Annotated in this window: 114 protein-coding genes (2 of these 114 running past the window's edge); 58 read left to right on the top strand and 56 right to left on the bottom strand. The window is 31.3% G+C overall.

Annotated elements, in window-relative coordinates:
- The 6 genes from tsaE to B2989_RS05160 all read left to right on the top strand — a co-directional run.
- On the top strand, positions 1-277 hold the 3' portion of the coding sequence (tsaE, locus tag B2989_RS05185) for a tRNA (adenosine(37)-N6)-threonylcarbamoyltransferase complex ATPase subunit type 1 TsaE (RefSeq protein WP_292945163.1). The gene continues 137 nt to the left of window position 1, outside the view; 277 of the gene's 414 nt are visible here — the last part of the coding sequence; the start codon falls outside the window, past its left edge; its stop codon occupies positions 275-277.
- 169 nt (positions 278-446) lie between these two features.
- Positions 447-590, top strand: a complete 144-nt coding sequence (locus B2989_RS05180) for a hypothetical protein (protein WP_186439182.1) — start codon at positions 447-449, stop codon at positions 588-590.
- Positions 532-1,077 carry a hypothetical protein gene (locus B2989_RS05175; protein WP_292945158.1) on the top strand — a complete coding sequence of 182 codons (546 nt, stop codon included), beginning with the start codon at positions 532-534 and terminating at the stop codon, positions 1,075-1,077. Before B2989_RS05180 ends, B2989_RS05175 begins: the two co-directional genes overlap by 59 nt.
- A gap of 37 nt (positions 1,078-1,114) precedes the next feature.
- Positions 1,115-1,258, top strand: coding sequence for a hypothetical protein (locus B2989_RS05170; RefSeq protein ID WP_292945155.1), 144 nt, complete (start codon positions 1,115-1,117; stop codon positions 1,256-1,258).
- A 53-nt stretch (positions 1,259-1,311) separates the two neighbouring features.
- Positions 1,312-2,511 (top strand): alanine dehydrogenase, encoded by a 1,200-nt coding sequence (locus tag B2989_RS05165; protein ID WP_292945152.1) that lies wholly within the window; start codon positions 1,312-1,314, stop codon positions 2,509-2,511.
- 22 nt (positions 2,512-2,533) lie between these two features.
- Positions 2,534-2,917 carry a DUF4258 domain-containing protein gene (locus B2989_RS05160; protein ID WP_145001772.1) on the top strand — a complete coding sequence of 128 codons (384 nt, stop codon included), beginning with the start codon at positions 2,534-2,536 and terminating at the stop codon, positions 2,915-2,917.
- On the opposite strand, the gene B2989_RS05155 is transcribed toward B2989_RS05160, so the two are convergent.
- Entirely contained in the window at positions 2,914-4,089 is a 1,176-nt protein-coding gene (locus tag B2989_RS05155; protein WP_292945146.1) for a proline dehydrogenase family protein, read from the bottom strand. The genes B2989_RS05160 and B2989_RS05155 overlap by 4 nt on opposite strands.
- Before the next feature lie 94 nt (positions 4,090-4,183).
- On the opposite strand from B2989_RS05155, the gene aroB reads away from it, so the two are divergent.
- Positions 4,184-5,248, top strand: a complete 1,065-nt coding sequence (gene aroB, locus B2989_RS05150; protein WP_292945143.1) for a 3-dehydroquinate synthase — start codon at positions 4,184-4,186, stop codon at positions 5,246-5,248.
- An 86-nt stretch (positions 5,249-5,334) separates the two neighbouring features.
- Complete coding sequence (locus tag B2989_RS05145; protein ID WP_292945140.1) at positions 5,335-5,649, top strand: hypothetical protein; 315 nt, start codon at positions 5,335-5,337, stop codon at positions 5,647-5,649.
- Positions 5,650-5,651: 2 nt separating this feature from the next.
- Here the strand turns inward: B2989_RS05145 and B2989_RS05140 are convergent, their stop codons facing one another.
- The 3 genes from B2989_RS05140 to B2989_RS05130 all read right to left on the bottom strand — a co-directional run bounded on the left by B2989_RS05140 (position 5,652) and on the right by B2989_RS05130 (position 7,939).
- Positions 5,652-6,167, bottom strand: a complete 516-nt coding sequence (locus tag B2989_RS05140) for a DinB family protein (protein ID WP_292945137.1) — start codon at positions 6,165-6,167, stop codon at positions 5,652-5,654.
- An 82-nt stretch (positions 6,168-6,249) separates the two neighbouring features.
- Positions 6,250-6,729: an Lrp/AsnC family transcriptional regulator gene (locus B2989_RS05135; RefSeq protein WP_028282071.1), complete on the bottom strand. Its 480-nt coding sequence runs from the start codon at positions 6,727-6,729 to the stop codon at positions 6,250-6,252.
- Between the two features lie 73 nt (positions 6,730-6,802).
- Positions 6,803-7,939 (bottom strand): M14 family metallopeptidase, encoded by a 1,137-nt coding sequence (locus B2989_RS05130; RefSeq protein ID WP_292945129.1) that lies wholly within the window; start codon positions 7,937-7,939, stop codon positions 6,803-6,805.
- 313 nt (positions 7,940-8,252) lie between these two features.
- On the opposite strand from B2989_RS05130, the gene B2989_RS05125 reads away from it, so the two are divergent.
- The 3 genes from B2989_RS05125 to B2989_RS05115 all read left to right on the top strand — a co-directional run bounded on the left by B2989_RS05125 (position 8,253) and on the right by B2989_RS05115 (position 10,110).
- On the top strand, positions 8,253-8,690 hold the full coding sequence (locus tag B2989_RS05125; protein WP_292945126.1) for a helix-turn-helix domain-containing protein: 438 nt from the start codon (positions 8,253-8,255) through the stop codon (positions 8,688-8,690).
- A 256-nt stretch (positions 8,691-8,946) separates the two neighbouring features.
- A complete protein-coding gene (locus tag B2989_RS05120; RefSeq protein WP_099569405.1) occupies positions 8,947-9,321 on the top strand; it encodes a DNA topoisomerase IV in 375 nt (124 codons plus the stop codon).
- Positions 9,322-9,324: 3 nt separating this feature from the next.
- Positions 9,325-10,110 (top strand): TerC family protein, encoded by a 786-nt coding sequence (locus B2989_RS05115; protein WP_292945120.1) that lies wholly within the window; start codon positions 9,325-9,327, stop codon positions 10,108-10,110.
- A gap of 61 nt (positions 10,111-10,171) precedes the next feature.
- On the opposite strand, the gene B2989_RS05110 is transcribed toward B2989_RS05115, so the two are convergent.
- Positions 10,172-11,212, bottom strand: coding sequence for a hypothetical protein (locus B2989_RS05110; RefSeq protein ID WP_292945118.1), 1,041 nt, complete (start codon positions 11,210-11,212; stop codon positions 10,172-10,174).
- A gap of 208 nt (positions 11,213-11,420) precedes the next feature.
- Between B2989_RS05110 and B2989_RS05105 the strand changes: the two genes are divergently transcribed.
- On the top strand, positions 11,421-12,275 hold the full coding sequence (locus B2989_RS05105; protein WP_292945116.1) for a putative sugar O-methyltransferase: 855 nt from the start codon (positions 11,421-11,423) through the stop codon (positions 12,273-12,275).
- Here the strand turns inward: B2989_RS05105 and B2989_RS05100 are convergent.
- The 4 genes from B2989_RS05100 to ychF form a co-directional block, all read right to left on the bottom strand.
- Positions 12,272-14,956, bottom strand: coding sequence for a DNA gyrase/topoisomerase IV subunit A (locus B2989_RS05100; protein WP_292945114.1), 2,685 nt, complete (start codon positions 14,954-14,956; stop codon positions 12,272-12,274). The genes B2989_RS05105 and B2989_RS05100 overlap by 4 nt on opposite strands.
- The gene (locus B2989_RS05095) at positions 14,957-16,816 is read right to left on the bottom strand and encodes a DNA topoisomerase IV subunit B (RefSeq protein WP_145001782.1); all 1,860 of its coding nucleotides are present in this window, start codon (positions 16,814-16,816) and stop codon (positions 14,957-14,959) included.
- A 103-nt stretch (positions 16,817-16,919) separates the two neighbouring features.
- On the bottom strand, positions 16,920-17,330 hold the full coding sequence (locus B2989_RS05090) for an SRPBCC family protein (RefSeq protein ID WP_348661329.1): 411 nt from the start codon (positions 17,328-17,330) through the stop codon (positions 16,920-16,922).
- 139 nt (positions 17,331-17,469) lie between these two features.
- On the bottom strand, positions 17,470-18,564 hold the full coding sequence (gene ychF, locus B2989_RS05085) for a redox-regulated ATPase YchF (protein ID WP_292945111.1): 1,095 nt from the start codon (positions 18,562-18,564) through the stop codon (positions 17,470-17,472).
- 228 nt (positions 18,565-18,792) lie between these two features.
- Between ychF and B2989_RS05080 the strand changes: the two genes are divergently transcribed.
- Positions 18,793-21,603 (top strand): TonB-dependent receptor, encoded by a 2,811-nt coding sequence (locus B2989_RS05080; protein ID WP_292945108.1) that lies wholly within the window; start codon positions 18,793-18,795, stop codon positions 21,601-21,603.
- A 110-nt stretch (positions 21,604-21,713) separates the two neighbouring features.
- A complete protein-coding gene (locus B2989_RS05075) occupies positions 21,714-22,457 on the top strand; it encodes a class I SAM-dependent methyltransferase (protein WP_292945105.1) in 744 nt (247 codons plus the stop codon).
- A 63-nt stretch (positions 22,458-22,520) separates the two neighbouring features.
- On the opposite strand, the gene B2989_RS05070 is transcribed toward B2989_RS05075, so the two are convergent.
- Positions 22,521-22,874, bottom strand: a complete 354-nt coding sequence (locus tag B2989_RS05070) for a 4Fe-4S dicluster domain-containing protein (protein WP_145001785.1) — start codon at positions 22,872-22,874, stop codon at positions 22,521-22,523.
- Between the two features lie 78 nt (positions 22,875-22,952).
- Here B2989_RS05070 and B2989_RS05065 point away from each other — a divergent pair, with 78 nt between their 5' ends.
- The 15 genes from B2989_RS05065 (at position 22,953) to B2989_RS04995 (ending at position 36,338) form a co-directional block, all read left to right on the top strand.
- Entirely contained in the window at positions 22,953-24,014 is a 1,062-nt protein-coding gene (locus B2989_RS05065; RefSeq protein ID WP_292945100.1) for an acyl-CoA reductase, read from the top strand.
- A 107-nt stretch (positions 24,015-24,121) separates the two neighbouring features.
- Positions 24,122-25,183, top strand: coding sequence for a 3-phosphoserine/phosphohydroxythreonine transaminase (serC, locus tag B2989_RS05060; RefSeq protein ID WP_145001787.1), 1,062 nt, complete (start codon positions 24,122-24,124; stop codon positions 25,181-25,183).
- An 11-nt stretch (positions 25,184-25,194) separates the two neighbouring features.
- Positions 25,195-26,151, top strand: a complete 957-nt coding sequence (locus B2989_RS05055) for a D-2-hydroxyacid dehydrogenase (RefSeq protein WP_292945095.1) — start codon at positions 25,195-25,197, stop codon at positions 26,149-26,151.
- 122 nt (positions 26,152-26,273) lie between these two features.
- Positions 26,274-26,909, top strand: a complete 636-nt coding sequence (locus B2989_RS05050; RefSeq protein ID WP_292945092.1) for a DUF937 domain-containing protein — start codon at positions 26,274-26,276, stop codon at positions 26,907-26,909.
- A 100-nt stretch (positions 26,910-27,009) separates the two neighbouring features.
- Positions 27,010-27,441, top strand: coding sequence for a DUF6146 family protein (locus tag B2989_RS05045; protein WP_292945090.1), 432 nt, complete (start codon positions 27,010-27,012; stop codon positions 27,439-27,441).
- A gap of 36 nt (positions 27,442-27,477) precedes the next feature.
- On the top strand, positions 27,478-27,969 hold the full coding sequence (locus B2989_RS05040) for a DUF6787 family protein (protein ID WP_292945087.1): 492 nt from the start codon (positions 27,478-27,480) through the stop codon (positions 27,967-27,969).
- Positions 27,970-28,299, top strand: a complete 330-nt coding sequence (locus B2989_RS05035) for a hypothetical protein (RefSeq protein ID WP_292945084.1) — start codon at positions 27,970-27,972, stop codon at positions 28,297-28,299.
- A gap of 33 nt (positions 28,300-28,332) precedes the next feature.
- The gene (locus B2989_RS05030) at positions 28,333-30,729 is read left to right on the top strand and encodes a TonB-dependent receptor (protein ID WP_292945081.1); all 2,397 of its coding nucleotides are present in this window, start codon (positions 28,333-28,335) and stop codon (positions 30,727-30,729) included.
- Between the two features lie 17 nt (positions 30,730-30,746).
- Positions 30,747-31,340, top strand: a complete 594-nt coding sequence (locus tag B2989_RS05025) for a type 1 periplasmic binding fold superfamily protein (RefSeq protein WP_292945078.1) — start codon at positions 30,747-30,749, stop codon at positions 31,338-31,340.
- 143 nt (positions 31,341-31,483) lie between these two features.
- Positions 31,484-32,221 (top strand): hypothetical protein, encoded by a 738-nt coding sequence (locus B2989_RS05020; protein ID WP_292945075.1) that lies wholly within the window; start codon positions 31,484-31,486, stop codon positions 32,219-32,221.
- A 141-nt stretch (positions 32,222-32,362) separates the two neighbouring features.
- Positions 32,363-33,433, top strand: a complete 1,071-nt coding sequence (gcvT, locus tag B2989_RS05015; RefSeq protein WP_292945072.1) for a glycine cleavage system aminomethyltransferase GcvT — start codon at positions 32,363-32,365, stop codon at positions 33,431-33,433.
- A gap of 9 nt (positions 33,434-33,442) precedes the next feature.
- Entirely contained in the window at positions 33,443-34,357 is a 915-nt protein-coding gene (locus B2989_RS05010; protein WP_292945069.1) for a glutaminase, read from the top strand.
- A gap of 15 nt (positions 34,358-34,372) precedes the next feature.
- On the top strand, positions 34,373-35,203 hold the full coding sequence (locus B2989_RS05005; RefSeq protein ID WP_292945066.1) for a sugar nucleotide-binding protein: 831 nt from the start codon (positions 34,373-34,375) through the stop codon (positions 35,201-35,203).
- Between the two features lie 23 nt (positions 35,204-35,226).
- Complete coding sequence (locus B2989_RS05000) at positions 35,227-35,520, top strand: 4a-hydroxytetrahydrobiopterin dehydratase (protein WP_028282044.1); 294 nt, start codon at positions 35,227-35,229, stop codon at positions 35,518-35,520.
- Positions 35,521-35,609: 89 nt separating this feature from the next.
- Positions 35,610-36,338, top strand: coding sequence for a YebC/PmpR family DNA-binding transcriptional regulator (locus B2989_RS04995; RefSeq protein ID WP_028282043.1), 729 nt, complete (start codon positions 35,610-35,612; stop codon positions 36,336-36,338).
- Between the two features lie 69 nt (positions 36,339-36,407).
- Here the strand turns inward: B2989_RS04995 and bcp are convergent, their stop codons facing one another.
- Positions 36,408-36,863 (bottom strand): thioredoxin-dependent thiol peroxidase, encoded by a 456-nt coding sequence (bcp, locus tag B2989_RS04990; RefSeq protein ID WP_292945061.1) that lies wholly within the window; start codon positions 36,861-36,863, stop codon positions 36,408-36,410.
- A gap of 35 nt (positions 36,864-36,898) precedes the next feature.
- Here bcp and B2989_RS04985 point away from each other — a divergent pair, with 35 nt between their 5' ends.
- Together B2989_RS04985 and B2989_RS04980 are read left to right on the top strand one after the other, a co-directional pair.
- The gene (locus B2989_RS04985; protein WP_292945058.1) at positions 36,899-37,549 is read left to right on the top strand and encodes an endonuclease III domain-containing protein; all 651 of its coding nucleotides are present in this window, start codon (positions 36,899-36,901) and stop codon (positions 37,547-37,549) included.
- Positions 37,550-37,591: 42 nt separating this feature from the next.
- Positions 37,592-38,137 carry a hypothetical protein gene (locus tag B2989_RS04980; protein WP_292945055.1) on the top strand — a complete coding sequence of 182 codons (546 nt, stop codon included), beginning with the start codon at positions 37,592-37,594 and terminating at the stop codon, positions 38,135-38,137.
- A 22-nt stretch (positions 38,138-38,159) separates the two neighbouring features.
- On the opposite strand, the gene B2989_RS04975 is transcribed toward B2989_RS04980, so the two are convergent.
- Together B2989_RS04975 and B2989_RS04970 are read right to left on the bottom strand one after the other, a co-directional pair.
- Positions 38,160-38,315, bottom strand: coding sequence for a hypothetical protein (locus B2989_RS04975; protein ID WP_186439184.1), 156 nt, complete (start codon positions 38,313-38,315; stop codon positions 38,160-38,162).
- Positions 38,316-38,370: 55 nt separating this feature from the next.
- The gene (locus tag B2989_RS04970; protein ID WP_028282040.1) at positions 38,371-38,955 is read right to left on the bottom strand and encodes an RNA polymerase sigma factor; all 585 of its coding nucleotides are present in this window, start codon (positions 38,953-38,955) and stop codon (positions 38,371-38,373) included.
- A 231-nt stretch (positions 38,956-39,186) separates the two neighbouring features.
- Between B2989_RS04970 and uvrA the strand changes: the two genes are divergently transcribed.
- On the top strand, positions 39,187-41,970 hold the full coding sequence (uvrA, locus tag B2989_RS04965; protein ID WP_292945046.1) for an excinuclease ABC subunit UvrA: 2,784 nt from the start codon (positions 39,187-39,189) through the stop codon (positions 41,968-41,970).
- Positions 41,971-41,993: 23 nt separating this feature from the next.
- Here the strand turns inward: uvrA and B2989_RS04960 are convergent, their stop codons facing one another.
- Positions 41,994-43,043, bottom strand: a complete 1,050-nt coding sequence (locus B2989_RS04960; RefSeq protein ID WP_292945043.1) for a DUF3667 domain-containing protein — start codon at positions 43,041-43,043, stop codon at positions 41,994-41,996.
- A 368-nt stretch (positions 43,044-43,411) separates the two neighbouring features.
- On the opposite strand from B2989_RS04960, the gene B2989_RS04955 reads away from it, so the two are divergent.
- Positions 43,412-44,059: a hypothetical protein gene (locus B2989_RS04955; RefSeq protein WP_292945040.1), complete on the top strand. Its 648-nt coding sequence runs from the start codon at positions 43,412-43,414 to the stop codon at positions 44,057-44,059.
- 174 nt (positions 44,060-44,233) lie between these two features.
- Positions 44,234-45,346: a hypothetical protein gene (locus B2989_RS04950; RefSeq protein WP_292945037.1), complete on the top strand. Its 1,113-nt coding sequence runs from the start codon at positions 44,234-44,236 to the stop codon at positions 45,344-45,346.
- A gap of 78 nt (positions 45,347-45,424) precedes the next feature.
- Here the strand turns inward: B2989_RS04950 and B2989_RS04945 are convergent, their stop codons facing one another.
- From B2989_RS04945 to B2989_RS04930, 4 genes are read right to left on the bottom strand one after another with little or no spacing between them, the layout of a single operon-like run.
- Positions 45,425-46,876, bottom strand: coding sequence for a polysaccharide biosynthesis C-terminal domain-containing protein (locus B2989_RS04945; protein WP_292945034.1), 1,452 nt, complete (start codon positions 46,874-46,876; stop codon positions 45,425-45,427).
- 21 nt (positions 46,877-46,897) lie between these two features.
- Positions 46,898-48,184, bottom strand: coding sequence for a glycosyltransferase family 4 protein (locus tag B2989_RS04940; RefSeq protein ID WP_292945031.1), 1,287 nt, complete (start codon positions 48,182-48,184; stop codon positions 46,898-46,900).
- 36 nt (positions 48,185-48,220) lie between these two features.
- The gene (locus B2989_RS04935) at positions 48,221-50,659 is read right to left on the bottom strand and encodes a YfhO family protein (RefSeq protein ID WP_292945028.1); all 2,439 of its coding nucleotides are present in this window, start codon (positions 50,657-50,659) and stop codon (positions 48,221-48,223) included.
- A 30-nt stretch (positions 50,660-50,689) separates the two neighbouring features.
- Positions 50,690-50,941, bottom strand: a complete 252-nt coding sequence (locus tag B2989_RS04930) for a DUF4834 family protein (RefSeq protein WP_292945025.1) — start codon at positions 50,939-50,941, stop codon at positions 50,690-50,692.
- A gap of 119 nt (positions 50,942-51,060) precedes the next feature.
- On the opposite strand from B2989_RS04930, the gene B2989_RS04925 reads away from it, so the two are divergent.
- Together B2989_RS04925 and B2989_RS04920 are read left to right on the top strand one after the other, a co-directional pair.
- Positions 51,061-52,122, top strand: coding sequence for a transporter (locus B2989_RS04925; RefSeq protein ID WP_292945022.1), 1,062 nt, complete (start codon positions 51,061-51,063; stop codon positions 52,120-52,122).
- A 15-nt stretch (positions 52,123-52,137) separates the two neighbouring features.
- Positions 52,138-53,256: a GTP cyclohydrolase gene (locus B2989_RS04920; RefSeq protein ID WP_292945019.1), complete on the top strand. Its 1,119-nt coding sequence runs from the start codon at positions 52,138-52,140 to the stop codon at positions 53,254-53,256.
- A gap of 164 nt (positions 53,257-53,420) precedes the next feature.
- Here B2989_RS04920 and B2989_RS04915 read toward each other — a convergent pair whose 3' ends face one another.
- From B2989_RS04915 to B2989_RS04905, 3 genes are all read right to left on the bottom strand, one after another.
- A complete protein-coding gene (locus B2989_RS04915) occupies positions 53,421-54,680 on the bottom strand; it encodes an aminotransferase class I/II-fold pyridoxal phosphate-dependent enzyme (RefSeq protein WP_145001811.1) in 1,260 nt (419 codons plus the stop codon).
- 184 nt (positions 54,681-54,864) lie between these two features.
- The gene (locus B2989_RS04910; protein ID WP_292945014.1) at positions 54,865-55,905 is read right to left on the bottom strand and encodes a PLP-dependent cysteine synthase family protein; all 1,041 of its coding nucleotides are present in this window, start codon (positions 55,903-55,905) and stop codon (positions 54,865-54,867) included.
- A gap of 72 nt (positions 55,906-55,977) precedes the next feature.
- A complete protein-coding gene (locus B2989_RS04905; protein ID WP_414692210.1) occupies positions 55,978-58,047 on the bottom strand; it encodes a S9 family peptidase in 2,070 nt (689 codons plus the stop codon).
- A 136-nt stretch (positions 58,048-58,183) separates the two neighbouring features.
- Here B2989_RS04905 and B2989_RS04900 point away from each other — a divergent pair, with 136 nt between their 5' ends.
- Positions 58,184-58,498: a YbaB/EbfC family nucleoid-associated protein gene (locus B2989_RS04900; protein WP_292945011.1), complete on the top strand. Its 315-nt coding sequence runs from the start codon at positions 58,184-58,186 to the stop codon at positions 58,496-58,498.
- A 75-nt stretch (positions 58,499-58,573) separates the two neighbouring features.
- Here B2989_RS04900 and B2989_RS04895 read toward each other — a convergent pair whose 3' ends face one another.
- Both B2989_RS04895 and B2989_RS04890 read right to left on the bottom strand, forming a co-directional pair.
- Positions 58,574-60,805 carry an OmpA family protein gene (locus tag B2989_RS04895; protein ID WP_292945008.1) on the bottom strand — a complete coding sequence of 744 codons (2,232 nt, stop codon included), beginning with the start codon at positions 60,803-60,805 and terminating at the stop codon, positions 58,574-58,576.
- A gap of 209 nt (positions 60,806-61,014) precedes the next feature.
- Positions 61,015-62,034: a threonine aldolase family protein gene (locus B2989_RS04890; RefSeq protein ID WP_292945005.1), complete on the bottom strand. Its 1,020-nt coding sequence runs from the start codon at positions 62,032-62,034 to the stop codon at positions 61,015-61,017.
- 100 nt (positions 62,035-62,134) lie between these two features.
- On the opposite strand from B2989_RS04890, the gene prfB reads away from it, so the two are divergent.
- The 4 genes from prfB (at position 62,135) to B2989_RS04870 (ending at position 66,514) form a co-directional block, all read left to right on the top strand.
- A protein-coding gene (gene prfB / locus B2989_RS04885) for a peptide chain release factor 2 (RefSeq protein ID WP_145001816.1) occupies positions 62,135-63,245 on the top strand; the annotation gives its coding sequence in 2 pieces (ribosomal slippage) (positions 62,135-62,197 and positions 62,199-63,245; 1,110 coding nt in all).
- A gap of 2 nt (positions 63,246-63,247) precedes the next feature.
- Positions 63,248-63,589 carry an arsenate reductase (glutaredoxin) gene (gene arsC, locus B2989_RS04880; RefSeq protein ID WP_292945002.1) on the top strand — a complete coding sequence of 114 codons (342 nt, stop codon included), beginning with the start codon at positions 63,248-63,250 and terminating at the stop codon, positions 63,587-63,589.
- 40 nt (positions 63,590-63,629) lie between these two features.
- Positions 63,630-64,007, top strand: a complete 378-nt coding sequence (locus tag B2989_RS04875; RefSeq protein ID WP_145001818.1) for an arsenate reductase family protein — start codon at positions 63,630-63,632, stop codon at positions 64,005-64,007.
- 86 nt (positions 64,008-64,093) lie between these two features.
- Entirely contained in the window at positions 64,094-66,514 is a 2,421-nt protein-coding gene (locus B2989_RS04870; RefSeq protein WP_292944997.1) for a TonB-dependent receptor domain-containing protein, read from the top strand.
- Between the two features lie 147 nt (positions 66,515-66,661).
- Here B2989_RS04870 and B2989_RS04865 read toward each other — a convergent pair whose 3' ends face one another.
- Both B2989_RS04865 and B2989_RS04860 read right to left on the bottom strand, forming a co-directional pair.
- Entirely contained in the window at positions 66,662-66,835 is a 174-nt protein-coding gene (locus B2989_RS04865) for a hypothetical protein (protein ID WP_162874834.1), read from the bottom strand.
- Between the two features lie 140 nt (positions 66,836-66,975).
- Entirely contained in the window at positions 66,976-67,488 is a 513-nt protein-coding gene (locus B2989_RS04860; RefSeq protein WP_292944988.1) for a VOC family protein, read from the bottom strand.
- Positions 67,489-67,619: 131 nt separating this feature from the next.
- On the opposite strand from B2989_RS04860, the gene B2989_RS04855 reads away from it, so the two are divergent.
- Entirely contained in the window at positions 67,620-67,925 is a 306-nt protein-coding gene (locus B2989_RS04855; RefSeq protein WP_292944985.1) for a winged helix-turn-helix transcriptional regulator, read from the top strand.
- Positions 67,926-68,074: 149 nt separating this feature from the next.
- Positions 68,075-69,472 carry a class II fumarate hydratase gene (gene fumC, locus B2989_RS04850; protein WP_292944982.1) on the top strand — a complete coding sequence of 466 codons (1,398 nt, stop codon included), beginning with the start codon at positions 68,075-68,077 and terminating at the stop codon, positions 69,470-69,472.
- A gap of 153 nt (positions 69,473-69,625) precedes the next feature.
- Here fumC and B2989_RS04845 read toward each other — a convergent pair whose 3' ends face one another.
- Positions 69,626-70,216 carry a Crp/Fnr family transcriptional regulator gene (locus B2989_RS04845; RefSeq protein WP_292944979.1) on the bottom strand — a complete coding sequence of 197 codons (591 nt, stop codon included), beginning with the start codon at positions 70,214-70,216 and terminating at the stop codon, positions 69,626-69,628.
- Between the two features lie 157 nt (positions 70,217-70,373).
- Here B2989_RS04845 and hutI point away from each other — a divergent pair, with 157 nt between their 5' ends.
- Positions 70,374-71,609: an imidazolonepropionase gene (hutI, locus tag B2989_RS04840; protein WP_292944976.1), complete on the top strand. Its 1,236-nt coding sequence runs from the start codon at positions 70,374-70,376 to the stop codon at positions 71,607-71,609.
- Between the two features lie 100 nt (positions 71,610-71,709).
- On the opposite strand, the gene B2989_RS04835 is transcribed toward hutI, so the two are convergent.
- Positions 71,710-72,594 (bottom strand): chromosome partitioning protein ParA, encoded by an 885-nt coding sequence (locus B2989_RS04835; protein WP_145001825.1) that lies wholly within the window; start codon positions 72,592-72,594, stop codon positions 71,710-71,712.
- Between the two features lie 94 nt (positions 72,595-72,688).
- On the opposite strand from B2989_RS04835, the gene B2989_RS04830 reads away from it, so the two are divergent.
- The 3 genes from B2989_RS04830 to B2989_RS04820 are packed head-to-tail and all read left to right on the top strand — an operon-like array spanning position 72,689 to position 74,479.
- Entirely contained in the window at positions 72,689-73,717 is a 1,029-nt protein-coding gene (locus B2989_RS04830) for a formimidoylglutamase (protein ID WP_292944970.1), read from the top strand.
- Positions 73,710-74,000: a hypothetical protein gene (locus B2989_RS04825; protein WP_292944967.1), complete on the top strand. Its 291-nt coding sequence runs from the start codon at positions 73,710-73,712 to the stop codon at positions 73,998-74,000. The genes B2989_RS04830 and B2989_RS04825 overlap by 8 nt, the downstream gene beginning before the upstream one ends.
- Before the next feature lie 2 nt (positions 74,001-74,002).
- On the top strand, positions 74,003-74,479 hold the full coding sequence (locus tag B2989_RS04820; RefSeq protein WP_292944964.1) for a GNAT family N-acetyltransferase: 477 nt from the start codon (positions 74,003-74,005) through the stop codon (positions 74,477-74,479).
- Between the two features lie 53 nt (positions 74,480-74,532).
- Here B2989_RS04820 and B2989_RS04815 read toward each other — a convergent pair whose 3' ends face one another.
- The 9 genes from B2989_RS04815 to B2989_RS04775 form a co-directional block, all read right to left on the bottom strand.
- Complete coding sequence (locus B2989_RS04815; RefSeq protein WP_292944961.1) at positions 74,533-75,582, bottom strand: T9SS type A sorting domain-containing protein; 1,050 nt, start codon at positions 75,580-75,582, stop codon at positions 74,533-74,535.
- Positions 75,583-75,824: 242 nt separating this feature from the next.
- Positions 75,825-77,588 (bottom strand): hypothetical protein, encoded by a 1,764-nt coding sequence (locus B2989_RS04810; RefSeq protein WP_292944958.1) that lies wholly within the window; start codon positions 77,586-77,588, stop codon positions 75,825-75,827.
- Positions 77,589-77,660: 72 nt separating this feature from the next.
- Positions 77,661-78,197: a hypothetical protein gene (locus B2989_RS04805; protein WP_292944955.1), complete on the bottom strand. Its 537-nt coding sequence runs from the start codon at positions 78,195-78,197 to the stop codon at positions 77,661-77,663.
- 69 nt (positions 78,198-78,266) lie between these two features.
- On the bottom strand, positions 78,267-79,502 hold the full coding sequence (locus B2989_RS04800; RefSeq protein ID WP_292944952.1) for a DUF6638 family protein: 1,236 nt from the start codon (positions 79,500-79,502) through the stop codon (positions 78,267-78,269).
- A gap of 45 nt (positions 79,503-79,547) precedes the next feature.
- The gene (locus B2989_RS04795; RefSeq protein ID WP_292944949.1) at positions 79,548-80,132 is read right to left on the bottom strand and encodes an NUDIX domain-containing protein; all 585 of its coding nucleotides are present in this window, start codon (positions 80,130-80,132) and stop codon (positions 79,548-79,550) included.
- Positions 80,122-82,083 (bottom strand): AAA family ATPase, encoded by a 1,962-nt coding sequence (locus B2989_RS04790; RefSeq protein ID WP_292944946.1) that lies wholly within the window; start codon positions 82,081-82,083, stop codon positions 80,122-80,124. The genes B2989_RS04795 and B2989_RS04790 overlap by 11 nt, the downstream gene beginning before the upstream one ends.
- Before the next feature lie 134 nt (positions 82,084-82,217).
- Positions 82,218-83,279 (bottom strand): hypothetical protein, encoded by a 1,062-nt coding sequence (locus tag B2989_RS04785; RefSeq protein WP_292944943.1) that lies wholly within the window; start codon positions 83,277-83,279, stop codon positions 82,218-82,220.
- Positions 83,280-83,339: 60 nt separating this feature from the next.
- Positions 83,340-83,537: a hypothetical protein gene (locus B2989_RS04780; RefSeq protein ID WP_292944941.1), complete on the bottom strand. Its 198-nt coding sequence runs from the start codon at positions 83,535-83,537 to the stop codon at positions 83,340-83,342.
- A 156-nt stretch (positions 83,538-83,693) separates the two neighbouring features.
- The gene (locus tag B2989_RS04775; RefSeq protein WP_292944938.1) at positions 83,694-85,034 is read right to left on the bottom strand and encodes a microtubule-binding protein; all 1,341 of its coding nucleotides are present in this window, start codon (positions 85,032-85,034) and stop codon (positions 83,694-83,696) included.
- 169 nt (positions 85,035-85,203) lie between these two features.
- On the opposite strand from B2989_RS04775, the gene B2989_RS04770 reads away from it, so the two are divergent.
- The 3 genes from B2989_RS04770 (at position 85,204) to B2989_RS04760 (ending at position 86,640) form a co-directional block, all read left to right on the top strand.
- Positions 85,204-85,983, top strand: a complete 780-nt coding sequence (locus B2989_RS04770) for an MBL fold metallo-hydrolase (RefSeq protein WP_292944935.1) — start codon at positions 85,204-85,206, stop codon at positions 85,981-85,983.
- A gap of 41 nt (positions 85,984-86,024) precedes the next feature.
- Complete coding sequence (locus B2989_RS04765) at positions 86,025-86,204, top strand: hypothetical protein (protein ID WP_292944932.1); 180 nt, start codon at positions 86,025-86,027, stop codon at positions 86,202-86,204.
- 313 nt (positions 86,205-86,517) lie between these two features.
- On the top strand, positions 86,518-86,640 hold the full coding sequence (locus tag B2989_RS04760) for a hypothetical protein (protein ID WP_292944929.1): 123 nt from the start codon (positions 86,518-86,520) through the stop codon (positions 86,638-86,640).
- Positions 86,641-86,703: 63 nt separating this feature from the next.
- On the opposite strand, the gene ettA is transcribed toward B2989_RS04760, so the two are convergent.
- The 5 genes from ettA to B2989_RS04735 form a co-directional block, all read right to left on the bottom strand.
- Positions 86,704-88,395, bottom strand: a complete 1,692-nt coding sequence (gene ettA, locus B2989_RS04755; protein ID WP_292944926.1) for an energy-dependent translational throttle protein EttA — start codon at positions 88,393-88,395, stop codon at positions 86,704-86,706.
- A gap of 29 nt (positions 88,396-88,424) precedes the next feature.
- Entirely contained in the window at positions 88,425-88,607 is a 183-nt protein-coding gene (locus tag B2989_RS04750) for a CAL67264 family membrane protein (protein ID WP_028281998.1), read from the bottom strand.
- A gap of 97 nt (positions 88,608-88,704) precedes the next feature.
- Positions 88,705-89,421, bottom strand: coding sequence for a pirin family protein (locus B2989_RS04745; RefSeq protein WP_292944915.1), 717 nt, complete (start codon positions 89,419-89,421; stop codon positions 88,705-88,707).
- A gap of 12 nt (positions 89,422-89,433) precedes the next feature.
- Positions 89,434-89,874 (bottom strand): MarR family winged helix-turn-helix transcriptional regulator, encoded by a 441-nt coding sequence (locus tag B2989_RS04740; RefSeq protein WP_292944912.1) that lies wholly within the window; start codon positions 89,872-89,874, stop codon positions 89,434-89,436.
- 24 nt (positions 89,875-89,898) lie between these two features.
- The gene (locus tag B2989_RS04735; protein ID WP_292944909.1) at positions 89,899-90,429 is read right to left on the bottom strand and encodes an NADPH-dependent FMN reductase; all 531 of its coding nucleotides are present in this window, start codon (positions 90,427-90,429) and stop codon (positions 89,899-89,901) included.
- A 202-nt stretch (positions 90,430-90,631) separates the two neighbouring features.
- Between B2989_RS04735 and B2989_RS04730 the strand changes: the two genes are divergently transcribed.
- Genes B2989_RS04730 through B2989_RS04715 form a run of 4 tightly spaced genes read left to right on the top strand, consistent with a single transcriptional unit; the run spans position 90,632 to position 96,009 of the window.
- Positions 90,632-92,260: an acyl-CoA carboxylase subunit beta gene (locus B2989_RS04730; protein WP_292944907.1), complete on the top strand. Its 1,629-nt coding sequence runs from the start codon at positions 90,632-90,634 to the stop codon at positions 92,258-92,260.
- Positions 92,261-92,264: 4 nt separating this feature from the next.
- Positions 92,265-94,250: a DUF3352 domain-containing protein gene (locus B2989_RS04725; RefSeq protein ID WP_292944904.1), complete on the top strand. Its 1,986-nt coding sequence runs from the start codon at positions 92,265-92,267 to the stop codon at positions 94,248-94,250.
- Positions 94,251-94,280: 30 nt separating this feature from the next.
- Positions 94,281-95,132: a hypothetical protein gene (locus B2989_RS04720; RefSeq protein ID WP_292944901.1), complete on the top strand. Its 852-nt coding sequence runs from the start codon at positions 94,281-94,283 to the stop codon at positions 95,130-95,132.
- On the top strand, positions 95,125-96,009 hold the full coding sequence (locus tag B2989_RS04715; protein ID WP_292944898.1) for a hypothetical protein: 885 nt from the start codon (positions 95,125-95,127) through the stop codon (positions 96,007-96,009). The genes B2989_RS04720 and B2989_RS04715 overlap by 8 nt, the downstream gene beginning before the upstream one ends.
- Positions 96,010-96,094: 85 nt before the next feature.
- On the opposite strand, the gene B2989_RS04710 is transcribed toward B2989_RS04715, so the two are convergent.
- From B2989_RS04710 to B2989_RS04695, 4 genes are all read right to left on the bottom strand, one after another.
- Entirely contained in the window at positions 96,095-98,236 is a 2,142-nt protein-coding gene (locus B2989_RS04710; protein ID WP_292944895.1) for a YfbK domain-containing protein, read from the bottom strand.
- A gap of 94 nt (positions 98,237-98,330) precedes the next feature.
- Complete coding sequence (locus B2989_RS04705) at positions 98,331-99,389, bottom strand: AMP-binding protein (protein WP_292944892.1); 1,059 nt, start codon at positions 99,387-99,389, stop codon at positions 98,331-98,333.
- Positions 99,390-99,392: 3 nt separating this feature from the next.
- Entirely contained in the window at positions 99,393-100,556 is a 1,164-nt protein-coding gene (locus B2989_RS04700; protein WP_292944889.1) for a CPBP family intramembrane glutamic endopeptidase, read from the bottom strand.
- 3 nt (positions 100,557-100,559) lie between these two features.
- On the bottom strand, positions 100,560-101,594 hold the full coding sequence (locus B2989_RS04695; protein WP_292944886.1) for an o-succinylbenzoate synthase: 1,035 nt from the start codon (positions 101,592-101,594) through the stop codon (positions 100,560-100,562).
- 57 nt (positions 101,595-101,651) lie between these two features.
- Between B2989_RS04695 and B2989_RS04690 the strand changes: the two genes are divergently transcribed.
- Entirely contained in the window at positions 101,652-102,443 is a 792-nt protein-coding gene (locus tag B2989_RS04690) for an SDR family oxidoreductase (protein ID WP_292944883.1), read from the top strand.
- Here B2989_RS04690 and menA read toward each other — a convergent pair whose 3' ends face one another.
- A complete protein-coding gene (gene menA / locus B2989_RS04685; RefSeq protein WP_292944880.1) occupies positions 102,444-103,346 on the bottom strand; it encodes a 1,4-dihydroxy-2-naphthoate octaprenyltransferase in 903 nt (300 codons plus the stop codon). It lies immediately after the preceding gene.
- 3 nt (positions 103,347-103,349) lie between these two features.
- Positions 103,350-104,189 (bottom strand): 1,4-dihydroxy-2-naphthoyl-CoA synthase, encoded by an 840-nt coding sequence (locus tag B2989_RS04680; protein ID WP_145001854.1) that lies wholly within the window; start codon positions 104,187-104,189, stop codon positions 103,350-103,352.
- Between the two features lie 301 nt (positions 104,190-104,490).
- Here B2989_RS04680 and B2989_RS04675 point away from each other — a divergent pair, with 301 nt between their 5' ends.
- Positions 104,491-104,934 carry a hypothetical protein gene (locus tag B2989_RS04675; RefSeq protein ID WP_292944876.1) on the top strand — a complete coding sequence of 148 codons (444 nt, stop codon included), beginning with the start codon at positions 104,491-104,493 and terminating at the stop codon, positions 104,932-104,934.
- 179 nt (positions 104,935-105,113) lie between these two features.
- A complete protein-coding gene (locus B2989_RS04670) occupies positions 105,114-105,545 on the top strand; it encodes a hypothetical protein (protein WP_292944873.1) in 432 nt (143 codons plus the stop codon).
- On the opposite strand, the gene B2989_RS04665 is transcribed toward B2989_RS04670, so the two are convergent.
- From B2989_RS04665 to B2989_RS04645, 5 genes are all read right to left on the bottom strand, one after another.
- Positions 105,529-106,368 carry a CvfB family protein gene (locus B2989_RS04665; protein WP_292944870.1) on the bottom strand — a complete coding sequence of 280 codons (840 nt, stop codon included), beginning with the start codon at positions 106,366-106,368 and terminating at the stop codon, positions 105,529-105,531. The genes B2989_RS04670 and B2989_RS04665 overlap by 17 nt on opposite strands.
- A 71-nt stretch (positions 106,369-106,439) precedes the next feature.
- Positions 106,440-106,781 (bottom strand): DUF2853 family protein, encoded by a 342-nt coding sequence (locus B2989_RS04660; protein ID WP_028281981.1) that lies wholly within the window; start codon positions 106,779-106,781, stop codon positions 106,440-106,442.
- 118 nt (positions 106,782-106,899) lie between these two features.
- Positions 106,900-108,651, bottom strand: coding sequence for a 2-succinyl-5-enolpyruvyl-6-hydroxy-3-cyclohexene-1-carboxylate synthase (gene menD, locus B2989_RS04655; RefSeq protein WP_292944862.1), 1,752 nt, complete (start codon positions 108,649-108,651; stop codon positions 106,900-106,902).
- A gap of 42 nt (positions 108,652-108,693) precedes the next feature.
- Positions 108,694-109,809: a chorismate-binding protein gene (locus B2989_RS04650; RefSeq protein ID WP_292944860.1), complete on the bottom strand. Its 1,116-nt coding sequence runs from the start codon at positions 109,807-109,809 to the stop codon at positions 108,694-108,696.
- 3 nt (positions 109,810-109,812) lie between these two features.
- The gene (locus B2989_RS04645) at positions 109,813-110,238 is read right to left on the bottom strand and encodes a PaaI family thioesterase (protein WP_292944858.1); all 426 of its coding nucleotides are present in this window, start codon (positions 110,236-110,238) and stop codon (positions 109,813-109,815) included.
- A gap of 43 nt (positions 110,239-110,281) precedes the next feature.
- On the opposite strand from B2989_RS04645, the gene B2989_RS04640 reads away from it, so the two are divergent.
- Positions 110,282-110,860, top strand: coding sequence for a GNAT family N-acetyltransferase (locus B2989_RS04640; protein ID WP_292944856.1), 579 nt, complete (start codon positions 110,282-110,284; stop codon positions 110,858-110,860).
- Here B2989_RS04640 and B2989_RS04635 read toward each other — a convergent pair.
- The 4 genes from B2989_RS04635 to dnaK form a co-directional block, all read right to left on the bottom strand.
- Complete coding sequence (locus B2989_RS04635; RefSeq protein ID WP_292944854.1) at positions 110,850-112,133, bottom strand: hypothetical protein; 1,284 nt, start codon at positions 112,131-112,133, stop codon at positions 110,850-110,852. The two genes, B2989_RS04640 and B2989_RS04635, sit on opposite strands and share 11 nt — an antisense overlap.
- A gap of 106 nt (positions 112,134-112,239) precedes the next feature.
- Positions 112,240-112,713, bottom strand: coding sequence for a hypothetical protein (locus B2989_RS04630; protein WP_292944852.1), 474 nt, complete (start codon positions 112,711-112,713; stop codon positions 112,240-112,242).
- A gap of 9 nt (positions 112,714-112,722) precedes the next feature.
- Positions 112,723-113,670, bottom strand: coding sequence for an NAD(P)H-dependent flavin oxidoreductase (locus B2989_RS04625; RefSeq protein ID WP_292944850.1), 948 nt, complete (start codon positions 113,668-113,670; stop codon positions 112,723-112,725).
- A 203-nt stretch (positions 113,671-113,873) separates the two neighbouring features.
- On the bottom strand, positions 113,874-115,343 hold the 3' portion of the coding sequence (gene dnaK, locus B2989_RS04620) for a molecular chaperone DnaK (RefSeq protein ID WP_145001865.1). It continues 426 nt past the right edge of the window; the window shows 1,470 of its 1,896 coding nt (coding positions 427-1,896); its start codon lies off the right edge, out of view; it ends in the stop codon at positions 113,874-113,876.

Raw genomic sequence — 115,343 nt, 5'->3', positions numbered from 1 at the left:
ATTAGGTAGCGACGACCTAGTTAGCAGCCCAACGTTTTCATTAGTTAATGAGTATAAAGGTTTAAATGATAACATCTTTCATTTTGACCTTTATCGTGTTGAGGATGAGGAAGAGTTATACAATTTTGGTATAGAAACTTATATATACTCAGATCATTACATTTTTGTAGAATGGCCAAATCTACTAAAACCCTTGCTACAAGACCAGTTTACCACGATTCAGATTGTATTGTCAGAAAATACGACTCGCGAGCTAACGTTAACCAATAATGATTAAAAAAATCTCTTTTTTCTTTCAATAAATAGTGTATTTTTGACCAAGTGTGGTTTAAACCACAACAAGAAATTAAAAAAAGCTTGATTTTAACATAATTTTAACATTTGGCCGATTTTTGATTAGAGATTTTATATACTTTAGAGGTATAATTAATTAAATCCCTAACAAAATGAAAACAAAAAAGTACGTAATAGCATTAGCTATTTTTGGTGGTGTATTATTCACTGCACAAGCAACAAATCTTATTGATTTAAATGGACAACAAACAACAGAAATCGACGGAAGAAAAATCAAAATCCCACCAGCAGGTTAATAGAAAAATAATAATTTCAGGTTCGATTATAGCAACATTCATTGCTTTAACTCCTTATCTGTTTTACATTTATGAAAGTGTTCCAGACCAACAAGTTTGGGACACTTTTTTTTACAAATTTAATAGTACAGTTTACGAAAATGTTCAAATTGTTGTTTGGACAATAACAGGTAAGTTAATTCCATTACTACTGCTATTTATTTGGTTCTTTACCTGTCGACACTGGTGGTATCATGCATTATTAGTACCAATTATGATGTATAGTTATCAATTAATACATTTTGCCTTAAATAACACATATTATTTTGATGAATTTAATTTAATTCATATGCTACCATTTATGGCAATAATTATTCCATCAATCTATTTAGTTAGAGCTAGAATATTTAATAGATTAAATACGGTTGACAAAACCATACAAGACCTAGAAGACGAATTAACATTTAAACCAAAAACGTTTTGGGGAAAGATTAAACAATATTTTTAATACTACCCTAAAAAACCCCATACTACCCTACTTCAAAATGCTTAAAACCTACTATATTATTAATAGTTTTGTTCAAAATTTATTTAGCAATGCTAAGGCTGATCAAACCTTAGAAGAACAAGAAAAAGAGCTTTTTAAAAAGCCTACAACCTTTTGGGAAAAAATAAGACTTTATTTTTAATGCTTTAATTACAATAATTTGTAATTTGTTTCAGTTTTAAAACCACATTAATAATGTCTAAACCACTGTCTCCATTTTCAAAAGCAGAATTATTACCTCAAGAGGAAACTTTAGAAATTTTTAAACACAAAAGCAGTTTATTTTTAGGTATTCCTAAAGAAACCGCATTTCAAGAAAAACGTGTTTGCCTTACTCCTGACGCTGTATCAGCAATTGTTAGTAATGGTCATCGTGTTTTAATTGAGTCTGAAGCTGGTAAAGGCTCTAATTTTAGCGATAAAGATTATAGCGAAGCTGGAGCTGAAGTCACAAAAGATACTGCAAAAGTGTATTCTTGTCCAATGATTTTAAAAGTAGAACCACCTACTTTAGACGAATTAGAGTTAATCAATCCTCAAACCACCTTAATCTCTGCTTTACAGATTAAGACACAATCTAAAAAGTATTTTGAAAAACTAGCTGCAAAACGAATCACTGCTTTAGCTTTTGAATTTATTCGTGATGCGGATGGTGCATATCCTGCGGTTAGAGCTTTAAGCGAAATTGCTGGAACTGCTTCCGTACTGATTGCTGCGGAGTTATTGAGTAATTCTAGTAATGGTAATGGTTTAATGTTTGGAAATATTAGTGGTGTTCCTCCTGTAGAAGTGGTTATTCTAGGTGCTGGAACCGTTGGCGAGTTTGCTGCTAGAAGTGCTGTTGGACTTGGTGCTAATGTTAAGGTTTTTGACAATTCTATTACAAAATTGCGTTGTTTACAAGCTAATCTTGGACGCACACTATACACCTCCACAATTCAACCTAAATATTTAAGTAAAGCCTTAAAACGCTGTGACGTAGTCATTGGAGCTGTAAGAGGAAAAGATAGAGCTCCAATTATTGTGTCTGAAACCATGGTGGAAAGCATGAAAAAAGGATCCGTAATTATTGATGTAAGCATTGATATGGGAGGCTGTTTTGAAACTAGCGAAATTACGACACATAATAACCCAACTTATATAAAAAATGGCGTAATCCACTATTGTGTTCCAAACATTCCTGCTCGCTACTCTAGAACCGCTTCTGCTTCTATTAGTAATATTTTTACGCCTTATTTATTAGAAATTGCAGATAATGGAGGTTTAGAACACGCTATTAGATTTGATAAAGGTTTAAAAAATGGATTGTATTTTTATCACGGAATTTTAACAAGTCGTGCAGTTGGCGAATGGTTTGACTTAAATCATAGTGATATAAACCTATTAATATTCTAAATTTGCAATTCAATTTATTAGAATGAAAATATTACACAGAATTGGTTACTATTTAGGTGGATTCTCTATTGGTTTAGTTTTATTAGCTTTTTTCTTAAACGGAAGAGGTGTCTCTTGCGAGTATAATTATGGTCCAGAAGGAAGAGTCTTAAAGAATATACGCACAAAAACACTACACTTCTCTGCAGACAGTCAAGCGCTTTTAGACACAAAAGCTATTGACACCTCTGCAATAAGTTACATCCTAAAAAAAGGAGATGTAGATTTTTCTAAAAGTGAACCTAGAAAAGAACCTTGTGGTATGTATTTTATTTATGGTGAAACTAAAGACAGTAAAAACTACGAATTTTATATAGAAAACTGTGATAGCATTGCAACCTTGCAAACTATAAAAGTTTTAGATTAATTAGATTTTCGTCTTTTACGCTCCTTTTTTAACAAAGTAAGTTCTCGTCCTGTTTGTCCAGCAACAGACGTGTTTTCTTCTGCACGTCTAATTAAGTATGGCATCACGTCTTTAACTGGTCCAAAAGGCAAGTATTTTGCAACATTATAACCATGAGCAGCTAGGTTAAAGCTAATATGATCGCTCATACCATATAATTGACCAAACCAAACACGATTGTCATCTTTACTTATTCCTAATTCTGTCATTAGTTTTAAGGCTAGTAAAGAGCTTTCTTCATTGTGAGTACCAATAAATATTGAGATTGTATTTAAATTATTTAAAATATACAATAAGCAATCATTAAAGTTTCTGTCGGTCGTGATTTTGTCTTTACAAATCGGTGATTCATAACCTTTATCATTAGCACGTTCACGCTCTTTCTCCATGTAAGCACCTCTAACAATCTTATAACCTAAAGTATAACCTTCAGATTTAGCACGCTCATGTGATACTTTTAAAAAGGCTAAACGATCGTGTCTATACGTTTGTAAAGTATTATAAACAATAGGTTTATCTGTGTTATAAACCTTCATCATTTCTACCGCTAAATCATCTGCAGCGTCTTGCATCCAACTTTCTTCGCCATCAATCAAAACTTCAACATCTCTTTCTTTTGCTATTTTACAAATGGCGTGATATCTAGCTACTACTCTATCCCATTCTTGCTGCTCAGCATCAGTAAAAGCTTTTCTTTCTCCTTTTTTCTGAAACAAAAATAAACGTCCTAAACCTGTTGGTTTAAAGACTACAATTGGCATAGCGTCTTTCTTGTCGCTAAACTCGACAAGCTTCATTATTTTTTCTTTAGCAGAATCAAATTGATTTTCGATAGCTTTACCTTCAACAGAATAATCTAAAACCGAACAAACACCTGCAGTATACATTTTATCAATAACTGGTAAACAGTCTTGTTCATTTATTCCACCACAAAAATGATCAAAAACAGTCGCTCTAATCAAGCCTTCTACAGGTAAATGTGCTTTTAAAGCAAAATTTGTAGCTGCTGTACCTATTCTAACTAAGGGTTGATTAGATATCATTTTAAACAAAAAGTAAGCACGATCTAACTCAGTATTGCTTTTAAGCTTAAATGCAACTTCAGTGTTTTCAAAAATAGTGTTGTCCAACATAATAATTTTAATTTTGACAGCACAAATATACTACTCATTAGTCTTATTTTTTAAAAAAACTATTAATTTTACCCATTAACGTTTTTACGCATTTATGACTCCTATTAAAACCCAAGATTACAGCATACAATTTAATCAAAATAGCTACTCTGCATTAAATACTTATATCTCTGAAAATACGTTTTCAAATATTTTTATTTTAGTAGACAGCAATACATCAACCCTTTGTTTACCTAAGTTGTTATCAGAATTAACAACAGATTTGACTATTGAAATAATTGAAATTGAAGCTGGCGAAAAACACAAAAACATCGAAACTTGTTTGGGTGTTTGGCAAACGTTATCCGAGTTAAGCGCAGACCGAAAATCTTTAATGATTAATTTAGGAGGAGGTGTTGTTACGGATTTAGGTGGTTTTGTGGCGTGTACTTATCAAAGAGGTATACAATTTGTAAATATTCCGACCACACTTTTATCTATGGTTGATGCGTCAATTGGAGGTAAAAATGGAGTAGACTTAGATCACATAAAAAATCAAATAGGCATCATTAAAACACCTAATATGGTGTTAATCGACACTAGCCACCTTTCTACTTTATCAAGCAGAGAAATGCGTTCTGGTTTAGCAGAAATGCTTAAACACGGATTAATACACAATGAATTGTACTACAACAAATTAACAGCCTTATCTAAATTAACACTTGAAGACTTGGATCAGCTAATTCATGACTCTGTTTTGATTAAAAAAGCAATTGTAGAACAAGATCCAACCGAGCAAAACCTTAGAAAATCTTTAAATTTTGGACATACGCTAGGTCATGCAATTGAGTCATTTTATTTAAACTATGAGACAAAAGCTTTACTGCATGGAGAAGCCATAGCAATAGGTATGATTTTAGAAGTTTACTTATCTTCAAAACTAATTGACTTTCCTGAAGAAAAGGTTACCGACATTAAAAACAGTTTAATAAAGATATATGGCAAAGTAGAAATTCCAACAGAAGATCTCGAGGCTATTATTGATTTGATGAAGTTTGACAAGAAAAACGAAAAAGGTAATATCAATTTTGTGTTATTAGAAGCTATCGGTCAACCAAAAATCAACTGCATAGTAGATAATAGCTTGATAATCAATTCTTTTAAATTTTATAACGAATAACACGTTTGCATCAAAATAATTTGTAATTTTAGTTAATTGCTATGTTACAGAACTATTCTAACCAGTTTAATTTAAAATATATTGGTATGCGAAAAGTTATTGTAGATTATAAAAAATTAACACCTGAGGTATTAAATTTACTTACTCAAAAGTTTCCGGATGGTTATGGCGATAAAGATATTATCACCTTTGACAATCACCACAATGAAACTATTGAAGCTGTTGAAGTCCAAACTAAAGACACTATCTATTTAGTCAAGGTTAGCTGTAAATTACATTACACGATGACAAATTTTGATTCCGAAATTAACTTAGAAACAAATAGCGATGGTCATGTTGTTGTAGATTTTAACCAAAAACAACTTGACAGCGATTTGATTTTATCTGATGAAGAGGAATAAAGCTATAAATAACGCTCTTTAATAATACGTACATGATGTTTTTCATGACCAATTATTAAAAAGCCTAATGCTCTAACAGATACATGTCCTGAGCCAGCTACACCTTTGGATAACAACGTTGTTTGACTAAAGCTATTATACAACGCTATACTAGCTTGTCTAACACTTTTATACTCTTCTAACAAGCTATTAATAGTCCTATCATCTGCACCAGAATACTCCACATATTCATTTTCATCAAAGCCCGACAACACTGTTTTATCTTGTCTAGCAAAACGCAATGCTCTGTAACAAAATATACGCTCAGTATCAATTAAATGACAAATAATCTCTTTGATAGTCCACTTACCTTCTGCATATCTATAACTTAATTTATCTTCATCAATAGACTGAAAAAAAAGCATAGCTTCGTCAAAACTAGATTGCAATCCTGGCAACAACTTAAGTCCTTTAGCGTTATCAATATACCCTTTAAAATAAGGAATATATTCCGTGTCGTTTAAATCTAATATGGTCATAATTTTAAAATTTAGTATAAATAAACAAAAAACGCCTCAATATTGAAGCGTTTTAAATTTTATTAAGTGTTTTTTTAATGAATTATAATTCGTTAAAAATACTGTGCATTAATCGTTTTTTATCGTTAATGCTTTCTTCTAAAGATATCATTGTTTCTGTTCTGTAAACACCTTCTATGTCATCTAACATAAAGATTACATCCTTTGCATGCTCAGTGTTTCTTGCTCTAATTTTACAAAAGATATTAAATTTGCCTGTAGTAACATGCGCTACAGTCACAAAAGGAATTTCGTTTATACGCTCCAAAACAAAAGACGTTTTAGAAGTGTTTTGTAAAAACACACCTACGTAAGCTATAAATGAATACCCTAATTTACGATAATCAAGCGTTAATGACGATCCCTTAATTATTCCTGCATCTTCCATCTTTTTCACTCTAACGTGAACTGTACCAGCTGAAATTAATAATTTTTTAGCTATATCTGTAAAAGGAACTCTTGTGTTTTCTATCAACATATCAAGAATCTGATGATCAATTTCGTCTAGTTTAAACTTTGCCATTTTATGTTTTTATTAAATAATAGACAAAATTAAAACATTTTTAATGAATTTTATACATTAAAATTGTAAATTTTTAAAGATTTAATGATAATTTCACATTATTAATAACAACGAAATCGTTTTCGTAATCTATAGATATCAACTTATTATCATGATTTAGAACCTTATTGTGGTTAGCATCTATTTCTTTATGACCATAAAATTTAGATAAATCTGTAATAGCAACAACTTTAGGCATAAACTTTACTGTATTATTAAGCAATCGCTCCTGATAATTAATACCAATATCTAATATCTGATCTTTAAATTGTGCATTACGTATCATTACGTCGTAAAATCGCTTTCCGTTTTCTGGGATAGCATTATAATGTGTCACATCAAACCGCTGTTTATCCTCACTGACTATGTAATTTAAAGCTAGTAAAAGCGCTTTATAAACAAAACCTCGTACCACTTCCCTATTGTAATCATCTTTATAATGTCCTGCTTCAAACAAGATTGTAGGCGCATTTAAGCTTTGAAACGCATCACCAACACAATTAATATTAAAACCGTCGTCATACCTCCCAATTTGGTTAGGTAAATCATCTTGTAAACCCATATTAATAGCACTTATAACATGCATAGCTTTTTGCCTAGTTGTAGTAACACTTCTATTTTTATCCTGCGATGGAGATAAAAAAGATAAAGTAGCAGGCTTATTAGTATCACCAACACTAAACACTGTACGTTGCCCATGAAGATTAAAGCAATAATCGGGTTTAAAGCGTTTAAAACAAGTGTTTAAAACAACGCTTTCAGGTTGGGATAAATCCTGTGCATCCCTATTTAAATCGACAGCATTAGCGTTCAGCCTAGTATAAGCTGCAGAGCCATCAGGATTTAACATAGGTATGATTTTTAGTGTACACGCATCTAAAAGAGACTGCATACTAGCATCACTAAAAGTGTTTAACATATCAAATACCGCTTTTGTAGTCGTAGATTCATTTCCGTGCATCTGCGACCACATTAACACTTTAATTGGTCCATTACCAATTGTTATAGAAGAAATACTTTCGCCCAAAACAGATTGGCCAATAACTTCTACTTTACAAAATTCAGGTAGATTATTTATAAGCGGAGTAATGTCTTTTAACTGAATATAACGTCCAAACAAAGTAGTCGCTTTATAGGTAGTATATAAGGTATTTAATAATTGATTATCCATAGTCATTTTATTAGTTTACAAATGTAACCAAATAGTTATTTACAATTGTAACCAATGAAATTTACATTTGTAATTTACTTATGTAAACATTTATGGTGATTTAAAAGGCAAATACTATAACGCTAACAACCAATTAGTTCTAATTCTTACAAAACTATTTTAAAATACTATTTTTCAGATAGTTAAAGTGTTATATTTAAAGTTTTTATTTAATATTATTTACGCGATACCTATGTTAATTAACCTTAAATAGTTATAATATTTACATTTGTAACATCGCGTATTCAGATTAAATGTTTACATTTGTATCGTTATGATAAACAATGCAGATTTTTCTAAAAGACTTCAAAAAGTCATGGATTATTACGGTGAGAACGCCTCTTCTTTTGCCGAAAAAATTGGTGTGCAACGCTCTAGCATATCACATATATTATCAGGTCGAAACAAACCAAGTTTAGAATTTGTATTGAAAGTTCTCTCCTCTTTTGAGGAAGTAGAATTGTATTGGTTGATGAATGGAAAAGGTGAATTTCCAAAAAGTGAAACTAAAAACAGACAAACACCAATTGCACCAATTATAAAAAATGAAGATCAAGATTTATTTTCTAATACAAAAAATGAAAATCCAGTAGAAACTAAAAATTCTGATTTACTACAAAATTTAAATCAAAAATCTACTAACGGAAAAATTATTGAACGCATCGTAATTTTTTATTCTGATGGAAGTTTTTCAAATTTTGAAAATTCTTAATTAAGACTCCTCTATTTTATTTTTCATTTTCTTTTGAATAAAATTTCTGTTTTGTGAATTTTAAAAAAATGAACGCAAACGTCATAAATTCTTAAAAATTTTAATTTGTTCACCTTTTCAAGTTTTTGTCGCCATTTTCAAATTTTGCGAATTTGTAGTTAGGTACATAAAATTTTCAAATACGCGAATTATAGAAAGGTTGAATTTTTGATATTATAATCAAACTTTTAATTAATTTTGTTGTAAACCTTATGCGATGAAATTAAAACTAATATACCTTATCATTTTAACTAGCTTTTTTAGCTGCTACAAAGTGGAACGAAACTGCAAAGACTTTAAAACAGGTCAATTTTATAGCGAAGTTAAAGTTGGAGATGTAATTTATAAATCTACCTTTACTAGAACAGATAGTTTACAAATAGAAACATATGAAGGTAAAGTTGATAGCACATTAGTAAGATGGGTAAATGATTGTGAAGTCATTTACAAAACGATAAATCCTAAAAATATGGCTGAACGTAAAGATGTACATCTTAAAGTTTTAGTCACTACAGATACTTCTTATACTTTTGAATATTCTTATGTTGGAGAGACCAATAAACAAAAAGGTATAGCTTATATTAAAAAATAAAACATGTTAGACTTTCTACTTTCTAGTGATGCTATTTTTGCATTATTAACTTTAACTTTCTTAGAAATAATATTAGGGATTGATAATATTGTTTTTATTTCTATTGCTGCAAATAAACTTCCAGAAGACCAACGAAACAAAGTAACAAACATTGGACTACTACTAGCAATGGTACAACGTATAATCTTGTTGTTTTTTGTATCCTTTTTAGTAGGATTGTCCGAGCCTTTTTACAAAATAGATTTTAATTGGATGCATCTGGAATTAAGTTGGCAAGCATTAATTTTATTTTTTGGAGGATTATTTTTAATATATAAATCTACTTCGGAAATTAGAGAGAAAGTAGAAACACCATCACATGATGAAGATGAAGTAAAAAGCAAACCGATTAAATCCTTGCAACAAGCTATTGTTCAGATTTTAATTATAGATTTTATATTTTCAATTGATAGTATTTTAACAGCAGTTGGTATGACCAATGGGTTATCTACTAACCATAATCATAATTTGATTTTAATGATTATTGCTGTAGTGATATCTATTATTATAATGATTGTATTTGCTAATAAAATAAGACGTTTTATAGATGCCAATCCAAGTATTCAAATTTTAGGATTATCTTTTTTAATCTTAATAGGATTTATGTTAATTACCGAAGCTGGTCACCTATCGCACACCACATTTTTTGACAAAACGGTTGGAGCTATACCTAAAGGTTACCTGTATTTTGCTATAGCCTTTTCGTTATTTATAGAGTTTTTAAATCAAAAAATTTCAAAAAAGAAATAAAAAAAGGAATAAAAAAAAAGACCATCTAACGATGGTCTTTTTTTTATTTAATAAGTTTAAATTATTTAGACAAATATACTGCTGATGCAGCTGCTAAACTGTTATTAATAAAAGGAGTAATGTTTCCTCCTGCTTCAAAATTATTGAAAGCTAAAATTCTTCCGCCTCCATTGCCTGCTTCTGCAATGTAAACAGTTTGTGTTGACGCATCATAAGCAACATCTACAGGATTACCTAATAATGTTGAAGCTCCAGATACTCTAACTTGTTGTGATACTTCTAAAGTTCCACCATTAGCTACAGCATTAAATTTTGATGTAAAATTTTCGATGTAATGAAAACCTCCATCATCTTGACCATTTGTAGCATCTGCAATATCTGTTAATATCATAACATCAGAATTAGCATCAAAAGTTAAACCATGTGTTCTAACAATTCCTTCTACAACAATACGTTTAGAAGCTGTTAAGGACATATCTGTTGTGTTAGATAAAAAGTCCGTAAACACTGCTAACTCATTTGTAGCATCCACTACAGCATATAGGTTATTGTTATCAAACGTTATTCCCCATAATTTAAACGACGTTGTAATAGTGTTACGTAATGTAATGGTGTTACCATCTTTTGTGTAAACGTATAATCTTCCGTCTGGAGTTAATGGGTCTCCATCCACATCTGCATTATCTGCAACCACAATAAAATTGCCATTAACAGCAACTTCTCTTGGACTTTGCATGTCATTGGTTCCATCCACATCTACTGTTAATGTGGCTCCAGAAACCAAACTGCTTGTATTATTATAACCTTCTAATCCTAAATCTGTTCTAGAGGCTTGTAATAAAAAATCGTTTGTTGCATCATAGTATACTCCATCTGCAGCAATACTAGTTGTAATTAATGTTTTTGACGTTACAGCAGATTGATCTGTAACATCATAAATTGTAATATTACCATCTGCATTATTAGAAGTATATAACTTAACTGAATTTGATTCGCCATCGTTAATTACTATTGCGTCGTTATCATCATCACTACAAGATACTAGTGCTGCGGAAACGAAAAGGGATAACATTGTGTTTTTTGCTAAATTTGATGTTTTCATAATTTTAAAATATTTATTGGTTTATAAGTATCTACGTAAACACTTTAAAAGCAGTTTTTAATATTTTAAATTTTATGATATTGTTAACGTTCTAAAAAATATAATAACAGAATTTTTAACTCAAATATAAACAGCTTAATTCCAAATTATAATTTAAATTGTGCCCAAAGACAAATAGAAATAATTGATCAATCAGAAATATACTTTAATGATAAAAACTTTAAAAAAAATTGCGCCAAAATCATTTATAAAATTGTATAAGAAAATACGTTTATACAAGTATGGTGAAATTAAAATTTCAACAAGCATCTCTGATAATCAAATCTACCCTGACTTTTGCGCTAAAGCAAGTTTAGATTCTAAATTATTTAATAATTTTAAAAGAGAATATGCCTACAATAGGATTTTGGAACATGCCACAGAGCAGGATGGCCACTTATATATCGAAAAGATAGCAAGAAATAACAAGTCGTTAATTCAAGAAAAAAACATTGAACTTTTTAAACAAAATGATATTTGGGGAAATCCAAGGAGATTTAATTATGAAAATATAGGCTTAATTTCTCCATCAACTTTACGTTATATTAATGTTTACGAAGATTTACTAAGACTATTTAAAGATTTAAATGATTTTAAAATTTGTGAAATTGGTGTTGGTTATGGAGGTCAATGTAGAATAATTAATAGCATTAGTAAAACTGAAGAATACACCCTAGTAGATCTTAAAAAAGTTTTAATGTTAACACAAACTTATCTTGATAAATACGCTTTAAATACTTCTACAAGATATAAAACAATGAATGAATTAAAAACAGAAAGCTATGACTTAATTATTAGTAATTATGCTTTCTCAGAACTCCCAGGTCACATCCAAGACGTATACTTAAATAAAGTCATTCTAAACTCTAAAAGAGGTTATATGATTTTTAATAATATTAATCCTTTATCCTTTAACTCCTATACAAAAGAACAACTTTTAGAGATCATTCCAAATTCTCAACTAATTAACGAAGAACCATATAGCTCAAGCAAAAATTGTATTATTGTTTGGGGAAACAATTAAAACAAAGTCACCTGACCCTTATCATCTAAGCCATAATCCTGATTATCATCATCTTTGCTAGATTTTTCATCAGTTTTAGACTCTGATTGTTTTTCAGTTTTTTCAGAAATATTCTCCTCCTCCTTCACTTCTATTTCTTGTGCTGGAGTTTCTTCTGGAGCTTCATAAGGAATAGGCTCTAATAAATTAATGGCATTTACTTTGTCTTTAGTTAGTTGGTTTCCTAAAGCAGAAATCCCTTTAATTGCTATAAACTCCTCCAAATTAACTTCTTCGTTATCCTTTCTATCTTTACCTCTTTCTTTAGCAAAAACAATTTCAGCAACAGGTTTCCAGTCTGTAGATACAATTTCTAATTGCGAATTAGGATGATCTGTAATAAAGGATTCTTCTTTATTTTCATTTTCAATTAAAAATCGCTTAACATAATATCGCTCCTTTTCGCCATCATAATAAATAGCAGATACAGGCTTTTTAGGCAACCATTTTTCCATGACAATCATATCGTCATCAAAATGAAGCGTTACCTCTGGAGTAACCGTTTTTACTATACCTTTTTGATTTATTATTAACAGTTTATCCTCTCCTCTAAACTCGCCAACCAACTCACCTCTACCGTCAACATTTAAACGCTGTACAGTGTCGTCAAACCATATTTTTCTTGGCTTTAAAGTAGAAATTCCTTTTTCTTTTAACTCTACAGATTTAATAGCATGTTTAGTCACCACGTTACCTTTAGACGCACGACCTTTAATTAAAATATCTGCAAAATCTAAATCCCATTTTAACTTTTTAATACTACCAACCTGACGTAAACTAATAGAAACTACCTCAGCTTCTCCATTTGGATTAGCAGAGAAATACCAGGTTTTAGACCCTTTGTTTCCGTTGGTTAAATCATAATCTTTATCTCGTGTAATAGACGTCACTGCAAAACGCTTAACGTATGCTGGACCTTTTGTGCCATCACGATAAATTAAATTATAAATGGTACGCTTGTCTTTCTTTTTAAAGACTGCTACGTGTATAATATTTTTACCTATAAAGGTTTTACTATCTACTTTTGTGACCATCATTTTACCTTCTGCAGTAAAAGCAATAATGTCATCAATATCACTACAATCGCAAACATACTCGTCGCGTTTAAGTGATGTACCAATAAAACCTTCTTCTCTATTTACATATAATTTGGTGTTTCTAATCACTACTTTAGTAGCATCCACATCTTCAAACGCACGCAATTCTGTTTTACGCTCACGACCTTCACCATACTCTTTTTTAAGTCTTGTAAAATACGCTATTGCGTAGTCTATTAAATTTGCTAAATGATGTTTAACCTCAGCTATTTGGGCTTCTAACGCATCAATTTTTTGTTGCGCCTTATCAATATCAAATTTAGATATACGCTTGATTCTAATTTCTGTTAAACGCGTAATATCATCTACTGTAATTGCACGTTTAAGATGTTTTATATGTGGTTGTAATCCTTTATCAATAGCCTTAATAACACCATCCCAAGTTTCTTCTTCTTCAATGTCACGATAGATTCTATTTTCGATAAAAATACGTTCAAGACTCGCAAAGTGCCATTGCTCTTCAAACTCACCTAGTCTAATTTCTAACTCTTGTCTTAATAAATCTACAGTATTATCTGTACTACGACGTAACATTTCTGTCACACCAACAAATAGTGGTTTGTTATCTTCAATAACACAGCCTAAAGGCGAAATTGAACTTTCGCAAGCTGTAAATGCATATAAGGCATCAATGGTTTTATCTGGAGACAAACCAGAAGGTAAATGAATTAAAATCTCTACAGTTGCAGCTGTATTGTCTTCAATTTTTTTGATTTTAATTTTTCCTTTGTCGTTAGCTTTTAATATAGAATCTATTAATGAAGAGGTTGTAGTACCAAAAGGCAACTCATTAACAACCAATGTGTTTTTATCTAACTGACTAATTTTAGCACGACAACGTACTTTTCCGCCACGCAATCCATCATTATAGTCACTACAATCTGCAATACCTCCTGTTGGAAAATCAGGAAACAATGTAAAGCGTTTACCTTGTAGATGTTTTACAGACGCATCAATTAACTCAATAAAATTATGTGGTAATATTTTAGTAGAAAGTCCTACTGCAATACCTTCTCCTCCCTGTGCTAGCAATAAAGGAAACATTACTGGTAAATTTACAGGCTCTTTACGACGACCATCATAAGACGATTGCCATTCTGTTATCTTAGGATTAAAAATGACATCCAATCCAAATTTTGATATACGAGCTTCAATATAACGTGCTGCTGCTGCACGATCTCCTGTTAGGATGTTTCCCCAGTTTCCTTGTGTATCTATTAATAAATCTTTTTGACCAATTTGTACCATAGCATCTGCAATACTTGCATCTCCATGTGGATGATACTGCATGGTATGCCCAACTATATTGGCTACTTTATTATAACGTCCATCATCCAAATCCTTCATGGAATGCATGATACGACGTTGTACAGGTTTAAATCCGTCTTCAATTGCTGGAACTGCACGTTCCAGAATTACGTAGGATGCGTAATCTAAAAACCATTCTTTATACATACCAGTAATCCTGGTAATGGTTTCTTGAGGTTCTTGATTATCTAAGTTTTCTAAATTGTCGTTAGCTAGGTCGTCGTTTTCTTCTATCATCTATTTATCCTCCTCAATTAAATCAAGTTCAACTTTAAGATTATCAATAATAAACTCTTGTCTTGTTGGTGTGTTTTTACCCATGTAAAATGACAATAACTCTTCAATAGACATATTATCATCTAACATTACTGGATCCAATCTAATGTCTTCACCTATAAAGTGAACAAATTCATCTGGACTAATTTCTCCTAAACCTTTAAATCGAGTGATTTCTGGTTTAGGTTTTAGTTTTTCTATTGCTTCTCTACGTTCATCCTCTGAGTAGCAGTAAATGGTTTCTTTTTTATTACGAACTCTAAATAAAGGTGTTTGTAATATATACAAATGACCTTCTTTAATGACTTCTGGAAAAAATTGTAAAAAGAAAGTGATTAATAATAATCTAATGTGCATACCATCGACATCGGCATCTGTTGCAATAACGACGTTGTTGTATCTTAAATCTTCTAGCGACTCTTCGATATTTAAAGCAGCTTGCAGGAGATTAAACTCTTCGTTTTCGTATACAATCTTCTTTGTTAATCCATAACAGTTTAATGGTTTACCCTTTAAGCTAAATACCGCTTGTGTATTTACATCTCTAGATTTTGTGATACTTCCTGAGGCCGAATCTCCCTCTGTTATAAACAAGGTACTTTCTAGGTTACGTTCATTTTTAATATCACCAAAATGTACACGACAATCACGTAATTTTTTATTGTGCAAACTCGCTTTTTTAGCTCTGTCTTTTGCTAATTTTCTAATTCCAGATAACTCTTTACGCTCACGTTCTGCTTGTAAAATTTTACGTTGTAGTTTATCTGCTGTTTCTGGATTTTTGTGTAAATAATTATCTAAATGTGTTTTAAGAAAATCTGAAACATAGGTTCTAACAGTAGGTAACTCTCCTCCCATGTCTGTAGACCCAAGTTTTGTTTTTGTTTGACTCTCAAAAACAGGTTCCATAACCTTTATAGCTACAGCACTTACAACGGACTTACGTATATCTGAAGCATCATATTGTTTTCCAAAAAAGTCACGAATGGTTTTTACCAAACCTTCTCTAAAGGCATTTAAGTGCGTACCTCCTTGTGTGGTATTTTGACCATTTACAAAACTGTTATATTCTTCGCTATATTGTGTTTTACTATGTGTTAATGCTACTTCAATATCATCACCACGTAAATGAATGATTGGATATAACAAGTCTGATTCAGCAATTTTTTCAGCCAGTAAATCTTTTAATCCGTTTTCAGAATAAAATTTTTCTCCATTAAAAACTATGGTCAATCCTGGGTTTAGGTAAACATAGTTTTTAAGCATTTTTACTACATATTCACTTCTGTATTTGTAGTTTTTAAATATAATATCATCAGGAACAAAGGATACCTTGGTACCTTTACGACGCGTTGTTTCTTCTAAAAACTCCTCGTCCATTAAATTACCTTGAGCAAAATCCGCAGAAGCACTTTTACCGTCTCTAGAAGACTCTACTCTAAAATAAGATGATAATGCATTTACTGCTTTTGTACCGACACCATTTAATCCCACAGATTTTTTAAAGGCTTTTGAGTCGTACTTACCTCCTGTGTTCATTTTAGACACAACATCCACTACTTTTCCTAAAGGAATACCACGTCCATAATCGCGAACAATAACTTTGCTTCCTTGTATCGAAATTTCTATGGTCTTTCCTGCTCCCATGACATACTCATCAATGGAGTTGTCTAACACCTCTTTTAGCAGAATATATATACCATCATCTGGAGACGATCCGTCACCAAGCTTTCCAATATACATTCCTGGACGCATACGAATATGCTCTTTCCAGTCTAGTGATCGTATATTATCTTCGGTATATTTAGTTTGTTCTGACATAAAATTTTGATGCAATTTGGAGATACGTTGCTAATATAATATAACCCTTTAAAAAATGAAACACTGCATAGATAAAGTAATTAACAATGTATAACTATTAGTGTTAAGATTGTTGATTTTGTATGATTTCGGCCTTAATTTTTAGATAATGATTTCTAGTTTCAAGCAAATTTTTCATATAACTAGTTAAAAATAACACGTTAGCCAATCTACCTAAAATACCAAAAGGCGACTGAAAATAAAACATATCAATCAAGATGGTATCTTCTCCTTTTGTGCTAAAAATATGTTCGTGCTTAAAACTTTTAAATGCTCCTGAAACCATTTGATCAACAAAGTAATTAGGCGATTCAAAATGTGTTATTTTGGAGGTTAGTTGCTGACGGATTCCAAAATGAGTAGCTTCCCATGTTACCGATTCTCCTAAACCTATTAAGCCAGAGGTTTTACCTGCAACAGCCTTCTCATTTGAGTGTTTTAATGAATCCTTATGAAAATCTATATCTCTGGACAAATCAAAACATGTTTTAAACGCGCATGTATAACTGTTTTAAGTTGTATTAAAGGCATATTAATTACTTTGCTGTAAAAATACAAAACGCCATAATGAAATGCATCATTATGGCGTTGTAAAAACTTTATTTTAAGTAGGCTTACACGTTAAATAAGAAATGCATTACATCTCCATCTTTAACAGTGTATCCTTTACCTTCTACTCTCATTTTACCAGCCTCTTTAACTTTTGACTCGCTACCATAAGTAACATAATCATCATAAGCAATCACTTCGGCACGAATGAAACCTTTTTCAAAATCTGTATGAATCACTCCTGCAGCCTGTGGTGCAGTAGACCCAACATTTATAGTCCATGCTCTAACTTCCTTAACTCCTGCTGTAAAGTAAGTTTGTTGGTTTAATAATTTATAAGCAGATCTAATTAATTTTGCAGATCCTGGCTCTTCTAGTCCAATATCTGATAAAAACATTTGACGCTCTTCATAATCATCCAACTCATTAATATCTGCTTCTGTTCCAACTGCTAATACTAATACTTCAGCATTTTCATCTTTAACAGCCTCTTTAACTAAATCTACGTAAGCATTTCCAGAGACAGCACTATCCTCATCCACATTACAAACATATAACACAGGTTTTCCTGTTATTAGTTGCGATGGCTTAACAAATTCTTCTAATTCGTCCTCTGTAAACTCTAAAGCTCTAACAGACACACCTGCTTCTAAACCAGCTTTTAACTTTAGTAACACAGCCTCTTCTTTTTGAGCCTCTTTATTACCTGTTTTTGCAGCACGTTTAACTTTTTCTAGTTTTTTATCTACAGTTTCAAGATCCTTTAACTGTAATTCCATATCGATAGTTTCCTTATCTCTAATTGGATTTACATTGCCATCAACATGCACAATGTTATCATTATCAAAACAACGTAAAACATGTAAGATAGCATCTGTTTCTCTAATGTTTCCTAAAAACTGATTCCCTAAACCTTCACCTTTACTTGCTCCTTTTACTAATCCTGCGATGTCAACAATCTCAACAGTTGCTGGTAATACACGTTCTGGATTAACCAAGCTTTCTAACTTTTCTAATCTTGGGTCTGGTACATTTACTACACCTATGTTAGGCTCTATAGTACAAAACGGAAAGTTAGCACTTTGCGCTTTTGCATTTGATAAACAATTAAATAATGTTGATTTACCAACGTTAGGCAATCCTACAATTCCTGCTTTCATGTAAAGAAATTTATTTCAAATTAAGGCTGCAAATATAGTACTATCTTATTTACTAAATTACTGTTGTATTATATTTAATTCACCTTTAAAAGGTTTATTAAAAATCCATGTTTTTAACATAAACAATTAAAATACAATGAATTAATTATTAAAATTTTAAAGATACAACAGCTATATGTTAAAATTTTAACATAATTTAGTAGTTAATTAACCTAAATTTTTTTTAATATGAAAAAACTTAAATTATTGTATCTACTACTACTTTCAGTAGCTTTTGCAAGTGCACAAACCAATTTATCAGGAACCGTAAAAGGAGATGACGGTTTTGGGATTCCTACAGTTAACGTTGTAGAAAAAGGAACATCCAATGGAACAACAACCGACTTTGACGGTAACTATACATTAACTGTATCCAGCAATGCTACCATTATTTTTAGTTATGTAGGTTATGAAACTAAAGAAGTACCTGTTAATGGAAAAACTACTGTAGATGTTATATTATCAAGTGGTGAAGCATTAGACGAAGTTGTATTGGTTGGTTCTAGAACAGCTCCCAGAAGTAATGTAGACAGCGCATTGCCTATTGACGTAGTTGGCACAAAAGAGCTAACATCCACTGGTCAAGCTACTTTTGACAAAGCACTACAGTACAGGATACCATCTTTTAACACAGTACAAACACCTGTTAATGATGCGACTTCTTTATTAGATCCATATGAAATTAGAAACATGGGTCCTAGTAGAACTTTAATACTAATTAACGGAAAGCGTAAAAATTTAAGTGCTTTATTATACACACAAACTTCTCCTGGTCGTGGAGAAACTGGTGCAGATATTTCTGCCATACCTACAGACGCGATTAAACGTGTAGAAATTTTACGAGATGGTGCGTCTGCTCAATATGGTTCTGATGCTATTGCTGGTGTAATGAATATTATACTAAAAGACAATGCAAATTTTGGATCTGCAACTTTAAGAAGTGGTATTACTAGTGAAGGTGATGGAGAAATGATTGGCATTGCTGTAAATAATGGTTCTACAATTGGAGGCGATAAAGGTTTTATTAATTACACTATAGATTTTTCTAAAACTAATTTAGCAAATAGACCAGGAACAGTAAATGCTGTAGCAGAAGCTGATGCTGATTTAGGATTTGATGCTGATTTAGGATTTGTTCAAGAATTTTTATCTCGTCGTCCAGATGCAGGAAATATTAATGGTTCTCCTGAAAATGCAGCTTCAAAATTCTTAATTAATAGTGGGTTAGATATAGCTGAAAACACAGAACTTTATTTTAACGCAGCTTACGTTTATAAAAAAGTAAATAGCTTTGCTAATTACAGAACACCATATTGGAGGGCTTTAAATGATGACAATGCTTATTTAGCAGATTTTTTTCCTGGAAATAATCCAAATACTACTAATGGATATGATGGATATGTACCAACTTTTGAAGGTTTATTAAACGATTACAATGGTACCGTTGGAGTAAGAACTAAAATAAACGATTGGAATGTTGATTTAAGTTATACTACAGGAGGAAATACGCAAACTTATAAAGTTAATCAATCTCATAACGGAAATGAAGTTTATGCAGCAAATTACAATCCTGAAACAGGAGAGTTTGAAGCTGTAGAATTATACAGAGCTAATAGTCCACAATCTTTTGATCCAGGAGGAACTAGATTTACACATAACGTTGGTAACATTGACATCTCTAGAGTACTATCCGATAAAGTAAGTATTGGATTTGGTACAGAGTTTAGAAACGAAACTTTTGAAGTAATCGAAGGTGGTGCTGCATCTTACGAAGGTGGTGGAGCAGATTCTTTTGCCGGAAATACGCCTCAAAACTCAGGTAAATTTAATAGATACAATTTTGGTGGTTACTTTTCAATTGATTATGACGTAAGTGACGCTTTTCTTTTAAGTGGTACAATTAGAACAGAAAATTATTCAGATTTTGGAAACACCTTTGTTTACAAACTTAGTTCTAGATTAAAGTTAAACGATCAATTTACAGCAAGAGCTTCTGTTTCTTCTGGGTTTAGAGCACCTACATTACACCAAATTTACACACAAAAATCGCAATACTCTTTCCAACCAGGTGGAGCAATTGTTGTAGGTGGATTAGCTAATAATGTTTCCACTCAAGCAACTTTATTAGGAATCCCTAATTTAGACGCAGAAACATCTAACAACTTTACAATAGGATTTGGTGGTAAACTTGAAAATAATTTTAGCTTTACTTTAGATTACTATAATATTTCTGTAAAAGACAGAATTGTATTAGGTGCAGAAATTACTGGTACAGCTTTTGACGTTAATGGTAATAATATTGGTACAACACCTTTAGATGATATTTTAAGGGATAACAACTTATCAGATATAAGCTTTTTCTCTAACGCAATTGACACAAGAACATCTGGTATTGATGTAGTATTAAGCAAAAAAAATATTGAAATTGGTAATGGAGACTTGGATTTAAATTTATCAGGAAACTACACTTTCCAAAACGAAAGAGATGGTGACGTTAAGGACATACCTTTAGTAGCACAAGCTGGTCAATCTGTAGTAAACGCAACTCAAGAAGCTTTATTTTTTACTTCTAGACCAGAAACAAAATGGATCCTTGGTGCTAACTATGAAATAAACAAATTCGGACTTTCGTTAAACAACACCTATTTTGGAAAAACAACATTTAAACAACAAGGATTAGATAATAATTTACGTACTGAGTTTACACCTAAAATTGTAACAGATTTAGGTATCAATTACAGTGCTTCTGATAAATTGACTATTGCCTTAAACATTAATAACATTTTAAATGTACTTCCAGAATGGAGCTTCAAAGCTGAAAATGCTGCTGGTGAAGCTATAATTAACGATACATCAATAACCTCTACTGGTCAAACTGAGATTCAAAATCAATCAGATTTAATAACATTTAACCAACGTTACTCTCAAATGACTTATGATGGTTATCATTTTAGTCAATTAGGAACAATGTTTAATTTATCTTTAAACTATAAATTTTAATATTCAAACTAGTTTTAATAAAAAAAATGCTGCTCTTTTCGAGCAGTATTTTTTTTTATCTTTAATTAGTATTATTCCATTAATAAGTTAATTAACACACTAAATAAATTATGCAAAGTTTATACTCAAATGGATTTGAAAAAATATACGACGCTATGTATCAAACCTTTATAAATTATACAGATGAGTATCTATTTTACAACACACTACTTAAAAAATATAATAAAAATAGTGTATTAGAAATAGGTTCTGGAACAGGTAACTTAGCTAAACATTTTATAGACAACAACTTTAATTATCAAGGATTGGACTATAGTCAAGATATGGTAGATTTATCATCCTCAAAGTTGCCAAAGGGTCATTTTAAGCAAGGTGACATGAGGGATTTTAAACTTAATAACACTGTTGCAAGTATTATTATTACAGGACGGTCGACTAGCTACTTACTATCAAACCTAGACGTAACTAACGCCTTACAATCTATTTATTTAAACTTAGATGACAATGGTATATTATGTTTTGATTTTATAGATGCTAACAGGTTTTTTAAAATGATAAAAGATGGCAAACATATACATCATGCTGCATCATTTAATAACAATCAGTATACTAGAGACAGCTATTTAAACACAAATACATCAAACAACTTTATGTTTGATTGGGATTCTAAATACTTTCTAATTAAACAAAACAAAAAAACACTAATAGCAGAGGATAAATCAGAAGTAAGAGCATTTATTAAAAATGAGTGGAAACTTCTGCTACACCTTAATAATTTTAAGGTATTAGAGTGTATTGACAAGCCAGCTTATATGTTTGATTGTTACGCTGTAGTGGCTCAAAAAATAGCATAAAAAAACCTAAGACAGAGCTTAGGTTTAATTTAGTTTATATCAAGTATATGCTTCTAACAGATATTATCCATCAGGATGCATAAATTTTTGTTTTCCTAATAAAGTGTCTTTACTCTCTACATGATCATCATCAGGTACACAACAATCTACTGGGCAAACTGCTGCACATTGTGGCTCTTCATGAAAACCTACACATTCTGTACACTTATCAGGTACAATGTAATAAATCTCATCACTAATAGGCTCTTGTGCTTCGTCTGCATCAACTTCTTTACCATCCGTTAACACTAACTTACCGTTAAGACTTGTTCCATCTTTATATCTCCAATCATCAGCACCTTCATAAATTGCTGTATTTGGGCATTCTGGTTCACAAGCTCCACAGTTAATACATTCGTCTGTTATAATAATTGCCATAGCGTATTTTTAATCTTTTTTGTTTACTTAACTTTGTGGTGCAAAAATAAAGCCAAAAAAGGTGTTATACAAATAATAATGAGTAACAAAGATCACATAACGGAAGCATTTGTACAATTAGGCCATTTTATTAGTCAATTTACTACAGAAACTCCTGAGAAAAAAGAAAACATATTACATAACGAATTGTTTTTTGATGGTTTTAAACATCAAATTAAGTTAGCAAAAGAACATAACGGTTGGTTTACACAACAAAATATTCAATATGCTTTAAAAGGTTGGAGTGACCAATTAACTAAAGTAACGCTTCAAAATTGGTTAAAAAAGTACGATTTAACGACTACCAATCCTAAAACCGTTGCCATAATTATGGCTGGTAATATTCCGTTAGTAGGTTTTCATGATTTTTTGTGTGTTTTACTAACTGGACGTTCCGTATTAGTTAAACAATCTTCTAACGACAAACACCTTCTACCCTATTTAGCCAAATATTTAGAACACGTAACTCCCGATTTAAAAGGAAAAATAACCTTTACAGAAGATAAATTACAAAACTTTGACGCAGTAATTGCAACAGGAAGCAATAACACAGCTCGCTATTTTGAGTTTTATTTTAAAAATAAACCTTCAATAATTAGAAAAAGCCGAAACTCGGCTGCAATATTAACAGGATCTGAAACTCCAGAACAGTTAGACGCCTTATCTGATGATATATTTAGATACTATGGTTTAGGTTGCAGAAATGTTTCTAAAATGTTTATCCCTAGAGATTATAATTTTGATGCTTTTTTTAATGCCATGTATAAATGGAATCCGATTATTAACGAAGCCAAATACGCTAACAATTACGACTATAATAAAGCAGTATATATAATGAGCGAATTTGATATGCTAGAAAATGGTTTTTTAATGATTAAAGAAGACCAAAGCTACGCATCACCAATAGCTACTGTGTTTTATGAGTATTATGATTCTATTGAAATTTTAAAACAAAAATTACAACTTGATAAAGATTTAATACAATGTATTGTCGCTAATAATTTTGATGATTCAGAAGTTTCGTTTGGAAAAACACAACAACCAGAACTTTCAGATTATGCAGACGATGTTGACACAATTGCATTTTTATTAAAAATCTAAAGGATAAATTATTAAATTCTTAACTTAATTTAAATCAATAATTAGCACCTTTGTTAATTGATAAAATAAGATAATTTCTGTATAACCAGAAAACTAAATTTGTAACCATGCAAAAACATAATTTTAGCGCAGGACCATGCGTATTACCTCAAGAAGTATTACAAAAAGCATCACAAGCTTTATTAGATTTTGATAACGGATTATCCCTAATCGAAGTCTCGCATAGAAGTAAGTCCTTTGTTGATGTGATGGAACAAGCTAGAGCTTTAGCATTAGAGTTATTAGGCCTAGAAGGTAAAGGCTACAAAGCCTTATTTTTACAAGGTGGAGCAAGCATGCAATTTTTAATGGTCGCTCAAAATTTATTAGAAAAAAAAGCTTCCTATTTAAACACCGGAACTTGGGCAGACAAGGCTATTAAAGAAGCTAAAATTTACGCAGATATTGTAGAAGTAGCATCCTCTAAAGACGCTAACTATAATTATATTCCTAAAGGTTTTGATATTCCGGAAGATCATGATTATTTTCATTGTACATCCAACAACACTATTTTTGGAACACAAATGAAAAGTTTTCCTAAATCACCAATACCTTTAGTATGTGATATGAGTAGCGATATTTTTTCACGCTCATTAGACTTTTCTCAATTTGACTTAATTTACGCAGGAGCTCAAAAAAACATGGGACCAGCTGGTACAACCCTAATTGTTGTTAAAGAAGATATTTTAGGAAAAGTATCGCGTAAAATACCATCAATGTTAGACTATAAAGTACATATAGATAAAAGTAGTATGTTTAATACACCTCCTGTATTTGCAGTCTACACTTCTATGTTAACTTTACAATGGTTAAAGGATTTAGGTGGTATTAAAGCTATCGAAAAAGAGAATGACAAAAAAGCAAGATTAATGTATTCTGAAATTGATTTAAACCCATTATTTAAAGGTTTTGCAGCTAAAGAAGACAGATCAGACATGAACGCGACCTTTACATTAGTTAATGAAGATTTAAAAGAAACTTTTGACACCATGTGGAAAGAAGCTGGCGTTAGTGGATTAAATGGACATAGAAGCGTTGGAGGTTACAGAGCAAGCATGTATAACGCCTTATCTTTAGATAGCGTTAAAGTACTTGTTGAAGTAATGAGTGAATTAGAAAGTAAAGCATAAAATTATTGAAAATGAAAATATTAGCAAACGACGGAATTTCACAAAGCGGAATTGACGCTTTAGAAGCTGCAGGTTTTGAAGTTAACACAACAACAGTAGCCCAAGAGCAGTTAATTAATTACATAAACGATAAAGACATTAGTGTTTTACTAGTTAGAAGCGCTACAACTGCGAGAAAAGATCTAATCGACGCTTGTCCTAATCTTAAAATTATTGGACGTGGTGGTGTCGGGATGGATAACATAGATGTTGACTATGCCAAACAAAAAGGCTTACACGTTATAAATACACCAGCAGCATCATCGCAATCTGTTGCTGAGTTAGTTTTTGCTCACCTATATGGTGGAGTAAGATTTTTACACGACGCTAACAGAAACATGCCTTTAGATGGTGACACACAATTTAAAAAATTAAAGAAAAACTACGCTAAAGGAGTTGAGTTAAGAGGAAAAACGCTTGGTGTAATTGGATTTGGTCGTATAGGTCAAGAAGTTGCAAAAATTGGTTTAGGTGTTGGAATGAAAGTTATTGCTGCAGATAAATTTATAGAAGCTGCAGATGTTAGTGTTGACTTTTTTGATGGACAATCAGTAACATTTAATATTAAAACTGAAACAATGGAGGATGTTTTAAAACAATCAGACTTTGTTACACTTCACGTACCAGCACAAAAAGACTACGTTATAGGTAAACCTGAGTTTGATGTCATGAAAGATGGATCTGCTATAATCAATGCTGCAAGAGGTGGTGTTGTTAATGAAGTAGATTTAGTAAGTGCGCTTGAAAGCGGAAAACTAGCATTTGCAGGTTTGGATACGTTTCAAAACGAACCTACTCCAGCAGTACAATTATTAATGAATGGTAGAATTTCTTTAACGCCACACATTGGAGCTGCAACTAATGAAGCACAAGATAGAATTGGTACAGAGTTAGCTACACAAATTAAAAATATACTTTTAAACGGATAAATAACACATTTAAACGTTTACTTATTTAAAACGGAATTTATAAAAAGCCACATTGTTAAAATGTGGCTTTTTTTTGTACTTTTCAACTATCAAATCGTATTAACTATTAATTTTTATATAAAATGGCAGGAATTTTAGACCTATTAAACTCAGATTTAGGAAAAACAATTATCAGTGGTGTATCTGGATCAACAGGAACAGACCAAGACAGAACAGGAAGCGTTTTAACAATGGCTTTACCAGTATTAATGAAAGCAATGGAACGTAACGCTTCAACACCAGAAGGTGCAGAAGGACTTTTAGGAGCAATTAAAGGAAAGCACAATGGTAGCATATTAGATAATTTAGGAGACCTTTTTGGAGGTGGAGTAAATGAAGAAGTTGTTAATGATGGTGACAAAATTTTAGGTCATGTATTAGGTGCTAAAAGAGATGGTGTACAACAAGTAATAGGACAAAAATCTGGCTTAGATTCTGGATCAGTTGCAAACATATTAAAAGTAGCAGCTCCAATTTTAATGGGTGTTTTAGGAAAACAAGCAAGTCAAAACAACGTAAGCTCTACAAATGACTTAGGTGGTTTACTTGGTGGTTTACTTGGTGGAAACGAAACTAAAAACGAACAAAGCTTTCTAGAAAAAATATTAGATGCAGATGGTGATGGTAGCATTATCGACGATGTAGCAGGAATGGTACTTGGTGGATCTGAGAAAAAAGGAGGAATTGCTGGTTTATTAGGTGGTCTTTTTGGAAAATAAACCTTTCATTTTATAATTTATATAAAGCCAAACCTATGTTTGGCTTTTTTTTGTGACTTATATCAACTTATTTTTTTGTATTTTTAGGAAAAAGAAGCGCATGAAAAACATACTTTTATTTGCTCTATTATTAATGATAGCTTTTAGCTGTAACACCAATAAAGTTGCTAGCTCCAAAGATTTATCATTGGCTCAACCTGGTGATACTATTACCATATCAAGTGACAAAACAGAATATGATATTATTATTATAGAGCCAGGTTTTAATACTTGGTTGCAAACTATAGCTAAACCGGAAGGCTATTACACACAACAATATCTAGAAAACAAAAATGTAATGTATGTATCGGCCTGGAATAATCGCGCATTACAGCCACAACGCTACAACCCAAACTTATACGAACTCCAAATTGACTACCAATCTAACATAGATTATGGTTATGACGTAAATTATAAGTTGTATAATTATTTTGTTTATTTTCAAAACAGATATAAACAAAATCTTTTAGGTGGTCGTATTCCTCCTAATTAAAGCCTTTTCTATATCTTTGCAACGATAAAAATTGCAATGGAAAAATTTAAAAAACGTTGGGAAATCCAACAAAATTGGCAACTATTATTTCCTGTATTAGGATTTTTAGCACTAGCGTATTCTAGCTATAAGCTTGCTAATAAAATGATTGACAACAACATATTCTTAATTATTACTTGTACTATATTAACCACTTCAGTATTATTAAAGTTTGTATTATTTCTGTTTAAAAAACTAGAAAACAAGTGGGAAGTCACTTATAAATGGGAAATGATACGCATATTTATAGTATTTGCGGTTACTGGTAGCTCTTCTTTATTTGTAGGAAGACCAATAATATATTGGTTAGGAATTACTAAAGAAAACTTAAATATTGTGGTCTATTGGATTTTATATATTATCATTGGGCTAATTTTCTATCAAATAATGTTAGTCTTTTTTGGGTGGCTGTCAGGTCAACACAAATTCTTTTGGGAATTTGAAAAAAAGATGATAAGACGTTTTGGTTTAGGTAAATTCGTAGATTAATTGAAACAACAACAGCACATAGCATTTAAATATATAGCAATAGTTTTACTACTTGCTGTAATGCTACCTTCTGCTGTAAAGTTTACACATGTTTTTGAAAACCATAAACATGAAGTGTGTTTGGATAACATCACGTCTCACATGCATGAGACTGATGTAGAATGTGAATTTTACAAGTTTAAACTCAACACTCAGTATTATACATTTTTTGAAATTTCTTTTTTAAATATAGAAGATAATTTCTTAAAAATAAACAATACATTATATAACTTTAAGTATAATCATCAGCAATTATCGTACTCGCTTCGAGGTCCTCCTTTTTTAGTTTAACATAAGTTATTATTTAAACTAAATTTTTTTACAATGAAATATTATTTAATGGTTTTGTGCTGCTGTGTATTCAGTTGGGCACAAAGTCAAGATTGCAATGCTACTTTTTCAGGAGAAGTGCATGATTTTCATGATGGTACACCAATAGTAAATGCTACCATTTTTATTAAAAGCCTTAATAAGTATACCACTACGGACATTAATGGACGTTTTAATATAGATAATCTATGTAATTCTCTAATAGTTGTGGAGGTTAGCCATCTTGCATGCGAAACCAAAACAATAGACGTTAACATTGTTAACGATACCTTTATAGAAATTAACCTAGAGCATCATATAGAAGAGCTAAATGAGGTTAAAGTTACTGGTGCTTCTGGCATTAAACTGACTAAAACTGCACAAGAAACTCATTTAAAATCCGATGTTATTGATCGTTTTAGCTCACTTAATTTAGGTGATGCTTTAAAACAGATTAGTGGTGTATCTTCCATAAATACTGGTAATAGTATTGTTAAACCTGTAATTAACGGTTTACATAGTAGCAGAATTATTGTAATGACTAATGGTGTAAGGCTTCAGGATCAAGAATGGGGAATTGAACATGCACCAAATATAGATTTAAACACTGCTGGTAGCATCAACGTTATTAAAGGTGCCAATGCACTAGCTTATGGTGGTGATGCAATTGGAGGCGTAATCGTTTTAAAACCTTCTAACATCAGTTTAAAAGATTCACTTTACGGAAAAACAATAGTAAGTGGCAACACCAATGGTAGAGGTTATAATTTAAATACCTCATTAACAAAAACGTACAAAAAAGGTTGGTATTTAGGTGCACAGGCTTCTGTAAAACGTTCAGGCGATATGGAAGCACCAGATTATAGTTTAACCAATACTGGCTTGAACACTAAAGGTTTTTCTATTAATGGTGGTTTTAAAACTTTTGAAAAAGGCTTTAATGTATATTATAGTTATTTAGATAATGAAATAGCTATTTTAAGAGCAGCGCATATAGGTAACATTGAAGATTTAGTTAATGCGATTAACAATCCACAACCATTAGTAATTGAAGATTTTAGTTATGATATTAATGCGCCTAAACAGGACGTTACACATCATGTTTTTAAAACTGAATTTTTTAAACGTTTTAAAAAATTTGGACGTGTAGACATACAGTATGATTACCAAAACAATCATCGTTTTGAGTATGATATACGTGTTGGTGATGATAGAGATAAACCTGCTATAGATTTAACTCTAAAAACACATACTTTAAAAACTAGCGTGACGTTGGATTCTAAAAACAATATTTCTTATAATTTTGGAGTAAATGCTGGATATCAAAATAATTTTGCAGCAAATACAGGTGTTAGACGACTAATTCCGGATTATGACAAATATGATTTAGGAGCGTTTATTGTTACTGAGTTAAAATTAAATAATGACCTATCTATGGATTTTGGTTTACGTTATGATTTTAATCAAATTGATGCTAAAAAATACTACTTAACTAGTCGTTGGAATGAGCGTAACTATGATTCTGATTTTGGAAATATTGTGATTGACGATTTAGGTACACAATTACTGACTAATCCAGTTTTTAATTACCACAATGTTTCAGCATCAGCAGGTATTGCTTATCAATTAAATGAATATAATAGTTTTATATTTAATTATGGATTATCTAATCGTGCTCCTAACCCATCCGAGTTATTTAGTGATGGCTTACATCACTCGGCAGCTAGAATTGAATTAGGAGATTTACGTTTAAAACAAGAAACATCAAATCGTATTTCTGGTAGCTATAATTTTCAAAAAAACAAGTTATCATTAAACATTGAAGCTTTTTATAATTATATAAAAGATTACATTTTTATAGAGCCTACTGGAACAGAACAAACCATTCGTGGTGCCTTCCCAGTTTGGAGTTACAATCAAACAAATGCTGCTTTATATGGATTAGATCTTACTGCTAATTATAGCTTTAATGACCATTGGTTTTTAAATAATAAATCCTCAATCATAAAAGGAAAGGATGTTAGCCAAGATCAAGCGTTAATTGATATGCCTTCGTTTAAAACTGTAAATATCATAGGGTATTCTAATCCAAAATGGTTAGATCTTAAAACCGAATTACAAAGTGAGTGGGTTTTTAGACAAAATGATTACCCTAATAATAATTTTGAAGTATTTATACCAACTACAGAACAAATGGAATTGGTAGATGTTAGTACTACACCTCCAGCCTACCATTTGTTGCATTTACAAAGTAATATTACATTGGAAATGTCCAAGTCTACAGACTTAAATATTGGGCTAAATATTACAAATATTTTTAATACAAATTACCGAGAAAACCTTAATAGATTACGTTATTTTGCTGATGATGTAGGAAGGAATATAATGTTACAATTAAAATTAAACTATTAACATTTAAAACATTAACAATGAAAAATTTAACACTAAAAACAATTAAACAATTATCGCTATTATTTTTAATTTCAATAGCATTTACAGCGTGTTCAAGCGACGATGACAATACAAACAACCCAGAACCTGTTAATGAAGAGGAAGTAATTACAACCTTAACTGCTACACTTATACCTGTTGGTGGAGGTACAACTGTAACAATGCAAACACGTGATTTAGATGGTGACGGACCAAATGCTCCAGTAATAACAGTATCATCAGACTTAGTGGCCAACACTGTATATAATGGTAGTCTAGTTTTGTTAAACGAAACTGAATCTCCTGCTGAAGAAATAAATGAAGAAATTGAAGAAGAAAGTAATGACCACCAATTTTTTTATAATGTAACAAATAGCATTGCTACTTTTACTTACGAGGATTTTGATGATAACGGAAATCCTTTAGGTTTAGAGTTTACTTTAACTACAGCTGCTACAGCTATGAATGGAAATCTAACAATTACTTTACGTCATGAACCAAGCAAATCTGCTGTAGGTGTTAGCGATGGAGACATTACAAACGCAGGTGGAGAAACTGATGTGCAAGCTGTATTTCCTGTTGTAATACAATAATAGTTAACTAAGTTTACCACTATTTTTAATAAAAACATCCCGTAAATTACGGGATGTTTTTTGTTTTAAACTTAAATAGATTTAAAAAAAAATGTAACAAATGCCTTGTTTAAACCACTAATTAAAAAACAACTTAAACTATTATGAAAACAGCATTTTACTTACTATTATTAACCTTTGGGTCTTCTTTTTTAGGATATAGTCAAGATCAACCTTTAAGTCCCAATAACAATACAGCAGATACATCACTTGTCCAACCAGAATCATCTAATATGAACTGGTATATTGTCCAAGACACAGTTAAAGTACTTATTGGAAAAGTAAATACTCTAATTAAAAAAGACAAAAAAGAGCTTTACGTCGTTACTACTGTGGACATGATCCAAGCCACAACTAAATGGGTAGACACCACAATTGTATCTATTAAAAACTTTAAACCTATATACCACTCGTCATACAATCAGCAACGTGATATGGTATTACATTTTAACGCTAAGGTTACTGGTTATTATTTAGATAAAAAAACCGATACTAAAACAGCAATTAATGAAGCTACATCCAAGCCTTATTTTGACAGTAATTTTTACCCACAACTTATTAGGTTTTTACCGTTAACGGAAGGTTATCAAAATAGTATTGCCATTTTTGACTATAATCCTACTACTTCAACAGGTGTTATAACAGCTACTATTAAAAAAACTGAACAGGCAATATTAAACTTAAATGGTCAAGAAACTAAAGTTTGGAAAGTGCAAACAACAGACGACATCTCTAAAAATCAAACCATTAGCACTTACTATATTGATGTTACTACCAGAAAAATATTAAAACATGATATTGCTTTTAATGGTAGATTAATGACAATGGAAATAATTGATTAGCATTCTGCATCTTAATAAAAGACTAAGTAAATTTTAACTTGATATTATTTCTAAACCTAAAAGCAACTCAATAATTTTCAATACTTTTGTTAGGCAAACTTTTAAAAATTTCCGCTTGACGGTAAAACAAAAATATATTTCATGAAAAATACAGCTTTAACAGCAACTCACGAAGCCTTAAACGCAAAAATGGTTCCTTTTGCAGGTTACAACATGCCTGTACAATATGATGGTGTAAATATAGAACATGAAGCAGTTAGAAAAGACTGTGGTGTGTTTGACGTATCACATATGGGAGAGTTTTTAATTTCTGGTCCAAAAGCATTAGATTTAATACAAAGCGTAAGCAGTAATGATGCGTCTAAATTGACAATTGGTAAAGCACAATATGCGTGTTTACCAAATGACGATGGTGGAATTGTTGACGATTTAATTATTTACAAATTAAAAGAAGAGCAATATTTACTAGTCGTTAATGCTAGTAATATTGAAAAAGATTGGAATTGGATTACCTCTAAAAACACAGTTGGTGCTGACATGCGTGATTTGTCAGAGGATTACTCGTTATTAGCTATTCAAGGTCCTAATGCTGTATCAAAAATGCAAGCTTTATCAAGTCATGATTTATCTGCTATTAAGTTTTATAATTTTGAAGTTGGTGATTTTGCTGGAATTGATAATGTTATTATTTCTGCAACTGGATATACTGGTAGTGGTGGTTTTGAAATTTATTGTAAAAATGACGAGGTCAAACAAATCTGGGATAAAGTTACTGAAGCTGGTGCAAAACCAATTGGCTTAGCTGCTCGTGATACTTTACGTTTAGAAATGGGTTACTGCCTTTACGGAAATGATATAAATGACAGCACTTCTCCTATTGAAGCTGGTTTAGGTTGGGTAACAAAATTTACTAAAACCTTTACTAACAGTGATGCTTTAGAAGCACAAAAACGCAAAGGTGTAGATCGTAAATTAGTCGCTTTTGAATTAGACGAAAGAGGAATCCCTAGACAAGGCTATGACATTGTAGATGGACAAGGCAAAAAAATTGGTGAAGTTACTTCCGGAACCATGTCACCTATGCTTAATAAAGGTATTGGTTTAGGCTATGTACCAACGGTTTTTGCAGATGTAAACAGTAAAATAAATATACAAATACGTAAAAATGCAGTACCTGCAACTGTTGTAAAACTTCCGTTTTACAAAGTGTAATTATACTTTATGTTAGATTTTAACACAATAATAAACAACATCCATAATAACCTAAAAGACAACGTTGTTAAGGGTGTTGTTGCTTCATATATACCAGAATTATCAAAACAAGATGTCAATCAATTTGGCATTTACATGCAACACATGGACGGTCGATCGTTTAAGGTTGGTGATGCAGACGTCCCATTTTCTATACAAAGTATTTCTAAAGTTTTATCCTTATCCAAAGCGATTGCTTTTGAAAACAATGATATATGGAAGCGTGTGGATGTAGAACCGTCTGGAAACCCTTTTAATCATTTGTCTTTATTAGAGTTAGAAAATGGTATTCCTAGAAACCCTTTAATAAATGCAGGTGCCATAGTGGTTGCAGATATTTTATGCTCTAAGTTTGAAAATCCAAAAGCCGATTTTTTACAATTTGTACGTGATATTGCCAACGACCAAACTATTGATTATAATTATAAAGTTGCCGAGTCAGAGCGTAAAACGGGATATAACAATTATGCAGCAGCCAACCTTTTAAAATCTTTTAATAATTTAAATAATAATGTAGAGGATGTAATGGATTTTTACTTCCATCAATGTGCTCTAGAAATGACTTGCTCTCAATTGGCTAAAGCATTTTATTTATTTGCTAACAAAGGTAAATGCATAAATAATAAACAACATATTTCAAGTAGTCAAGCCAAACGTATAAATGCAATCATGCTAACTTGTGGTTTTTATGACGAGTCTGGTGAGTTTGCTTTTGAAGTTGGACTACCTGGTAAAAGTGGTGTTGGTGGTGGTATAGTTGCCTTACTACCTAACCATTTTATAATTTCTACTTGGTGTCCAGGTCTAAACGCTAAAGGTAATTCGTTAATTGGAATGCAAGCGTTAGAACAATTTACAACTCAGACCAATTTATCTATTTTCTAAACGTTATCCTTACTAATGAAAGAGATAAATAACAAACATCGCATACTAATTTTAGGTGCCAGTGGTTTTATCGGACAAGCTTTATACAAAGAGCTATGTGGCTATTTTAGAACCTTTGGGACCTATTGCAGAGACAATTTCGCCTTTAATAAAAACCAACATTACTTTCAATACAATATTGAAGAAGATGATATTTTTGAAATCCTAGATATCGTAAAACCTACCATTGTAATTTCTGCGATACGAGGTAATTTTTCGGCACAAATTATTGCTCACCAGCATATTACCGAGTACATTATAGCCAACAATAGTAAATTAATATTTTTATCATCAGCTAATGTTTTTGATGCCTATAGCAAATTTCCTAGCTATGAAAATGACAAAACATTAAGTCATAGTATGTATGGTCATTTTAAAATAAAAATAGAGAACATGCTATTGCGTTTACCAAAACAATATTATGCAATCATAAGACTACCAATGGTTTTTGGAGCGCAATCTCCAAGAATACAAGAGATTAAATTTCATATAAAAGAAAAATTACCTTTTGAAGTATTTCCTAATTTGATAATGAATGTCACCACAGATACAAAGGTCACACAACAAATTCATTATTTAATAAACCGAAATAAAAAAGGCATATTCCATTTAGGTAGTGAAGATTTAGTGCACCATGACGATTTTATTAAAGAAATTGTCGCGTCACTAAACATAAAAAACCCACTTTTAAAACAAGTGTACACAACCAATGACGACAGGTATTTAGCAGTCCTCTCTAAAGAAAATAAGCTACCTAAACATTTACAGTTATTAAGTCAAGAAATTTTAACAGAATTAGAAGTTTAATTTATTATTTTTAAATAAAAAATATGGCACTACTTACACAAACAGAAATAGAACAACGTCTACTTAGACTACCAGAATGGGAACATTATGATAATGCAATCCATGCAGAATTTGAATTTGAAAATTTTAAAGACTGTTTTAGCGCAATGAGCAGAATTGCTTTTGAGTGCGAAGCATTAAACCACCATCCTGAATGGACTAACGAATATAATGTACTTAAAATTACAATAACAACACATGATGCAGGTGGAGTTACAGATAAAGATTTTAAATTAGCCTTAGCAATTGAGCATATTGTTGAAGAGGAAGAGGACTAATACCACTTTATTCACATATTTTTTTAAATTTGTGATTCAATAAAATAATCTAGGTTTTCGCTACAGCGAAACTATAAAAACATATAATCATGGGAAGAGCTTTTGAATTTAGAAAAGCACGTAAAATGAAACGTTGGTCTGCAATGAGCAAGGCTTTTACACGCATTGGAAAAGACATTGTAATGGCTGTAAAAGAAGGTGGACCAGATCCAGCTAGTAACTCACGTTTACGTGCAGTTATACAAAATGCCAAAGCAGTAAACATGCCTAAGGACAATGTGGAGCGTGCTATTAAAAAAGCAAGTGACAAAAGTCAAGGTGATTTTAAAGAAGTAATTTTTGAAGGTTATGCACCTCATGGAATTGCTGTTTTAGTTGAAACTGCAACAGATAATAATACCAGAACTGTAGCTAACGTACGTAGTTATTTTAATAAATGTGATGGTAGTTTAGGTACATCAGGATCTGTAGTATTTATGTTTGACCATACTTGTAACTTTAGAGTTGCTGCTGAAGGTTTAGACCCTGAAGAATTAGAACTAGAGTTTATAGATTTTGGTGCAGAAGAAGTATTTGCAGATGACGATGGTATTTTAATTTACGCACCTTTTGAAAGTTTTGGAGCTATCCAAGCAGAACTTGAAAGACGTGAAATTGAAATCTTATCTTCTGGATTTGAACGCATACCACAAGTTACCAAAGCTTTAACACCAGAACAGGCTGCTGATGTAGAAAAATTATTAGAAAAATTAGATGATGATGATGATGTACAAAACGTATATCACACTATGGAAGAAACAGATAATGATGATGAGTAATCTAATCTTATAAGTATTAAAAAAGCGACCAATTGGTCGCTTTTTTAATTTTATTATGTGTCGTTTATATTACAACTCTAAAATTTGAGCTGCATGATCTTTAGTTTTAACCTTATCAATAACGTGGGCTACTACTCCATCTTCATTAATTAAAAACGTTTTTCGGTGGATACCATCATACTCTTTACCCATAAACTTTTTTAAACCCCAAACACCAAAAGCATTAATCACTTCTTTTTCTTCGTCTGCTAATAACGGAAACGGAAAACTGTATTTATTTTTAAAATTAGTCTGTCTTTTTTCAGAATCTGCACTTACTCCTAAAATCTCATAACCTTTATCTTGTAAGGCTTTATAATTATCGGTTAAATTACAAGCTTCTGCTGTACAACCAGGTGTACTAGCTTTTGGATAAAAGAAAACAATTAGTTTTTTTCCTTTATAATCGGATAATGACACAGGGTTTCCGTCTTGATCATTAACTGTAAAATTTGGTACTTTATCACCTTGTTTTAATGTATTCATAGTTGTAATTTTGGTTTCATTCAAAAATACAATTAATGACTAAGCAAGAAAAGGTAGATTTTGTTATAAATACGTTAAATAAGCTATATCCCGAAATCCCTGTACCATTAGATCATAAAGATCCCTACACTTTATTAGTTGCTGTTTTATTATCTGCACAATGTACTGATGTTAGAGTCAATCAAATCACACCTATATTGTTTGCAAAAGCAGATAATCCATACGATATGATTAAGTTGAGTGTGGAAGAAATTAAAGAAATAATCAGACCTTGTGGTTTATCACCAATGAAAAGTAAAGGTATATACGGATTATCAAAAATGCTAGTCGAAGACTACAATGGTGTTGTACCACAGTCTTTTGAAGCTTTAGAGACCTTTCCAGCAGTTGGTCACAAAACTGCAGGTGTAGTTATGAGTCAGGCATTTGGTGTTCCTGCATTTCCGGTTGACACGCACATACATAGATTAATGTATCGATGGAATTTAACTAATGGTAAAAGTGTGCAACAAACAGAAAAAGATGCCAAACGTTTATTCCCAGAACATACCTGGAATGATTTACATCTTCAAATAATATGGTATGGACGCGAGTATTCTCCTGCCAGAGGTTGGGATTTAGAAAAAGATATTATAACCAAGACTATTGGGAGAGCGTCTGTCCTAAAAGAATATGCGAAAAAGTAATATTAGCATAAAACTTGTTACTTTTTTAAAAAACAAATCTTTATGAGATCGACCATTATATGTATTCTTGTTATACTACTAACCTCTTGTATACCAACCAAAATAGCGCCTAAAATTGAAAGTTATAAGATTACAACAGGTAAAAAATTTAATAAAGCATTACCAAAATGGCAATCGTTTATTTTTGAAGATCCTAAAAACGCAAACGAATTTTATAATTATATAAACACAAAGTTTGAGCTAAACCATAATAATGTTGATAGTAATGTCAAGATTGTAATAAATAATACAGACTACTATTTATCTTTTTATGAAATAGCAAGGGATACTGAAACATTAAATTTAATTCCTATTGTAATAGATGGCAAGAGAAATCAAAACGGAAATGACGCCTTATTAAGTGAGGCGCATACTAGACAATCTAGTAAATATTACATTGCTTTAACTGTTTTTGATGATGATTTTAAAAATTGCCTTAAAGAAGATTATAAGCATCAAAAAGTTATAATACAATATTTAGAAGCTTTACGTAAACAATATTTGTCTATATATAACTACCAACAATTACTCTTAAAAAAAACGTCCTGAGACTATCAGGACGTTTCCAAGTTTAGTTTTGAAGTGCTTCAAACTTCAAATTTTTATAATTTATAACACTTAAAGCCTTGCTATAATTTAAGATAAAACTTATGGTTTCATCTTTAGGTTTTAGTTTAAAACCGTGTTTTTTTGGGGTATTAGAATGTTCAGAGTAAATTTTTGCCATGTATATTAGTTTAAGGTATAAACAAATAACGAGCAAAATTATACTTTATTGTATTTTAATTAGTCAATACTATATTGTGCTTTTCAATAACCTTTCTCATATTAATTAATGCATAGCGCATACGACCCAATGCAGTGTTAATACTAACACCTGTACGCTCTGATATTTCTTTAAAACTCATATCATTATACATACGCATTACTAATACTTCTTTTTGATCTTCTGGCAACTCGTCTATCAAACGTCTTACATCTGACTCAACTTGCTCTTTAACCATAACTTTTTCAGCATTTAAAGACGTATCACTAATAACAGAAAAGATATCAAAATCACCAGAATTATCAAATTTTGGCATTCTGTTATTTTTTCTAAAATGATCAATTACCAAATTATGTGCAATACGCATAACCCAAGGTAAAAACTTACCCTCTTCATTATATTTACCACGTTTTAAAGTACGAATGACTTTAATAAAGGTATCCTGAAAAATATCTTCAGCAATATCTCTATCAAATACTTTAGAATAAATAAAACTATAAATACGTTGTTTGTGTCTAGTAATCAATACTTCTAAAGCAGACTCGTCTCCTTTAATATAGTTACTAACAAGAATAGCATCTGTGATTGTTACTTTTTGCATAATCATTACTTTTTGGACACCAAAAAAAGGCTCTGGCTTGGGGTTTATAAAAAAAAAGTAATGTTGTAGTATAGGCAAAAATTAAGTTAGGTCATTGATATGCATCAAATATAACAACAATCATTCCGAAAAAGCAAAAAAAATCTAAAGTTTTAACATTTTATTGCACAATAATCTTTTTTACTAGATGATTAAGTTATGTTATCTTTGTAGTCAAGACGTAAAATGACTATGACAACACCGCTTTCTGAAGTAAATCCAAAAGAAAACATTATAATAAAAGGTGCTAAATTGCACAATCTTAAAAACATTGATGTTGTTATTCCGCGACGCAAATTAGTTGTTATAACGGGATTATCAGGATCTGGAAAGTCAAGTTTAGCTTTTGACACTTTGTATGCAGAGGGTCAACGACGTTATGTAGAAAGTTTAAGTAGTTATGCTAGACAATTTTTAGGACGATTAAATAAACCTAAAGTAGATTATATAAAAGGTATTGCTCCAGCTATTGCAATCGAGCAAAAAGTAAATAGTACCAATCCAAGATCAACCGTTGGAACAACAACCGAGATTTATGATTATTTAAAACTACTATTTGCCAGAGTTGGACGTACCTACTCGCCTATTTCAGGTCAAGAAGTAAAAAAAGATACGGTTACAGACGTTATTAACTACATAAAAGGTTTAGCCTTAAACCAAAAACTGTTGTTATTAGCTCCTATTGTTTTGGAGGAAGGTCGTGAGTTACAAGACAAATTAAGTGCTTTAAATGCACAAGGGTATGCTAGAATAAAAGTAAAAGATTCTGTAATAAGAATTGACGATGCTAAGGACTTAACGTCTATTAAAGATTTATTTTTAGTAGTAGACAGAATTGTTACTAAAGACGATGAGGATTTTTATAACAGACTAGCAGACGCTATACAAACTGCCTTTTTTGAAGGAAAAGGTAATTGTTATATCGAAACTCTTGCAGATAACACCAATCGTCATTTTAGTAATAAATTTGAATTGGATGGTTTACAGTTCCTGGAACCAAACGTGCATTTATTTAGTTTTAACAATCCTTATGGTGCTTGTCCAAAATGTGAAGGTTATGGTGATGTTATTGGTATTGATGATGATTTAGTTGTACCAAATACAGCACTTTCTGTTTATGAAAACGCTATTTTTCCTTGGCGTGGTGACAGCATGAGTTGGTACAAAGATCAATTGGTAAACAATTCTCATAAATTTGATTTCCCAATACATAAGCCATATTTTCAATTAAGTCCAGAACATAAAGCTTTAATTTGGGAAGGAAACCAATATTTTGAAGGTTTAAATAGCTTTTTTGCCGAGTTAGAAAGCAAAGCATATAAGATTCAAAATCGTGTAATGCTCTCTCGATACAGAGGTAAAACACAATGTAAAGTCTGTCATGGTAAACGCTTAAGACCAGAAACAAACTATATAAAAGTTGGTAATGCAACTTTAACGGAATTAGTAGAATTACCGCTAAGTAAATTAGCAATATTTTTTGAAACTATAACATTAAATGAATATGATGCAAAAATTGCAGAACGTCTATTAGTAGAAATTAAAAACAGACTTAGCTTTTTACATAATGTAGGTTTAGATTATTTAACTTTAAATCGAAAGTCCAACACACTTTCTGGTGGAGAAAGCCAACGTATTAATCTAGCCACTTCATTAGGAAGTAGTTTAGTCGGATCCATGTATATTTTAGACGAGCCTAGTATTGGTTTGCATCCAAAAGACTCGGAACGTTTAATACAGGTTTTAAAACAACTTCGTGATTTAGGAAATACTGTAATTGTGGTAGAGCATGATGAAGATATCATGAAGGAAGCCGACCAAATAATAGATATTGGTCCAGAAGCTGGGACTTTAGGAGGTCAAGTTGTTGCTGTTGGTACGTATGCTGATATTTTAAAATCAACATCATTAACTGCACAATATTTAAACGAAACTTTAAAAATTGAAGTACCTAAAACACGTCGAACTAGCAAGTACAGCATAGACATTATTGGAGCTAGAGAAAACAATTTAAAAAACATAGATGTGTCTTTTCCATTAGAAATGCTAACGGTTATTACTGGAGTTTCTGGAAGTGGAAAAAGTACTTTGGTTAAAAAAATATTATTTCCTGCCATACAAAAACACTTAACTGGCTTTAGTGATAAAGCGGGACAGTTTAGTGAGTTAAAAGGAAACTATAGTATAATAAAAAATATAGAGTTTATTGATCAAAACCCTATTGGACGATCCTCTAGATCTAATCCTGTGACATACGTTAAAGCCTATGATGATATTAGAGCGTTGTATGCTAAACAAAAACTTAGTACTATACGCAATTACGCTGCTAAACACTTTAGTTTTAATGTGGATGGTGGACGTTGTGAAACTTGTAAGGGAGAAGGTGAAGTAACTATCGAAATGCAATTTATGGCTGATGTCCATTTAGAATGTGAAACTTGTAAAGGGAAGCGTTTTAAAAAAGAAGTATTAGAAGTTACTTTTGCAGATAAAAATATTGATGATATTTTAAATCTAACTATCGATGACGCTATTGACTTTTTTGATAAAAACGGAGTCTCTAAGATTAAAAACAAACTACAACCTTTACAAGACGTAGGTTTAGGTTATGTTGCCTTAGGACAAAGCAGCTCTACCCTATCTGGTGGTGAAGCCCAACGTATAAAGTTAGCAACCTTTTTAGGCAAAGGAATTACTAAAGAAAAAATGTTGTTTATTTTTGACGAGCCTACTACTGGTTTACATTTTCATGACATACAAAAATTATTAAAATCCTTTTATGCGCTAATAGCAAAAGGACATTCTATTATTGTTGTGGAGCATAATTTAGAACTTATTAAATGTGCAGATCACATTATAGATTTAGGACCTGAAGGTGGAGAAAATGGTGGTCATTTGGTTGCTTTTGGTACTCCAGAAGACGTTATTAAAGTTAAAAACAGTGTGACTGCTAAGTATTTAAAAGACAAGTTATAACCGTTTTAGTATTTTATTTTTATTTAATAAGACAAAAACGAAATAAAACCTAAGACCAAAAAAGCAATAGGTACTAACACTACTAAAAAAACTAAAGACACAATTCCGCTTTTTAAAATACTGTAAAATAAACGTTGATTATAAAACTGTTTAACAGCGATTACTAGATATATAAATGTGGACAAGGCTATTAAAAAGTCTATCCAATTAGGTACATCAATAATAAAATTACTGATTAATAAAATACTAAACACTGTAAAAATAAAGGCGAAAAAGTAAAAAGAAAACACCAAATGGTAAGCATATCGTCCTTTTTTCCAAAAAAATAATTTCAAAAAGAAAGCAAAAATTGGTAATAAAATAAATAATGCTATTGGTGTTGTATTTATCATGGACATCCAAATCGTACCAGCTTTTCTATCCTGATGAAACTTTAAAAGTCTAGGATATAACATCCTATCAAACCATCCTGGATTATCATCCATTCCCATAGCTATGTAAATAGATTCCTTTGACGCTCCAACAGTTAATAATGAGTCTATTTTTTGACTCTCGTACCCAAACAAAACGTTATTACTTGATTTAATTTCTTTTTGATTTACAATAGAATCTATCTGTTTATCTGTCATTCCAGACAGCAACTTATTACTATTTAACGTGGCTCTAATTTCACTTCTTTCAATAGAGTCCATTTCTTTTCTTTCAATTTCATTTAAAACTTTAGTTGATTGCGCTTTAAAATCTTCATTTAAATCTTCTTCTACTTTATTCATTTGAAAGGAAAACAAAAAGAAAAACACAAACGTAACAAATAAATATAATTGTGCAGGATGCAAATAAGATAGACGTTTACCTTCAATAAATCTTTTAGGCAAAAATCCTGGTTTACTCATTAAAGGAATAAAACTCTTTAAAAATTTAGAATCCCACAGCAGATAATTATTTAAGGTATTGTAAAATAAAATTCCAAGTGTTAATTCCTCTTTATCTTTCATTCCACAATGTGGACAAAATGGGAATCCTGATTTAAAATCGCTATCACAATTTTTACACTTGGTATACTTTAAGGACATTAGTTAGTAGTTTTTATAAAAGTAAATATTTTAATCAACTATATACTTTTCAATATATAATTAAATTAAAATAAACTAAAAAAACGTCTTGTACATGCAGTAAAATCAATGCATAACAACTTTGGCACAGCTATTGAAACTACTTAATCAAAATAGCGAATGCCGAAACGCTTAATTAGTAGGCATAATATCAGATATCATTTGAAATGATTATAATAAAAAGTCCTTTTTCCCTTTCTACTTCGTAAGAAAAAGAAAACATAACTAAGGCTATGTTTGATTTTTATTACTTGTATAAAGACAAAAATCAAAATTTTATTTCATAATAATTTCAAACAATAACTGATACAATCTAAATCCTTAATACTATGAAAAAACTAGTACTATTATTTACAGGTATGTTAATTGGATTAACGACTGTAACAGCAGAAGCTAAATCTGCATCGCAAGGTGAAGATTTAGTATTAAACAGAAATTATTACGCACAACCAATCTTGTTTACAGAACGTGGTGTGGAATTTTTAATTTTTCCTGACGGAAGTTTTGATTTTAACACAGCAATAAATCACACGCAAGGAGACTATTATTACAGACGCACTAATACCAATACAAAACGAAGAGCATTAAATGTTACAAATGGTGCTCCAGGTACACAAGTAACTTATAATAACCCTAGAGATAGAGGTATGATAATAACACATGATCGTGATGGTAAAGTTAGACGCATAGGTAATGTATTTTTAAATTATAACAGGAGTGGTCAAATTAAACGTTTAGGATCTGTTTACATTAGTTACAACCGTCAAGGTTTAGTTAGTCAAATTGGAAGTATGCGTTTATACTACAGTAGACAAGGACAATTAATTAAAACTATTGGTCAAGTTAATAGAAGTAATTCTAATCATTATATAGGTCAAACTAATAATGATCATTATCAATACCAAACTAGTAATAATAATGATACAATGTATTACAGACAAACTGTCGATACACAACCTACTCAGCTAAAAAAATAGGTAGTAAATCTAATTTATTAATATTATTTAAAGCCATAAACTTTTGTTTATGGCTTTTTTTTTATCCCCTTTAATAAATTAAAAAACAACCTTAATCCCTTGTGAATATTGAGTTTTTTGTTTTTGGCACGATGCTTGTATTTATGTAAGTGTTCAATCTTAAAACAAATAATTATGAAACAAGTATTCCTATTATTATCAGCAATTCTCCTTAGTGGGTTTTCTGTTAATGCAGACACAAACACAACGATAGATAATGGTGTGACTAATAACTCTTATGTCAAAGGTTATGGTAATTCTTTCATTTTTACTGAAGCAGGAATTGAGTTTTCTATTTATGCAGATGGTCAATTTGACTTTTATATGCCTAGTTATGGACCTCAAGTTAGTGTAGAAATTAATAATAGAAACACAAATATTAGCTTTAATACAGGATATGATTATGGCGCATATGTACAATATGACGAGTTTGGAGCTGTTATTCAAGTTGAAAACACACCTATTTATTATGACTACTACGGTCGTGTTAATCAAGTAGGAAATGTTTATATTAACTACAATAACAGAGGTTACATTAGTCGTGTTGGAGGATTATATGTACACTACAACCGCTACAATCGTTATTCTCATAGTACTGGCTTTATAAATATTTACAACAGAGCTTATGTTTACAGACCTTGGCACGCATATTATGTTATTCCGCCAGTAAACTACTGTGTACTTTATACAACACCATATAGAAGACATTATACACCAATTAGATATAGATACGACAGACCTTACGTTAATAATTACAGACGTACTACTGCTGTAGCAAGTCGAAGAGGTAATACGATTTCAAGAAATAGAGCTTTAGCCTCTAGAACAGAAGGAAGAGCACCAAGAGCTACCACTACACCTCGAAATAGAAACAATAGGGCTACAACTGCAACACCAAGAACAAGAGGTAATGCAACAACATCTAGACCTAGAACAAATAATACTGTAAATACTAAACCTAAAACAAGAGGTAATACGGTTAACACAAAAACTAGAGACAATAAAGTGATTACAGCAACACCTAGAACTAGAGGTAACACTACAAGTGTACCTAGAACTAGAGGAAATCAAACAACAACCTCTAAACCTAGAACCAGAACTAATACTAAAGTAAATACAAGAACAAATAGAAGTAATACGCAGGTTAATAAACGTACAACTTCTAAACCTAGAACTACGACTTCAAGAAGTACATCGTCAAGACAAAATACTGATTCGTCAAGAAGAAGCACTAGATCTAGAAATTAGAAAAGACTATTAACTAGTCGATTGAATAGAATTCCTACTAAGGTTGTTTGCCCTAAAGCAACTTTAAGTAGGTTTTTTTTATGGAATAAAGCGATTTAATATTTTTGAAATATCTTCTGATAAATTAAATTTAAAAACAGTCAATCCATAGATTATAATTAAAATTAACGTTTTAGCGACAATGCTAATAATGGGATTAAAATTAAATTCCAAAAAAAACAAACTTAAACCACAAATCAATATTAGTAGTGTTGTTTTTATGGTAGCCAATGTAAACGGTTGAATTTTAAATTTTTTATACACAAACAATAGTTTGATAGTATTGTATGTAAAAATAGTAATACAACTTGCGTATGCAGCTCCATTTATTCCATACAACGGAATAAAAACAAGGTTTAAAACTACGGTTAGTATAGCTAAAAAAATCCCAAAGACTAGCACTACCCTATAATAATCGCTATTAAAAAGTATGGCATTATTATTTCCAATAAGGTTGTCTGATAGTTTAGCAAGACCAATCACTAAAACAACCAAAAAGCCTTCGCTATAATTTTCCGGAATTAAAAGATATAACTTATTGATATTTATTATAATACATAAAAATATAAATCCGCTAATAATAAATAAGTTAATAGAACTTTTTTGATAAAGTGTTTTAAGTTCAGCCTTGTGACCTTCATTTAAAAGCTTAGAGGTTAAAGGGTTTGCTATTTGATGCATTGCTCTAGCAGGAACACCTATAACCGTAGCAATATAAATAGCTACACCATAATAGGCAACATTATTAAGCGCCTGAAACTGACCAAGCATAAACTTATCTATCTCTAATATTATATTAGCCACAGAGCCTGCGATTATAATTAAAGCAGAATATTTTAAAATACTTCCAACATTAGGGATTTTAGTTAATTTAAAAACTGGCATCCTAAGACTAAAAGCATATAGTTTCATAATTAAGGCTCTGACAATATATGTAATAACAATCCCATAAATTAATTGATCTACATTTAGGTAACCAAAATAAAGACTTAACAGCAGCAACATGGTAACAAATCGGTGAAACACCTCACTCATAAAATTACCAAATACGCTTTGTAACTGCACCTTACTCCAGGCGTAAAACACTTCAAAATAGGCAAAAGCTGCTGCACAAATGTATATTAACCAAGTATAGTCCTTTATAATAGCATTTTCTTTAGATAGCCAATTGGCAATCAAATCATAAGCAAAATGCGTAATTAATCCTAACGGAACTATTAGAAGTAATGGTAAAAGCAACATTAAACTTAAAAAGCTATTTTGTGATTGTCTGGTTTTAAACGAAGAATAAAACTTAACAATTGTATTATGCACGCCAAAAGCCATAAAAGGCATTAAAATACTGGCTGTAGACAAGATAAAAGTGATTAAACCAAAATAAGCTTCGCTAACAAATTGAGTATATAAAAATATAACGTTAACAGCACCAATACCAAACCCAAAATAAGTTATAATAGTATTTTTAATAGATTGATTAACGACTATTCCCATATATTTTATACCATTTATATTTTAGGACTGATTAATCAAATCTGCTAACTTTTTTGTTAACTGTTGTCTTGAGTAACCTTGTAATCCTATTGGATTAGTCTTTAAATTATTTTCAGTGTAAGCTTTATAATACTGCTTAATACTATTTTTTAAAGCATCATAATCATCATAATTAAAAAATTGACCAGTATTAGTTTTTGTAATAATTGAAGCTACATCTGCACCTTTTGGTCCAATAGCAACAATTGGTCTATTAGCAACCATATACTCAAATAATTTACCAGGAATAATTGCTTTTGTATCTTCCGAGTTTATTTCAATCAACAATAACAATTGTGATTTTTTTTGAAACTCAATAGCTTTATTGTGAGATACATATCCAACATAATTTAAACTACCACTTAAACCATGTGTTTTTATAGATAGTATAACATCTTTGCCTACTTCTCCAATTAAATTCAACTGAAAATCCTGTGCAAATCTAGTATCCTCAATCATCAATTCGCTAAGCACTTTCCAAAGTACTTCTGGATTTCGTTTAGATAATAACGACCCAATATGTGACAATGTAAACTTTTTATCTAAGGTATTTACAACTACTTTTTCGTTATCATAACCATTGGTAATTACATGGATAGGTTGACTTGTAATACCCTCAAATTCGGTTTTAGTACTTGGGCTAGTTACAATAATTTTGTCAGCATTATTAATCACTTTTTTTTCTAATGCCTTATGTTTATTTTTAGAAGCTTTAGTTAATTTTAGTTGCTTGTGATAACCTATTGTAGTCCATGGATCTCTAAAATCTGCAATCCAATTGACACTATGGTTTTCTTTTAATTTTAAACCAATTAAATGTAAACTATGTGGTGGTCCAGACGTTATAATTGTATCAATATTAAAATCTAAAATGTAAGTAGATAAGTAGTTGTACGACGGTTTTACCCAGTTTTTTCTGGCATCAGGAATAAAAAAATTACCTCTAACAAACAACATTAAACGCTCCATAAGGCTTTGTTTGCTTTTTTCAGCAATAATCCCTTTACTAATCGTTTTACTTTTTTTAGAAAACAATTGTGCCAATTTGTAAGGCTCCTTTATTGGTTGCTTAAGCACTGTAACACTTGGATTAACTTCACTTTGCAAAGTCGCATCTATAATTGGATAATTAGCATTGGATGGACAGTATACAACAGGCTCTATATTAAAATCTGGTAAATATTTTACAAATTTTAACCAACGCTGTACACCTGGTCCTCCTGCAGGAGGCCAATAATACGTAATAATTAGCACCTTTTTTTTATCCATAATGTAACGCTTTCGCGGAAATTGAGCCTCGTGTGATTACTCCTTACTAATCTTATTCATCCTTTTCACACCATAAATCAAACCTCCAAGCACTAATAATATCAGTAAAATAGAACTAGCTAACGCGATCGTACTTCCGGTTTTAACAACATCAGGTTCAAACTTAAATTCAATAATATGTTTACCTTTTGGCACCTCTAAACCTCTTAACGCATAGTTTACTTTAACATGTGGTTTTAATACACCATCAATATAAGCATTCCATCCAGAACCATAATACATTTCTGAAAACACAGCAAAACCATCATTTACATTATCCGACTGATATTTAATATAGTTAGGCTTATAATCTAAAGTTTTTATTGAAGCTAAAGAATCCACAACAAACGTCTTAGGAAGATTAGTTTTATCAGAAACACCTTCAGAATAAATAGCTATTTTTTTAGTATTTAATGTGTCTAGAGCCAAAATTTCTGCATCAGCAGAACTTACTTTTTCAGTGTTTTCTACAAACCAAACATTACCATTAGCGTCGTTATTTACAAACGGAAACGGACTACCATCTTCTCCTTGACCAATTATGTATTTCGCGTTAAGCATACTTAATACATTAATATTGTTTTTAGAGATATAAAATTCGTATAAATCTTGATAGCGTTTTGGTTTTGCTGCGTGATAACCACCTAATGCATTATGAAAATAACTAGTTTTAGCTCCTCCAGACGTTAAGTCATACACGCGATAATTAGTATTATCCTTAAGTATCTCTAAATCTGCTTTATTGGCTTGATAAGGACGCTCCATTTGTAACTTAGATACAAAATCTTCGTTATTAACGTAACGTTTATCTACGCTAACTAAATCTACTATAATTAATAATCCAAGAATGACTATAACCTTAGTTTCGTTTAGTTTCTTTTTCAAAAAGAAATAGATAACGCCTGCTGCTAATAGAACAAACAACAAGGTTCTAAGCGTATCTTGTGTAAAAAAGCTAGCTCTGTCTTCTCTTAAAGCATCCAAAAACGCTTGTCCATTACCTTCTCTAATACGTCCATCAATACCACCAACAAAATCGATTATTCCAACAGCTTTTCCTAATAAAAATAGGATTGCTAAACCTGCTGTAATAATTACTGTATTTTTTAAAGCCTTAAGTTTTTCTTCGGTTTTAACAACATTATTAAACAACCTAACTAGAGCAAAAACAGCTAAAACAGGAATGCATAATTCTAAAATTACTTGTATTGAGCTGACTGCTCTAAACTTATTATATAATGGTACATAGTTAATAAATAAATCTGTTAAGAATTCTAGATTTTTACCATAAGACAATAATAATGACAGTATAGTTCCTCCTACTAACCACCATTTTAAACGACCTTTAACTAAAAACAAGCCTAATACAAATAAAAATATTACAACTGCTCCAACATAAGCTGGTGCTTCTACTATGGTTTGGCTTCCCCAATATGTTGGTAGACCTTTAGTATATTCTCTAGCGTCTGCTGGTGGCACACCTTGATCAACAATGTATTTATACACTGCAGAATCTTCGCCTACATCTTCTCCGCTTCCACCACCTAAAAATCTAGGTACAAATAGGTTAAAAGTTTCTAGTTTACCATAACTATACTCTGTAATATATTCTTTACTTAAACCGTTTGTGTTTTCTCTCTTGGACCCATTGGCATTGATAGTTAACTCGCTTTTACCACGTGTACTCTCCTTAACATAATCTTGTGTAGCTAAAATATTAGTTGCATTTAAACCTATTGCCAAGATTACTGCAGCAAATAACACACCTACAGCTTTAAAAAAGTGAGGCAACATCTTTTTACGATAGGCATCTACCAAATAAGCGATACCTAAAACTAAGACTAACAACATTAAATAGTACGTCATTTGGTAATGGTTAGCCACCAACTCTAATCCCATAGCTATGGCTGTCAGGATAAAACCGTAAACATACTTACCTCTAAACGTTAGAATAATACCACTTAAAACTAATGGCATATAAGCTATTGCATGTGCTTTGCTATTATGTCCTACACCCAAAATTATGATTAGATAGGTAGAAAAACCAAATGCCAAAGCACCTAATCCTGCTAATTTCCAATCCACTTTTAAAACCAAAAGCAATATATAAAATCCAGCAAAATAAAGAAATAAGTAATCAGCTGGTCGTGGTAAAAAACGCAACGACAGGTCTAACTTTTTAATATAATTGTGTGGGTATTTTGCTCCTAATTGGTAGGTTGGCATACCTCCAAATGCACTATTAGTCCAATAGGTTTCTTCTCCAGAATTAGTTTTAAAATCCTTTTGTTGTTTTGCCATTCCTGTGTAGTGAACAATATCACTTTGGTAAATGACTTTTCCTTGTAAAACAGGACTAAAATAGGCTAAAGAGCAAACAATAAATCCTACCAAAACTAAAAGATGAGGTAAGATTTTTTTAAAAGAAAATTGCATAAAAAGTTTTAAAAAGTATGAGGTTGAAAATTACTCAATTTCTTCGTAATCTACATACTCTCCTACATTTTTATTTGAAGATTTATTATTAGGCATTTTATCTATAGTTATCTCGCCTTCTTTTTGAGTTGGCTCTTGTCTTTGTTGGTTAAACGCACCTCCAAAACGCTCGGTTGCTTTTTTAGCTGCATATTTAAATAATGCAGGTGCAAACAAACGAGATAAGATTTTTAATCCGTAGTAAATTAATGCTATTATAAGTATGGTTCTTAATAAAGCCATGTTGAAATAAAAGTTAAATTATCAATACTTTAACAAAAATACAATTCTTGAGTTTTAAATTGAGTTTTAAATACTTAAAAAAAATATAAAATCTTATATTTGACTTTAAACAAAAATATATGCTTAACCCAAAATTAATTGTAACGTATATACTCTTATTAGCAAGTTTTACTGCTAATGCGCAATATACTGAAGTAATCAACTCTAACAGACCAGGTGTATCTAGAAGTGCTTTTGCAGTCGGAAAAAATGTGGCTCAGCTTGAGGTTGGACCTTACATGCTTAAAGAAGAGCACACACCATTAAAAAATGAAGCTTCAGGTTTTGGTATTGACTTTGCAGCGCGTTATGGTTTAGTTTGGGAAGAACTAGAATTAAATATAGAAGGTACTTACCAAAACGATACATTTACAGATAATCGATCTACCTTATTTCCAATAGAAACTGATCGTGCAAATTTTAAATATTTAACATTAGGTGCAAAATACTTAGTGTATGATCCATATAAAAAACGTGGTGAGGAGAAACCTAATATTTATAGCTATCATGCTAACAAAAAATTTAAATGGAGTAATTTAATTCCTGCTGTAGCTGTATATGCTGGTGTAAACTATGATGCTAAAGATAATATTTATGTGCCTTATAGCAATCCGTTTTCAAGTCCAAATTACGAAGGAGGTTTTACACCTAAAGTGATGGTTGCAACACAAAACAACTTTAATAGTGGTTGGGTTTTAGTTATGAATTTTGCCAAGGACAGGATTGGGTCAGATTTTTCAGATTTTCAATACATAGTTACTTTAACCAAATCCATTACTGACCAATGGGTTTTATTTGGAGAAACTCAAGGCATAAAAAGTGATTATTATGCAGACAATTTATTTAGATTTGGTGGAGCATATTTATGGAGTAAGGATTTTCAGTTAGATACTGCAATTACTTTTAATACAAAGGACACACCTTCGGTTTTTAGCTTTAACTTTGGCGCATCTTATCGTTTAGATTTCCATAAAGATCCTGAAGCTGATATAGATAATGGTACTGATGTACTTGAAGAATACGAAAGAAAAGCGAATAGAAAGAAAAATAAGAATAAAAAAGATAATGATTCTGACACACCAGAAGATTCAGGTAAACGAAAAAAAGAAACTCAAGAGATTAATTTTGATGACGAAAACTAACCCTTTCTTTTTTATATGATTACAACCAAAAAAGTAGTATCAAAAGCAGATTATAAAGCGTTTGTTAAATTTCCTTTTGAAATATACAAAGACTCTAAATATTGGGTTCCACCTATTATTAGTCAAGAATTAGCAACATTTGATGCAAAGAAAAACCCTATTTTTAATGATGCCGAAGCAACACTGTTTTTAGCCTATAAAGACAATAAAGTAGTTGGTCGTATCGCTGCAATTATAAATTGGCTAGAAGTAAAAGACCAAAACATAAAAAAAATGCGTTTTGGTTGGTTTGATTTTATTGACGATCTAGATGTTAGTAAGGCGCTTTTACAAGAGGTTTACACTATTGGTCATGCAAATAAGCTACACTATACGGAAGGTCCTGTAGGTTTTTCTAACTTAGATAAAGTTGGAGTTGTTACAGAAGGATTTGATGCGATAGGTAACATGATTACTTGGTATAATCACGCCTACTATGTCAACCATTATCAGTCACATGGTTTTTCTGTTGAGAAAAAATATTCTGAAAGTCGTTTTCCTTTTAAAAACGTAAAACCTGAATTTTTCTACAAAGCACAAGAATTAATAAAAAGACGCTATCAGCTTAAAGCTTTAGACTTAAAAAAAACATCCGAAGTCATGCCTTATGCAGATCAAATGTTTGATTTATTTAATGAAAGCTACGCCTCACTATCTTCATTTGTTGCGATTACAGATATTCAAAAAGAATATTTTAAAAAGAAGTTTATAAGTTTTATTAATCCAGAATATATCAAATTTGTTATTGACAAAGACAACAAATTGGTAGCATTTGCTGTAGTTATGCCTAGATTTGCGGATGCATTGCAACAAATGAAAGGTAAATTATTACCATTTGGATTTTTAAAATTATTAAAAGCTAAAAAAGAAAGCAAAGACGTTATGTTTTACTTAATAGGTGTACATCCTGATTATCAAAATAAAGGTGTACATGCTGTTATTTTTAACGAATATTACAACACGTTTACTGAAAGAGGAATACAAACCTGTTATAGAACACCTGAATTAGAGGATAATGAAGCTATACATAAAATTTGGAAACACTTTGATCCAGAGGTATATATAAGACGTTGTACTTTTAAAAAAGAATTATAAATCATCAAGAGCTTACTATTAATAGATAAGCTCTTTTTTTAAATAATTATTTTAAGAAATAACTATATTTAATCAAAGATGAATTATATAATGATACATTTAATTATTAAAACAAAAAAAATCCGATTCAAATGAATCGGATTTTTAACTAAATTTTATTTTTGTTACTCTCCCATTGCTTTCATTAAAGCAGCAGACATACGCTTGTAAGTACCGTTTTCTAAACGTTCTCTAATAGCATCAAAAGCATCTAAAGTTTCAGTCACATCTTGTAATGTATGAGTTGCAGTAGGAATCATACGTAAAAGTATTAATCCTTTTGGAATTACTGGATACACAACAATAGAGCAGAAAATACCATAGTTTTCTCTTAAATCTCTAACTAAAGCCATAGCTTCTGGAATACTTCCATTTAAATACACTGGAGTCACACAACTTTGTGTTGTACCAATATCAAAACCTCTGTCTTTAAGTCCAGATTGTAACGCATCTACAATTTTCCATAAGTTTTCTTTTAACTCAGGCATTGTGCGTAACATATCTAAACGCTTTAATGCACCTACAACCAATTGCATTTGCAATGATTTAGCAAACATTTGCGAACGTAAATTATATTTTAGATAATCAATAATTTCTTGATCAGCAGCAATAAATGCACCTGTACTAGCTAAAGACTTAGCAAAAGTTGCAAAATACACATCAATATCATCTTGTACACCTTGCTCTTCTCCTGCTCCAGCACCAGTTTTACCTAAGGTACCAAAACCATGTGCATCATCTACAAACAGTCTAAAGTTATATTTTTTCTTTAAAGCAACAATTTCTTTTAAGCGTCCTTGCTCACCTCTCATACCAAATACACCTTCAGAGATCACTAAGATTCCTCCTCCAGTTTGTTCTGCCATTTTAGTAGCACGACCTAAGTTTTTCTCTAAACTTTCAATATCGTTATGCTTATAAGTAAATCGTTTTCCGTGGTGTAATCTTACACCATCAATTATACAAGCATGTGCATCCACATCATACACAATAATATCATCTTTACCAACTAAGGCGTCTACGGTAGACACCATACCTTGGTAACCAAAGTTTAATAAGTAAGCTGCTTCTTTATGTACAAACTCAGCAAGCTCGTTTTGTAGTTGCTCATGTAAATCTGTGTGACCAGACATCATACGTGCTCCCATTGGATAAGCAGATCCATATTGTGCTGCAGCTTCTGCATCAACCTTACGGACTTCAGGATGGTTAGCAAGACCTAAGTAGTCATTGATACTCCATGTAATTACATCTTTTCCTTGAAATTTCATACGATTAGAAATTTCACCTTCCAATTTAGGAAACACAAAGTAACCTTCTGCTTGTGCAGCCCATTTACCTAGTGGTCCTTTATCTTTGTATATTTTTTCAAATAAATCTTTCATTGTAAAACGCGATTTTTAAGCTACTATTGTTAGATATATTAGCTTAAGCTATTAAAATTTAGTTAGATGCTACAAAATTATGCATTTTTATTATACGTGCATAACAAATAACCTATGTATTATTAACAAAAAAAGTTAATCTTAATACAACTAAGATTAACTAATCTGTCTATTATTTAATTATTTACTTAATATATTGAATGCTTTGCGCAGCCTCTTCATTTTTACTATCAAAAAAGCCTTGATCACTCATCCATTTGTCACTGTAAATCTTACTCATGTATCTAGAGCCATGGTCAGGAAAAATAACAACAACATTATCTGTATCCTTAAAAGTGTTAGATTCATTAAGTTGTTTTAAGGCTTGCATTGCAGCACCAGATGTGTAGCCTACAAACAACCCTTCGGTTTGTGCTAACTCTCTAGCAGTATGTGCGCTTTCTTCATCTGTGACCTTAATAAACTCATCTATTGTATCAAAATCTGTAGCAGTAGGAATTAAATTTTTTCCTAAACCTTCAATTCTGTATGGATAAATTTCTTTATCGTCAAACTCTCTAGTTTCGTGATATTTTTTTAATACCGAACCATAAGCATCAACACCTATAACCTTAATGTTTGGATTTTGCTCTTTTAAATACTTAGCTATTCCAGAAATTGTCCCTCCTGTACCACTACATGCAACTAAATGCGTTATTTTACCTTCTGTTTGGTTCCATATTTCTGGTCCAGTAGAATTGTAATGTGCATCAATATTTAGTTGATTAAAGTATTGATTAATATAAACAGATCCTTTGATTTCTTCGTGTAATCGTTTTGCTACTTGATAATAACTTCTTGGATCATCTGCACTAACGTTTGCAGGACAAACATATACTTTAGCTCCCATGTTTTTTAACATGTCAATCTTATCTGCTGAAGATTTTGAACTAACTGCCAAGATGCAATCATAACCTTTAATTACACTAACCATTGCAATACTAAATCCTGTATTACCTGATGTAGTTTCAATTATTGTATCTCCTGGTTTAAGTATACCTTGCTTTTCTGCTTGCTCTAAAATGTATAAAGCGATTCTATCTTTTGATGAATGACCTGGATTAAAGGCTTCAACTTTTGCTAGATAATTCCCTTTAAAACCTGAAGTAATTTTTTTTAGTTTTATCATTGGTGTATTACCTATTAGGTCTAATACACTATCAAAAACTTGTTTGTTTTGTTCCATAAATGCTATTTAAAAGCTACTTATTTTGAGTTTTGAAACTCAAAACCTCGCAAAAATAAGCATTTTTTTTGATTATTTATTGATTCCTTCCAATTCGAATAAAAATACATATTCTAAAGCGACTTCTTTTAATGCTTCAAAACGTCCAGAAGCTCCACCATGTCCTGCATCCATGTCTGTTTTAAGTAGTAAAATATTTTTATCTAATTTACAGTCTCTTAATTTAGCTACCCATTTTGCAGGTTCCCAATATTGCACTTGCGAATCGTGTAAACCTGTAGTGACTAACATATTTGGATATGCTTGAGGTGTCACATTATCATATGGTGAATATGACTTCATGTAATTGTAATAATCCTCTTCATTTGGATTTCCCCATTCGTCATATTCTCCTGTAGTTAGTGGTATACTATCATCTAACATAGTCGTTACAACATCTACAAAAGGTACTGCAGCGATAACACCATTGTATAATTCTGGATTCATATTAATTATTGCTCCCATTAATAATCCTCCTGCACTTCCACCCATTGCATAAAGGTGTTGACTAGAGGTATATTTGTTTTCAATTAAAAATTTAGAACAATCTATAAAATCTGTAAATGTATTTAATTTGGATTTTAGTTTTCCGTCTTCGTACCAAGGACGTCCTAAATACTCGCTACCTCTAATATGAGCAATTACATAGATAAAACCTCTATCTAACAAGCTAAGTCGTATTGAAGAGAAATAAGGGTCTATTGTTGCTCCATATGAGCCATATGCATATTGTAACAACGGACTATTTCCGTCAAGTTTTGTTCCTTTTTTATACACTACAGACATTGGTATTTTTACGCCATCTTTAGCTGTTGCCCAAATCCTTTGTGATATATAATTTTCTTTATTAAATGAATCATCTAATACTTGCTGCTCTTTTTTTACCGTTTTTGTTTTAGTCTTTAAATCATAATCGATTATAGAGCTTGGTGTTGTTAAAGAATTAAAAGAGTATCTTAAATAGTTGCTATCAAAATCTGGATTATTCCCTATATCTGCTGTGTATGTTTCACTTTCAAAATCTAAATAATAGTCTTCTTTACCATCCCAACTAATAATTCTTAACTGATTTAAACCATTTTCTCGTTCGTTTACAATTAAATAGTCTTTAAAAATCTCTATATCTTCTAGCAAAACATCTTTACGATGCGGAATAACATCTTCCCAATTAGCCTTATCTGTATTGGTTTCGGCTACTTTTTGAAGTTTAAAATTGGTTGCTTCATCCTTATTTGTAATGATGTAAAAATTATCTTGATAGTGCGCTATTGAATATTCAAGGTTTCTTTCGCGCTTTTGAAAAATTTTAAATTCACCATCAGGTGTATTGGCATCTAAAAACCTATATTCTGTAGTTTGCGTACTTGAACTACCAATTACTAAATACTTTTTAGATTTGGTTTTATACACAAATGTATTAAAGGTATCATCCTCTTCATGAAAAACGATAGTATCTTCAACACTATTTTGACCTAGTTTATGCTTATATATTTTATCCGATCGTAAAGTAACTTCGTCTTTTTTGGAATAAAAAAGTGTTTTGTTATCATTAGCCCAAGTCGAACTTCCTGTGGTATTTTCTATTTTATCCTCAAAAACTTCATTTGTAACTAAGTTTTTAATAAACAATGTGTATTGTCGTCTACTAACAGTATCAATAGAATAGCTTACTAATGTATTATCTGGACTTATTGATATACCACCTAGTTTAAAATAGCTATAACCTTTAGCCATTTTATTACAATCAAAAAGAATTTCTTCTTCAGCGTCAAGATTATCTTTTTTTCTAGTGTAAATTGGGTAATCCTTTCCAATTTCGTATCTAGTTATATACCAATACCCATTTAATTTGTAAGGTACACTTTGGTCATCTTCCTTAACTCGTGACTTCATCTCTTCAAATAAAGACTTTTGAAAAGTTTCTGTATGTTTTAAAACAGATTCAGTATAAGTATTTTCAGCATTTAGATAATCTAAAACCTCTTGGTCCTCTCTTTGGTTTAACCAAAAGTAATTATCTACTCTAACATCATTATGTATACTAAGTTTTTTTTCTATTTTTTTTGCAATAGGTGCAGAAACGTTAGTGCTAACTTTCATCATTTTAAATCTTATTTTTCTGAAGAGCACAAATGTAAAACTTAAAATTAGTTTGAATTATACTTTATTGATATTTAATTGCACTTAATATTTACTTTTAATTAATAAATTTGCAGGATTAACTTTAAAATCAAATAAAATGTTTGGAGATTTAATGGGTAAATTAAAAGAAACCCAAGAAAAAGTAGAGGCTACAAAAAAAAGGATGGATACCGTTTTAATTGACGAAAAAAGTACAGATGATTTACTTAAAGTAACATTGACTGCCAATCGCGAAATTAAATCTATTACAATTGATGATGCTTTATTAGAAGATAAAGAGCAATTGGAAGATTATTTAATTTTAGTACTTAATAAAGCTATTACTAAAGCTACTAATGTAAATGAAGCTGAAGTTGCTGCTGTCGCTAAAGACGGAATGCCTAACATTCCAGGAATGGATATGTTTAAATAAATTATTTTATACAAAGTAAAAAAGGAAGCCAAATTGGCTTCCTTTTTTTTATTTATGAAAAGTATTTACTAAATATTATTCAGCATCGATAACTCTAAATTGAGTACGTCTGTTTGCTAAATGCTCTCTTTCTGTACAAGATACACCATCAGAACATCTGTTAGTTAATCTAGTTTCACCAAATCCATTAGATACAATTCTTGAAGAATTTATTCCTTTAGAGATTAAGTAGTTAGTTACAGCTTGAGCTCTTCTTTCTGATAAAGATCTGTTAGACTCTTTAGAACCTCTTGAATCTGTATGAGAAGCAATCTCTACTGATACACCATTTTGTAAAACTGGTAATAATTTAGCATCGATTTCTCTTTTTGAAGCTGCTGTTAAAGTAGCAGAACCTAATTCCCAGTTTACATTAAGATCGTTATAAGCTACTAACTTACAATCTACTTCAGCCCAAGATGTTAATCCACCTTTAGTTTGTAGTACTTCTTTAGTTACAGTTTTGTTAACCGCAGGAACAGTTACTTCTTCTACTCTAGCATCGCTAGCTAAAACCGTTTTCTTGTACGTAGCAGTTTTTTGAGGCACTTCAATAACTCTTGTTGTTGGAGGTGTTACCATTACTGTACGCTTCATTGTAGTAGACGTTGAAGGAATATCAACAACTCTTGTAGATTCTGGAGTTATAACAGTTTTTCTGATTGTAGTCATTTTTGATGGTACATCAGTCGCTCTTGTTGTAGGAGGTGTAGCCATTACTGTACGCTTCATAGTAGCAGTAACCTCTGGAATAGCTGTTACTCTTGTTGTAGCTGGTTCTAAAACCACAGTACGTTTCATTGTTTTAGTTACAGCAGGAATTTCAATAACTCTTGTTGTTGGAGGTGTTACCATTACTGTTCTCTTAACTTCATTAGTTACAGCAGGAATAGTAATAACTTTTGAAGTTGGAGGAGTTACCATTACAGTTCTCTTAACTTCTTTAGTTACAGCAGGAATATCAATAACTCTTGTTGTTGCTGGAGATACTAAAACTGTTTTTTTGATTGTTTTAGTAATAGCAGGAATATCGATAACTCTTGTTGTAGGAGGTGTTGTCATTACAGTCTTTTTAACTGTTTTAGTTACAGCAGGAATATCAATAACTCTTGTTGTTGCAGGCGTTTGAACTACACGTCTAGTGTAAGTACCCATACCACAATCTTCAGCATTGTTCTCACCTTGATCACATCCTGGCTTAGTAATAACTTGAGCATCATTAGCTAACTCTGTAGTGTTAACTGTAATGTTTTGAGCTGGAATATTTTTATAACACCAGTATCTACAATCGTTAGGATCGTTTGATTGACAATCAACAGCTGGAGTATCACTCATTCCCCATTTAGCAGTTGCAGGCTTAACTTCGATAGTTTGGTAACCAGAAGTAAACTTAGCAGGTACTACAGATAAAGTAGAACCAAATTGTTGTTTCTTATAAGACAATGTTTCAGTTCCCCATTTTGCAGGTATAACTTCTAAACGTTGGCTAGCATTTTGTACTACAACTTCAAAACTTTCAGATCCATATTGAGCAGGAACTATCTCTACTCTAGAAGATGCAGGTTGTACAACAACTTCAACATTTTCAGTTGTCCATTTAGCAGGAACAACTTCTAAACGTTGACCTCCAGAATTTACAACAACAGTTTCTGTTCTTGTTTCGTATTGTGCTGGTACAGTTTCTAACTTAGTGTAAGCAGCTTGTACTACTACTGTTTCTGTTCTTGTTTCGTATTGAGCTGGTACAACTTCTAAACGTTGACTAGCTTCTTGAACAACAACTTCAAAACTTTCAGATCCTAGCTTAGCTGGAATAACTGATAAAGATTGTGCAGCATCATTAGATACGATTTGAAAATTTTCTGTAGCATATTTTGCAGGTACTACTGATAATTCTTGATAACCTGGTTGAGTCATCATCTCTTCTGTAGTAGTATCTGTAGATCCAGCAACTTTCTCTAATCTCTGAGAAGCTTCTTGCGTCACTACTTCAAAAGATTGAGTTTCGTATTGTGCAGGTACTACAGATAATTCTTGTCCTGCAGACTGTACAACAAACTCCTCATTCTCTGTTCTGTATTGAGCAGGAACAACTTTTAGCTTCTTGTACGCAGGAGCAACTTGCACTGTTACATCTTGGTTAACCCATACATCTGGAGTCACACAACGTTTGTAACATTTTCCTGGTTCAGGATTTGTTGGTAAATCTTGTGCGAATGCAATGGTGCAGACTACAAAAGATAAAAATGTTAGTAATACTTTTTTCATTTTTAATAATTTAAATGGTTATTTGATAAATATATAGCCGAACTAATAACGACTGTTCACTAATTTCAAGCAAAAAAAATACATATCAAACTATTATTACTTTTAATTCTTAAAATTTAGTTAAAATTCGCCAAAGAGTAAATAAAAGCGTTAAACAACAATTGTTTTTTAACATATATTAAATCAAAAAAATTACTAAAAAATAAATTTTACAATTTACTTATCACTTCTAACACTCTATCGTGCTGATTATCATCATAATTCAAATGCGTTACCAATCTTAACTTATTGCTTCCCATTCCAATTATCTTAATGTTTTTGTCAGAAAGTGCTTCCAAAAATATTTTTTCTGAATATTTATCATTAAGCTCAAAAATTACAATGTTTGTTTCAACAGGTTCTACCTTTTTAACAAATGAAGATTTGGTTAATGCAACTTCTAATTCAATTGCTTTTTTATGGTCTTCAGCTAATCTTTCAATATTATTTTCTAAAGCATATAATCCTGCTGCAGCTAAAAAACCACCTTGTCTCATTCCACCACCTAAAATTTTTCTAATTCTAATTGCATTGCTCATTATAGTTTCATCTCCAACTAAAACAGATCCTATTGGACACCCTAATCCTTTACTTAAACAAACCGAAATAGTATCAAATGCTTCTCCATATTGTAAAGTCGTTTCGTTTTTAGCAACTAAGGCATTCCAAAGCCTTGCTCCATCAAGATGAAAACCTAAATTATGATCCTTACAGACTTGTTTTATCTTTAATATTTCATTAAAATCCCAACACGCTCCACCTCCTTTATTGGTTGTATTTTCAATTTCAACTAAAGTTGTTAACGGACTATGGTAAAAATCGGGTGGATTAATGGCTTCAATCACTTGTTTTGCAGTAAACATTCCTTGTGTACCATCTAACAAATTACAAGATACACCACTATTAAAAGAGGCTCCTCCACCTTCATAATTATAAATATGTGCATACTTATCGCAAATAACTTGGTCGCCTGGATTAGTATGTAATTTGATAGCTGTTTGATTAGCCATAGTACCACTAGGAAAAAATAAGGCATGAGACTTGCCAAATAACTTAGCAATTTTATCCTCAAGAGCATTTATGGTTTCATCTTCCTTATATACATCATCTCCTACTTGTGCAGATAACATTGCTTCCAACATTTCTGGACTAGGTTTAGTTACTGTATCGCTTCTTAAATCTATAGTCATATTAAATATTTTATTACAGTATAAAACTATTAAAAATTGTTGGCAAATATTTTTAAATGTTAGTAATAATTCTATTTTTGTTGTAAACCAAAATTAATATATGATCACTTTAGAGAATATAAAAGATCTTAATACTCGCCTGACATCGTTAAGGCAATATCTTTGACATTGATGCTAAGCTAATTGCGCTTCAAAATGAAGAAGAGCAAACTTTTGATCCCAGTTTTTGGAACGATTCTAAAAGTGCAGAATTGGTAATGAAATCCATCCGAGAAAAGAAAAAGTGGATCAATGATTACAACCAATCAAAAGTTTTAATTGAAGATTTAGAAGTTATTTTTGAATTTTTTAAAGAAAACGAAGCTACATTGGCAGATGTAGAAGATCGCTATACCAAAGCACTAACTTTAATTGAAGATTTAGAATTTAGAAACATGTTATCTGAAGAAGGTGACAGTCTAAGTGCTGTATTACAAATTACAGCTGGAGCTGGAGGAACAGAAAGTTGCGATTGGGCTAATATGTTAATGCGTATGTATTTAATGTATGCCGAAAAAAATGGTTTTAAAGTAAAAGAACTAAATTTTCAAGAAGGTGATGTTGCAGGAATAAAAACAGTAACCCTTGAGATTGAAGGAGACCATGCATTTGGATGGTTAAAAGGTGAAAATGGAGTGCACAGATTGGTGCGCATATCTCCTTTTGATAGTAATGCAAAACGACATACTAGTTTTGCTTCAGTTTATGTATATCCTTTAGTGGATGATACTATTGAAATTGAAATAAATCCAGCAGATATAGAAATTACAACTGCAAGATCAAGTGGTGCAGGTGGACAAAACGTTAATAAAGTTGAAACCAAAGTACAATTAACGCACAAACCCTCTGGTATACAAATTTCTTGCTCAGAGACTAGATCACAACACGATAATAGGTCTAGAGCTATGCAAATGCTAAAATCGCAATTATATGAAATTGAATTGCAAAAACAATTAGCACAACGCGAAGATATTGAAGCTGGTAAAATGAAAATTGAATGGGGAAGTCAAATCCGAAATTACGTGTTACATCCTTACAAATTAATAAAAGATGTTAGAAGTGGTCACGAAACAGGTAATGTTGACGCTGTTTTAGATGGTAACATCGAGCCCTTTTTAAAAGCCTATTTAATGATGATGGGACAACAAGAAGTAGATAACGAAAACCTTTAAAAATGATTAAAATTTATCATAATCCAAGATGTAGTAAATCTAGACAAGGATTACAATTATTAGAAGATTCTAATAAAAAATTTGAAGTTATTAAGTACCTGGAAACCCCTTTAACAGAAAAAGAATTAAAGGAAATCTTATCACTTCTAAAAATAAAACCAATAGATTTAGTTAGAAAAAACGAAGCTATTTGGAAAGAAAACTACAAAAACAAAACCTTAACAGATCAACAAGTAATAGAGGCTTTAATTAATAACCCTAAATTAATTGAAAGACCAATAGTTACTAATAACGACAAAGCTGTTATAGGTCGACCAACAGAGTTAATCTCAAGCATTTTATAGTATAAAATTATTAATAGCAACCAAAATTTCCCTTAAACCAATGATAGTAATATATCACAATCCTGAGTCTTCAGACTCAAACGCTTGCTTAAAAATACTTGAAACACATAAACACGATCACGAGGTCATAAAATATCAAGATAAGCCATTAGATAAAATTAAACTTGTTAAAATAATTAACATACTTAACATTAAACCTGAAGAGCTTATTAGAAAAGAAAGTAAAATTTGGGTAGAAAACTTTAAACATTTAGAAGATGATGGTCACTTGTTTAATGATGACAGCTTAATAGATATAATGATTGAGTATCAAGACCTTATTGAAAGACCAATAGTCATAAATGGCGAAAAAGCTGTAATAGGCAAACCTGCAAAACGTATTTTTGATATCATTCCGCAGCAAAAAGCAACACTATAATTACTCGTTTTTTATTTAACAAACCTTTAACCAAACCTACTTAAACCTATCGGTATTTTTGCGGTCATACTAAGAAAACCAAACTTATGACTAAAAAAATTATTTCATTTTGCGTATTAATTTTATGCCTGAATCTTGCGTTGGCACAAAATAATGATCAAAAAATGGTAACTATTAAAGGAAAAATACTTGAAAAAGATACCAATGCACCTTTAGAGTATGCCACAGTAGTATTTAAAAACACAACTAATCCAGCAGATCTTTCTGGAGGTATTACTGATGCATCTGGTAATTATTCAATCGAAATTAAATCAGGAACCTACAATGTTAGTTTTGAGTATATTGGTTTTAAAACCGAAGTATTACCAAACAAATCCATAACAGATAATCAAACCTTTAAAACGCAATACTTATCCATTGATGCTGAAGCTTTAGATGAAATTGAAATTATTGCTGAAAAGACAACTGTTGAAATTAGACTGGATAAAAAAATATACAACGTAGGAAAAGATTTAACTGTACGTGGTGGAACTGTAAGTGACGTTTTAGACAACGTACCATCAGTATCTGTTGATGTTGAAGGTAATGTTGCTTTACGCGGAAATGATAACGTACGTATCCTTATTAACGGTAAACCATCAGGATTAGTTGGATTAAATTCTACCGATGCATTAAGACAATTACCAGCCGAATCTATTGAAAAAGTTGAAGTTATTACTTCGCCTTCTGCTAGATATGAATCCGAAGGAACAGCAGGTATACTTAATATCATCTTAAAAAGAAGTAAGTTAGAAGGTTTAAATGGTGCCATCACCACTAATGTTGGTTACAATCCTTCAGCAGGAATTAATGGAAACATAAATTACAGAACTGGAGATATTAATATCTTTAATACTACTGGTTACAGCTATAGAGAAGCTCCAGGAAACTCGTTTACATCTACACAATACAAATCATCTGGAAATTTTTTAGACGAAACAAATACTTTTGATCGTATTAGAAAAGGACTTACTACTAATTTTGGTGTAGAATGGTATGTTAACGATTCTGCTTCATTAACAACATCTGTTTTGTACAGAGATAGTGATGATGAAAACAGCACGACCAACCTATTAGAACAATTTGACATAAACCGAAACTTGCTGTCTACAACCGTTAGATTAGATCCAGAGTTTGAAGAAGACAAAACAATACAATACGCTTTAAATTTTCAAAAAAATTATAGCGATAGTGGACACGTTTTAACTTTTGATTTTCAATATGAAGATAGCTCAGAAAACGAAAACTCATTAGTACAAGTAGATAACGTAATATCAGAACGTGTTGCAACTCTAGAAGATCAACAACAAATTTTACTGCAAACAGATTACGTTTTACCTATGGGTGAAAATAGCCAATTTGAAGCAGGTTATAGAGGTAATTTTAACACCACATCTACAGACTTTCAAGTAGAGTTATTAGATACAGATACTAATCAATTTGAATTAAGTACAGATCTTACTAACCTTTTAAACTTTAAAGAATATCTTAATGCTGTATACACACAATATGGTACTAAAATTAATAAATTTTCATTTTTATTAGGTCTTCGTTTAGAAAATACACAGTTAACTATTGATCAACCTACAACAGGAGATTACAACAAAAGAAACTTTACAGGATTATTCCCTACCGTTAATCTTAATTACGAGTTTAGTGATAGAGAAAATTTAACTTTAGGTTACGCAAGACGTTTAAGACGTCCTCGTGGATTTTTCTTAAATCCTTTTCCTTCTAGATCAAGTGTAACTAATTATTTTCAAGGTAATCCTGGTTTAAACCCAAGTTACTCTGGTCAATTTGACTTAGGTTACTTAAAACGTTTTGGAAAATTTACATTTAACTCGTCATTATATTATGCACACGCTACAGACGTATTTAATTTTGTAAGTTTTGATACAGGAGATACTGCTATAGTAAATGGAGAATCGTTACCAATCATACAACGTACACCTATTAATTTAGCAACAGAAGACAGATATGGTTTTGAGTTTACACTAACCTACAACCCATCTAGAAATTGGAGAGTTAATGGTAACTTCAACTTTTTTCAAAACGACACAAAAGGAACAACTCCAAACGGATTATCTTTAGACAACACAAACAACAGCTGGTTTGCACGTATCAATAATAAATATACATTACCAGGAGAAATTGATTGGCAAACTAACTTAAATTATAGAGGCCCAAGTGAAGATGCCCAAACTAAATCTGAAGGTATATTTACAACAACTATGGCTTTTAGTAAAGATTTATTTGGAGATAGTGCTTCTATAGCCTTTAACGTTAATGATTTATTTAATAGTAGAAAACGCCAACAAAACACTACTACTCCAACTTTTGATGCTTACAGCGAGTACCAATGGAGAGAGCGTAGTTTTAACTTAGCCTTTACATACAGATTTAACCAGAAGAAAAAACGTGTAGAACGTGGAAGCTATGGTGGAGACGATGATTTTGAAGGATAGTATATAATACTTTTACAAAAATAAAAATGTTGCTAATAATTATTAGCAACATTTTTTTTGATTGAGTAATTAGTATCTAAAATAGATTGTAAAAACAAAAAAGGGAAATTCGTTAGAATTTCCCTTTTTTTATATAATTAATTAAAATTAAGCGTTACGCTTAGCTTTTTTCTCTTCTTTAATCTCGTTTAAACGCTCTATTAAACTTCCTCCAATCCAATAAGGAACTACAAAAGTTATTAAAAATATCATTAACCAAAACCCTATGGTTAAGATAGTTAAAAATGCTAAAAAGCCTAAATATTGGTCAAATTCGAACATAATGTGTTTAATTTCTAGTTTATTATTACTGCAAAGATAAAGTAAACTTGTTTTTTATACAATACAAAGTCAAAAATTATTAACATAGTTGTTAATAACCTTATAAATTATCCTTTATTACTTCAGATATTAGTCGATTTTTACTTAGCGTATGCACCAGATGAGTACGTTAATTCGTAACTATGTGTGTACACTTCAAACACAATACCAAATGGATCTTCCACGTAGCACATTTTAAATGGTTTGTCTTCTGGATAATACGCTCTAATTGGCATTCTTTGTTTTCCTCCATACGCCACAATTTTTTCAACTAACGCTTCAATATTTGGGTCCTGAACGCAAAAGTGAAATAAACCAGTATTAAAAGGATTAAATTCTGGAGCTTCCTTTACACCATTTGGAAAAGAAAATAATTCTATTCCTATTCCATCAGACGTAGCTAAATGTGCAATTTCAAAAGTAGACCAATCATCTCCAAAAACATCTATACACATCTGCCCTATTGCTGTTTCCTTTTCTTTTTTAACAATAGACGGTTCCATAATTACATACCATCCCATAACTTCAGAATAAAATTTAACAGCTTCCTTAATATCAGGAACCGTTATGCCTACATGAGAAAATGATTTTGGATAATTTTTTATTGTTTCCATAATTTATATTTTTTTTCAAAATTACTATATATTTGCCTTATAGGCAATAACTTACTTAAAAGTAACATAGTTACCCAAACGAGTAAATTATTGATTATAAGAAACATATAATTAATATTTAGATTATAATAATGAAATGTCCTTTAAATTATACCATGGGTTTGATTGGTACTAAATGGAAACCCTTAATATTGTTTCACTTATTAGATGGTGGTTTACGTTCTGGAATGTTACAACGTAAGATTGAAGGCATCTCTAACAAAATGTTTACTCAAACGGTTAGAGAATTGGAAAAAGATGGCTTAATAATACGTACCGTTTTTCCTGTTGTTCCTCCTAAAGTAGAGTATAAACTTAGTAAACGCGGACAATCATTAGAGACTATTTTAAAAAGTATGGATACTTGGGGTTTAGAAGATTATAAACACGTCGTATAACTAAAATTAATCAATAAAAGAACTAGCAATATTGGTCTTTTTTCTACTATAATTCACCAAAGTTATTTTTATTAAAATTTTATAAACAGAGGATATTAAACTCTACAATTTTCGTAATTTCGTAATCTTAAAATTAATCAATCTTTATAATGGAATATAGAATAGAAAAAGATACCATGGGCGAAGTTAAAGTACCTGCAGATAAACTTTGGGGTGCACAAACAGAACGTTCTAGAAATAATTTTAAAATTGGTAACGTAGCCTCTATGCCTTTAGAAGTGGTATATGGTTTTGCGTATCTTAAAAAAGCTGCTGCTTATACCAACTGCGAACTTGGTGTTTTACCAATTGAAAAAAGAGATCTTATAGCTAAAGTTTGTGATGAGATTTTAAATGGTCAACATGATGATCAATTTCCTTTAGTAATATGGCAAACTGGTTCTGGAACGCAATCTAACATGAATGTTAATGAGGTTATTGCAAATAGAGCACACCAAATTGCAGGAAAAACTGTTGGAGAAGGCGAAAAAACTATCCAACCTAATGATGATGTAAATAAATCGCAATCATCAAATGATACGTTTCCAACAGGAATGCATATTGCTGCTTATACTAAGATTGTAAAAACAACAATTCCAGGTGTAAAACAATTACGTGATACTTTAAAAAAGAAATCAGAAACTTTTAAAAACGTTGTTAAGATAGGTCGTACCCATTTAATGGATGCAACACCTTTAACTTTAGGTCAAGAATTTTCTGGTTATGTCTCTCAATTAGACCATGGATTAAAAGCTTTAGAAAACACTTTGCCTCATTTAAGCGAAATAGCTTTAGGTGGTACTGCTGTTGGAACAGGTTTAAATACACCTAAAGGGTATTCTAAACGTGTAGCAGAATATATAGCAGAATTTACTGGACAACCATTTATAACTGCTCCTAATAAGTTTGAAGCATTAGCAGCACATGATGCAATTGTAGAAAGTCATGGTGCTTTAAAGCAATTAGCTGTATCATTAAACAAAATTGCTAATGATATACGTATGATGGCTTCAGGACCAAGATCTGGAATTGGCGAAATTATTATACCAGCAAATGAACCAGGAAGTTCTATCATGCCAGGAAAAGTAAATCCAACACAATGCGAAGCGTTAACAATGGTTTGTGCACAAGTAATGGGTAACGATGTTGCTATTACTGTTGGTGGTACACAAGGACATTACGAATTGAATGTATTTAAACCAATGATGGCTGCAAATATTTTACAATCTGCGCAATTAATTGGTGATGCTTGTGTTAGTTTTGATGTAAACTGTGCTGCAGGAATAGAACCTAACCATGAAGTTATTAAAGAATTACTAAATAACTCATTAATGTTAGTAACTGCTTTAAATACTAAAATTGGATATTATAAAGCTGCTGAAATTGCTAATACAGCGCATAAAAACGGAACAACTTTAAAAGTAGAAGCTGTTAACTTAGGCTATGTAACTGCTGAAGATTATGACGAGTGGGTTAAACCAGAAGACATGGTTGGTGCTTTAAAATAGTACATTACAATATATCTTAAATTAAAAAACCGATAAGCTTACTTATCGGTTTTTTGTTAGTTAGTTATTAATTATAAATAGGGATGGTTTTAAATAACCATTACAAGTTTATAACTAATTAAATTTCTATTCATTAACATATGTTAATAAATACTATAGTTTTGCTCTAATCCTACTTAATTGCACTGGAGTGATACTTAAAAATTTTGCAATTTGATATTGCGGTATCAAATTATCAATATTTGGTATAACTTTTCTTAATTTTAAATAACGCTGCTTCGCATTCATTGTTAGTAACTCAATATGTTTAGCATCATGCTGACACAATAATTGTTCTAAAAACTTAGCATGAAAACCAAGTACCTCTGCATTAGTTTCACAAAGTGCTTTATACTTAAAATAGTCAACCTCGTAAATTTCGCAGTCGGTTAAAGACTCGTAAATACACTCAGAAGGTGTTTGATTAATTAACGCACGAAATGACGCTAAAATAATTCTGGGTACAAAAATTGATTTTGTTACCTCTTTCCCATTTTCTAATCTAACATAGGAGCGCATAACCCCTTTATTTATCATATATATTTTATTAGGAACGTCTCCTATATTTACTAAAACAGTTCCCGATTTAACTTGCTTAATATGAGCAATTTCATAAACCAAATTAAAAGACGCTTCGGATATTGGATAAAATGATGTTATATAAGATTTAATTTCATTGTAATACATTGGCTTTTCAGCTACCATAATAATTATTTACACACAGGTTAAATGTATCATTTTAAATGATGAAGCCTATAAATTTTCGATGTAGCGCATTTATATTAATACAATAAGTAATGCAAAAAGAATTATTCAGTACTATGCATTTTATCTATATTTGAACTTAAATTATTGCCCAATTATGACCATACTTATTACAAATATCAAGGAATTACTTCAAGTAAGAGATGAAACTATTTTAAAAGTTTCTGGTTTACAAATGAAGGAATTACCAACTATAAAAAACGCCTACCTATTAATTGATAATGACACAATCGTAGATTATGGAGAGATGTCTGACGTTACAGGTATAAATGCGGACCAAATTATTGATGCGTCAGGTAAATTGGTCTTACCTACTTGGTGTGACTCGCATACACATATTGTGTACGCTGGCGACAGATCTCAAGAGTTTGTAGATCGTATTAATGGTTTAAGTTATGAAGATATAGCTAATCGTGGAGGTGGTATTTTAAATAGCGCAAAAACACTGCAGGACACTAGTGAAGATGACCTGTATAACCAATCTGTTACACGACTTAAAGCTGTTATGAGTTTGGGTACAGGTGCAATCGAAATAAAATCAGGTTATGGTTTAACACCTGAAGCAGAAATTAAAATGCTGCGTGTTATAAAACGACTTAAAAAAGATTTTCCAATAAAAGTTAAAGCTACCTTTTTAGGTGCTCATGCATTACCATTAGCGTTTAAAGATAATAAACAAGGTTATTTAGACCAGATAATTAATGACATGTTACCTCAAATTGCTAAAGAAAATTTAGCGCAATATATTGATGTATTCTGCGAAAAGGGATATTTTGATTTAGACGATACAGCGCAAATACTTAAGGCTGGACAAGACTATAATTTAATTCCTAAAATACACGTTAATCAATTTAATGCTTTTGGAGGTATTGCTTTAGCTGTAAAACACAATGCTATAAGTGTTGATCATTTAGAAGAATTAAATAACGAAGATATTAATGCTTTAAAAGACAGTAATACAATGCCAGTTGCGTTACCTTCTTGCTCTTACTTTTTAAGTATACCATACACACCAGGAAGACAATTAATTGATGCTGGACTACCTTTAGCTTTAGCAACAGATTATAATCCTGGCTCAACACCTTCTGGAAATATGAATTTTGTTGTAAGTACTGCATGTATAAAAATGAGGTTAACGCCTGAAGAAGCCATTAATGCTGCAACACTAAATGGTGCTTATGCAATGGGAATATCAAAACAATATGGTAGTATTACCAAAGGAAAAAAAGCTAATATAATAATTACTAAACCTATATCAAGCTATAATTATTTACCCTATGCTTTTGGTGATAACCATATAGAAACAGTAATAATTAATGGTGAAATAATCTAGCAAACCATAAGTACTTTATGTTTTAAATATAAAAAAACCTGAACGCATTAGCCTTCAGGTTTTTTGTTATGGAATAAACAATTAATATTAGTTCAAGCTATTATCTAAGTGTAAACTCAGAGCTTGAAACCAATTCGTTTGAGTTAAAAACGTTTACTTGATAACGTCCTTTTTCAAAATCATCATCTGTACTATTTACTATAAATTCACAGATATCTAGATTTCCATTTTCGTAATTAAACTTACTTATAATACTATAATTAAGTGTTTGTTCACCAAACTTAATTTGTTGATTTACACCTAGTATATTGTTTTTAGGATCTATAACTTGTACATACAATTCTTTATCTCCTGACTGTACTAATTTATTTTTAGCAACTGTGTAGCATACTCTAATTTTATCGCTTCTTCCTGCTCTTTCTGTTGGAATAAGTTTACCATTATTACGTTCAATAACTCCAAAACCCTTTAAGTTTGCTGTTGTTAAAACTGCAGCATTTTCTACTACTTCAGCAAGCGCTGTATTTTGTACAACTAGAGAATCATTAAACATTCTACTTTCTTCATATCTAACATTAGTACTATCTAAAGTAGTCGCTAAATGCATATTTTCTACTTTTAATCTATCGTTTTCAGATAATAAAACATCCATTTCATCTTGTAATGCTAAATACTTCTTTTTGTATTTCCATAAACTACTAACATTGTTTTCCGATACTTTTAACGAGTCTATTAAACTTTGAATACGCTCTCTAGCTTCTACTAAATTTTGGTTAGTCACTTGACTTTCGCTTAAAGCGACATCATATTTAGCAACCATTGTATTTAAGTCGTTTAAAACGTCATTTTTTTCTTGTGTTAATTGCTGCTCAGTTTGTTGTTTGTCTTTATACAAAGTCGATGTATAAATTCCGGTTCCGATAAATAAAGCTAAGGCTATACCTAATGCAACCTTCAAACCTGTACTTGCTGTTTTATTTGCCATAATTATTTGTTTTTAAATGGTAATCGTTAATTTTCTAGTTATTCTTTAATAATAAAAACGTAATTTTAATTTTTCAAAACTACATAAAAAGTAAATGGATAAATTAGTTTTATTTGATAACTCAATTATAAATAATCTACTAAATACTCGTCTTGGCGAAACTAAATTTGGAGAACATACTAACACGTTAACCAGCGTTTCAAATATATACGATTCTCTTAAACCTTTGGACGTCAAGTACGTTATTTTTGGTATACCAGAAGCTATTGGTGTGTTTGCAAATCTAGGTAAATCAGGCACTTCAACCGCTTGGGATGCTACAATTAAAGTTTTGTTAAATATCCAAAGCAATGCTTTTACTAATGCCAAAAATGTTTTGGTCCTAGGCCATTTAGATTTTACAGAAGAGCAAAAACAGCTTTCTAAATTAAATCAAGATGATCCTAAGCATATCGCTAAAGCCAGAAAATTAGTGGCTCAAATGGATACACACGTTGTAGATTTAGTGTCCAATATTGTAAAAGCAGGTAAAATACCCATCGCAATTGGTGGTGGACACAATAATGCTTATGGAATGATAAAAGGTACAAGTCTAGCTTTAAAACAACCCATAAATAGTATTAATTTTGATGCACATACAGATTTTAGAGCATTAGAAGGTAGACATAGTGGTAATGGTTTTAGTTACGCTTACGCTGAAGGTTTTTTAAAACGCTATTTTGCATTTGGGTTACACGAAAATTACACATCATCACAAGTATTTACTCAATTTAAAGATAATAAACATTTAGATTTTAATACTTATGAAGCACTAGCTGTCAGACAAAATTCAAAATTTAAAAAAGAATTACGACGTGCCAAAAAACATGTAAATACAACCCATTTTGGAATTGAAATAGATTGCGATGCTATTATAAACACTCCTAGTAGTGCACAAACATCTAGTGGCTTTTCAGCAGAAAAAACAAGACAATTTTTACATTATTTTGCTGCACTTGACAATGTTAAATATTTACATATCTGTGAAGCTGTAGCTAAAAATAAAAAGGCCTCACAAGTTGGTAAACTAATTAGCTATTTAATTACAGATTTTATACGCTCAAACTCTAATAAAAATGACTAAACTACAAATAGAATACATTAGACTAACATTAGCTTTACTAGTCTTTGTTTTTATAATTACACTTCTTTTTTTACATATTAATCAAGTTGATTTAAATTGGTTTACAACATTATCAAGTGTTATGACCTTACCTGCTTTAGGATTAAGTATTGCAATTCCTATTTGGATGATTGTTGATTTATTTAGAAAAAAAGTAGCAGACAAATCTATATTTAACCTGACCTTTTTTATATCTGTAATTTCAATTTTATTGTTATTATTTGCAATTTATATTTTAAAGTAAAAATGAAACCTACTATTAACATTATCCCTTTTGATAAAAAATACGCCAAGGATTTTTACGTACTAAACAGAGAATGGTTAGAACACTATTTTTATGTTGAACCTTATGACGAAGAGGTTTTAAGCAAACCTGACCAATACATCATGGACAAAGGTGGTTATATATTTTTTGCCAAATTTGAAAATCAAATTGTTGGCACTTATGCCTTCATGCCCTTAAAAAATGAAGCTGGTTATGAATTAACAAAAATGGCTGTATCAACTAGTTTAAGAGGTCATAAAATTGGTCAACAACTACTAGAGCATTGTATTAATTTTGCTAAAGCCAAAAACTTTGAAAGACTACTACTCTACTCTAATCGTAAATTAGAAAATGCCATTTATTTATATCATAAGTTTGGTTTTAAAGAAGTCGTGTTAGAAAAAAACACACCATATAAACGTGCTGATATAAAAATGGAATTTGACTTAAAAAAATAAAAAAAGCACTAAAAAATTTAGTGCTTTTAATTTATAACATATTAAGTAACCGTTTACTTTTTAACAAACTTTAAAGTATTACCATCTTCTAATTTAAATAGGTATAAGTCACTAGATAAATTCTGAATATCTATACTTTCATTTTTTTCAACTTTACCTTTTAACACTTGTTGTCCTAAACTATTATAAACCGTGTAGTTTAAAGCTTTTTCCATATTAGACACTTTAATAAAGTTACTAGAAGGATTAGGATATAATTGTAACGATTTGCTTAAAACAAACCCATCTACAGATAAAGTCGGTAAGTTGTATTTAGAAATTTTATTTGCATCAAATTCAGCTATATAAACTTCGCTAGTATTAGCTGCTAAACCAATCGGAGTTTGTACTCCAGACACTAAATCTTCCTTAGTAGGTACTGCTGCTAAAATATCAACTTTTGAAACTTTATTTGCTGTATACTCTGCTACATATAACGTGTTTCCGTTTATAGTCAAATCGATAGGAGAATTAAAGCCAGTAATAAAATCTGTACCTGTTGTTGCTCCTGAAGCTACATCAAGTGTGGACACTTTATTACCTGAAAACTCAGCGATGTACAGTATATCATTTTTAAAAAAGATTCCGTAAGGTGCATTAAATGCGTTAGCTACTAAAACAGCGGTTGGCACTGCATCTGTTAGATTTATTTTAAAGATTGAATTACTACCTGTTTCTGCATAATAAAGTTCGTCTCCTTTAATAGCTAATCCTGTTGGATTATTTAAACCAGAAATTACTGTTGACATTGTAGCTGTTGGTGCAGAAATATCAATTCTAGATATTTTATTACCAAAATGTTCTGCCACATAAATAAAGTTACCTGTTGCAACAATACCCATTGGTCTATTTAATCCTGTAATAACATTTGATTTAGTCGTTGGTAATGGAGCAGTAATATCTAATTTAGAGACAATACCACTATTAAACTCTGATATGTACAAGTCGTTACCAGACAATGATAATCTATAAGGGTTAGTTGTACCAGTTGTCACAACAGTTGTTTGAGCATTGATTGTAAAGATACCAAACACTAAAAATAATAAATTGTAAATTTGTTTCATAAGCGAATTTTTAAGCCTTAAAAATTAATTTTCGGCAAAATTTAGGAAAGGGGTTTTTAATTAGATTTAAATAAAAATTGAAATAATAGCTACATTATTGCAGTTGCAAAAATATATTTAAAAAGGTTAAAAAAAGTTCCATTTGTACCAATTTAATTACCATTGGTCGTTTTTTTCTTACAATAAAAAACCTGTTTACAATAGCTATATTATAAACAGGCTTAACATAATTAATTAGTTTTTTACTTATTTTCCAACGAGTCTATTTTGCGTTTTAATTTAGCAATATCGTCTGCTTCTCTTTGCTTGACCATAGAGTCATATTTACGCTGTAAAGCCTCTAGAGATTCTTTTTCTTTTATGGTGTTACCTTTTAAATCTGTAGTATCAATAGCTATAAATTGATCGTTTAAATCTTTCATTATAGCTTCTACTGCTTTTTCATCGTCCATATAATAATCATCAATACCTTCACTTGCTCGCCAAGCTTCATTTAATTGATCGTAAACAGATTTTTCCCACTGACTTGGGTGTTTGGCATCTATCCAAACAACATCTCTATATTCGCTATCAATTAAAGCTAAATCTGGTGTTGCAGAACCATCAAATTGTGCTCCTTCTGCTTTTATTGAAGATATAGTCCCTAAAAAGAACATACGTTTACGACCTGCTATATTTTTAATGTATGGTCTAAACTCGACAGGTTTATTTACAGACCAATCATATTCTTTTCTGGATTCAATAACCTTTAAAGGCATTGCCGAAACACCTGCATAACCTTGTTTTTTTGAGGCATGATCATAATAATATAGTTTGTTTGTTCCATCAGCTGGCACAAACACGCTAAACGTTAAACTTGTACGCTCATCGCCAACAGGCTCCAGACCAAACCAATGATACAAACCACTATAAGCATCAGATTTTGAGTCTGAAAAATCAAAATCCGTCACAAATGGTTGTTGGTTTTGATCATCCGGAAGATTAGGTATCTTAACAGCTGTTTCCATGTTCCAAGGTAATGGATCACTAAATCCACCTAAAAACTTAAGCGATTCGGCTTGTAAACGTGATACTTTTTCTGATAATGTGTTTTGACGTGTTAAATAAGGATGATTCTTCATATCTTCTGGTGCTATAAAGGTTCCTTTACCTATCGTAACACGCTCAATATAATCGCTAAAATCATGTGCACCACTATCTATTACCATTACACCTCCAAAGGTTGGATAAGGGAAGAAAAAACCTTTCCATTTAATTAAACTTACCACTTCTACCCATTGACCGTTGTCATTTTTCATATAAAACGTGTCACTTGGTTCGTAATTAAATAGCATCCAAGGATTAAAACGTTGTACTACTGCATTGTATGTGTTTCTGCTAAATTTTAAAGATTCACCAATAGAAAATGTGGTTGAAATTCGGTTTTCGTTAGAAAAACGAGGAAAAGGTGTCGTACTTGAGACTGAAAACACTTCTTCTGTATTATCACTAATCCCTTGCCACACATATTTTTCAGTAGGTTGAATCGCCATAGTCCATTTGTTCTCGTCATCCACTCTTACTAAATGTGGTAATGAGACATCTTTGGTTTCTCCGACGCTTTCATTAGCCATAGAAAAAATGTTTCGTAAAGGCTGAATGCGTTCGTTTTGGGTTAAAGGCAGTTCGTTAATTTCAACTTTATTTAAATTATTAAATACGTTATATGTTTTCATATAATCATATAATTGATAGTGCCAACCAGCTGTGTAAAGCACTCCAAAAAAGACCAATAATCCTGCCAGGATACCTAGACGTTTTCCTGTAGATGCCGAGTTTCGGAAGCTACGAAGTCCAAAAAATAATAGTATTGCACTTAATAAAATGACAAAAATATATTTACGGATAAATAACAATACAGGCTGATAATCGTCTCTTAAAAAAAACAATAATGCAATTACAATTATTGCTACAATAATTACAACTGCTTTTTGCTTTCCGCCTTGATTCCAATACTTTTTAATCATATATCTATAATTTAGGTGATTAGCTTTAGCTAAAAACCGAATTGTGTTTTATTTTTATTTAATTCCTAAAAATTACATTAGTCCTTTATCCTTAAGACGTTCTCTAGCACTTTTTTCTGGTCCTTTAGGTGTTTCTTTTATTTCTTTTTTAGCTGCTTCTACAACTTTAGCATCCTTATTTTTAAAGTCTTCTAAAAACTCTTTTCCTTTATTTAAACCATCTTTTACTACATCTTCTATTGAGTCTGATTGCTGCTCAATCACCTCTCCTGATTTAAGTACAAAGTTTGCAACATAAGTTCCTATTAAAGTTCCGAAAATAGCAGAAGCAAATGCTGAAATACCATAATAAGTACTAAAAATAGCTATTGGAGTTAAAAACTGAATGATTAGCGCTGCAATTAAAAATGTAAATGCAACAAACAATACTCTAGGCAAAATAGCTTGCTTATAAATAAATCCTTTTGGATTTCCTGGTTTCATCTGCAGTTCTTTACTATTAAATACTTTGTTAAAAAAGCGATACACTGCATTACTTTTAGACTCTGTCCAATAAATAAAAATCCCAAAAAGAATTGCTCCAAAAAATATTATAATTTCTAAACCCATGGTTTTAATTGTGTTTTGATTAATAAAAAGGTGTTTGATTGCAACCTTTACTAAATTAGTCTATAATTTTTAAATATTGTTACTTATGGTTTCTATAACCCAATCTTTAAATGAGTCATCCCATGAGTTATATTGTCTATAAAACTCTTCTTTATCATACCAATACAAGAATAAAACATCTTTTGGAGACACATTAATTAATAATTTCCATATTAAATCTTGATGCTTTGCTATTAATGAAGAGTGTGGTAAATGCAATGCATTAAACAAATTAGAATCTACTATATCTGCTATTTTGTATTGGTTACTAACTTCAAGTTTATCCAAATACAACTCCACACCCATGATGCGTTTTCTGGTATCAATATCTAATTTATTTAGGTAACTTTTAAACAATACTGCATCATTTAAAATATCACGTAATGGATGTTGCGTATCTTTTAACGCCATAGCAAATTCCATTTTTTTAATACGTTGGTATCTGTCTGTGTTTAAAGCTTCTTCCAAATCGTGTTCAATAATAACATGATTACGCAATTTGTCCATTAATTCTGGCTGCTCAATATGAAAAATAGTAATGTCGTAAATCGTGTCTTTAATAGCTTCTTTGTACCATTTAAGATTTTCAAAAACAATAATTGGCGAAATAAAATCACGCAAAACATAAACACCTCCAAACGACTTTGTGTAAAATGAATCTGTTTGATATTGTAAACTATGTAAGCTTAAATCGCGTCCACGTAAATCGCCATATGTTTGGGCTGATTCTAAAAGTTTTGCATGTAAATCTTCATCAATAAAATTATTACCTTGTTTAAAACTATCAATTAATTGCTGTTGCTGCTTTTGTATTTGATCTAAGTTATTTATTAAATGAAATTTGATATAAACCTTATCGTATTTAAGCACATCTAGTGGTTCATAAAAAGCATCAATATCTTGGTCAAAATCTATGCATATAGCAGAATCCCTTGTAATGTCATTGATTTTTTGACCATGAACTTGAAACACCTGCTTCATCATCTCTCTATCAAAACTATGAAAAGGCGAATACACAGGTTTTCCTTTTTGTAAAGGTGAAATAATTATGGCATGTGGATTAGCTTCGCCATTATTAAGGTACATTGTTGTTCCTTTTTCTTCTGCAATTTCTGGACTATAACCAATCCCATCAATTGAAAAATGGGTTAGTTTTGTTGGTGTAAACCCTAATTTTTGAAGGCATAGATTATAACGGTCTACCAACTTACCACTAATTGGAATAAGCTCACTTCTGTAAAGGTTTGCTAGTTTAAGTTTATTCATTACACCTTTTAATTTCTTTTATTATTATTTATCACAAGGTTACGGTTACGCATCAAACACATTATTTATTTGAGCATACTGCAATAAACAAATGGTTTTTATATCTACTAGTTGACCTGTTTTAATCATTTGTAAAGCTTCTGTAAATGGTATTTCTAACACTTCAATATCCTCATGCTCACTATCCAAACCACCTCCATCACTAACTTTCATGTCATCTGTATATTCTGCAGTAAAATAATGTAAAATCTCAGTCAAAGCTCCTGGAGAAGAATACGCCTTAAATATTTTAGTAACTGTGTTAACTTTATATCCAGTTTCTTCTTCAATCTCTCTAATAATACAAGCTTCTGGTTGGTCATTATCCAACATCCCAGCACAAGCCTCTAGAACAAAACCAGAGTCATTTCCGTTTAAAAACGTTGACACTCTAAATTGTTTTGTTAAAATAACCGTTTTCTTAATCTTGTTATATAACAAAACTGTTGCTCCATCACCTCTATCATAAGATTCGCGCTTTTGATTTACCCAAGATTCATTTTTCATTTTATATGAAAACGACACCTCGTTTAACGTTGCCCAACCTTTATATAAGGTATTTATTACTACATTTTTTAATTTATTGGCCATTACTAAATAAATCTCTTGCTTTAGTTTCTATGTTTAATTGGTTGATTCTAGCGTCTACCTTACGTTTAAAGTCCGTATCTGCAATAGTTGCAACGTTGTCTAAATATCTTACCACTTCTTGTCTTCTAATTTCTGAAAAGTTTAGACCTTTCATGTTAGATTTCATTAATTCTTGTAACATATTAAATTTAGTATTATAATCTTTTTTGAAATACGTTTCCGGATTATCAAACCAGCTTTGTTCTAAATCAAAATCTGTTAAACGCAGCGACACTGCACTTTGGATATTACGCACATCTCTGGAAGAGAAAAATGGAAATATCTTCTGAATCTCTTTATATAAAGTCGCATAAAATTGGTGCGAGTTTGTTTTATGTTGTGTTTCTGCTTTATCGTAAGCTTCTAAAACACGTAATTCCGTTGGTTTATCTGACACGTTTAAGATTTCTCCCATATTTGTTGCTAGTCCTTGATCCTGTAAATATTTATAATCTGCAGGTCCTTGCATGTTAACAAACTCTGGCATAGTCTTATCCAGTTTACTCCACCATAAATGATCTTGATCTAAAAAATCATGTTCACTACGTGCACCATCAATTTTAAAACGACCTTGGACACGTGATATAACTGCTTTATCTAACATTTCTGGAAGGTTAGTAAACAACCCAATTGAGCTGTTACCATAATTAACTGCGTAAGCACCTTCTGTATATCTTAAAAAGACACCAATAACTTCTTTTACACCTGCAGACACACCTTGTGCTGTACGTTCTTGCAAGTTATTTTCAGCATCATCAATTGGAGCAAATATTAATTTTGAAGGATCTTGCATTGGTTTCATCCAATCCACCATCTTCTCAGCAGATCCACCTTGAAATGTACTAATTAAGGTATCTGGCATTGGGTGGAATAAAAACGGAATATCTAAATGGTCACAATGTTCTTTTAATCTAGTTGCTATTGCAGCAATTAACATACTTTTTCCAGTTCCAGGAATACCATAACCCATAAAAACTGGCATAAAACCACCAAGCTCTTGAAAGGGGTTTTTCTTTGCTTCAAAATCGTAACTCAACATACGTTCCGTTAAACGTCTTGCAAAGTGTTTTGCATCTCTGTTACCTACAATTTGCTCGAATTGAATTTTATTAAACTCAACACTTTTTGCGGTACCTTGAAAGGTGTTTTCCCATCCTGAAATAGCAAAATCACTGTTTTCTAATTTATAGGTTCTGTCAACGATAGTCTCAGTATATTCTAAGTTGCTTCTGCGTAAACTGATTTCGGTTAACAAAGCTTCAAAATATACCACTGTAAAATCTGCAACGTCTTTGTCTGATTTTATAATATTTGGATGTGCTAAATATTTATCATAATAAAATAACGCACAAGAGACACCTTTTAATGGTGATAGTAATGAGACTTCTGGAATACCAGCAAATTTTTGCTTCATAACACTTAAATCGTCAGAAGCATGAGGTTTTAACAAGTGTAAAATTTTATAAGCAGTCGCAAATAACATAAACGCACTTGCTGTTTGCATCTTACTTTCATACTCACGTCTACCATCATTATCCAAAGCCGATTTACGCTCGTTTAGACTAGATAAACCTGACGCATCATAATAACTGTCTTTTATCCAAATCCCTAAAGTTAATCCTTCTTGTACTGCGTATAATGTTTGATTTAAAAGAATTGGTATGGCTACCGAATCTGGTAATAATCGCTTTTTTAATGCTAAAATGGTTTTTGAAACCGAAGTGATTGATGCAGACGATCCATTATTTGCTTTAGACAGGTATAATAATATTGACTCATCTTTAGCGTCTTTATCTTTGTTTTTTGCTCGAGATCCTTGTTCCCAACTGATACTTTTTAAGTATGATGAAGCTTCGTCACGTAAAACGTCTAATTCTGATTTTTTTATAGGGAAGGTTGAGTTGTGTTCCATGTAATTTTAGTTTTCGGTTTGTCGTCGCAGTATACAGTGATTACTCAAAATGCTTACGCTTCTTAAACTTTAAATATTTATTTTTTTTTAAAATCGCAACACTACAAAACTGAGACTGCGATTGTAAACTGTTTTTAATTTTTATCAATTTTTAAATCTGATACCTGAAAAGGTGGTTTTGCCAACTTATTCATAATCTCTGGATTTTTATTGTATAGTAATTGGATGATACGATGTGGTGCAAATACGTAACCTTCTTTTATTGGTGTACTCCAATTTTGAAGTGTTTGTTTGCTAAAATATCCACCTTCTTTAAATTGGCCTCCTGTAAATACTTCGTGAACTTTAAAAGACAAAGCATAAGCTTCTAAAGGAATTTCTTTTTTACCTATTGCTTCTAGAATGGTGTGCGTTAAATCGTTATCGTCTTTTGCAAATACGTTATGAAAAGCACCTATATCCAAACGTTTTATGTGTTTTGGAAATACATTTTTTAATCGTCTATCAATACCATAAGCCATAGTATCCATATTCATTTTACGATCTGCCACTGTTTTTAAAGTGTCATATATGTCTTCTTTTTCTTTTAATGGATCTTTACCATCATAATCAAAGTACATATAGCAAATAAAGGGACGGTTTAAGGAGACATCGTAAAAACTCCAACTGGTCATATAAGTTGCCTTACTACCTTCTGGTGCTTTTATAATTTTACCTTGTACAAAACGGTTAAAAATATATTGCTGCTCTACTGATGTGTAATATACTATTGATGCTGCTTGAAATAATTTATCACGTCTAACAGGTTGTTTTTTGCGTAATAATTGGTCCAGAAATTCGTCTTGAAGTTCTGACACATCTTTTAACTTGTTTAAATAGTTGTCGCGTAAAGACAGGTCGTTATATAGGTATCTAAACTCTAAATAATTAGGAAAACCAGAATCTGTAACATCTACCTTCATGTTGTCTTCCTCATCGTACATGTATTTGACACGCATGGCTTCTATGGAGTAAAGTAGTAAGTCGCAGTATTGTTTAAAGAAAACAATTTCTTGTGGAGTACATAAGCCATTTTGTTGTACGCCAACAATTAATTCTTTTAAGGCAAAATCTACCTTTTTGTGATAAAACACATATTGATCTTTACTATCTAATATAGATGAATCTAATGGTGTGACAATGTGGTTTATACTCATTTTAAATGTTCAATATTCAGTTGTTATAGTCCGTTTTAAGTCTGTTAAGCTTTGAATGTTTTAATTATGATAACCCTTTTTTTTATTTGTTAGATACTTAAATAATGCCCAAATTAGAAAACCTCCAAAAAAGGTAATATTAGACCAACCTATTATTTGACCTATAAATGTATTACTGATTTTTAGGATGTAAATACCAAGTAAAATAAAACCTATCATGATTATGATTGCAATTACTAGTCTTAATTGTTTTGACATTTTACTATTGACTTTTATTTTTGATTTGCACTTTAAGGTTTGAGTAAGCGCGTTAAGGATTGAAGTGGTATCCTTTTGCTTTTTTGCAAAAGATATAACGTAAAGCCTGACCTACTTTAGCCCTTAAAAGCTAAAGTAGGTAACGCTAAACTAATTTTAAGACAATAAATCGTTGTTTGATGCTTCTGGTTTTGGTGCTCCTGCTGGTGCATCGTCTCCTGAAGGTGTTGTATTATCTGAGTTATAATACTCTTCAAAAATCTCTTTCATGTCAATTCCGTAACGGTCTGCAAAATTCTTTTGGATATCCACATCTTTTGCTCTAATCTCATGCAACGCCTCTGCATAACTGCGATAAACACCTTGCATAACTTTTTCGTGCACTGGAATGTTGTCCATCATCTCTTGACGTGCTCTTGCACTTGCGGTATGCATTGATGCTAAAGTCTCTCCGATATGCTCGTCTGTTTTAACTCCTAAATGCTCTAAAATAGCAGCAAACTCTTGATCTGTACGTGCTTTTAAAGCCACGACATAACCGTCGTAATATTTAAGACGCTCTTCTGTATCTGACTTTAATTTAGCACGATGTGTTTGCAAATTACTACGTAATGAAGTTAATACTTTGATTGTTAAATTATGCTTGTGTACAAAACTATCTTTAGAGGCAGCAAGGGTTGTATAGGCGTTTTTAAGTCCTTCTAACTCTTCTACTTCTTGCTCTAGTTTAGTTACTTTTGATAACGCTTCAGAGTATTCTGTAGATTGTTTATCTGCAACTTCTTCTAGTGCTTGACGTGATTGTTTAAGTAATGCGTATTGCGTTTCTAATTTAGCTTCAGTTTCGTCTTTTTTCTCTAAAGCTTTGGTATGGTTTTTAGACGCTTCTACGATTGCATCTTGTAACTTATCTTCTACTTCTTTGATTTCTACCTCACGATTTTTAAGACGTGTTACTGCTGCTTGAGACTTGTATGATAACTCACTTAATAGTGTTTGTATGTCTGCACTTTCGATACGTTCTTGAAACATTGCTTTTGCTTTGTTATCTGCTCCTGCACGTACTTTTTCGGCTGCCTCTAAAGCTTTTTCTGCAGCTTTAATTTTGCTTTTACGTCCCCAAAGGTTATTCCACCATGTGTCAGGTTTGTTTTGTGCGTCTTCTAACTCGATTTTAGAACGTTCTAATGCTTTTTGAGCATCGTCGATTACTTTTTGTTCTTTGTCATTTAATGATGAAAAACGCTCAAATAAAATACCAACCTCGTCTTGGTAATCTGTTAAGTCTTTAATAGCATCTAAAAGTGTGGTACGATCTTTTTCTGCCATACCGACAACGTCGTCCAATGTTGCGTTTAAGATTTTTTGACGACTTTCTGGATCGTCTTCTTGTGCTAATTTGGATTTCATGGTATCAATTGCTTTTCCCCAATTGACATCTACTTTCTCTGTTTTTTCGTTAGCGTTTGTTTCTAATAAATCAAAATCATCAGACATATATATTCTTGTTTTTAAGGTTGGACAAATTTTGTGTAAGCAATTTCGTTAAAAAATATTAGTTGTGGAAATATTTGTTGCTCATATTATAAGTATTAATTGTTATAAAAATGTTACAAATAATTTTGACCAATAAAAAAGTAAGTATCTTTATAATAAAATTTTTAAAATGAAAAAATTAGCACTACCTATATTAACAATAGCCTTACTATTAACAAGTTGTAAAGGTGAACCTAAAACGGAAATTGTAAAAACTGACATTGACACTACAGAAACTGTTAGTAAAACTTTAGAAATTACACCTATCAGTCACGCAACAATGGTATTAAATTATGGTAACGAGACCATATATGTAGATCCTACAGGAGGAAAAAAAGCGTTTGAAGGTCAAAAAGACCCAACTATTATTATAATAACAGATATACATGGTGATCATTTAAGTATTGATACTTTAAAAGAGTTGCAACTAAACAATGCTTTGTTAGTTGTGCCTCAAGCAGTAGCAGATACATTTGAAGCAGATTTTAAGCCTATGCTGCGAATTATAGCTAATGGACAAACTGCTGTGGTAAAAGATATACCGTTAGAAGCAATTGCAATGTATAATTTACCGGAAGACGAGACTTCTAGACATCCTAAAGGACGCGGAAATGGTTATATTTTAACTTTTGGTCGAGAACGTGTTTACATCTCTGGAGATACTGAGGATATTACTGAAATGAGAGCTTTACAAAATATTGATAAAGCATTTGTATGTATGAATTTACCTTACACTATGACTGTAGATAGTGCTGCAAGTGCTGTTTTAGATTTTAAACCTAAACAAGTGTATCCTTTTCACTACAGAGGAAAAGATGGTTTGAGTGATGTTGCTAAATTTAAAACGTTAGTTAATGAAGGTAATCCTGATATTGAGGTTGTACAACTACAATGGTATCCTGAAAAATAATTATTATATTTGGAACTGTTATTTCCCCAAATTATCATTTTATGACGTCTAAATTTTTACTTATTTTACAAAGTATAGCAGAAGCATCCGTAAAACTGCCTAATGAAAAACTAATTACAATTCTTGCTATTGCTTTAATTACAATGACTAGTTTAGTTGCTCTAAATATTTATAAAGTATACCAACTAAAAAAGGAGATTAAAAGACTTAAAACTAAATAATCATGATTCTAGCTGTTCAAATAATATTTTGTATCCTAATATATACGTTAGTATTTTTCTTGCCTATTTATAGATCTTTTATTTTAAAAAGAAAATGGAATAAAGCATTACGTCAATTTGACATTAAAAACAGCGAAATTGAAAGTATAGATTTATTCAATTACAAAACTAATAATAATCATATTTATTAAAGTGAATACCCACTTAATACTAAATTAAAATAAATATAATCATGGATTTGTGGATGACACTTACTTTTTGGATGCTTTGTTTTGCTTTTGTTTTTATTCTTATTTTAATGACAAAAAAACAAATGAAAATAGATAGAAAAGAAATTGCGCTTGATCTGGAGAATAAAAAAATAGAAACGTTATTAAAATCGCAAAAAGATAGTAATAACTATACAGATTTTACTGATGGTCATTTATATCAATAAAAAGAAAACATAAAAAAAGCAGACTAATTAGTCTGCTTTTTTTATGCTTAAAAATTAGTAAACTTATCTTACCAATTTTTTATACTTGATACGTTTTGGCATTAAATCTCCACCTAAACGTTTTTTCTTATTCTCTTCATACTCACTAAATCCACCTTCAAAGAAATAGACTTGAGAGTCGCCTTCAAACGCTAAAATATGCGTACAAATACGGTCTAAAAACCATCTGTCGTGAGAGATTACTACTGCACAACCAGCAAAGTTTTCTAGTCCTTCTTCTAATGCACGTAATGTATTAACATCTAAATCATTGGTAGGCTCATCTAAAAGTAATACGTTACCTTCTTCTTTAAGTGTCATTGCTAAGTGTAAACGGTTACGCTCTCCACCAGACAGTAGTTTTACTTTTTTGTTTTGCTCACCTCCTGAGAAGTTAAAGCGACTTAAATAAGCTCTAGAATTTACTTCTTTTCCACCCATCATGATCAACTCTTGCTCATCACTAAAGTTTTGCCAAATGGTTTTTTCTGGATCAATATTAGAGTGTTTTTGATCTACGTAAGCAATTTGAGCAGTTTCTCCTACTTTAAACTCACCTTTATCAGGCGCTTCTTCACCCATTATCATTCTAAAAATTGTAGTTTTACCTGCTCCGTTTGGACCAATAACACCAACAATACCTGCTTGAGGTAAATTAAAATTTAAATCTTCGTATAATAATTTATCATCATACGCTTTGCTTACACCAATCGCATCAATCACGTTAGTTCCTAAACGTGGACCATTTGGTATATAAATTTCAAGTTTTTCGTCAAGTTGTTTTTGATCTTGACTCATTAACTTGTCATAATTTTTTAAACGTGCTTTTTGTTTTGTTTGACGACCTTTAGCACCTTGTTTAACCCATTCTAGCTCACGCTCTAAAGTTTTTTGACGTTTAGATGCTGTTTTGCTTTCTTGAGCCATACGTTTAGATTTTTGATCTAACCATGACGAGTAGTTTCCTTTCCATGGAATACCTTCACCTCTATCCAATTCTAAAATCCATCCTGCTACGTTATCTAAAAAGTATCTATCGTGCGTTACAGCAATTACAGTTCCTTTATATTGTGCTAAATGGTGCTCTAACCAATGTACAGATTCTGCATCCAAGTGGTTAGTAGGCTCATCTAATAATAAAACGTCTGGTTCTTGCAGTAATAAACGACATAAAGCCACACGACGTCTTTCTCCTCCAGACAATACACCTATTTTTTTATCACCATCTGGCGTACGTAACGCATCCATAGCAATTTCTAACTTTGTGTCTAATTCCCAAGCATTAGATGCATCAATTTGATCTTGAAGCTCTGCTTGACGATTCATAAGCTTTTCCATTTTATCTGGATCGCTATATACTTCTTCTAAACCAAATTGATCGTTAATTTTATTGTATTCTTCTAAAATAGCTACGGTTTCTGCAGCACCTTCACGTACCACTTCCATAACTGTTTTATCATCATCTAATTGAGGTTCTTGCTCTAAATACCCTACAGAATAACCAGGTGAAAAGACAACATCTCCTTGATAATTTTTATCTACACCTGCTATAATTTTTAGTAATGTAGATTTACCAGAACCGTTTAGACCTAAAATTCCAATTTTTGCTCCATAAAAGAAGCTTAAGTATATATTTTTAAGTACTGGTGTTTGAGCACTTTGAAATGTCTTGGTCAAACCAGACATTGAGAAAATTACTTTTTTATCGTCAGACATTTATTGTAATGTTTTAATTATTAATTTGATTATACTCTTCCTTTAAGTGCGTTAAACACCCAAGCCACAGCAAAAAAACCGACACCAACAGCTGCAAAACCCCAACCTGCTACATCGTCGTATCTAAAGGCGCCTAATGCGATTAATGCTAATCCTACTATTATCATTATTGTGGTAGCCCAAGCTAACACAGTATTTTTATTCATTGCCATAATCTATTTTTAGTAAAATTTGAATTACAAATATCGTTTATTTATACAAAAAAAGCATCCTATTTAGGATGCTTTTTTCGATAAAATTATACATATACTAAGACATAGGAACTTCTATAAAAAGTAATTGCGCATTGCTATTAGTATTAATTGTAAAACTATCTGTATCTGACACTCCTAAAGCATCTCTTGTAGATAATATATTATTGAGGATAGTTACGTCTCCAGAGATAGTCATTATATAGGTTCCGTGTGATTTACTTATGGTATTATAAGTGTAATTTTGACCTTGGGCTAAATCTATTCTGGACAACTTAGCATCTTGGTGGATTTTTAAACCTTCATCCTGATTATCAATAGATGACACCAATGTCTGTAACTTACCTTGTCGCTCTTCCGCATTAAAAAAACGTTGATCATAACGTGGAGTAACATTTGTTTTATTTGGTATAATCCATATTTGAAACAAGCTTAAATACTCGTCTGTTTTAGCATTCATTTCTGAATGCATTAATCCACTACCAGCACTCATAATTTGTACTTCCCCAGATTGAATGGTTTCCCATTTATTTCCCATAGAATCCTTATGCTTAAGCGTACCTTTTAAAGGTATCGTGATAATTTCCATATTATCATGTGGATGCGTACTAAAGCCCATACTTGGTGCGATAACATCATCATTTAAAACACGTAAGGCTCCAAATTGAATTTTTTCGGGATTATAAAACTGTGCAAAACTAAAACTGTGATTAGCTTGCAACCAACCATGATTTGCAAAACCACGATCTGATGCTTTATGTAGTATTGTTTTCATAATTAAAATTTATTATCTCATTTTATCTAACAAATCACTAAGCCTTCCTGCTTCTTCTTCCGTCAGTTTGTCTATCAAATTATGCGATGGATTGTTGGGCTTAATTTTATCCAATAAATCCAATCCACTTTTAGTAATTTCAATTAAAACTACACGTCTATCCTCTGGAAAAGCAATACGATTAATTAGTTTTTTATCACAAAGTTTATCGGTCAAACGCGTTAAATTTGGTGCTCGTTCCACCATGCGCTCCTTTATAGTTTGCACTTTTATTGGCTCCTTTGCTCCTCTTAATATCCTTAAAATATTATATTGTTGCGGAGACAAACCGTAGATTTTAAAAAAGTCGTTTTGATAACTAGTAATATAATTTGCTGTATACAGAATATTTAGCATGGCTTTTATTCTGTTATTTTCAAACTTAGAATTAATGTCTTTGGCAAAATCACCCATGACTTTTAATTTATTATTTAAATATTAAAGACGTTCTGCTAAAGTATTAACAGCTTCTACTAATGATGCTTTCAAGTCTGCATCAACAATTTTGTCTTCTTTAAAATTATCATTAAATGATGGTAAGCTAAATTTAGCAACAATGTTTGCATCATGAATTGGGAATCTGTTTTCTGCAATTTCAAAGACTGATTGTCCTCCTCTTGCTCCTGGAGACGTGCTCATTAATAACATTGGTTTTTGCTTAAACAATTTGACATCAATCCTAGACATCCAATCAAACAAGCTTTTAAATATTGCAGTATAAGCACCATTATGCTCTGCTAACGAAATGATTAAACCATCCGAAGACATTATTTTATTTAACAAATGTTGCGCATTGTCCGGAATTCCGGATTTACCCTCTAAATCCACGCTGTATGTTGGTACATCAAAATCGTTTAAATCCAAAACTTCAACTTCTGTATCTTTTAATAAAGAAGATGCGTATGTTGCTAATTGTTTATTTATTGAAGTCTTACTATTACTTGCTCCAAATGCTATTATATTTTTCATCTGTAAATTTATTTTATACAAATATACAATATATATATTACATGGAAACTAAACCCTTGTTTAATATTTAAAACGAAACAAATTAACTTAAATAGTGTTAGGTAATTAAAAGCAGAATTATTGAATATAGCGTACAATTAAAAAATTGTAGTTTTATTAGACTATTTTCTTTTGTATTTTTACAACAAACAAAATAACTACAATGGATATTAACTTCAATAAAAACGAAGATCATAACAAATTATTACTTTCTGAACTTAAAACCAAACTAACCAAAGTCAAGTTAGGTGGTGGAGAAAAACGTATAGAAAAACTGCATGCACAAGGTAAAATGACCGCAAGAGAGCGTGTTAATTACCTTTTAGATAGCAATAAAAAAAGTATCGAAATTGGTGCTTTTGCAGGAGAAGATATGTACGCAGAACATGGTGGTTGTCCTTCTGGAGGTGTTGTAGTTAAAATGGGTTACATTAAAGGTAAACAATGCATTGTTGTTGCCAATGATGCTACAGTAAAAGCTGGTGCATGGTTTCCTATTACAGGAAAAAAGAATTTACGTGCTCAAGAATTAGCAATTGAAAACAAATTACCAATTATATACTTGGTAGATTCTGCTGGCGTATACTTACCAATGCAGGACGAAATTTTTCCAGATAAAGAACATTTTGGACGAATTTTTAGAAATAATGCTATCATGAGTAGTATGGGAATTACCCAAATTGCTGCAATCATGGGAAGCTGTGTGGCTGGTGGTGCTTATTTACCAATAATGAGTGACGAAGCTATAATTGTAGATAAAACGGGAAGTATTTTTCTAGCAGGAAGCTACCTAGTTAAAGCTGCAATTGGTGAAACAATAGATAACGAAACACTTGGTGGTGCAGACACACATTGCGAAATTAGTGGTGTTACAGATTATAAAGCTAAAGACGATAAAGATGCTTTAGAAAAAATTAAACGTATTGTAGACAAAATTGGAGATCATGACAAAGCTGGTTTTAACCGAAATGAGCCACAAAAACCAAAAGAAAATCCACAAGACATTTACGGAATTTTACCAAAATCTAGAGCAGATCAATATGATATGAAAGAGATTATCAAACGATTAGTTGATAACTCAGAATTTGATGAATATAAACAGGACTACGGAAAAACTATTATTACTGCTTACGCAAGAATTGACGGTTGGGCTGTAGGTATAGTGGCTAACCAACGTACTTTAGTTAAAAACGCCAAAGGAGAAATGCAATTTGGAGGTGTAATATATAATGATAGTGCAGATAAAGCGACACGTTTTATTGCTAATTGCAACCAGAAAAAAATCCCATTAGTCTTTTTACAAGATGTCACTGGTTTTATGGTTGGAAGTAAAAGTGAGCACTCTGGTATTATAAAAGATGGTGCCAAAATGGTTAACGCTGTTAGTAATAGTGTTGTACCAAAATTTACTATAATTTTAGGTAATAGTTATGGAGCAGGTAATTACGCTATGTGCGGAAAAGCCTATGACCCTAGATTAATTGCTGCTTGGCCAAGTGCAGAACTGGCGGTTATGAGTGGTAATAGTGCTGCAAAAGTTTTATTACAAATAGAAACAGCATCGCTTAAAAAGAAAGGAGAAACGATTACTAAAGAAAAAGAAGACGAGTTATTTAATAAAATTAAAGCTAGATACGATAACCAAGTATCACCTTACTATGCTGCAGCACGTATTTGGACAGATGGTGTAATAGATCCATTAGATACAAGAACTTGGATTAGCATGGGAATTGATGCTGCAAACCACGCTCCTATCGAAAAACCTTTTAACATGGGTGTTTTACAAGTATAGGTAAATGAAAAAACGTAGTTTATTTTTACTAATTATCACTTTTATAATCAGCTTTGGACTTTACCAAGTCTATGTATTTTATTTTGATAATAATGATAACATACAGTCTATTTATTTAGTACCTAAGGATGCAGTTTACATTATAGAAAGTCAAAAGCCAATAAACAATTGGGATGCTATAAGTAAAAATGATATTTGGAAACATTTAAACACAAACACATATTTTAATACCCTTGCCACAAACTTAAATAAGTTAGATACTATATTTAAGCAAAAGCAAGGGGTTTTTAATCGTATTGGAAACAGAGAAATATTAATTTCGGCACACGTTTATGCTCCAAAACAATATGGCTTTTTATATGTAGTCGATTTACAAAAAATAGCAAAGCTAAATGTTATTAAAAACAACTTAAATACTGTTATAAATAGTAATTATAAAGTTAGTAAACGCTATTATAAGGAAAATGAAATCACGGAGATTTACGACGTTAAAAAACACGAAACCCTTTATATAAGCTTTATTAAAAACCAAATGATTGCGTCCTATACGCATACTTTAGTTGAAGCCTCAATTGATCAATATAGTAATCCTGAGATTGGTAGAAATCTTAATTTTATTGAAGTCAAAAAACATGTTGGTTATAACGATATGTTTCGTTTATACTTTCAGTATGATTATTTAGATGAATTTGTTAATGTTTTTTCAGATACACCTGGAGATTTAACAAAAACACTTAGTCAAAGTTTAGAATTTAGTGGTTTTAGTTTTGATTTAGAAAAAAACGCTATTGTAGCTAATGGTATTACAAATACTAATGACCAAGCTTCAACGTATTTAAAAGCGCTTCAAAAATCAGGACAAGGTAAGCGTACCATTAAAAACGTAGTTCCTAATAATACTGCAATTTATTTAAGCTTCGGTTTTAAAAGTTTTGAAGACTTTTATTCTAATTTTGAAACCATTCAAAAAGAAAACCCTGAACAGTTTAAAAGTTATGCTGAAGGTACTTCTCAAATAGAAAGCTTTTTAAAAATAAATCTCAAAACCCATTTTATGAGTTGGATTGATGACGAGATTGCTTTAATTCAACTTCACTCTAATGTATCTGACTCAAAAAAAGATGTCGCATTAATATTAAAAACAAAAGCGATTGACGATGCTAAAGACAACTTAGATTTTATATTAGAACAAATTAGAAAACGTACACCAGTAAAATTTAAAGAAGTTAATTACAAAGGATACGCCATAAATTTTATGTCTATCAAAGGTTTTTTCAAAATCATTTTAGGCGATTTATTTTCAAATATTGAAAAACCTTATTTTACAATTATTGACGATTATGTAATATTTAGTAATGAGCCCAATACCTTAAAAAGTATAATTAATGCTTACACAAACAAAGAGACCTTAAACTATTTTAAAGCCTTTAATGACTTTGACAACAGGTTTAATAATAGGTCTAGTGTGTTTGCTTACGTTAACACACCTAATTTATATAACACAGCTTATGACTTTGTAGATATTGCAACTAAAAAACAGCTAAAAACTAATAAAGATTACTTTATATGTTTTCCGCAAATAGGCATACAATTAACACCAAGTAAAAACGACTTTAAAAGCCAATTAATACTAGAGTATCAAACGCCTGAAAAAGTTAAGTCTAGCTATACTTTTGAGGATGATAAACCAAAAACAATTATTACAAATTCTATTAGTCTTACAGAAGAGAACATTAATAAAGATACCGTTTTTAACATTCCAGAATTATATCCTTCTGATTTAACTGCTCCAATTTTTACAAAAAAATACTCTAACGGAAACCCACGTTTTTCTGTTGAACTAAAAGATGGATTAAAACATGGTAGCTACAAAGCGTATTATCAAAATGGAAATTTAAAAATTTCGGGTAAATATAGAAAAGACAAACAAGTTGGCACTTGGAAAGCATATGATATTAATGAAAATTTAATTTTTAAAACACGTTTTTAAATACTAACTTTAAAAACAAAAACAACCACTTTGATTTATAAAAAAATAGTTTTTCTAGTTACGCTACTTGCTTTTGCTACCAGTTTTTCTCAATCTACAGATTTTAAACCCCTTTTAAAAACGGATTATACCATTAAAAAAAATGTAGATACACTTCATGTCAAATATCCTTTACACACTAACGTTACTAGAGACAAAACCATAAAAAGTAAGGATACGACTGCTTTAAGTTTTGTTAAGGATTTTGATTTATTTAAAAATAATTACTTTTTAAGACAATATAAAAGTTTAATTTTTAAGCAAGATAGTAGTGCAATAATTTACCAATGGAAAGAACCTATTGTTGTTTACTTTGATCACAACATTCCGCAGGAAATCACAAAAAATATAAGTCAGTTTATTTTATCAATTCCCGAAATAGATAATTTAAACATAACTATTAGCAAAGATATAAACAAAGCTAATTATTACATCAAAATAGCAAATCAAGAGGTGTCAGCTTTAACCGAAAAGCAAAAAGCAGAAACGCCAAAAGACCTAATTGACACCTATCCTTTTTCTAAAATAATACACGATTGGAATGGTGATTATAATTATAAAATGTATTCTGGTGTATTACAAATTAGTCCATCCTATATTAACGATCCACAATTATTGGATAACGTTAAAAAAGTGTTTTTTATCTCATTAATACAGTCTAAAGACTATCGTGTTTATGACAACACCTCTATATTATCATCTTCCAACTCCAATTTTTCAACTCTTGGTGCAATTGATATTGTGCTACTTAAATACCATTACAAAAACTTATATAAATTTAAAGTAGACTATACTGTTTTTTCAGCATTAGAAAACTATTACAAACAATTAGCCAATGACTAAATCACTACTTATAGCCATCATATCACTAACTTTAGTGCAATTAGTACAGGCACAAACACCACACCAACCAAAAAACGTCCAATACAGGATGTCTTTAAAACAGTTTAAGGCTAAATATAAAACGCCATTAACTGCAAAGGACACTTTAAACTTTGTTTATGTAAATAATGACACCATGGTTATTGTAAAGGATTATGTCCGAAAACCTGGCGCTAGCGTACCTTACCAGTATAAAGACTCTACATTTTTAGACGTGTATAAAACCATAGCATTTAATCACTACAAAGATTCTGTTAGCAAAAAAACTACCATGAAATATTGGAAAGAAGACATTGCTATTTTCTTTTCCAATTCTGTAGATAAAAAAGTTAAAAAAGAATTTATGGCTTTCGCCGAAAAGACTTTACAGAACGTTGATTCTTTATCCATAAAAGAAGTCAAACATGTCGAAGACTCTAATTATATTGTTTATTACAATGATGGTTTTGAGTACGAATCAAGAATCAGTAATTATAAGAAATCCGACTATTATATGCATTGGAACAATAAAAATCAAATTTACAGATTATCTCTTAGACTTATAAAGGAAGACTTTTTTACACCTAAATTACGCTTAAGAGAATTAAAAAAATATTTTATAAAATCATTAGGGTATTTTGAGTTTAACCAAAGTATAGATAACAAGCACTTTTTTTCTGGTAGTCATGATAATGATTATCAATTATCAGATTTTGATACTGAGATTATTAAATACCATTATTCCTACGGAATATGTAAAGGTACCAACTTAGAAACATTTGAAGACAATCATAAAAAAGCAAAAGAGTTATTAAAAAACAGACAAATATTACTAAGCTTTTTTCATGAGTTTGAATAAGTTTTAAAACTGTAATCATAAAAAAAGGAACACTAAATAGTGTTCCTTTTTATTTTAAATAATCCAGAAATAACCAGAAACAGGATTACTTAAAAGTGCTTATTAATCTAACAAATTCTGCTCTGTATCCAGACTTATCTTCACCTCTACCTTTATTTGCTAACGCAATTACATCTTGGGTATTAGTATTATTATAAAACTGAGACTCTCTTAACTGCATTCCAAACAACGCAACAGCACTAGCAAAATTCATGTCTTCAGTAGCTTCTGTTGTTTCATTTTTTTGCACATGTATCATTTCAATACTTTTATCTTCATTAGGTTTTTTGTATCTAAATTTAACAGTAAACAACTCATCATTGTATTGGTTTGTAACAGCTTCATTTTGTGTGTATTTTAAATCTATTGCTTGTTTAGCGTACTCACTTTCTATGCCAACCGGAAGCACTTCATATAAAGCGGTTACTGTGTGTCCTGCACCAAGTTCTCCAGCATCAATGCTATCATTAACAAAATCTTCGTCTGCTAACAACCTGTTTTCATAACCAATTAAACGATAAGCTTGTACATGATTAGGATTAAATTCTACTTGTATTTTTACATCCTTAGCAATGGTAAACAAAGTCCCACCAAATTCGGTTTCAAAAATGCGTCTTGCTTCTTGCATGGTATCGATATACGCATGATTTCCGTTACCTTTATCTGCTAAAATTTCTAATTTATCATCCTTATAGTTTCCATAACCAAAACCTAAAACTGATAAAAAGACACCTGATTCTCTTTTTTTAACAATCAATTTTTCCATAGCATCATTACTAGATGCGCCAACATTAAAATCGCCATCAGTAGCTAAAATTACTCGGTTATTGCCTTTTTTATTAAAATTTTCTTGTGCCAATTTATAAGCTAACTCAATACCTTGACCACCTGCTGTAGATCCACCAGAATTTAATTGATCTAAAGCTTTTATAATTTTTGTTTTATGTTTCCCTGATGTTGGCTTTAATACTACTCCAGCTGCTCCTGCATATACTACAATAGCGACATTGTCTTGTGGTCTTAATTGATTAACTAATAATTTAAAAGCCTCTTTTAAAAGTGGTAACTTGTTTTGATTACCCATTGATCCTGAAACATCAATTAAAAAAGTAAGATTGGCAGCTGGTAAGTTTTCATTATCATAAATTTTACCTTGTAAACCAATTTTAACCAACTTAGTATCCTTATGCCAAGGGGTTTTTACAACTTCTGTATTGATAGAAAAAGGATGTTCATCTGTTGGTTGTGGGTAATTGTAGTCAAAATAATTAACCATTTCTTCAATTTTTACCGCATTTGCAGGAATTAATTGTCCATTGTTAATCATACGTCTTACATTGCTATAACCAGCCTTATCTACATCTATAGAAAAGGTTGACAAAGGTGTTGTGGCTGCTATTTTAAATTTATTTTCATGAATTTTAGTATAGCTTTCGCTTAAAAATTTATGTTGCAATTCTTTATTTGTTTGTACAAATTTTGAAATCTTGGCATTTTCTTTATTACCATCTACTGTCGTGACTATAATTACACCATTGGCACCTTGTGACCCATATAAAGCTGATCCTTCTGCACCTTTAACAACATGAGTAGATGTAATTTTTTTTGGTGCTAAATTGACTAATTTTTCAGCCGAAGATATTTTACCATCAATAACAATAAGTGCCTCATTTGTACCTGATAAAGATCTATTACCTCTTAATACAATTCTTGTAGTTTGATTAACACCATTATTTTTAGTTTTGATTTTTAAACCAGATACTTTACCTGCTAAACTATTGACTACGTTTGGATTGGAAGCTTGTATAATTTCCTCTGATTGAATGGTTGTCACAGATTTTTTTACTTCGTCTGTTGAGCGTGAAATCCCTAACACAGTAATTGCGACTTCATCTAAACTACCGTTTTCTTGCAAAATAACATTGATTGTATTGGCATCAGTTACCACAACTTGTTCTGAATTGTAACCTAAATAGCTAAATACTAAAACATCTTTAACTTTAACAGAAATACTATAGTTACCATCAAAATCGGATGTTGTCCCATTAGCTGTTCCCATTTGTAATACTGTAGCAGATGGTAATGGCAAACCATTTTGATCTGTAATAACACCAGATACCGTTTTTTGTTGTGCATGTAATTGTACTACCATAAATAGTGCAATTATTAAATTTAATCCTGTTTTCATGATAAGGTAGTTTTAAAGTTTAAAACAAACCTATAACCAAACTAAGGATTATAAAACCAGTATTGAGGGAAGCGCTATTTTGAATTAGGCAACGCTACTTTTTAAGTAATTTAAGTGTTTCATTTCTGTTAACTTTACCAGAACTTGTTTCAGCGAAAGCTGGAATAGCAAACGTTTTTTTAGGCATTTCAATTGCTTTTAATTCAGAAAACACATGAGCATCTAAAGACGTATTTTCTGCTTCAATTACTAATATTGCAACACTACCAAAAGTTTTATCTTCTTCTGAAGTTATAAAAAAACGAGACTTTATTTTTGATTGCAATTTTGCTTCAATCTGTTCCGGAAATAATTTAACACCTCCAGAGTTAATAACATGATCTGCACGTCCTAACCACTCAAAAGTGCTTTTAGAGTGTAATTTAACCACATCATTAGTTACAATTTGGTCCTTGGTTAAAAGTGGTGCGTCTATGACTAAACACGCTTTGTCATTTTGTGAAATTGTAATATTAGGTAATATATTAAAGTATTGTGGTCCACTACTTTTTAATTGCTTAAGTGCAATATGCGTAATAGTTTCAGTCATACCATACGTCTCAAAAATACCTGTTTTTAAGTTTTCTAATTTTAATCTTAAGGGAATAGATAATGGAGCTCCACCAATAATTAGAGTTTTAATATTGCTAAGTCTATGTAACGTTTTTTCTGCTTGCGCAGGAATCATAGCCACAAAATCATAATGCTTTTCAGGATCAAAAGTAGGGTTTGTAGTGGGCTGTACACTATCAATTTCTAATCCTAAAACTAAAGCGCGAACCAACATCATTTTACCTGCAATATAGGTAGCAGGTAAACACAATAAAGCAGAATTACCAGGTTGAATATTAAAAAAATCACCTGTTGCAATAGCAGAATTAACCATAGCTTGCTTATGCAATTTTATGGTTTTTGGCTTACCTGTAGAGCCTGATGTTTTAGCTAAAATGTAGTTACTGTTATCTAACCAGTGGGATAAAAAATCACCAATTTCTTTCTCAAATGGTAAACCCTCTTTAATAAAACTATAGGCAACCTCTTTTAAATCGTCAAAAGTATAATGTTTCCCATTAAGCCTAAATCTATTGTGTATCTTATCAAAGTTTGGTGTCATAGTTTAGTCTAAAACTTTATAATTCTCAGTGACAGGTGCTTCTATGGTTCCAAATAATTTTTCTTTCCAATTGGTCCATTTATACACCTTTGCAAAAATTATTAGTAAAATAGGGAATACAACAAACACAGGAATAAAAATATCACCATAGCCCTGTCCAGGTTCTGACACATCTTTTAAAACAGAATGTGTTTGTAATACGGTCCAATCTGCAGACACTAATAAAGCACCAAATAAATTATTAGCAGCATGAAACCCTAATGCAAGCTCCATACCATCGTCCATTAAAGTTATAATACCTAAAAATAATCCTGTACCTATGTAATATACCATCACACCATAACCTAGCTTACCTACTTCTGGATTAAAAACGTGCATTCCTCCAAAAATAACCGAAGTTATAATCAAAGGAATCCAATTACGATTTAATGCTTTACTTAGTTTTATGTACGAAGTAGATTCAAAAAAATCAATCTTCTGTAATACTTCAAATATTATTTTTCCTAAAACTAATAGAATTCCAATAAAACCTCCTCTTTTCCAAAATTCTATATTTGTTTTAGTACTCAAATAAATTATAATAGGCATCGAAATTATAGTAAAAATAAATCCATATGCAAAATTTTTATTAGTGGTAACCGTTCCAAAACCCTGCATCAAATATCCTCTAAAAATATACTCTTCTAAACTGGTCTGTATTGGTATTAATAATACAGCCACTACTAGTAAAATTAAAAAACGATTTAACTCAAAATTCCATACATAACTCTCTGGACTAGCAAAATAATCTATTAAAATCATCGTAGAAGTAATCACTCCCCAAAACAAAAAAGCAAATAGTACACGTTTCCAATCTATTTTTTTTCTGGCAGTCGTAACCGATTTCACTGTTTGATTATGTAAATATTTTACAACAATAATTAGTCCTAAAAATCCAAAAGCAAAGGATAATAACAATAAAAATAAATTTAAATTAGGCTCTAAAACGCTCATTAATGCTTGCTCATCCATAGCATCAATAGAGCCACCATTACTAACATATTTAATCATTGCAGCGATAGCAAAGGGGAATTGTCCAATAACTGCAAAAATTGCAATAATTAAAGATCCTACTAAATAACGCCAAAACTCGTGCTTAACATTAAAGGCTTGTTTTATAAAATCCATAGTTTAAAAATTAAATTCCCAATTAGTATTTATATTATATTGTAACGTTCCATTTTTCACCTCTAAAGGCGACGTAATATTATTAGTAAAAAGGCTACCTGTACCTAAACCTTGAGGTAAATCACTCTCTTTTTTAAAAGTATATTGTGCAATAGCATTTAATCCCACATTACTCTCCAAAGCACTAGTAATCCACCAGCCAATATTTTGTTGTTTTGCTAAATTTATCCAAGTATCACTACCTTTAAATCCACCTATAAAACTTGGTTTTAAAATAATGTATTGTGGATTAATATACTCTAACAGTTGTTTTTTATCACCATCGTTAAAAACACCAATAAGCTCTTCGTCCAAAGCAATCGCTAAAGGTGTTGTCTCACACAATTTAGCCATGTCTTCTGGTTGACCAGCTTTAATTGGTTGCTCAATGGAGTGTAAATTAAAGTCTGATAAACGCTTAAGTTTCTCCAAAGCTTCAGTAGTACTAAAAGCGCCATTTGCATCAACACGTAGCTCTATATCGCTTTCGCTGAAATTTTGCCTGATTCCCTTTAAAATATCCAATTCAGTTTGAAAATCTATAGCTCCAATTTTCAATTTAATACAACTAAATCCTGAAGCAATTTTATCTTCAATTTGTTGTTTCATGAAGGCTTGATCACCCATCCAAATCAAACCATTTATATCAATCGAAGCATTTCCGTTTGTAAAATCTGAAGGATATAAAACAAAAGGATTTGTGCTTTCTAAGCTTTTAAAGGCCATTTCTAATCCAATTTGGATACTAGGAAACTCATTATTTTTAGCATACAAATAATCTAAACCTTTTTTAATATCTAAACAAGTGGACTTAAGTTGTGCCTCATAATCAGGTCTATCATCTGCACTTAAACCTCTTAAAATACCACATTCTCCTATACCACGTTTTCCATCTTTATCGATAATTATAAACCAAGTTTCCTTTGTTTTTAATATACCTCTAGAGGTTCCGCTTGGTTGTTTAAATTCTAAAATATGTTTGTAATACGATGCTTTCATAAGGATTTCAAAAATACTTAAATATTTTCGTAATTTCACCTAAAAAACTACGATTACATGACCTTTAAAAATAAAGTTATTTGGATTACAGGTGCCTCTAGCGGAATTGGAAAAGGGTTAGTTTTAGCCTTATCCAAATTAGATTGTCAAATAATAATTTCTTCCAGAAAAGAAACCGATTTGAACCTAATCAAACAGTTATGTCCTAAACCTGAAAACATTGCTATCTTACCCTTTGATTTGGCTAATTACGAAAACATGAAACCTATTGTAACTACAGCTATAAGTCTATTTGGATCTGTTGACCTATTAATAAATAATGGTGGAATTAGCCAAAGATCGCTAATAATAGACACAGACATTAGTGTAGACAAAAAATTAATGGAGATTGACTATTTAGGAACCATTGCTTTAAGCAAAGCCTTATTACCACACTTTATTAAAAACCAATCTGGTCACTATGCAGTAGTAACTAGTTTGATGGGTAAATTTAGTTCGCCTTATCGTTCTGGATATTGTGGAGCAAAGCATGCTTTGCATGGCTTTTTTGATGCAATGCGCATGGAACATGAAAAAGATAATGTAAAGGTGACTTTAATTTGTCCTGGTTTTGTCAATACCAATATTGCTAAAAATGCTTTAATTGGCGATGGATCTTTACAAAACAGTCAAGATAAGGCTACTGAAAATGGATTATCCATTACTGAGTTTAGTACACGCATGCTTAAAGCTATTAAGCAAGAAAAGTTTGAAGCTTATATTGGGAAAAAAGAAATACTTGGTGTTTACTTAAAACGCTTTTTTCCAAGACTTTTACATCGTTTTGTGATAAAAAGTCAGGTTAGATAATTATAATAACTGACCTATACCTAATAGTAAACTAAGTAATACCGTTGTTAAGGCTAATTTTTTAAGCTCTGGATCAAAATCCTTTGGGTTAGTAACCGACTTCACTGTTTTAAGATGCAATATTAATGGTAAATAGGCTATAAAATAGATAAGATTAAATGGTGATTTGTAATACAATACACCAAATAATGCCGATAACACAATAGCAGTAATAATTAAAACATAGTGATATTTTTTAGCCTTAACAGCTCCTAATTTAACTGCTAATGTAATTTTGTTAGCAGTAACATCAGACACGATGTCTCTCATGTTATTAAGATTTAATACAGCTGTACTTAACAAACCTATTGCTATTGCTGGCAAAATAACGATATAGTCAATTTGTTTAGCAAACAAAACATAGCAACCTAAAACACTAACTAAACCAAAAAATACAAATACAAAAATATCTCCTTTACCTTTATATCCATAAGCGTTATTCCCTACAGTATATTTAATCGCTGCATAAATAGATAAAGATGCCAATATAAAAAACACAAAAGCTAATAGAAGATGTTGCGCCTTAAACGAAAAAAATATAAGACCAATAGTTAAAGCTATACTTATTAAAACATTAACTTTAATAGCATTAAACATTTGCTGTTTAGTAATTGCTCCAGATTGTAAAGCTCTTACAGGTCCTATTCTTTGATCATTATCTGTACCTTTTACACCATCACCATAATCGTTAGCCAAGTTTGATAAAATCTGATAACTTAGTGTTGTAAGTATAGCAAATACAAAAATTATATAATCAAATACACCATTATATTTTGCTAAACAAGCTGCTACAATAATACCTGATATGGATAAAGGCAAAGTACGTAAACGCATTGCCGACAACCACTTTTTTAAGTTTTTCATATATTATGGAATCCATTGTTTTGGAAAGTTAGGTTTACGTTTTTCTAAAAACGCATCTCTACCTTCCTTAGCTTCGTCTGTCATGTAAGCTAATCGTGTTGCTTCTCCAGCAAACACTTGTTGACCTACCATACCATCGTCTGTTAAATTCATTGCAAATTTTAACATTTTGATTGAGGTTGGCGATTTTTCTAAAATTTCCTGAGCCCATTGATAAGCTGTGCTTTCTAGCTCATCATGCGGAATAACAGCATTTACCATTCCCATATCATAAGCCTCCTGAGCAGAGTAATTTCTACCTAAAAAGAAAATTTCTCTTGCTTTTTTCTGTCCTACCATTTTAGCCAAATAGGCAGATCCGTAACCACCATCAAAACTTGTCACATCTGCATCTGTTTGTTTAAAAATAGCGTGTTCTTTACTTGCTAAAGTTAAATCGCAAACCACATGTAAGCTATGTCCACCACCAACAGCCCAACCTGGCACAACTGCAATAACAGCTTTAGGCATAAACCTAATTAGACGTTGCACTTCCAATATATTTAGTCTGTGATAACCGTCCTCTCCAACGTAACCTTGATGACCTCTTGCTTTTTGATCTCCTCCAGAGCAAAAACTATAAATACCATCTTTAGACGATGGACCTTCTGCAGACAATAGCACTACACCTATTGATGTGTCTTCTCCTGCGTCATAAAAAGCATCATATAATTCTTTTGTCGTTTTTGGTCTAAAAGCGTTTCTTACATCTGGTCTGTTAAATGCAATTCTGGCAACTCCATTGCATTTGCTATAAGTTATATCCTCATATTCTTTAGCCTTTATCCATTTAATTTGCTCCATAAGATGTCATTAAGTTTTAAGAGCATAAAAATACGCAAATAAAAATTTTTATCAGAATTAAAATTGATTTTAAGAAACCGAATAATTGTAATTATACATGGTGATTAATGCAGCATAAAAATTCCTAAAAAAGAAATAACCCACTGAATAATAAGTATTAAACGATTTAAACAAGATTCAAAACTATGTATTTTGACTGATTTATTAGCTTTTTGTCTATTTGAAAAATAAAACACTATATTTGGTTTCAGATTTTAGGTCCACTTATTATCTTTGATATAGAATTAATAATCCCTCTATAATGAATATAATAAATTCTGAAATTTATAATCAAATAAAAGAAGTACATAAGTTTCCTATGGGTGATTTATTTTTCTTCGAAAACATGATTATTGCACAAGTTAATGAAGGCGAACATGTAAGTTTTGATAGCACCAAAATAGCTTTTAAATGTATTTATGATTATTATGAAGCATTTAAAAAACCATTTGGTATTATTTCAAATAGATTAAACAAGTACTCCATAGAGGTTTTAGATTTACCTAAATACAGCAAGAATTTGCCTAATTTAAAACTTTATGGCGTAGTTGGATATACTAACTTTAATGATATCAACATCAGTTTAGAAAAACAATTTAGCAAAATACCAGTATTAGATTTTGATAACATTACAAAAGCTTATGACACAATTAATGATTATATATTAAATTCAACCGATGATAGCGTGACATTTGATATACCCTAAGGCATTTTAATTAGATGCTTAAATAGCTACCTTTTAGAGCCCTAACCTCTTTTAGGTGGCTTTTTTTTTGTCGTTTAACCTATTTATACAATTTTTTGTCGAAAAAGTAGATTAACAATATGTAACAAATTATTAATCAATCAGTTATTTTATAATTTAGCTCTATAGCTATTAATATTATGACAATTATCGATTCAACTTTAGCAGATTCTATTCTTGATGTTCACATCACAGATCAAGGTAATTTTTATTTTCTTGATGGCATGGTTATATCAGAAATAAATGAAGGCATTACTTACTCATGGGAAGAAGCTAAAAAAGTGATTCAGGCTGTACATAAATTTTATGGACCAACTATTAGTGTTTGCTATATCTCAAACCGCGTAAACAACTACTCAGTCAAACCATCTGATTGGCTAAAGTTTTATAAAAATAATAACGTGTTAAATGGTTACGCTGTAGTCACAAAAAGCGAACAAAGTTGGTTTAATGCTCTAATGGAAAAGGTATTCTCTGCAGTAGAAATCAAACGTTTTGAAGACTTATATGAAGCCATAGAATGGGCCAAAATTAAAAACAATTTAGTACATAATACTAATCTTGCTTCTTAAGATAAATACCATCGTCTTTTAAATCAACCAGTTTTTGTTTATACAAAGTCCCAATAGCCTTTTTAAAGGTTTTCTTGCTCATTTGTAATACCGTTTTAATTTTTTCAGGATTAGATTTATCTGTTAATGCTAAAAACCCATTGTTATCAGTAAGTTCTTGCATAATCTTATCAGCATTTGGTTCAATATTTCTGTAGCCAATTTCTCCTAAGCTTATATCCAATTTGTTACCAGGTCGTATTTTTTTAACAATCCCTTTTAATTTATCACCAACACTAATATCCTGAAAGATATTGTCTTTATAAATTAATCCAGTATGTCTATTGTTTACAATAACATTCATACCTAGATCACTTGGATGCGACACAATAATATCCACTTGGTCAAATTGATCTACTGTTAACTCTTTATTATCTAAAAATCGATTGGTTTTACTAGACGCTACCAAACGCTCTGTAACCTCATCTAAATAACAACGTACCAAGTACCAACCTCCTTTTTTCATAGGGAAAGCTTGTTCTTTAAAAGGACAGAATAATTCTTTAACCAATCCAAAATCCAAAAAGGCTCCAAATTTGGTAACTTCATTACAACGTAACATAGCAAACTCACCATCTAAAATAAATGGTTCTGTGGTTGTTGCGATGATACGCTCTTCATTATCTAAATATACAAACACCTCTAATGTATCACCAATCTCAAAATGTTCTGGAACATATCTATTTGGTAATAAAACCTCATTATTATCTGCATCACCTAAAAATAATCCAGGTTCTGTATCTCTTAAAATCTCAAGTGTATTGAATTGTCCTATTTGTATCATTTTGCAAATGTAAGCATATAAAAAAAACGTTACAGAACTGTAACGCTTTTTTTATGTATTTTTTTATAATATTATTTATAAACAGATTCTTTTTTGAAATGTTTAGCTAATAAATAATAAACTACTGCTCTGTATTTATTTTTATTAGACCTTCCGTAAGTTTCCATTACAGAATCTATAGCTTTATCTAAATCTTCGCTATCTGCTAAGCCTAATTTTTTAATTAAAAAATTGTTTTTTACAGTCGCTAATTCTGATGCATCAGAACCAGAAACAGTTGCAGAATCTTTGTTATATATTGATGGACCACAACCTATAGTTACTTTAGTTAAAAAATCCATATCTGCAGTTACACCACACTTATCTTTTAGGTCTGTTGCATACTTTGCGATTAATTCATCACGTTTACTCATAATTTTAAATTTAGATTAATAATTTTAGCTTCTTAAAGGTACAATTTTTTTATATCTCTTTTTAAGCGAAAAAAAATAATATTACAATTACGATAAACGTCCAATTTTTTCGTTGAAATTATTTAACAAACTTAAAATAATCTAATAGTATAGCATCATTATCTCTAGAAGGTGTAAATACTTCTAATAATATAGGTGTTTTTGAAGTGTTGTAAAAATCAGACAATGCTACTGAAAGCTCACTTTCTGAAGACGCTGTATTATATTCAAAACCATACATGTCACATAATTGCTTAGCAGTTAAATGATGCTTGGTTTCGAAAAAATAATCAAAGTTATCTGTGTTTTTATGTCCTGGCAGAATTCTAAAAATACCTCCACCTTCGTTGTTTATAACTACTATCCTAAAGTTTTCAGGTATGTAGTTATTCCACAATGCATTACTATCGTAAAAAAAGCTTAAATCTCCAGTAATAAAGATCGTTGGGTTGTCTCGTGTTGTTGCTGCTCCAATTGCTGTACTAGTACTTCCATCAATACCACTAGTACCTCTATTACAAAAGACGTCCAACGTTGGGTTAATATCAAAAAGTTGTGTATAGCGTATTGCAGAACTATTACCAACTTGTAATTGCGACTGATTTGGTATACTTTTTAGTAACACATCAAATGCTTTAAAGTCAGAAAATGGAATCAACCCCATGTATTGCGCATGTTTTTCTCTTCTAATATCCATTTGGTTTTTCCAAAACGGATTATACTCACTTTTTAAAGACGTCGTTAATGGTATAAAAGATTGGAAAAACGAATTTATAGACTGTTTAAACACTTTGTTTAAAACAAAAAAGGTATCGTTTGCGCCATTTATGGCCACATGCCAATGTTGCGTTGGCTTATGTGATCGTAAAAATTTCTTTATTTTTTTTGATACTATTAATCCTCCAAAAGTTAATAGTATTTCAGGCTGTAAGCCTTGCAACTCCTGTTCCGTTAAAGCGCCAATTAATTTATCAATACTTGGGCAAATATTTTCATGGTGTAAATTAGACGTGCTTTCTGTTAATATTAAAACACTTTCATCTTCCGCTAAAACGTCAATATAGTGCTGCTCCACACTGTTTGGAGCCAAAACACCTACTAATACTAACTTTCGTTTTGAGTTATTCCAAATTTCAGCGAAAGCGTTATAATCCTCACTAACCAGATTAGGTTTAGGTGTAGGTATTACTTCCGGAGTAACCGTTAGTTGATCCTCCATTTGATATAAAGGCTCGTCAAACGGAATATTTACATGTACAGGACCTTGCGTTGTTATCGCAATATTAAAGGCTTTATTAATTTCGGTTTCGTTATGCTGTTGGATACCTTGTTGTAGACCCAAAAAGCGTTCGACTTTATTCTCAATACTTTTCATAATTGGCAAGTCTTCCGCGAAAGCGTTTTCCTTTTCAGGATTTAAATCTTGCTTTAAATTAGCCGAATATTGTATGTGATTTTTAAATACATCCTCTTGATTTATAGTCTGCCCATCTCCTATTCCGACCAAGTATTTAGGTCTGTCTGCGCTTAAAACCACTAACGGAACATGACTATAATACGCTTCTGATACCGCTGGATAATAGTTTAAAAGCGCACTACCAGAGGTACAAACCACTGCTACGGGATGCTTAATTTGTTGTGCGATACCTAGCGCGAAAAAAGCTGCGCAACGCTCGTCCACAATACTATAACATTTAAAAAAAGGATCGTGTGTAAATCCAATAGTTAAAGGTGCATTTCTGCTTCCTGGAGACAGTACAATGTGTTGGATATTCTTGGCTTTACAAAGCTGAATTACCGTTTGCGCTAAGGGTATTTTTGGGTGTTTCATGTGTGATACAAAAATACGAAACCCAAATCCTAATTAAAACCATTATAAGAGGTTTTTAACAGTCTTAGATTTTGCAACAGTTTCTTCCCATTCGTTTTCCGGTACAGAATCTTTAGTAATTCCGCCACCAACATAGATTAATGCTTGATTATCCTTAATTTGAAGACATCTTAAATTAACAAACAAATGCGATATTGTTTTAACAGATCCGTAAGCGTTATTCTCTACGTTTCTGCGATTGGTATTTCTTGTTTTGGATTGTTTAATATTTATTTCGCCTAAAAAACCAGTATAATATTCGCGATTATAACCTTCGTTTTTTAAGATAAATTGTTTAGCTTTTTCTTTAGGCAACCCACAAACTGCAGGTGTTGGATGCAATTTAGAAATAACAGACTGTAATCCATTTTCCGGTTTTAATAGTCCCGAAATCTTGGTTTGTAAATGCAATAAATTTCCTGCTTTTATAGTTTCTGTTTTTCCTAAATTAATACTGCTGACAGAAGTCTCTAAACTGCCCACAATAAAATCCGTAACTAATTGCTGCTCCTCCTGCTCTTTGGACTGCCACTGGACATCGACTGTGTTTTTGTATTGTTGCGTACCTGCAAGAGACATGGTTAAAAATCGGTTTCCTTCTACTTTTAATAAGGTTTCTGGCGTTGCACCCAACCACAGCCCTACTTTGGGATGATACCAACAATAGACCATTGCAGTTTTGTAAGTGGATAACAGTTTTTGGAATAATAAAATGGTATTGGCTTCCGGAAAAGCTTCACTTTCAACTCTAGATAGAACTACTTTTTTGAAACTTCCATTCTCAATCTCCGATATCGCCTTTTCTACTATTTGTATATGTTTAGCTTTCGCTGAAATACTTATAGTGCTACTTAACTGGTTTTTAGCATCAACCGAAGTATTATCATACAAACATGATATTGTTTGACTTTTATTTAAAGGAAACAGTACCGTATTATCTTCATTTTTAAAAGGTGAAAACACAAAACCACTTTCCTCAAAATTTTGGGTAAAATGAAGCTGATTGCTATCCTGAAGTATTGCTTTTACAGTTTCCTGATTAGGTTTTTTAAAAGCCACAAAAGGAAGTTGCTTGTCAAATTGTTGCGAAAGCTGATCAAAAAAAACGGAAGACGTCATAACTTATTTCTTTTTAGGTAAAGAAATGGTTGACAATTTACATAACGAAATTAGGTTATCATCATCATCCGTTACTCTAATATCTAACAATTGCGTTGTACGTCCTTTGTGTAAAAATGTAGCTTTAGCGTAAACATAGCCTGAGCTAACGCTTTTTAAATGGTTGGCTGTAATCTCCAAACCTCTAATCATTAAGTTTTCTGAATCTAAAAATATATGCGATGCAAAACTACCAACGCTTTCTGCCAATGCTGCTGTTGCGCCACCATGCAACACTCCATCTGGTTGATGCACACGCGATGTAACTGGCATTCTGGATACTAAAAAATCCTCGCCATAATCCACAACTTCTATTTCTAGGGTTTCCATTAAAGTGTTTTTACTTGCCTTATTTGCTATTGCTAACACTTGTGCTTTAGAATACTTCATGTATCTTTAATTTTAATGTAAAAATACAAAACCTAGCGCTAAAATGACAGCTCCAACTCTTGAAAACAATCGTGTAAAACTAATTCCTTTAGACTTAAGTAATTATAAACATTTAGCTACTATTGCTAAAGAGACTGATTTAATTTATTATTCGCCTAATATCATTTCTACTCCAGAGTCTCTAAAAGATTATGTACAAACTGCAGTTGAAGGTTTTTATAATAATACTACAATACCATTTATTGTTTATGACAAACAAAAACAAGCTTTTGCAGGTAGCACTCGTTTTGGTTTAATTAACCATAAAAACAAAGTCTTACACATTGGTTGGACTTGGATAGGACATGATTTTCAAGGAACAGGTCTAAATAGCCATATGAAATTTTTAATGCTACAATATGCTTTTGAAACGTTACATTTTGAAAAAGTAGAATTTAGAATTGATGAGCGTAATATTAAATCTAGAAAAGCAGTCACAAAATTAGGAGCAACACTAGAAGGCATATTACGCAAAGACACAGTAATGACTGATGGTTTTAGACGAAGCACATGTTGTTATGGTATTTTAAATAACGAATGGCTTACTATTAAAACTAATACGTTTAAAGAATTTAATATTTAGTATAACACTCAAAACATGCTTGAAGTTGTTCTGGAAGATTTAAATCTTCAGAGCCTTTTAGACGTTGTGTTACCAAACCTTTTTTATCTATGGTTGTTTTAAATAATTTAGCATAGGACACTAAATTATCTCGTCTTGTTTTTATTTTACTAATGATTTCTTCTCCATCAATTTCTAAAATTTGAGAAGGCCAAACTTTTGAAGCTTTTAGTAAAACCTCATCATTAAGAAGTAATTGCAGTTGTTTAGCTTCTTGTATAAATAAACTTTCTTCCGTGTTTAATAAAAAATATTGATCAAATGGATAGACTAATCCTGGCATAAAATCTATTTCGTAATCAAATGGTCTTAACTGTTCAACAACATTTTCATTGGATAAAATAGATGGTATAATACCTTCTAAATTTATAAAAGCATTATCCCTATCTCCTGCAATTGGAATAGCTATGTTACTTTGATCTGTTTGCTGTATAGCCCAACCCCATTGTTTTGTATGCCTATCCCAATCACCAATTAATAGATCAAACAGTCTAGCTCTGATAAGTGCAGACTTATCAATAAATATATTATTAGTATTACTTAATTTTAATTCTTGAAGGTTTTTGGTGTCAACGATTTCAGTAACGTTGCTTAAGTTTGTCCAATTGGTCTTACTTTCTGTTTCGTACTCTAATAAAAATAATCTATTCCCATATTTGTTATTATAGTCTCCCAATAGTGTTTGCTTTGGAAGAAATACCACTTTAGGTTTGGTGTTAATTATAGCGGATTTATTAGCTAGCTCAGCAGCCAATATAGCACTATATGGATGTTGCGCAGAAATACCATCTACGATAATATTTTCTAATCCTAATGTTTTTACAAATTCGGGAATAAGTTGTTTTGGATCTTTATTAATACCTCTAAGTGTCAACTCAACACCTTCTTTAGTTTCTAGTTTTAAAGAATGGGTTTGCTTACCACCACCTTCCTTAGTTATTGTAACACCTCCAAATAAAGTATCTAAAAATAATACAGGTGCTTTAATTGGTGTTGCCCAAGCAGCGCGATATTGCTCTCCTTGAAAAAGTATTTTAATCTCATCTGCTTTATATAAAGCGCTAGCTGCAACTAATACAGAATCTAAGTCATGAAAATTTATGTCATTAACATTATTAATATTAACTAACTGAGACGTTTTAAATGTTTGATCTGTTGAGGAAGTAGACCAATACATCATACCTATAAATAGTACAAGTATCACAATTAAAAAGTAAATTACTTTTTTTAACAATAGAAATGAGGTTTTGGTTAATATGCTAGCTTTAAAGTTATAACAACTCTTTAAATTTTAAAAACTTGACATATAAAAATTAAGTTAAAATTTAGTTGTTTGATAATTAATCCCTAACCCTTTTTAAAAATTCTTTTTCCGTTTCCCAAATTTCTGGAGAATAATCTGAAGCTGTATAATATTCAAATTCTATAATATCGCCATTATTTAAAGTGTCTTTACTTATTAAATAAAAGTTTTCTCCGACATGCATACTTTTGTAGGATTTAGCTGCATAAAAATATATAGTATCACCAATTTGATATTTTTTAACAGACTTAACATCCTCTAAATCATAGTTAGAATCTTCGTTTTGATTAAGAGTATAATGTTTAAAACGAATATTATTTTTATTCCATCGTATTGTACTTGTACTTCTAACTTGAATTGGTGTGTTTAAAAGTTTTGAAAATCTAATATCATCAGAAATGTCTTTCTTAGATTCGTATATAATTGATATAAATATGACTACACCTAATACAATAATAGTTGCTAAGGCAACCTGCAAAACCTTTCTAATAGATTTAGGTTGAATTATCATTAACTTAATTTAAGCTATTAAATTAGCTACAATAGCTTTAACAGGTAAAATAGCTTTAGTATGTTCAATACTTGGTCCTGCAACCCAAACGGTTTTGTACGTTGCTTTTTTAGCTGCATTTTCAGTAGCTTTCATACCTATTGAAAAACGAATCATTTTAACCCATTTTTTCAATTTTTTATTTTTGTTTAATACACGTTCTAGCCAAGTTTGTTTAGTACCAATTTTTTGAACATATGGTGTATTAATTACGGTACATGGTGTCCCAGAAATACGCTCTGTCATGATAATATCCTTTTCTCCATAATCAACACATGCTTGCTTATACTCATCTGTAACACCAGCTTCAACAGATGCAATAAATGGACTTCCTACAGACACGCCTTCTGCTCCATAGCTTAACATTTTATCAATATCTGCTTTACATCCTACTCCTCCAGCTGAAATAACTGGTATATTTAAAGCTTTACTAAGTTGATTAGTTAATTCTTGAGGCGATAAATTACCTCTGTGTCCTCCTGCTTCATTATTAACTGCAATTGCAGCATCAGCACCTAATTGTTCTACTTTTTTAGCAAAACGTAGGTCTGTCACATCACAAAACACTTTAATACCTGCTTTGTGAGCTTGATTAATGGTTTCTTCTGGACTTCCTAAAGACGTTATAATAAAATCGCAACCTTCTTCACATAATACTCTAAGTTGCTCTTTATACTTTATATTAGATTTATTAACTATTAGGTTAAACCCAAAAGATCCACCTTCTACTTTATTAGCTTTTAACTCTTGTATTGCTTCTCTTAATTGATCTAAAGTACGGTAATTAAGTGCAGGAATACATCCAGCAATACCAGCTTTCATACCTTCCGTAACCATTGCTACATTAGACACCAAAAACATTGGCGCTTGAATAATTGGGTATTTTATATTTAAAAGCTGAGTTAATTTAGTTTGCATAATTATTATGTTATTTACACAAATATAACAATAAATTTATTATGCATGCATAGTTTATTAAAATGAATTATTGTCCTATATTTTTTATTTAATCCTAAAAGTAAAACAAATATTAGAACGGTTTTAAACAAAAAAAAACGCAATCAAATTAATGGTTGCGTTTTTAATATTATTAAATTCTAAACTAGTTTAGATATTTATAATTATTTTACTTCTTCAAAATCTACATCTTCAACATCACTACCTTCAGTTGAATCTGCTCCTGCTTCTGGTCCTGGTTGTCCACCTTGAGCATCTGCTTGTGCTTTGTACATTTCTTCACTAGCTACTTTCCAAGCTTCGTTAATTTTTTCTAACGCTGGCTCGATAACTGCTACATCTTTGCTTTCGTAAGCTGTTTTTAACTCTGCTAAAGCTGCTTCGATTGGTGCTTTTTTATCATCAGATAATTTATCACCAAATTCTTTTAATTGATTTTCTGTTTGGAAAATCATAGAATCTGCTTCGTTTAATTTCTTAGCATTATCAGCTGCTTTTGCATCTGCTTCAGCATTTGCTTCAGCGTCAGCTTTCATTTTCTTAATTTCTTCTTCAGTTAAACCAGAAGACGCTTCAATACGAATATCTTGTGTCTTGTTAGTTGCTTTATCTGTAGCAGAAACTTTAATGATTCCGTTAGCATCAATATCAAAAGCTACCTCGATTTGTGGTACACCTCTTTGTGCTGGTGGAAGACCATCTAAATGGAAACGTCCAATGGTTTTATTATCTGCTGCCATAGCACGTTCACCTTGTAATACGTGAATCTCTACTGATGGTTGGTTATCTGCTGCTGTTGAGAAAACCTGAGATTTTTTAGTTGGGATTGTTGTATTTGCTTCAATTAACTTAGTAAATACGTTACCCATAGTCTCAATACCTAATGATAAAGGCGTTACGTCTAAAAGTAATACATCCTTAACATCTCCAGTTAAAACTCCTCCTTGGATACCTGCTCCTAAAGATACAACCTCATCTGGATTAACACCTTTACTTGGTGCTTTTCCAAAAAATGCTTCTACTGCTTTTTGTACTGCTGGAATACGTGTAGATCCACCTACTAAAATAACTTCGTCGATATCAGATTTTGATAAACCTGCTGCTTTTAAAGCCGATTGACAAGGCTCAATAGTACGTTTTACTAAATCGTCAATTAATTGCTCAAATTTACTACGTGTTAAAGTACGTACTAAGTGTTTTGGTCCACTTGCTGTAGCAGTAATGTATGGTAAATTGATTTCTGTTTGCTCAGAAGATGATAATTCAATCTTCGCTTTTTCTGCAGCTTCTTTAACACGTTGTAAAGACATTGGATCTTTACGTAAGTCCATTCCTTCTTCATTGTTAAACTCGTCTGCTAACCAATCAATAATTTTTTGATCAACGTCATCACCACCTAAGTGTGTATCTCCATCTGTAGATAACACTTCAAATACACCATCTCCTAATTCTAGGATAGATACATCATGTGTTCCTCCACCAAAATCAAATACAACTATTTTTTGGTCAGTACCTTTTTTGTCCATTCCGTAAGCTAAAGCTGCTGCTGTTGGCTCGTTAATGATACGACGTACTTTTAATCCTGCAATTTCACCAGCTTCTTTAGTTGCTTGTCTTTGCGAATCATTAAAGTA

The organism is Olleya sp. UBA1516 (genome assembly GCF_002323495.1).
Classification (GTDB): domain Bacteria; phylum Bacteroidota; class Bacteroidia; order Flavobacteriales; family Flavobacteriaceae; genus Olleya.
The sequence above is the reverse complement of the archived record's forward strand: the minus strand, read 5'-3'. Positions and strand labels throughout refer to the sequence as shown.

What these genes read in the sequence shown, in the direction of transcription:
- B2989_RS05070 (WP_145001785.1), bottom strand. Translation starts at nt 22,874, where the DNA reads ATGGCAATTATTATAACAGACGAATGTATTAACTGTGGAGCTTGTGAA.
- B2989_RS05180 (WP_186439182.1), top strand. Translation starts at nt 447, where the DNA reads ATGAAAACAAAAAAGTACGTAATAGCATTAGCTATTTTTGGTGGTGTA.
- serC (WP_145001787.1), top strand. Translation starts at nt 24,122, where the DNA reads ATGCAAAAACATAATTTTAGCGCAGGACCATGCGTATTACCTCAAGAA.
- B2989_RS04995 (WP_028282043.1), top strand. Translation starts at nt 35,610, where the DNA reads ATGGGAAGAGCTTTTGAATTTAGAAAAGCACGTAAAATGAAACGTTGG.
- B2989_RS04815 (WP_292944961.1), bottom strand. Translation starts at nt 75,582, where the DNA reads ATGAAACAAATTTACAATTTATTATTTTTAGTGTTTGGTATCTTTACA.
- B2989_RS04825 (WP_292944967.1), top strand. Translation starts at nt 73,710, where the DNA reads ATGACTAAACTACAAATAGAATACATTAGACTAACATTAGCTTTACTA.
- B2989_RS04835 (WP_145001825.1), bottom strand. Translation starts at nt 72,594, where the DNA reads ATGGCAAATAAAACAGCAAGTACAGGTTTGAAGGTTGCATTAGGTATA.
- B2989_RS04890 (WP_292945005.1), bottom strand. Translation starts at nt 62,034, where the DNA reads ATGACTATAGATTTAAGAAGCGATACAGTAACTAAACCTAGTCCAGAA.
- B2989_RS05005 (WP_292945066.1), top strand. Translation starts at nt 34,373, where the DNA reads ATGAAAGAGATAAATAACAAACATCGCATACTAATTTTAGGTGCCAGT.
- B2989_RS04730 (WP_292944907.1), top strand. Translation starts at nt 90,632, where the DNA reads ATGGATATTAACTTCAATAAAAACGAAGATCATAACAAATTATTACTT.
- B2989_RS04935 (WP_292945028.1), bottom strand. Translation starts at nt 50,659, where the DNA reads ATGCAATTTTCTTTTAAAAAAATCTTACCTCATCTTTTAGTTTTGGTA.
- B2989_RS05120 (WP_099569405.1), top strand. Translation starts at nt 8,947, where the DNA reads ATGAAATTAAAACTAATATACCTTATCATTTTAACTAGCTTTTTTAGC.
- B2989_RS04975 (WP_186439184.1), bottom strand. Translation starts at nt 38,315, where the DNA reads ATGGCAAAAATTTACTCTGAACATTCTAATACCCCAAAAAAACACGGT.
- B2989_RS04860 (WP_292944988.1), bottom strand. Translation starts at nt 67,488, where the DNA reads ATGGAAACAATAAAAAATTATCCAAAATCATTTTCTCATGTAGGCATA.
- B2989_RS04940 (WP_292945031.1), bottom strand. Translation starts at nt 48,184, where the DNA reads ATGGATAAAAAAAAGGTGCTAATTATTACGTATTATTGGCCTCCTGCA.
- B2989_RS05145 (WP_292945140.1), top strand. Translation starts at nt 5,335, where the DNA reads ATGCGAAAAGTTATTGTAGATTATAAAAAATTAACACCTGAGGTATTA.
- B2989_RS04915 (WP_145001811.1), bottom strand. Translation starts at nt 54,680, where the DNA reads ATGAAAGATTTATTTGAAAAAATATACAAAGATAAAGGACCACTAGGT.
- B2989_RS05125 (WP_292945126.1), top strand. Translation starts at nt 8,253, where the DNA reads ATGATAAACAATGCAGATTTTTCTAAAAGACTTCAAAAAGTCATGGAT.
- B2989_RS04745 (WP_292944915.1), bottom strand. Translation starts at nt 89,421, where the DNA reads ATGAAAACAATACTACATAAAGCATCAGATCGTGGTTTTGCAAATCAT.
- B2989_RS05025 (WP_292945078.1), top strand. Translation starts at nt 30,747, where the DNA reads ATGAAAAATTTAACACTAAAAACAATTAAACAATTATCGCTATTATTT.
- B2989_RS04770 (WP_292944935.1), top strand. Translation starts at nt 85,204, where the DNA reads ATGAAAAAATTAGCACTACCTATATTAACAATAGCCTTACTATTAACA.
- B2989_RS05175 (WP_292945158.1), top strand. Translation starts at nt 532, where the DNA reads ATGGACAACAAACAACAGAAATCGACGGAAGAAAAATCAAAATCCCAC.
- B2989_RS05140 (WP_292945137.1), bottom strand. Translation starts at nt 6,167, where the DNA reads ATGACCATATTAGATTTAAACGACACGGAATATATTCCTTATTTTAAA.
- B2989_RS04970 (WP_028282040.1), bottom strand. Translation starts at nt 38,955, where the DNA reads ATGCAAAAAGTAACAATCACAGATGCTATTCTTGTTAGTAACTATATT.
- B2989_RS04870 (WP_292944997.1), top strand. Translation starts at nt 64,094, where the DNA reads ATGACTAAAAAAATTATTTCATTTTGCGTATTAATTTTATGCCTGAAT.
- menA (WP_292944880.1), bottom strand. Translation starts at nt 103,346, where the DNA reads ATGAAAAACTTAAAAAAGTGGTTGTCGGCAATGCGTTTACGTACTTTG.
- B2989_RS04740 (WP_292944912.1), bottom strand. Translation starts at nt 89,874, where the DNA reads ATGGGTGATTTTGCCAAAGACATTAATTCTAAGTTTGAAAATAACAGA.
- B2989_RS05080 (WP_292945108.1), top strand. Translation starts at nt 18,793, where the DNA reads ATGAAAAAACTTAAATTATTGTATCTACTACTACTTTCAGTAGCTTTT.
- B2989_RS04680 (WP_145001854.1), bottom strand. Translation starts at nt 104,189, where the DNA reads ATGGAGCAAATTAAATGGATAAAGGCTAAAGAATATGAGGATATAACT.
- B2989_RS04865 (WP_162874834.1), bottom strand. Translation starts at nt 66,835, where the DNA reads ATGTTCGAATTTGACCAATATTTAGGCTTTTTAGCATTTTTAACTATC.
- B2989_RS05020 (WP_292945075.1), top strand. Translation starts at nt 31,484, where the DNA reads ATGAAAACAGCATTTTACTTACTATTATTAACCTTTGGGTCTTCTTTT.
- B2989_RS04985 (WP_292945058.1), top strand. Translation starts at nt 36,899, where the DNA reads ATGACTAAGCAAGAAAAGGTAGATTTTGTTATAAATACGTTAAATAAG.
- B2989_RS05095 (WP_145001782.1), bottom strand. Translation starts at nt 16,816, where the DNA reads ATGTCAGAACAAACTAAATATACCGAAGATAATATACGATCACTAGAC.
- B2989_RS04855 (WP_292944985.1), top strand. Translation starts at nt 67,620, where the DNA reads ATGAAATGTCCTTTAAATTATACCATGGGTTTGATTGGTACTAAATGG.
- B2989_RS04920 (WP_292945019.1), top strand. Translation starts at nt 52,138, where the DNA reads ATGATTACAACCAAAAAAGTAGTATCAAAAGCAGATTATAAAGCGTTT.
- B2989_RS04675 (WP_292944876.1), top strand. Translation starts at nt 104,491, where the DNA reads ATGAATATAATAAATTCTGAAATTTATAATCAAATAAAAGAAGTACAT.
- B2989_RS04785 (WP_292944943.1), bottom strand. Translation starts at nt 83,279, where the DNA reads ATGAGTATAAACCACATTGTCACACCATTAGATTCATCTATATTAGAT.
- ychF (WP_292945111.1), bottom strand. Translation starts at nt 18,564, where the DNA reads ATGAAAGCAGGAATTGTAGGATTGCCTAACGTTGGTAAATCAACATTA.
- B2989_RS04650 (WP_292944860.1), bottom strand. Translation starts at nt 109,809, where the DNA reads ATGACGTCTTCCGTTTTTTTTGATCAGCTTTCGCAACAATTTGACAAG.
- B2989_RS04625 (WP_292944850.1), bottom strand. Translation starts at nt 113,670, where the DNA reads ATGCAAACTAAATTAACTCAGCTTTTAAATATAAAATACCCAATTATT.
- B2989_RS04790 (WP_292944946.1), bottom strand. Translation starts at nt 82,083, where the DNA reads ATGGAACACAACTCAACCTTCCCTATAAAAAAATCAGAATTAGACGTT.
- B2989_RS04925 (WP_292945022.1), top strand. Translation starts at nt 51,061, where the DNA reads ATGCTTAACCCAAAATTAATTGTAACGTATATACTCTTATTAGCAAGT.
- B2989_RS04845 (WP_292944979.1), bottom strand. Translation starts at nt 70,216, where the DNA reads ATGGTAGCTGAAAAGCCAATGTATTACAATGAAATTAAATCTTATATA.
- B2989_RS05110 (WP_292945118.1), bottom strand. Translation starts at nt 11,212, where the DNA reads ATGAAAACATCAAATTTAGCAAAAAACACAATGTTATCCCTTTTCGTT.
- arsC (WP_292945002.1), top strand. Translation starts at nt 63,248, where the DNA reads ATGATTAAAATTTATCATAATCCAAGATGTAGTAAATCTAGACAAGGA.
- B2989_RS04810 (WP_292944958.1), bottom strand. Translation starts at nt 77,588, where the DNA reads ATGATTAAAAAGTATTGGAATCAAGGCGGAAAGCAAAAAGCAGTTGTA.
- B2989_RS04700 (WP_292944889.1), bottom strand. Translation starts at nt 100,556, where the DNA reads ATGGATTTTATAAAACAAGCCTTTAATGTTAAGCACGAGTTTTGGCGT.
- B2989_RS04660 (WP_028281981.1), bottom strand. Translation starts at nt 106,781, where the DNA reads ATGAGTAAACGTGATGAATTAATCGCAAAGTATGCAACAGACCTAAAA.
- B2989_RS05065 (WP_292945100.1), top strand. Translation starts at nt 22,953, where the DNA reads ATGAGTAACAAAGATCACATAACGGAAGCATTTGTACAATTAGGCCAT.
- B2989_RS05010 (WP_292945069.1), top strand. Translation starts at nt 33,443, where the DNA reads ATGTTAGATTTTAACACAATAATAAACAACATCCATAATAACCTAAAA.
- B2989_RS04830 (WP_292944970.1), top strand. Translation starts at nt 72,689, where the DNA reads ATGGATAAATTAGTTTTATTTGATAACTCAATTATAAATAATCTACTA.
- B2989_RS05075 (WP_292945105.1), top strand. Translation starts at nt 21,714, where the DNA reads ATGCAAAGTTTATACTCAAATGGATTTGAAAAAATATACGACGCTATG.
- B2989_RS05170 (WP_292945155.1), top strand. Translation starts at nt 1,115, where the DNA reads ATGCTTAAAACCTACTATATTATTAATAGTTTTGTTCAAAATTTATTT.
- B2989_RS04640 (WP_292944856.1), top strand. Translation starts at nt 110,282, where the DNA reads ATGACAGCTCCAACTCTTGAAAACAATCGTGTAAAACTAATTCCTTTA.
- B2989_RS04980 (WP_292945055.1), top strand. Translation starts at nt 37,592, where the DNA reads ATGAGATCGACCATTATATGTATTCTTGTTATACTACTAACCTCTTGT.
- B2989_RS04960 (WP_292945043.1), bottom strand. Translation starts at nt 43,043, where the DNA reads ATGTCCTTAAAGTATACCAAGTGTAAAAATTGTGATAGCGATTTTAAA.
- B2989_RS05045 (WP_292945090.1), top strand. Translation starts at nt 27,010, where the DNA reads ATGAAAAACATACTTTTATTTGCTCTATTATTAATGATAGCTTTTAGC.
- B2989_RS04690 (WP_292944883.1), top strand. Translation starts at nt 101,652, where the DNA reads ATGACCTTTAAAAATAAAGTTATTTGGATTACAGGTGCCTCTAGCGGA.
- B2989_RS04760 (WP_292944929.1), top strand. Translation starts at nt 86,518, where the DNA reads ATGAAAATAGATAGAAAAGAAATTGCGCTTGATCTGGAGAATAAAAAA.
- B2989_RS04820 (WP_292944964.1), top strand. Translation starts at nt 74,003, where the DNA reads ATGAAACCTACTATTAACATTATCCCTTTTGATAAAAAATACGCCAAG.
- B2989_RS04805 (WP_292944955.1), bottom strand. Translation starts at nt 78,197, where the DNA reads ATGGGTTTAGAAATTATAATATTTTTTGGAGCAATTCTTTTTGGGATT.
- menD (WP_292944862.1), bottom strand. Translation starts at nt 108,651, where the DNA reads ATGAAACACCCAAAAATACCCTTAGCGCAAACGGTAATTCAGCTTTGT.
- B2989_RS04950 (WP_292945037.1), top strand. Translation starts at nt 44,234, where the DNA reads ATGAAACAAGTATTCCTATTATTATCAGCAATTCTCCTTAGTGGGTTT.
- B2989_RS04895 (WP_292945008.1), bottom strand. Translation starts at nt 60,805, where the DNA reads ATGAAAAAAGTATTACTAACATTTTTATCTTTTGTAGTCTGCACCATT.
- B2989_RS05100 (WP_292945114.1), bottom strand. Translation starts at nt 14,956, where the DNA reads ATGATAGAAGAAAACGACGACCTAGCTAACGACAATTTAGAAAACTTA.
- B2989_RS04725 (WP_292944904.1), top strand. Translation starts at nt 92,265, where the DNA reads ATGAAAAAACGTAGTTTATTTTTACTAATTATCACTTTTATAATCAGC.
- B2989_RS04930 (WP_292945025.1), bottom strand. Translation starts at nt 50,941, where the DNA reads ATGGCTTTATTAAGAACCATACTTATAATAGCATTAATTTACTACGGA.
- B2989_RS05030 (WP_292945081.1), top strand. Translation starts at nt 28,333, where the DNA reads ATGAAATATTATTTAATGGTTTTGTGCTGCTGTGTATTCAGTTGGGCA.
- B2989_RS04735 (WP_292944909.1), bottom strand. Translation starts at nt 90,429, where the DNA reads ATGAAAAATATAATAGCATTTGGAGCAAGTAATAGTAAGACTTCAATA.
- B2989_RS04875 (WP_145001818.1), top strand. Translation starts at nt 63,630, where the DNA reads ATGATAGTAATATATCACAATCCTGAGTCTTCAGACTCAAACGCTTGC.
- B2989_RS04795 (WP_292944949.1), bottom strand. Translation starts at nt 80,132, where the DNA reads ATGGCCAATAAATTAAAAAATGTAGTAATAAATACCTTATATAAAGGT.
- fumC (WP_292944982.1), top strand. Translation starts at nt 68,075, where the DNA reads ATGGAATATAGAATAGAAAAAGATACCATGGGCGAAGTTAAAGTACCT.
- B2989_RS05160 (WP_145001772.1), top strand. Translation starts at nt 2,534, where the DNA reads ATGAAAATATTACACAGAATTGGTTACTATTTAGGTGGATTCTCTATT.
- B2989_RS05055 (WP_292945095.1), top strand. Translation starts at nt 25,195, where the DNA reads ATGAAAATATTAGCAAACGACGGAATTTCACAAAGCGGAATTGACGCT.
- gcvT (WP_292945072.1), top strand. Translation starts at nt 32,363, where the DNA reads ATGAAAAATACAGCTTTAACAGCAACTCACGAAGCCTTAAACGCAAAA.
- B2989_RS05000 (WP_028282044.1), top strand. Translation starts at nt 35,227, where the DNA reads ATGGCACTACTTACACAAACAGAAATAGAACAACGTCTACTTAGACTA.
- B2989_RS04800 (WP_292944952.1), bottom strand. Translation starts at nt 79,502, where the DNA reads ATGAATAAACTTAAACTAGCAAACCTTTACAGAAGTGAGCTTATTCCA.
- aroB (WP_292945143.1), top strand. Translation starts at nt 4,184, where the DNA reads ATGACTCCTATTAAAACCCAAGATTACAGCATACAATTTAATCAAAAT.
- B2989_RS04715 (WP_292944898.1), top strand. Translation starts at nt 95,125, where the DNA reads ATGACTAAATCACTACTTATAGCCATCATATCACTAACTTTAGTGCAA.
- B2989_RS04695 (WP_292944886.1), bottom strand. Translation starts at nt 101,594, where the DNA reads ATGAAAGCATCGTATTACAAACATATTTTAGAATTTAAACAACCAAGC.
- B2989_RS04665 (WP_292944870.1), bottom strand. Translation starts at nt 106,368, where the DNA reads ATGATACAAATAGGACAATTCAATACACTTGAGATTTTAAGAGATACA.
- B2989_RS04955 (WP_292945040.1), top strand. Translation starts at nt 43,412, where the DNA reads ATGAAAAAACTAGTACTATTATTTACAGGTATGTTAATTGGATTAACG.
- B2989_RS04945 (WP_292945034.1), bottom strand. Translation starts at nt 46,876, where the DNA reads ATGGGAATAGTCGTTAATCAATCTATTAAAAATACTATTATAACTTAT.
- B2989_RS04705 (WP_292944892.1), bottom strand. Translation starts at nt 99,389, where the DNA reads ATGACACCAAACTTTGATAAGATACACAATAGATTTAGGCTTAATGGG.
- B2989_RS04905 (WP_414692210.1), bottom strand. Translation starts at nt 58,047, where the DNA reads ATGATGAAAGTTAGCACTAACGTTTCTGCACCTATTGCAAAAAAAATA.
- B2989_RS04750 (WP_028281998.1), bottom strand. Translation starts at nt 88,607, where the DNA reads ATGGCAATGAATAAAAATACTGTGTTAGCTTGGGCTACCACAATAATG.
- B2989_RS04670 (WP_292944873.1), top strand. Translation starts at nt 105,114, where the DNA reads ATGACAATTATCGATTCAACTTTAGCAGATTCTATTCTTGATGTTCAC.
- B2989_RS04910 (WP_292945014.1), bottom strand. Translation starts at nt 55,905, where the DNA reads ATGGAACAAAACAAACAAGTTTTTGATAGTGTATTAGACCTAATAGGT.
- B2989_RS05115 (WP_292945120.1), top strand. Translation starts at nt 9,325, where the DNA reads ATGTTAGACTTTCTACTTTCTAGTGATGCTATTTTTGCATTATTAACT.
- B2989_RS05155 (WP_292945146.1), bottom strand. Translation starts at nt 4,089, where the DNA reads ATGTTGGACAACACTATTTTTGAAAACACTGAAGTTGCATTTAAGCTT.
- B2989_RS04775 (WP_292944938.1), bottom strand. Translation starts at nt 85,034, where the DNA reads ATGTCTGATGATTTTGATTTATTAGAAACAAACGCTAACGAAAAAACA.
- uvrA (WP_292945046.1), top strand. Translation starts at nt 39,187, where the DNA reads ATGACAACACCGCTTTCTGAAGTAAATCCAAAAGAAAACATTATAATA.
- B2989_RS04630 (WP_292944852.1), bottom strand. Translation starts at nt 112,713, where the DNA reads ATGATAATTCAACCTAAATCTATTAGAAAGGTTTTGCAGGTTGCCTTA.
- ettA (WP_292944926.1), bottom strand. Translation starts at nt 88,395, where the DNA reads ATGTCTGACGATAAAAAAGTAATTTTCTCAATGTCTGGTTTGACCAAG.
- B2989_RS04780 (WP_292944941.1), bottom strand. Translation starts at nt 83,537, where the DNA reads ATGTCAAAACAATTAAGACTAGTAATTGCAATCATAATCATGATAGGT.
- B2989_RS05135 (WP_028282071.1), bottom strand. Translation starts at nt 6,729, where the DNA reads ATGGCAAAGTTTAAACTAGACGAAATTGATCATCAGATTCTTGATATG.
- B2989_RS04765 (WP_292944932.1), top strand. Translation starts at nt 86,025, where the DNA reads ATGACGTCTAAATTTTTACTTATTTTACAAAGTATAGCAGAAGCATCC.
- B2989_RS05165 (WP_292945152.1), top strand. Translation starts at nt 1,312, where the DNA reads ATGTCTAAACCACTGTCTCCATTTTCAAAAGCAGAATTATTACCTCAA.
- B2989_RS04710 (WP_292944895.1), bottom strand. Translation starts at nt 98,236, where the DNA reads ATGAAAACAGGATTAAATTTAATAATTGCACTATTTATGGTAGTACAA.
- B2989_RS05040 (WP_292945087.1), top strand. Translation starts at nt 27,478, where the DNA reads ATGGAAAAATTTAAAAAACGTTGGGAAATCCAACAAAATTGGCAACTA.
- B2989_RS04645 (WP_292944858.1), bottom strand. Translation starts at nt 110,238, where the DNA reads ATGAAGTATTCTAAAGCACAAGTGTTAGCAATAGCAAATAAGGCAAGT.
- B2989_RS05105 (WP_292945116.1), top strand. Translation starts at nt 11,421, where the DNA reads ATGATAAAAACTTTAAAAAAAATTGCGCCAAAATCATTTATAAAATTG.
- hutI (WP_292944976.1), top strand. Translation starts at nt 70,374, where the DNA reads ATGACCATACTTATTACAAATATCAAGGAATTACTTCAAGTAAGAGAT.
- B2989_RS05050 (WP_292945092.1), top strand. Translation starts at nt 26,274, where the DNA reads ATGGCAGGAATTTTAGACCTATTAAACTCAGATTTAGGAAAAACAATT.
- B2989_RS05130 (WP_292945129.1), bottom strand. Translation starts at nt 7,939, where the DNA reads ATGGATAATCAATTATTAAATACCTTATATACTACCTATAAAGCGACT.
- bcp (WP_292945061.1), bottom strand. Translation starts at nt 36,863, where the DNA reads ATGAATACATTAAAACAAGGTGATAAAGTACCAAATTTTACAGTTAAT.
- B2989_RS04900 (WP_292945011.1), top strand. Translation starts at nt 58,184, where the DNA reads ATGTTTGGAGATTTAATGGGTAAATTAAAAGAAACCCAAGAAAAAGTA.